This window comes from Haloprofundus sp. MHR1 (assembly GCF_005155585.1).
Lineage (GTDB): Archaea > Halobacteriota > Halobacteria > Halobacteriales > Haloferacaceae > Haloprofundus > Haloprofundus halophilus.
In genome coordinates this window covers 1,667,667-1,779,261 of record NZ_CP039833.1, presented here as the reverse complement: position 1 = coordinate 1,779,261, position 111,595 = coordinate 1,667,667, and the positions used below count along the sequence as shown (strand labels likewise).

The window sequence follows — 111,595 nt, the reverse complement described above, 5'->3', positions numbered from 1 at the left end:
ATCACCGATTAACGATCGGGCAGCCGGTTCGTCTTCGCCCTCCCGGTACCCGAACACCAGTCGGACGTAGTCATCGTAAAATTCGTCGGTGATTTCCTGTTTCTTCGCCTTGATGACCTGCCCGGCTTCGCCTGCGATAGACAGATAATTATTATATTCGAATACCCGGACATACTCCGTCAGGATGTCCTGCGTCGTTTCGCTGACCCACTCGTTGAGGCTCACCTGTTGACCGGTTACATTCTCAAAAGCTGCCAGAAATACTGGCTGAAGGTCTATCTCGGCAAGGGTGTCAAAGCGGTACGTGTCCCGGTCGTATTTCACCAATATCCACCGAATACCGTCAGTTGCAATCCCGAAATCCGCCTCGAACTTGTCCTTCTCGAGCCAGCCCTTTACCTGCCCGAGACCGTGCTTCTCTTGATGAAGGGGTTTGTTTAACGGCTCGGCTTCAATGAGCAATCGGTTCGAATCGACCTTGTCAAAGTCCCGAAGTGAGACAGAGTAGTCCGCCTGCTGGCCGTACTCTGGTGAGAAGTCCCCCGCCTCAACTGAGAGTTCAGGATAATCCAGCGCTTCAAACAACGGTTCGATTACGACTCGCTGAGTAAGTGGTTCCGGATCCTCTTGTTCGGTTGTAGCGGCGGAGGTGAGCACATTTCCTCCCGGATTGCTTCGAAGCAACGCTTCGAGTTTATCATCAGAATTAATCCTGACTCGTAACTCGCGAACGATATCCTCGATCGTAGTCGCGACTCCATCAACCGATTCGCCAGTAATACCTGTCTCAAATTCCTCTAAAACAAATTCAGTGGCAGTAGTTGTGCTCATTGGAGGTTGGGAGGAGTTGATAGCTATTTCCTGATAGTCTACCTATATAAACACTGAGGATAGTGTTCTATTTCACCCTGCCTCCGTCAACTTTTCAGGAATCACAGAGACGAATAGGATGGAGTGCTGAGTTCCCTTATTAAGTCGCACAACTGACTGTCACCGGCTATGATGGACTTCCTCATCTTCCATAGCCTCTTTATTGGTGTCATGAATCGGAGCCACTGTCAGACACATATTATACGAACGTTACCTGTTCGAAATAAGTGCTCTGTATTCAGCAGGTTGTGAGCGAACTCCCCTTCCACTCTCAGTAACGGAGTGCAAGATACAGAAGGTGTATACAACACCATGAATCAGGGTAATCCGTCTGAAGGAAGAAGTCGGGAAATTCGACTGTCACGGGTATGAGTATATAATCCTATCATGAATAGTTATCAAACAATACAATAATCTAGTTCAACAATTAATTAGAAGATAGTGATATATCCTATCGGTTTAGAGAGTCATAGATATGTTCGAATGCATCGTCCTTACTGATATCTTCCCTCGGGATTTCCCTCGAGCCAAAATCTAAAGAGTCGAGTGTCTCCTCAACAAGATGGGCTTTCCTCTCGGCCAATGTCTTCCAGTTCCATTTTTTATTGAATGCATGGATAGTGGGATAGTCATCTTTTACGTCTGTGAGCTCACCTTCTCGCTTTACTTTGAGTAGTATCGACTCAATAAGATCGCTTCGGAAGTCCCGGTAAGTGATTTCGCGTGGCTGTTCGTCGTCGGCTTCTCCCCCACCTCCGTTTTCGCTATCCACTTCGCTATCATCCTCGTCTTCTATCATCTCTCGGAAAATCACCCTCTGGTCATCAGTAGTGGATTCCATCTCTTCCCAGTCTATTGAATAGAATGACTCGTGATCATTCTCTTCGACACCAAAGTATTGAAGGAAATCCGCAGCTGTGTCAAATCTTCCCTCTAATCTCTCTGGTTCGATGAGGTCCCACTCCATTGTCGGCTCTTCTTCAGCGTGGTCTGTGACCCATTGCTTGTTTTTGTCAAATATATCTGCTGTTTGATATAGGAGGATCTCCAATTCTCCATCGGATAATTCCCCTAAATCAGAGAATTCCTCAATTAGTGTCACGAACTCCTCTTCAGTCGCTTCGAGATTATCCAAATCCGCAAGGAACTCACCCATATCATCTAAATCTTTATACGAAGAAAGATAGTAGAACGCTAGCTTGAGTGAAAATGTGCTATTCTTTATTCTATTGTTTACTGTACCATTAATCAACATTCTATTTCCTGTCTCCTCGATGAATCGCTCAGTAATTCTTTCGAGGATGAGATCGTCTTCGTCGTCCAAGTCACACTGCTCAAGATCTTCAGTTGATAACCAACTCGGAAGGACACCTTCTGACTCGGCGTTCTCGTCCTCCTGGTCGTCATTTTCGGTCGAGTCATCACTATTATCGGTATCTTCCCTCTCATGACGCAGGAAGTATTCCAGCCACGCCTTCTTATCATCACTATCCGAGAGTTTCGGTGTTTGGGGAAGGATATGCTCTTCCTGTAGTTCTCCTTGCCGCAGCTTAATTGACGACTGCGTCGACCGCCGGCCTGCATCCTCGGCGTTGCGCATATTTTCGCGAGAAATCCGCAAGAGAAGTGAATGGAGGCTTGGCCACGCCGATTTGTATAAGAGAGCTTGCTCTAATTCCGCCTGAGATATCTGGTCCAGCTTGGTTGGGTGAAGAAGAAGTTCAGTGAGAAGGTCAGTGTCTACGGAGCTAAACGAATCCGATTCGGAATAACCGAGATGGGCACGAACATCATTTGGTATCTTCTTTTTGTTATAATTAACACACGAAGTGGTAAATGTAGTGTCGATGGCTGTAGCACGCGCGTTCGTCAACGAATAGCGCAGCATGATGTTTTCCGTAACATCAAGCATGGTCGCAACTACCGAAGGATCAACGTCTGAGTCCCCACTGGCTAGTTCGTTGTAAAGTAGTAACTGGAATGGAATCCATTGCTCACCGGATAGTCTCTGGAGATATTGGGATGTACGAGCGTGTAGTTCATTCAGTTCATCTGAGGAGACATCATCGTCATCTGCCTGGAAATATTGATTATCGAGTTGCTTATTCTCGGTGAGGTCAATATATCTCTGAGAGCTGTCCTCTAAATCACTTATAAACTGTTTACCTTCCTCCTCATTTTCAATCCTAGAGGACATGTAAGCACTCGGTCGTTCCGAAATGCTGAACGCATCGAGGACGCGGTTTCCAATCTCGTATTTATCATCCGGTCCCTCACTGGTGGCGATAAGATAATCAACCAGATATTCCCCGGGATTAACTGTATAATCACTGAGCAATCTATTGATTTCTTCCCAAGAATCCACTTCGTCCGCTTCAAATCCGAATTGAGCTACGATGCGAGCACGTATTTTTTCCGATACTGTTAGATTTTTCCCTGTCTCATTAAGCGATTGGAATATTTGTACTTTGGTTTCAGGTTTCACACTGGTTGTAAGTCTGACCTGTATAACCTCGAATGCGCGCATCAAGATGGTCGCGAGATTGAGCATCGTATAGATACGCTGCATGTGCTGGTCTTCATTGAGGCTAAGCACTTCGGATAAGAACCGCTCGATCGCCTCGTCGTAGTAATTCTTGGCCGTGAATAGTCTGTTGTGCGAGCCTCTATGTGCGTAGTACTTCGTATCGCTCAACTTAAGACCGAGTCTTTCGAGGTCGTCTTCATCGATAGTCTCAGTATCTTTCCCTAATTTTTCAAAAATAGTACTAATTTTGATTCCCTTTCCAGAAGGTTCACGCATCTCGTTCGCTATACTCAGAATCCTGGTTACACTATCATCGAATATGATTCTAAAGTAGTCATGGTCATGACCCCGCATCTTGATTGAGAGTTTATTAGAGCGCCCTTCAGATCCAGAATCCTCATAGATACATCGACTAATAATCTGCTTCCGCAGAAATTCTGCGAACGTTTCTTCCACATCGTCAAGATTCTCTGATTCTTTTTCTATTTTCCTCCGCAATGAATTGAGTATAATGGAAGTGGTTGCCAGCCGCTGTTGCCCGTCAATAACTTGGAATGAACTTGAAGAGCCCTCCTCTTCTGCAATATAAATGGTTCCAAGGAAACTCTCTGTCAGTGCCTCTCGTTTATTGCTTGCCGAATTAATGGTTTCAGCCTGATTGCGGAGGCTATACCAGAGCTGTTCATGATTCTCGACGTCCCATGAGTAGTCCCTCTGGAATTTCGGTATTTTAAGTATAGAATTTGTCATCAATTTTCCAAAGAACGATCTGGAGATCTTCATTAAGTCTTCATCAAGACGCTTCGCCAGGTCTCGATAATCGAGGCTCTCCAGATCTTGGATTCCATTTTCTCGAATCTCCGTCTGGAGATCAATACTGTAACTTTCGGATTCTTCGTCAGACTCGAGATCGATAATATGGCTTGCAATATCTGGAATACTCTCTTCTGACTCTGCATCTTCAGCTGACATATTTCACAAGCTCTGTTAGTTGAGCAGATGTTAAGTCTGCCGAAATTATAACAGATCCGCATGTTTTTCCGGAAAATATACTATATAAGAAAAATGAATAGCTTACGATGTATTCGATGGGTGCAAATCCCTCAACAATAGAGTCGGTTGTGTGACTGAGTTGCGCTCTCTATTCGGGAGTCAGTACACGAACTCCTCAACCACTGTTAGTAACAGAGTGCAAGACTTAGAGGGTGAGTTCAGCAAGCCACGCCCAGGGGCGAACATTGCTACTCACAGGCCTTGCTCGGCGTTGATGCCGAGTGGCGGGGCATCATGGTTCGCTGGTTGGAGCAGGAACGGGAGGTGATCGACGGGGAGCGTGAGCAGTCTGCTGCTATCGCCGGATGGGTTCACGATAGCGATGATGCCCAAGATTTAATTCAGTCGAAATGTCTTGGTTGTTATGGCGTCTGGGTCGGCTGGTGGCGAAACTACGGAGAAACTTGAGAACACGGATTATACCGTCGGTGAACTGTTTGATGGGAGCATTTTCCATATCCCCGACTATCAACGGTTCTACTCATGGGAAAAGTCCGAGTGGTCCGACCTGTGGCAAGACTTGTTCAATATCCTCGATACAGACAAGGGTCACTATTTGGGGACAGTCATCTGCAGAGCCGAGCAGCGCTCTGTCCGAACGAGAGACGATACACCGAACTATCGTGGCTATGGAATCGTCGACGGGCAACAGCGGCTCACGACACTCGTCTTACTGGTCCGTGCGATCGGATCCGTCTACGCGGATATTGACGAAACAGAATTCGCTGCAGAGGCAAGGGAACTCTATGATGCGATTCCTGCCGAGGAGCACAGGCGGCGGTTTGTTATCGATCAGAGGATTGAGGAAACCAGGAACCAGAACCAGTTCAAACTTCATCTTCAGGACGACGACGATGAGGTATTCCGAAGCGTCCTCAAGGAGGACGTCGATGAAACGGCGGTTCAAACTCCATCACAAAGGCGGCTGATTGAGGCCTTCCGATATTATCGTGAGGCGCTCGAACAGAGACAGACTGAATCCTCGCTGGAAGAGTTCCTACATGAACTCTCGGCGCTTCTTAGGACGATTCAATCGCTTCGATTGATCGTGTACACCGTCGATAAGCCCGAGGAAGCGACGCTGATATTCGAGTCAGTCAACGATCGAGGGATCGGTCTAAGTAACCTGGACAAGACGAAGAGCTTCCTGATGCATAGCGTGTATGTAGCTGACTCACCGGTAGATCCTCTTACCATCTCTATTGATACCGTCCAACAGCGATTCGGGAAGATTTATCGATGGATGCAGAACATCTCCGAGACTGAACGAGTTGCTGACCTCAGCGAGGACCAGATTCAGCGCTATCATTACATCTCGAACATCGACCGGTCTCTCAACGCCAGCTACCTCCGATCGGAAACCACACGGCGGAACAAGACGCTCCGCTCCGGCGCACCGGTCTATCTAGGCGCAATCAAGTGGCATTTTACCAACCTCCGCACCGGTAAGCGTCCCGACCTCTACGAGGACTACCCCCGAGATTGTATCGAGGAGATTGACGAATACACGGATAGCCTCAGGCGATACTACTCCCATATGGCGACGATTGGGTCTTATGGGAGTTCTGGCGACTATGACCCGGCACTTAACTGGGAGTTACAGAAAATCTTTGCCCTGGATCGGCTTGGGAACTTCTACCCGCTGTTGCTGACCGTCTGGGACGAACACGTGGATGGCGACCTCTCGCGTGATTCGCTATATGAAATCCTTCAGTTGATTGAGGTCGCTTCGTTTAGAATCTACACGACGGTCAGCCGGTCCGACACCGGCCGTGGGACGTTCTACACGCTAGCGAATGATATCGCCACTGGAGATCCGAGTGCCGACTGGATAATCGGGAAACTCAAAAAATGCATCCGGTCGAAGCAGAACGATTTCGAGGCACTGTTACGTGATCCGAAAGCCTACGAACGAATCCGGTACAAGGACCTCCGGTATCTCCTGTTTTCGTATGAGCTCTATCTCCGACATAGGGACGGCGGTGGTGGTGAAACGAGCATTCAGAAGGCCGCCGAAAACGCGGGGAACGACTACACCTTAGACCACATCTGGCCACAAGATACGAGCAAGTTACAACTTTCGGAATCAGAGGGGGAAATTCACGAGGAGACCAAACACAGTCTCGGAAATCTGACGCTGACGACTGGACCACGGAATTCCTCGTGGAAGAATCGACCCTACCACGAGAAGAAAGACCGGATTGACGAGGAAGAATCGGGGTATCTGAATTCTGATTTCACCATGACCCGAGCAATAGCGCGGAGGTACGACGAGTGGGGCCAAACCCAGATTGAGGAGCGACTCGACGATATCGTTGAATTCGCACAGAAACGATGGAGTTTGGATGCCGCTGTCCGCCGACCAAAGGCCGATATTCGACCCTCGGAGGTTGAATGACCGACTCGCGCTGTGTATTCAGCACGTCTACATCAATCTATCTCGTAGCAAGGAGTTCGACAGATTGCCGAGAGTAGTCAAAAGCTGGAACTACTTGGAAGTCTCTACGTAGAGTTCTCGATTCGCCTCGATGCTCTGAATCGTTGACCGTGCGACTCCCGTCCGTTTCGCGAGTCCCCGCTTGCTCTCGCCTTTCTCCAACTCGTCGAGTATCGACACCGCGAGGTCGTAATCGTCGCCGGCGACGAGGTAGCCCTCTGGCCCAACCTCGAAGCCGAACGGCGGTCGACCGTGCCACTTCCCGAGGTCCCGACGCGCGGCGATTCCCTCGCGAGTGTTCTGCCGCCGGATGCTCGCCTCAAGCTCGGCGAACGTCGCCGCAACCTGGAGGAACGCCCGTGTATAGGGGTCGTCTTCGTCCGGTTCGAGCGAAAGTCCCATGTCGAGGATGTGGAGGCCGACCTCCTGATCGTCGACGACGCGGTGAACCGTCGCAGAGAAGTCTCGAACTGATCGAGAGATGCGCGAGACCTCCGAGGCGACGACGCGCTCGATCGTGCCGTCGTCGACGGCGGTCATCAGATCTCGGTAGCCGGTGCGGTCGGTGTTCGTCCCAGTCGACTTGTCGGTGAAGACCTCGACGTCTGCCGGCTCGATCCCGAGGCGGTCTGTGGCGTAGTCCCACGTCAGCTGACGCTGGCGGTCAAGTGACTGGTCCTTGGTTGAGACGCGGCAGTAGAGAGCGGTTTTGCCCATGACTTTCCGGCCCCATCCGCTTGGTTATAAAATAGTGACCTTCTCGGCATCTGTGGCAGAAACGAACGTTTCTCGGCAGGGGGTTTCTACAGCACCGTTAAAAGCCTCAAATCGTGACAGAAATCGTATACTGGATAGAGAGCACGTATCGGCTAGGCGATAGACCCAGTCAGTAAGTATAGCAGAGATACTTATCGTACTACCAATCAATACTATTTCATGGGAAAGAAGAAAGTGCCGAATGAGGGAACAGTACCCTGTCTCGTTTGTAGAAAGCGCTTTGAGTATCTTATATCAGGGCACTTGGCATCGTCGAACTGTAAGTCTGGATCGCCCACAGATATCGAGTCATACCGGGACTGGGTTGCCGAAGAGTTCCAGATCGACCGTGACGACTCGATATTCGAGATAAACCAAATCCAGAAACCACAGTATTACCGTGAGCATGCGGAACGACTTGGCCTTCCAAAATAGAATTCCCACGCTACGGGCACCGTTTGGCTCAATCACTTACCTCACGACGATCTCCCCGTCGATAGAGTAGAAGGATAGGTGCTTGGTGAATACACCCTCTCTATTCAGCACGGCCTCGTCAAACTATCACTAATTGAGGGCTTCAACAGAGCCGTTTCTACAAATAGAACTGAGACAAAGGGTTGTAGTCCTATGGCTCGTCGGCGATCAGATTTCGTTGACCCGGATCGAAGTTGAGCACCAACCGTTCCTCGGTCTTGCGGGCTTTCCCTGTCTTCCCGTTCCCCATGTAGTTACGGCTCTCTTGGCCGACTACGTAGTAGTCCTCGGTACCTGCTGGCAGGTCGGAGTAGGAGAGAATGCAATCGCCTTCGAGTTCGTCGAGTACGTCGACGAGATTTTCGTGACCGACGCTGCTGTGCGGATAGTAGTCCTCGACACCGACGTACGGGGGATCACAGTAGAACACTGTCTTGGAACTGTCGTAGCGCTCAAAAACGTCCTTCCAGTCGAGGTTTTCAATGGTGACGCCGTCGAACCGCTCGGCGAATTCCGTAAGGCGTTCTCTCTTGTTGTTGAACGAGACTGCCCGGCTCTGTGTCTTCGCCGTAGCGAACCCGTTCTCGTTGTCGTACGCACCACCCCACTGCGTGTAACGGAGATAGAAGAACTGTCCAGCGCGTTCGATAGCGTCTGCTGGACGGTAGCCGTTATAGAATGCGCCCGCCCACGTGCCGTGCAGGTCACGCGAGTATGGCGTCTGGTTGAGCCACTCGATGAGCTCGTCGGAGCGGTCGCGGAGAACCTCGAAGAACTGGACGAGGTCTGCATCGAGGTCGTTGTACACCTCGACCTTGCTTCGAGGTTTGTTGACGAGAACGCCCGCTGCACCGCCGAAGACTTCGACGTAGGTACGGTGCTCGGGGAGATATTCGAGAATCCACGATGCGAGCCGAGACTTACCGCCTGGATACGGAAACACTGCTTGTGGCATTGCTCCGCCGCCTATTTTGCGCCATATTAAAGAAGTGATCCATACCCGGAGTGAAAGTAAACAAGGGTTGAAAAGCGTTCTCACTGAGCGTTCTTTTTGACACGGAGAGCGAGCTATTAGTTCTAATTCGAACGCCAATTGCGAAGTTCGTCGTTTCCTCTCTCCAGTTTGAAGTCACTTATCGGAACTATCGGAAATCACCCTGTTCCGTTTATTACAACTCCCGAGGAAGACTGCTGGTAAGCATGATCAACGATGCTCGCGTGCTGCAACCCGAGTTCATTCCTCAGGAAATCGAGCATCGCAATCAGGAGACGAATGTCCTCTCGAACGCACTCAAACCGATTATGGACGGGCAACCGGGAGAGACCTCACTCCTCCTCGGGCCATCCGGGGCCGGGAAAACGTGTATCGCCCAGTTCACTGTCGAACGGCTTCGGGAGAACGTCCTCGACATCAACACCCAATACATCAACTGCTGGCAGGACTACACCCGATTTCGCGTGCTCTACCGGATTCTCGAAGGGATCGACCAGACGATGGATATCCATCGGCGCTCTACACCACGAGACGAACTTCTGACCCGACTCCAGGAGTACGACGGTCCGCACTACGTCGTCATTCTCGACGAAGTCGACCAACTCGAAGATAAAAGCGTCCTCTATGACCTCTATCGCACGCGTAAGATTACGATGGTGCTCATCGCGAACCGCGAGGAGGACCTATTCTCGATGTTCGACGAACGCTTGACGAGTCGTCTCCACGGGAGCGTCCGAGTCGAATTTGAGAGGTACCACCTCGATGAACTCGTCGCGATTCTGGCTGCGCGGGCACGCTGGGGATTATCGGAAAGCGCTATCGGAAATCAGCAACTCGCCCTCATCGCCGACGCTGCAGCTGGTGATGCGAGAATCGGAATCAGCATTCTTCGCAACGCCGCGCGACTCGCAGATCAGCAGTCTCGCGACACGATCTCGAACGAGATTCTACACGAGGCTGTCCCCGACGGACGCGAAGAAATCCGGCGATCGACTGCCGACAAATTGCGCGAGCATCAGCGCGTCCTCTACGAGATTTTACTCGAAGATGGCGAGATGAGTCCGGGCGATCTCTACGACGAATACTGCGAACAAGTCGACGAACCGAAGACGAAGCGAACGGTTCGTAACTACCTCCAGAAGATGGAGCAGTATCGACTCATCGTCGCCCAAGGCGAGAAGCGTGCGCGGACCTACAGACCTCGAAAGGAAGGGACCTGAAACACGGTATCGGAATTTCGGAAACACCCCTGTCTTCGTTATGACACAAAAGCCGCCTAGGTTCTCCTGTAATGTATCAGCAGACCAGCGACCAACCAATACTCCCGACGCTAAACGACGGGATGACACTGTTACAGGCGAATCGCAGAGCGACAGGTGCGTTGCAGTCGCTCGTTCTCGATTACCTCCTCTTGGAGGATGGGGAGGTAGTCTGGGTCGACGCTCGTGGAAACGGGACGACGCAGCAACTGTGCCGAATCGCTCCGAATATGCGCGTGCTCGACCGTGTTCACATCGCTCGGGGATTCACCCCGTGGCAGCACTACAGCCTGCTTACGGACCTTCCCGGTCAGGTCACCGAGGACACAGCGCTCGTCGTCCTTCCGGAGTTTGACTGGTTCTATCGAACTGACGACCTCCGGCGCGGCGAAGGCGAACGGATGTTCTCGGAGGCGGTCTCGCGAGTCGCGGAGTTGCTTGACGATGTCGACGTCCCGGTTCTCCTCACGCTCTCGGAGAGGGACGACTTCACCGAACCACTTCACGAGGCAATTTCGGAAACGGTTGAGTGTGAACTGACCAAGTACGGACCGCGGTTCTCGAGTGACTCGTTCGAGACGCTCGTCTACCCGCTCGAGAACGGAATGGTCCAGACGACGATTGCGTACTGGAATCAGATTCTCGCTGCCCGTCACCCGGCGGTGGTTCCGGCAACTTCGTCTCCGGAGGTGACCACCGTTGGGGCGAACTAACCCGACGTACCGCGACATGGTTCGGGCGACTGAGAATCGCTGGTCGGATTACCGCCGGGCGCTCAGACACGGTGACCAGCCGTACTTCGACCAACTGTTTGAACACGCTCGCGCCCACGCGGACGCCGGTGGATATCTCAACCACCAGTTCGTCGAAATTCCGATTCTCCTCTCCATCGCGCTTGAGCAGGAGAAACGGATTGCATCGCTCGAGAAACGCATGGCCGTCGACGAATTTGTCGAGTAAGCCATGCCGTTCAAATTCGACTATCTGGACGGTGATGTGCTCGAATGGTCGTTGACGCCCAACGGGGTAGAAGTCAATCGAAACTCATCGTACGAACCGACGATATACATCTCGGCACACGGCAATGGTGACCTCGAAGAGATATCGGGGGTTCTCCGTCGACATCCGAAGGTCACGCCCGTGCACTTGGTAGAGGAGCGAACCGGGTTTAGACACGATCCAGAGCCAGTGCTTCGCATCGATGTTGTCGACCTGGATGCAGTTACTGATGTTGCACACGAAGTCAGGGGGTGGGGAACCCCCGGAGAATACCGGTGTTACAACGTCGATTTGAGTCGAGAGTTCAGGTACTGCCTCGAGGAGGACGTGTCGCCGATACCGAACGGTGACCTTTCAGTTCTCGATGTTTCGATTCCAGAGCCGCAGTTGGCCAGTGGCCAGATTACGACGGTCGAATTAGACGACGAGGTGCTAAGTGGGACACGAGAGGATGTCCTTGAAGCAGTAAGTAGTCGGCTCAGTACCGACGACCCCGACGTCCTCCTGCTCAACACGAGCGAGGTGATTCCGAAGCTGTACGAGCAAGCCGAACGAGTCGGGAACGGAGAGTTCGAATTAGGTCGTCTCTCCGGATGGCAGCAACTCGCGGGAGAGTCGACGTACGCCAGTTACGGGAAAGTCGGTCATTCGCCAGCGCGGTACAACCTCCCCGGGCGGGTGATTATCGACCGCTCGAACACGTTCATGTGGAACCAGACGAACCTCGACGGCTGCCTCGACCTCGTCGAACGGTCGGGGAAACCGATTCAGGAGTTAGCCTGGTCGTCTATCGGAAATATCCTCACCGCGATTCAGATTCGGGAGGCGCGGAAACGAGGTGTGTTGGTTCCGTGGAACTCCTGGCGACACGAGCAATTCAAGACGATGCGCCAGTTGCACGAGGCCGACCGCGGCGGGTTCACGTTCGCCCCGAAAGTCGGGTTGCACAAGGACGTCCACGAACTCGACTTCTCGTCGTTGTACCCGAATATCATCGTCACTCGGAATGTGAGTCCAGAGAAGATTCGCTGCGAGTGCCACGAGGGTCGCGAAGATGTCCCCGGACTTGGGTACTGCATCTGTGACGAGCGTGGGTATCTTCCGGAGGTTCTCGAACCACTCATTGAGGACCGGGACGTGATTAAGTCCGAGCTTCGGGAGACAGACGACCCGGAGCGAGAGAATGTGTTAGAAGGACGCTCGAACGCCATCAAGTGGATTCTTGTCTCCTGCTTCGGCTACCAAGGATTCTCCAACGCGAAGTTCGGCCGTATCGAGTGCCACGAGGCGATTAACGCGTTCGCCCGCGAGATTCTGCTCGACTCGAAGCAAGTATTCGAGCAGAACGGCTGGGAGATCGTCCACGGTATCGTCGACAGTATCTGGGTTCGCCGGATCGAAGACGAGGAGCAAACGTCGCTCAACGAACTCGCCGAACAAATCAGTCAGGAGGTCGGGATTCGGTTAGAGTACGAGGCGGCGTACGACTGGATTGCATTCGTTCCGATGCGCGACAGCGACGCTGGTGCGTTGACGAAGTATTTCGGAAAGGTCGCCAACGAAGACGAGTACAAGTATCGGGGTATCGAGTGCCGACAGCGCAGTACGCCGGCCTTCATCGATGAAGCGCAGAAGGACTTGATTCGAGTCCTCGACGAGCATCGAGACCCGGAGCGGGTCTGTGACCGACTGAAACTATGGGTTGAGCGTCTGCGGAGCGGTGGCGTCGAATCGGAAGACCTCCTCATCGACAACCGGGTTTCGAAACACGTCGACGAGTATTCGCAGTACACGCGGAACGTCGCGGCACTCGAACGGGCGGAAGGACACGGCCTCAGTCGAGGTCCCGGCGAGAGTGTCTCCTACGTCGTCATCGACGACGAGAAACGGTCGAGAGACCGAGTGGCGTTGGCGCACGAAGATATCTCCGACTACGATGTCGATTTCTACGAGACGCTACTGCTCCGTGCGGCGGAGAGTGTTCTCTCGCCGCTTGGATGGCGTCGCTCTGCTATCGAGAACGCGCTGTCGGAGTCGCAGGACTCGAAGCTCTCGGCATTCGAGAGCTGGGGATAGATGGGTCGACTGATTACTGACGCCCGGGCACTTCGCTCGGGATACGTCCCGCAAGAACTCTACCATCGAGAGGGACAGATTGCAAAGCTCTCCTCAGCACTCCGACCGATTACGCATGGCGATATTGGTGAAGATGCGTTCGTATTCGGGCCAAGTGGAGTCGGAAAGACGACGACTGCGAAGTTTGTACTTCGCCAGCTCGAACACGAGGCGTTCGGCATTCGCTGGGGCTACGTCAATTGTATGAGCGACTCCTCGAAGTCCGCGGTGTTACACGCCCTTACTAAACACGCCGGTCGCGCTGCAGACCTCCGTATCGAGGGTACTCCGGCGTCGACGTTCGTCGACCGCCTGCGAGAGCTCGACGGGCAGTTTGTCGCCGTCCTCGACGAGGTCGACGTCCTCGAAGATCCGACGACGATACTCGCGCTCTACGACCTGCCGAACGTGACGATGATCCTCATCACCGTCCACGAAGACGATCTCTTCACGAATCTCGATTCTCGCGCCGAAAGTCGACTCCGAGGTGCCGAGAAGGTACATCTCGAGAAGTACAGTCACGACGAGATGGTCGACATCCTCCGCGGACGAATTGATGCAGGCTTCGAGCCGAATACCGTCTCTGACGACGCAGTCGATTATATCGCCGACATCGCTGCGGGGGACGCTCGGTTCGGTATTGCGCTGTTGCGTCGGTCGGCGCGATGGGCTATCGAGATACAGCGCAGTCAGATTACGACCGATGTCGTTGACGAGATTCGGGACGAGGCTCGCGATGAGTTGCATATGCGCCACGTCGACGCGCTCAGCACCCACCAGCGGATGCTCTACGAGATTATCAAGGGGGCAGGTGAGATCGGTGCTGGGGAGCTTCGCGAACAGTACGAGGAACGTGCAGGGAGTAATGCGAAGACCGCACGGATGCAGCGGAAGTACCTCAACGGACTCACTCGTTACAATCTTATACGATCACATGGGTCCGGCCGATGGACGCGGTACGAGCTTCGGCAGTACTGATAGTAGAGTGCTTGGAGACAAAGTAGATTCATCGGCTCTAACAGTTTCCCAGATGTAGGCTTCATACCGACTGACTGTAACGAGTGAGTATGAATCGACGGAAATACATCGTGACGGTTTATGGAGGAGCAATGGCTGCTCTCACTGGGTGCTCGGGTATTGAATCACAGCTTATCGTCTTATGTCAATAGTGATATCGTACGAACTACTTATCCCTTCAGACGCATCACTCGTTCGCGGAGAGTGAATCGACACCCAGCAAGTGGCCCAACAAGAAGAGCTAAGCAAGCAATTCGTTCAACACATACTCTTGGATTTGATCTCCGTCAGTAACTTGCACTGGAACATCAGTGCTCAAAGCATAGTCCTCAAGCACTTGAAGACACCTTCCACACGGAATCTCCAGGTCCTCTGCCGCGACTACCACCTCTGTGATAGGCGAATGCGTCTCTTCATACCCCTTCCAGACCGCGAACTCAAGAGCGTGAATATCCTGCGAGGCCCCATTCTTGAGCGGACTCGCAGTCGAAACCACCCCCTCCTCAGTGCGTATCGCAGCACCAGTTAGCGCGTTCCCATTGGCCTCTAGAGCCCCTTCCCGCAGCGACTCCCAACGAGTCTCCTCATCTTGCTCTACTTCCTCCTCTTGGGATGGAATCCCGAGCTGCTCAGGTGAGAGCAAGCGAACCTTCTTCGGCGAACGGTGAGGGTTCTGGATACCGAGCTTCGTTTGAGTGTGTTCAGTCATATTCCTCGAATGAATCCACGGAAATGTTGGAATCGCTTGTTTGGTATAAGTGAGAGAACGCCTCTCCACCGAACTCGTACCCGAACTCTTCGGTGAATGTCTCGATAAGCGTGTATGCGGACGGACTGTCAGTTTCAAACGCGTAATCACGGAACAGGTATGCAGCCAAGGACTCTGCGGGGATTTGGTTCCCGCCACACAAATGATGACGTGCAAGCTCCCAATGCCGACTCTCGATCCCCCACTTTGAGTTATGCCCACCTTCCTCAATTTCGGCAATCTTCATCAAGGGGGCGGTCGGACGGAGCGACGAAGGTGCATATGTACCTGAGACGTTTTTATTATTCCAAAGGGCATTCAATGATGGATTCTTCGCCTGAGTAAACGGTACGAAGTATGGCTTGTCAGAGTCGTCTTCCCGTACACGGAGATAGTCGTCGAAGAACTCATTATAGGGGAACGAAAGTCCTGTTTCACGCCCTTCGTAGGTGGATTGTTGTTGGAGGCAGAGATATCCTGGGAACATCCGGTGAATCGATTCCCCGATCAGCCGGTGGAGACTCTTTCTGACGGTTTCCGGTTTCAATACGTATTGGCTCATTCGTATGTTGATAATGCTTGATCCTGTTGAAAGTTAGAGGTGTCTAAGTCAGTCCCGAACCCATTGTAGCCGAGACTATTCGCCACCTGAATCGTCGTTCCCGATCCTGCAAACGGATCAAATATCGTACCGCGCTCCAATTTCGGTTCATCACAATCACACGTCGACCACCCGACCGTAGTCCACTTCGGGAATGTGAACTCACGGAAGTACCCACCGAGAATCTCTTTCGCTTCCTTCGCCCGACGCTGCACATCCTCATCATTCTCCCCTGCACCGACCTGAAACTCCTCGGCTTTCCCCGCGTCCGAAATCCCGACGGCCTGTATCGCCCGAATATGGTCCTCGGTTAGCTCATCATGTTCATCGTATATTTCCAATGCCCGCCGGGCCTGCTGTCGGTCCGTATTCAGGTTCGTCAGTCCCCGTTTCATCTGCCGGCGTCGAGGCTCACCGCACTTGGTGCAGATTGACGGCGGACAGGCAAGTGTCGCTGCTCTGCGGACGAGATCACATGGATAGGGAGCAAGATGGCCTCCAGTGTTCCGGTCATGACTAATTCGCCACACGTCACCGGGGTTAGACCCATTCCCGTACAGCCCCGAATAGCCGTGGAGGTCGTAGAAGTAGCTGTCCTTGTCGAGAACCAAGTGGTAGATGACTTCGTGCCGGGGGACAAGACGATCCTGTGCTGAAGACGGGATACCGTTGTCCTTTGCCCACCGAATCTCGTTCCGCACTGTCCATCCCGCATCGATAGCCGCCGCCTCAAACCGCCCAGGGATTGCTTGCAGACTTTTATTTCGGTACGTATCTCCGATATTGAGGAATAAGGACCCGGTCGGTCGGAGGAACACTTTCCAGTGCTCAAGTGCATCAATTAGGTTCTCGATATACTCTTCCCGAGTTTCTTCCTGACCCAACTGGTCATCGTCCTGGTAGTCTCGTTTCTTCCAGTAAGGCGGCGATGTGACGATGAGGTCGACTGAGTCCTCTTTAAGACCAATCGCATTTGTCCCGTCATTATCCGAATCGGTCTCTGGATGAACCTTAGTCGCGTCCGCCCTCGCGATCTTCCACCAGGGCTCAGTGTCGTCTGGGAACTCTCCCTGTCCTTTCTTTAACTCTTTCAGGTCCGGTTTCGGGTGAGCAAAGTATTCTTCGAGGTCTCCGACCAAGTTGACCGCTGCTTTCGGGTGATCCAAGAGATAGGTATGCAGATCGCGAATATCGCTCGAATCCTCGATTTCGTCGATGAAGTCCGCAAACGATGTCGCATTGCTCTCATGGTTGAGTTGTTCAGCGATGATGCTGACTACCCCTCGAACCTCCTCATCCACCTCGAACTCGTCGTCACTCATGGCCCCAGGACCTCCGAGAGCAGTTATCCGAATACATCTTTGATACAGGTGTTTCACGTAGGCTTACTAGTGAACTTCGCAACGGGACTCCAATCATTGCGATTCAGTCACCGACTCGTAGTGACGCTTCACTTCTAACGCTAGTTCTTGTCGCGGGTCCTCATCATCGGGACCGAACACTCGACCATGCAATAACTCGATCCCCGCATTCGCGTACTCTTCCGCGATTTCGTAGACCATCCGTTGATCGCGGAGGACTTGCACATCGCGCTCCTCAGCAACCGCGACTGCTTCAATGACCGCTTGTTGTTGGTCGGAAAGTCTTCCGCGTCCAAAGAACGCTCCTTTCTTGTTCTTGATCGTTTCAGGCACGGTGTTCTTGTAACCATATCCGAGAACAAACATGAACAGGTCATAGTTTTCAGAACCGTAGAACGGAGAATCCGTCGAGTTCTGCAATGCCTCGAACATATCTCGGCGCTCACTGTCGATATGCATGTCACGTCGAGCTTCGCGCTCTTCATACATCTCGTCCGAATTCTGTTCTTTGCTCATCGGTCAACTACCTCCGTGACGCCGTTCTGGTAATCCAGATGATACTCGTTCGCAACGTCATTAGAAATATACACACGGACGTCTTCGCTGTATTCTACGTCGGTCATCAAGAACGTAACCTGCGACCCTTCTAGGTAGTTCGGCACGTTTTGTGCGATTCGTTGCTTTGGCTCGCTAGAGATACGGCCTAGAGGTGTGTCAATCACGACCGGTGCAGAAAACCCGCTAATCTCTGAAAGTGCGGCCATAAATGAAAGTGCGAGAACCTGCCGTTCACCAGCAGACAAGGAGTTGACTCCTTTGCGGCCATCAGGGTCGTAAAGCTTAATCTCGTAATCTTCAGTGAGAACAATTTCGTAATCTTCGTCCTTCCAAATTAAGTCGTTGTAGAACTGCTCGAGACAGCTCTCCGTGTCCTCTCGAACTTCTTCGAGAATCTCGACCTTGATTTCGTTGAGTTTGTTGGATGCTCGTTCTAAGAACTCACTCCGCTCGATTAAGAGGTCTTGTTCGTCTTGTTCCCGCATCGCTTGCTTCCATTCATCTCGTCTCTCATCGAGTACCTGGTCTTGTTGGTCAATCTTCCCGCCGAGTTCACCGACCTCTTTCTGCATCTTGTCGATTCGCCCCTGCACATCTCGTCGTCGGGCTTCGAGCTCCTGTGCGCGTTCGTTGTTGATGGTGTCCTCGCCTTCGAGTTGGCCAGATATGTTCTTCAGTTCCGTTTTGTTCTCATCGATGGATGTCCGGGTCTCTTCGAGGTCTTTGAGATCATCCAAGAGATTATCGATAAGTCCTGTCCCACTCTTAAGCGCGCGTTCTATGCGGAGTCGGCCTTCGATTGCATCCTGACTCTCACTGGTGCGTTCTTCGAGTAACTCTTCGATATGTTCTCGTGCTGAGTCGCACTCGTCGAGGTCGGCTCCGCAAACACATTCATCGCGAGAAAGGATTCCTCTTAATAGTTCCTCGGTGAGCCCAGGCAGGCCGTTCTGTGATGATTCGTATTCTTCAAGCTGGGTGATAGCATAGCTGAGCGCATCTGCGTTATACCCTACGCCCCCAGCTTTGGCAAGCGACGTTCCAACGGCTTCCTTGTCCTCTACAACCTCATCTTCCTGCTCATCAAGCCGGGTTTCAAGATATGCACGCCGCTGCTGCATCTCTCGGACATCGTCATCTGCGCTTCCGGCTAGTTTATTGTTGATTTTCTCTCTCTGTTCTTCGGCAGTCTCAATCTCCTTTTCCAACTTCTTCCGTTCTTCTTTGAGACCCTCTAGTTCGTCAGCGGCAGTTTCTTTCTGTTGTTGGAGATCTGGAATGTCACCGCCTAGTTCAGATGAATCGCTCTCAAAATCCCGTTGAACCTTTCCGAGGTGTTTGACCGCTTCGTTGAGCAGTTCAATATGAGATACGTCAAGTACTGCCGCTCTGACGTGGTCCGTGTATCCAGTTTTGAAAAAGTTGTCTAACTGCTCCCCGTCAAAGAGGAAATACTCGTGTACGTGAGTTGGGAGAATTTCCCGAAGAATATTCTGTGGACTCGGATTCGGCTTCCAGTCATTGCCACCGAATCGTTGTCGGAGTCGGAGTTCGCCTATTGAGCTGTTGTACTGTCGTTCTTCGCGGCCGTCGATAATAACGTCATCATGCCGGGCGGTGGTGAATGTTCGGCGGAAGGCGTATTTCGGTTCGTCTTTTCCGAGTTTGATTTCGATGTGCCCTTGCGCGCTCTCACCCGGGTCCAGTTCGCGTAGCCGCTTCTTGGTCACGAGCGGGTCCGATTCGAGGCCGTCCTCGCCGTTGGAGTCGGTATGTGTTTCTTCTCCGTAGAAGCATAGCGTGATAGCGTTCAGGATATTAGACTTTCCCGACCCATTTTGCCCCTCGATGATATTGAGATGCTGGTCGAAGTTGGCTTCGAGATCGATTACCTGTTTTCCACTGTATTGTCGGTATTCGTTTATTTCTATTTCGAATATCTGGACGTTATTCATCGTTGTAATCTCGGAGTGATTCGTTACCAACGAAGCCGTCAACAAAACCTCTGTAGCGGTCAGCGTACTCTGCTCGGGGTTCCTTGAGAATATCGCGCTCGTGTCTCAGGATATCTCTCAAAAAGGCGCGGAGGTCCTCATCCTCGATCTCATCGACACGATCAAGGATGAGTGAATGTACCTCGGAGTCACTCATATGATACTGCAACCAAAAGCTTAGGTGTATATCAATTTAACCGTCTCAAATTCCGTAAGCAATACGTACGTCCTCAATTTTGTTTCTTGCCTCATATTCATTCTCAGCAGTTGTCGCAAATTCCTCGAACCGCCGCAGCTCCTTTTCTAAGATGTACTTCTCAGAGGCGGCGATATCGTCATCCGGATCAAGAGTCGGGACAACCATCAGGTCGTAAATCACCGCACGGTCCTTCCCCTCGTGCTGTCGAAGTACCCGACCTCGCCGTTGAATGAACTGCATCGGGTTCCCTGTGTTCGCCATCAACACCGCAGTTCGCGTCGCAGGTACGTTCACACCTTCATCGAGACACTTCATCGCCACGAGTGCCTCATACTCTCCTTCGCTGAACCACTCAAGCAGTTCTTCGCGAAGGTCGTCTCCTTCTTCGTAGGTGAAACGGTGATGCATCACTCCGAACTCGTTCAATATGCCACCAACGGTGTCGATTTGTTCATGATTCGTGTACACAAGAAGGTGTTTCACTTCCTCGAGACCACGGAGAATGTCTCTTAAGGTGTCGTACTTGTTGACCACGCCTTTCACGATTTCGGCACGCTGTGAACTCAAGATATTCGTCAGTTCCTCGTCGGAGTCTTCAGAGTATTTCGACGCAATAACTGACTGCGTCATTTCTCGGTACTCCTCAAGTTCATCTTCGTCCATCTCGACGATGACCGGGTTGTATTGATACGGGGTCAGATACTCGGGGATTGCGTCCTCTAGTGGGAATTCGAACGTGGTGCCACCGAAGTAGTCGATTAGATAGTTGGTGCCCACCTCATCATAGTACCGTTCTGGAGTAGCTGATAAGCCAATCCGCGCATTGTATGTATCGAGCAAGCCTTCCCGTCGTTTTCCGGAACCGAGGCCATGAACTTCATCTCCAATCAAGATTGCCTCACAAGAGAAATTTTGTACTTTCTCTCGGAAGTGATCTCCCGAGAACGTTTGGTGAGTCGTAATAAGGCACTCGTAGTCCTTGATACCGAGCTCAAGGTTTGAAAGAGCCCGCGATAGGTCGCTTTTCCAGTCCGGGTTCGCGGAGTGATACACGAATTTCGGCTGGCTGAGGCCGAACTTCTCCATTTCACTTGCCCACTGCCGAGCAAGATGCTTTTGTGGGACAGCAATCACGCACAGGAGCGGATCATCGACGGTGTCAACATATCCGTCGAGTGCTGCAAGCGCGGTGAAGGTCTTCCCAGTTCCGGTCGCCATTTGGAACAGTCCAGAATAGCTGTTGTCGAACCAAGCATCGACCGCTTCCTGTTGATAGTCACGGAGCGTAATCCCGGGCCCCTCCTCTGCTACTTTCTGTAGGGGCTCGTACGGCCGGTTACTATTATCTCGCAGTTGGGCGATGTCCTTCTCAGCACCTTCCGGTATAGTGTGCGTTTCGACATTTGCATCTCGGTTCTTCCAGAGGCGTTCAAACCGTTCTTCTTGCTTGCTCACTCCTTCGTCTTCCCGGTCGCTAATCCAGTCACAGTCGATGGTGTAGGCTTCGTAGTTTCGAAGTGCTTGCTCGCTATCGTTCTGTGACCCGTGGAACGAGACACGGTTTCCTTCCCAGTCGTAAAACACGCCGAACTTATCATGGAAGTCACCGGTGAGCTTGTTCGACGGGACTGCGAGCTTGATTTCGAGCAGTCCGTCTGCGATCATCCACGCGATAGCGTTCCGTGTTTCGTATTCGAGATCGTAACGTAAGTCGGTGATACTCCTATCGAGTGATTCGCGGAGCACTTCGTCGGTTTTGGCTTGGTCACCTTTCCTGATAGCCTTCCAGTCCTCTTCTTCCAGAATCGGACTCATAATCCATTGTGCAGTCCCACCGTTATTCGCAAGCTCAGCGACTCCGCGCGCAGCAGATCGTACCCAATTCGTGGTGAAATATCCTACACCACGTCGATATGTCTTCGCACGCGATAGAAGTGGAATGTAGAAATCCTCCATCAAATCATCTGAGGAGGTGTCGATGACTCGAGGAAGATTGAGATCGGTAAAGTTGCCCTCAAATTCCATTCTTAGATTTGCATTGCGGTAGAGGGTGAAAAGCGTATATCCCACAAACAACTTTGTTGAGCACGTTGGAAATTATTTTATATATACCTTGCCCGGGTAAAACCGACATCTAGGAAGAGACTCTATAAGTAGAGATTACTGCCGGACATTCCAGGGCGACAAAGTTGCTCGCGGGCCATGTATATGAGACTCCCTTCCTGTGTCTAAGTTCACTTCTCCCTACAAAATGAGGCTGGAGTGATATTTATTCAGAGATGAGAAGGAGTCGATGTGAGGACTAGAAACCAGCATAGAGCGGAATTGAACATTAAATGAGTCGTCTCGTCCATGAAGAATCACTCAGTCAAAGTGATGGGCCGTCACAGCAGAGTAGTTGCTACAATTACTCGTACAAGTCTCTGACGGACTCTGTATATTCTTCAAAGTTCTCGCCACGCCTCTCAGCGTATGTTCTGAATACACCATCTGTAGAAAAGCGAACTTCGACCCCATGGTCGGAGAGTCGCTCAAGCATACTACCAAAGAATTCGGCTGGCGGATACTTACTTGACGGCGGGCGGTTCACCCACTGGGTGTAAGTCTTAATAGTCTTATTAACCGCATCACTGGCGAGGAGTACACGCTCTGCCCTGGGCAATTGGGCAAGTTGACCCGTCGTTTTCACGTGGACTCGACCTTCCCTTGAAATATTCATATCAATGAATTCTCCGCGATATTCGAACTTTCCGCTAATTGAGTGAAAGTGCTGGCCGGACAGCAGCCCTAGCAGTACAGGTGTTGAGGAGAATATATCGGTGGTGTCTGAGACTTGTGCTTTCCTACCAAATGGGCTTCGTTCACCCTCGAATTCAGCACCGGTCAAGGAGAGTGGATTAAGGTCTGAGAGGCTATCGCCCGAGCAGTATTGCCAAAACAACCAAAGCATGAAATCAGGGTCAAATGAGAGCTGACTCAGTCTTCCACCAGCGGGTTCCTCAGCCTGAATTACATCAAAAATTCGCTGATAGGTACTCTTGGAGCTTCGGATCATCAGTGTCTCGGATGAGGTTGTTAAAAGATCTCCAGTATCTTCAGAGATCGGTTGGCCAGTGATCCGCTGATCAGTCTCAGAATCATAGACCTCAACCTCTTCACCAAGTTGTTCCTCGCGAAATCGAACACCAGTCAATTGCTGTTGAACCCTCATCGCTCTCTGTTCATGGAATTGGTCACCAGAAGTAAACGAGAGCTTCTCGAACCCATCTTGTGGCCTGTTTGGGCGTTCATCCTCTGTGAATGGTCGAGATGAGACTAGGTCTTCCAGCATTTCACCAGTCTGTCCACCGTGAGTCTTACAAGCCTGGTAGATCAGATGGCCGTGAAACTCAGATGGTGCTTGACTCATTCTTCTACCTCTATAGAGAGCAATTTCACTCCTTTCTTCAGTGCCTTATTATTTGAGAGTTCTCCCCTTCGCTGATACTCAACATTAGACACATCAACAAGGTGGAGAATTGGGTTGGGACCGCTACCAATGTCACGGCTTTTCTCAACGTTCAACACAGGGGTGATTATCTCATCAGTCACCTGATCACGTGTGTAAAACCCGTTGTCATCGGGATATGGGTTCAGGGAACTTCCCAAAGGCCCATCAACTTTGAATTGAACGTCGGGGTTAGTTGAGACAAGCTGAATGTCGATACCGTCGACGCTCCCCATTGACCGCAAGACAACGGCGATGACTTCCTCACCAACTGTACTAAGTCGCAAAATTCCCTCCTCAGACTTCTTTATCAGATACGACTTATCGCGAAGCGGGAACCAACTCACCGAGAATTTAAATGGTTTGTTTTGGTGATAATACAAACCAGGAATCGCGAAGAAAGAGGTGAATAGACCGATCACCCCAACTATTGAAACGGCAATGCCAGGGTATCGAATGCCGTACACACTCCCTTGAGTGAGATTACTCAGTATATGATAGAGGATCACTGCGATGACCCAGCTTCCGCTTTGAATTTGGCTCGCTCGAGTTACCTGATTGGATTCATGATACGCTTCACGAAACCTCTGGTATACTGGATGTTTTTTAGTTCCTCGCCGGTTGTCGAACCAGTTGAGTATCCACCCCGTCAGCGTCATTGGGCACGGGCAGCTTCCAAGAGCTGTAGTACATATTCATGAGTTTCGTCACTATCAGTAGCGACTTCGATTTTACCATCCTCGTAAATGACATTGACCGGGGCTCCCCATGGAGTCTCCAGAATGAAGTCTGCCTCTATGATAGGGTACTCATACTCGACATCTTCCATCGAGATGTTCTTCTCTTCGCGAAGCTCTGCTAATGGAGTTCGCTCACCTCGAAATCGAATTGCCACTGAGCTGATCCACTTTGCTTCTTCCAATAAATGCCAAATCGCATTGGAGTGGTCGGCGATACCACTATGAACTTCGATGACGCGCCCAAGCTCACTATCCAGTTTCTCATCAAGTGCATCAACAATTTCATCCATCTGGGCAGACCCAGCGCTCATCCGAACGACGAACATTCCCGATCCCGGTCTAAGTTGGAAACTTCCCTCAGCGGAGGATGTTCCTAAAATCCCCTCTTTCGTATATTCGAACGTTCCACGGCTAATGATCTGCTCTGGGTATGGATACTCACCGGATGGCTCGTAGAGGATTTCGACCACGTCATCCGTCCGATCTGTAATCTCAACTTGCGGCTGCGAATCTTGGCTCGGCTGATGCTCTCCTGCGTCATAGACATCTACCGTACGAACGCTATCTCTTGTCCGAGCCATCAGTATGTGCTAGTCCATTGAATCTGCATCCACCTTGCAGTTTCGAATACTGCGATCCAGGAGGTGCTCATGAGAATTCGAGCTCTGGCCAGTCCTCGAGTGACTCATCACGCTCTCGAAGCAGACGTTTTACGAGCCGTTTCTCGAAGTCGATCGTGACCTCCTGCTCTTTCCCTCGCTCGTATAATTCGACTGCGAATGTTGGCGGGGGATACTGGTCTTCAGTTGGGAGATCCGTCCAGTTTTGTCGAAGCTCAGTGAGTTCTTTCACCAATTGTACACCGAGTAGAACTCGCTCGAACTTCGTTGACATTCTAATATCATTTTCTGCCTTGATATGCACACGCCCAGATTCTCGGATGTCGACCGCAAGATCTTGCCCGCTGACACGGAACTTTCCAGCAACCTGATTTGGGAGCTTCTCCTTAAGTAAGCCCTCGATAAATGGCAAAGATTGAAAAATGTTCGTGGATCCTGAAACCTTCGCAGATTTGCCGAAAAAGTCTCGTTCGCTACCTAGCAGCCCAACTTCAGATATATTTAGCATTGTTAAGCCGCTCTCGAAGGGTTCACCCTTCCATTCTTTATACAGTAGCCACAGAAGGAACATCGGATCAAACTTGACCGGGTCAATGCGAATGAGTCGCTTCTCTTCACCTTCATCATTCACGATGCCGACGACTTCATTGACTGTTGACATTGCTCGCTTCCGGTCCGGCCGTGCTCCCTGAACGAGCAGAAGGGAGGGAAGCAACCAGTAGAGATAGGCTGAATGTCGAGTAATCTCTTCTCCTGAGACTCGACCATCGTCTGTTTGAACCCTAACTTCTCCGGTGTATTCTTCGCGAACGTATTCCCGGTCCAGAAGCACCTCTGCTAATTCCCGGTGCTTCGGCGTCAGGCTGGCATTCTTTCTCTCGAATGAATACTGATCGAAGTATGATTCGAGATTAATCCTCTGAAACCCTTTCTTCGGGCCGCCGTCGTGTTCTGCGGTCAGTGGTGGCAGCAGTTCGCTGATTCGATTGCGAAGTAATTCGATTTCGTCGTTGCTAACATCCAGCCCTGAAGGATCCGTTGTGTAGAGGCCGTTGAAAATGAGATGGCCTGAATAGGAGAAATCAATCGCATCAGACAGGACCTCTTCCGATGACATTGATAACCCATTCTGCTTCAAGGTGAAATAAATTTTGAATGTGTAGTAGATGGGAGGGAACGTTGATTCGGATGTCTCAGAGGGATTCCATGTGTTGACTTCTTCATTCTTCCCTGAATTCTAAGTCTTCAGCATCAAGTTCGCCAGCGAGGTAAGCACGACCCTTCTGGCTAATTCGATAGATACCTCGGCCTTCGTCATAGTATTCCACCAATCCTGCTTCCAGCAATTTCGCTAGTCGTCCTCGAATCGTCGAGATTGCGAACTCGATGTTTGACTCAATCATCCGTGGACTCGCATTGAGTGGTCGGTTTCCTTCGTTAAGTAGGAACTCCAAAATCGCATCATCGGTCCGTGTCATCCACTCAACCCGGGGTCGCCGCATTTCGTTTGTGCAAATTGCCGAGTCAGTCTTAACATGGTCGGTGCTCTGATATGTTTGTATCGTATAATACCTCGACTCGTATTATTCGATACGACAAAGCTAAGTAGTTGGTCTGCTGAATTGATTTTCAACGGAAGCTACACGCGGACCTGACTGTCTGTCGGGTCCATCTCGAAAACAAGCGGACCGGTGTTAGGGCACCGGGTCCGCGATAGCTCCCGTAATAACGGTACGGAAGCCATGTACGCAAACAAATCGCGGGGTCTTGAAGCCCCCGTAAGACGAGCGGATAGCACGCCAATCACCTGCCCTGCCTGCGGTCGAAACGCCCTCGGCGTCTCGACACGCGGACCGTCAACGCACCATCTTATTCCCTGCGGCCACCGCGTTAGCGCACTCACCGCGCGCGACTTCGCCGCCGAGAACTCCTACCGGAACTACCGGAACTCTACCGGAAATGGAGATAGAGACACTCAGTCCTCCGAAACCAGCGGAGAGAACCGAAATCGGGATTCTACCGGAACCGCCCGCTCTAACGTTATTCGGGGGTCCCCCTTCCATTCTCGTATGGATGAAAGTCAGAGCGTAGTGAAGGACGGTGACTCCGCATGAGCGACGCCGAGTGGACCGCACTGAGCGGATTCCAACGCGACCTGCTGGTCGCGGCGTGCGCCCTCAACGCTCGCGATGAGCGACTGGCGGGACAGGACATCAAAGAGGTCGTCGAGAAGCGACTCGACGCCGAGATCAACCACGGCCGATTGTACCCGAATCTCGACACGCTGATCGAGGCGGGACTCGTCAAGCGTAGCGAAATCGACCGGCGGACGAACGCCTACACGCCGACCGACGACGGGCGTCGAGCTGTCCGCGACCGCGCGGAGACGCTCTCGTCGCTGTCCGACTACGCGCGTGTGGATGTCGACCCGCTCGAAGAGACGCGGGCGGGCGTCCGCTGGGGCAAGCTGCACGGGTTCCAGCGAGATTGCCTGGTCGCCATCGGATTCCTGAGTCTCTCGGAATCGGAGTTCATCGGCCTGCGCATCAAGGCCCGCCTCCAGGAGCAGCGCGACGAGGTGATCCACCACGGTCGGCTCTACACGAACCTCGACGAACTCGTCGACATGGGACTCGTCGAGAAAGGCACGGTCGACCAGCGCTCGAACTCCTACCAGCTGACGAGAGATGGACGTCGGCTCATCGAGGGTCGCAAGGTGTGGCTCGACGAGGCGGGTCAACTTCGGCTCATCGTCGACGGAGGTGATTTGGCGTGATCGACCTCGAAGAACTCTCCGATGAGGAGATCCACGCGGTCGTCAACACGCGGATGTTCCAGAAGGCGCTCGCGTACCGGCGACTTGCCGCCGGCATCGAAGTCCTCGAAGACGAGGACCAGGTGTTCGAGTCGCTCGTCACGAGCATCACGAAGCAGCACTCGCAGGTTCGCTCGGAGTCGTCGACGCGCGAGTTCTTCGAGTTGTTCCGCCAAGAGGTCGAAACGTTCACCGAGCAACTTGCCGACGAGGACGAGAACGGGGGCGATGCGGGTGACCTCCGGGAACTCATCATCGACCGGGAGGGCGAAGAGCGATGAGCGGCGCGACGAAGGACATCGGCCCGCGGGAGAATCCGTACGACGACGAGTTCTCTTGGTGGGTCGACGACGGTGAACTCGTCGTTCGAGGCCACCCGGTCGAGGTCAGCTGTCTCTCCTGCGGAGAGGAGATGCGCGCGACCGATGTCATCGACGGCCACGCCGCGGTCATTTCGTGTAACAACTGCGAGCGAGAACACGAACACTGGATTGACGGCGACACGTTCACGTACGAACTATCGCTCGAAGTCTGCGTTACTGGTCTCAGTCCAGAACTCTGGGGCAGTTACGTCGAGGGCTTCGAGTGCGACATCGAGGAGACCGAGGACGGCTGCCATCTCTCGGCCGATCTCGGTGATGATGTCTACGAGTTCGAGCTGCGGATGCCGACGGTCGAGGGTGGACAATGAGTTCTATCTGGCCCTGTCGGGCGTGCGGTCGCGTCCTGTCCGTCGACGACGACGGTCACTGCACCGACTGTCGAAGTGTCGAATGCGTCGAACTCGTTGCCGACGGCGGTCAGAGCGTCGAGCCCGAGCCATCGGGGGTAACCCTCGGGTCGACGGTCTACGACCGCAACGGTGAGGTCGACTGTGAGTGACGAACTGATTCCACTCACTCCGTCGGAGGGCGTCGAGCGCTTCCTGGCGCACCGGAAGCCCAGTGTGGCGAAGTCGACGTACCACAACAACAAGACCGTCCTCGAGCACTTCCTCGCGTGGTGCCGAGAGGACGAGGTCGAGAACCTGAACGACCTCAACGGCCGTCTGATGGCAGATTTCGTGACGTGGCGACGAGAGCAGGTCGAGCCGATTACGCTCCAGAAGAATCTCTCGGCTGTCCGCGAGGCTCTGGGATACTGGGCGGACATCGACGCCGTTCAGCAGGGGTTTCGCGAGCGTGTCCACGCACCTGAGGTTCCCGACGGGTCCGAAGCTCGGGACATCAAGGTAGCTCCCGAGCAGGCGAGAGAAGTAATCGCGTACCTCGACCGGTTCCAGTACGCGTCTCGTGAACACGTCATCATCGGAATGCTGTGGCGGACGTGTATGCGCCTCGGTGCGCTGCGGTCTATCGACGTCGACGATCTCCGACCGGAGAAGCACGCGGTGTACCTTCGGCACCGGCCTCAATCTGAGACTCCGCTCAAAAACGGCTCGAAGAGTGAGCGCTGGGTATGGCTCGGTCCGAACCTCTCGCAGATCATCGAGGACTACGTCGAGCATCACCGCGAGGATTCTGAGGACGAGTACGGCCGGAAGCCGCTTCTGTCGAGCCGATTCGGTCGGCTGAGCGAGACGGCGATTCGAAACTGTTGCTACCGGATGACGCAGCCGTGTGTTCTCGAGGATTGTCCGCACGGGCGTGAGCCGAGGACTTGCGAGGCCGTCGGTGAGCAGAGTCTCCCAAGTAAGTGTCCGTCCTCGAAGTCACCCCATGCGTTCCGTCGAGGTGCGATCACGGACCATCTGAATCGCGGTGTTCCGCCGGAGGTCGTGAGCGAGCGTGCGGATGTCGGCCTCGATGTGCTGTATAAGCACTACGATGCGCGTCGGCCGGATCAGAAGATGGACGTTCGAGTTGAGGAGTTTCTGAAGAGTAAATTCGATGATAAATCTGAGCAGTAAATGATAGCAAGCGTAACGGTACACGGTAGTCAGAAAAGTGTTGAGTTCCCCGCGAGTCCATTTCTTTCGGTCGCTTCGCTCCCTCAGTCGATGGACTCGCGAGGTCACACTCACTCGCTACGCTCGTTCGCGTGACCCCCGCGAGTCCACAGGTTGAGTAGGCGGCTGACACGAACCGACTGCTGTCGCCCATATTGAATCTAGCAAATAGTTAGATACTCCACAATAACGCCACCTAAATATATGATTAGTATCATGACTATTGCGTAGGATGGAACGTTCGCTACGGGGTTGGCTTCGAGAGATTGAATTCGTATTCTATGGAATACTCTTAATCATCCTTCTTGTAGTCGCATTACTGGGGGTCGCACTCTTCCTATTCCTCTATTCTCTTGCGATGATAGGGCCTTTTCTAGGCCGATTTTTCGATGTAGATGACCGTATACGTATTATCATTGACCGGATAGTGGGTATTGAGGACATTCACCGGTTTCGGGCTGATGTTCGAGACATCGTAGCCAAATGGACGAATCAATTGGACTCGAAGCGGTCAAAAATAGTGCTACGTAGAGATATCCGTCAAGTACAAGCTGAAGCGAAAGCGGATTCTCAAGATGGTGACTTTCTTCTAGCCATCATTAGTGGCGGTATTTCAACTGTTGCACAGGCCATTTACCCGATTTCACTTCTTGCCTGGTGGGTTGGCGTGTATGCCTTTCTGTCAACTATCGCTATAGCCTTCCGGGTCGTCATCATTGATATTCTAGCATACGGTGGTAGTAAGTCTGACCGGGGTATCATTGACCAGGCGTCTAAACCAGATTTAGTGCTAATGGATGGATGGAATCAGGGAATCCTATTCAGTAGCAAGGCTCAAGCAGGAATCCTCATAGTTGGGTTCTTTGTGGGGATTAAGAGCGATGGCTATGAACTTGGTAAAGAGCTTCTTGACGAAATCCTCCGTAATGAATGGACAAAATTGGAAGCCTGGGCATTCATCGGTTCTGTAATGTATTGGACGATGCATCACAACTTCTGGGGAAAGAGCGATGGGTTCGAGGAGGAGACAGACGTGAACGGATGATTTCTCCACTACTTACACGTCCATAATATGGACATATCTTAGCAGTTCCATCCCGCCTCCCGGTTTCCGTTTCGAACCGCTCTCCGACAGCCCTCACTCCGATGTTTCGAGCGCGTCGACGAGCAGGCGGATGTCGGACACCGTCGACTCGACCAGTTTCGCGCCCTTCTCTCGCGTCGCGACGGTCGGGTCGCCGATGTTGCCCGTCGGCGTCAACACCTCCATGTCGGCCGCGCTGAGTGCCCAGCCGACCTTGTTCTCGCCGAGCGCGTCGTAGTCGGTCAGCGGCAGCGACTCTTCGGGCGGCGGCACGTCTTTCGCGCGGTCCATCTCCACGAGGTCGGGGAACAGTTCGAGCATGATGCTCGTCTCGAACTCCGAGGCGTGAAACGACACGTCCCCGGTGCGAATCTCCGCGGCGACGTCGGCGAACAGTTCGACCAGCGGGACGTGGAACGCTTCGATGCCGAGTTCGTTTCGCAGCCGGCGGACGACGATTTCGAGTTCGGGGTCCTGCGCGAGGTAGTGGCCGTTGAGAAGCAGGATGTGCTCGATTCCCCACTCGGTCGCGGACTCGCAGATGTCGAAGACGTATCGCTGAAACGTCTCCGTCGAGACGGTGAACGTTCCCGGTTTGAACGTGTGGTGGGGGCTCACGCCGTACCAGAGCGGCGGTGCGAGCAAGGCCGGGCTCTTTGCAGCGACCCGCTCGCCGATCGCCTCGGGCATGTACACGTCCACACCGAGGGGCAAGTGGTGGCCGTGCTGTTCGGTGCTCCCCACCGGGAGCAACAGCGTCCTCGTCTCGGCCAGCGCGTCTTCGAGTTCCTGCCACGTCAGCTCCGCGACGCGGTATCCCGTCGTCTCGGCCGTCCCGGTCATATCTCCCTGTTGTCTCTCGGCAGTGATATAGTGAGTGTCGTCGGCATCGGCCAGTTAGGTCCGGCTCCCGGTCACTCGCGTCCACCACGACGAAGTCACGCGAACGAGCAGACCGTCACTCCTCCCAGTCGATGAGCGGCGCGCGCTCCGACTCGTGGAGGACGAACGGACCGATAGCGCCCGTCTGCTTCGCGATGGAGGCCGTTCGGAGGACGTACGCCGTGAAGACGAAAAAGGGGACCAGCGCGAGCGTGATTCCGAGGTTGATGAGCCAGACCGAGAGCGGGATACCGAGCAGCGACCCGGAGACGACGCCGGGTTTGAGATAGAGCGCGGCGACGACGGTGACGACGAGCGCGGGGATGCCGGTGAACAGAATCCGCCGCGAGAGGTTGACCAGTTCCCACTGGAGGTAGTGGGCCTTGAAGAACTCCTCGGCCGGACCGAACAGCTCCAGAACGTCGACCACGTCGTCGAACGCGTCTCTCTCGTCCTCGCTCAGATTCTCTCTGTGTTCCCAGTACACTCGGCGGAGCACGTATATCTTCCACGAGTAGTTGTAGCCGAGCGCCGCCCGCGTGACCGTAAACTCGCCGAACTGCGCGTTCGCCAACTCCTCGGAGACTCGCTCGGCGCTGCTCTCGATTCGGTCGACGAACTGGTCGACCCGCCTTCGGAGGGTCCGGTCGAAATTGTCCTCGACGGCTTCCCGAAGCGCCCTCGTCCTTTCGAGGCTCGTGTCGACGAGCGTTTCGAGGAATCTGTCGGGTTCGGGCGGGCCGGTCCACCGGAACTCCCGCTCGGACTCCTTGCGAAACGCCATCGACTTCTCCATTCGCTCGCTCTGGCGACCCAGCGACCCGAACTCCTGGGAGAGTACCAACTGGTTGATAGAGACGACGAGCGTCATCCCGGTGATGAGGACGCCGATGAGCGTCTGGAACAGCGTCTCGACGGTGTCGCCCGTCGTCAGTATCGACCGGAACGGGAGGTCGAGCGTCCCGAGCGCCGTCAGAAGGACCAGCGTGGCGGACGACAGCATCGCCGTCACCGTCATGCGGTTCGCGTCCAACAGCAGCCGCTCGGCGAGCGAACGATCTCGTCCCTCCGCAGCGTTAGCTTCGGTCCGGCCCATCGTCGAAAACGATACTCGAACGTCCGACGGCGCTTAGCTCCCGCCCAAGAAGCGCATCCCCAGCGCGACGAGGATGGTGAGAATCCCGGCGATGGTCGCAAACGGCGGGATGGGGATGAACAGCAGCACGATACCGACGAGCAGCACGATTGTACTGGTTCGCATACCCGACAGAACAACGCCGAGTGAGGTAACTTCTGGGGCAGACGCGGGTCGGAGTCGGCCCCAAGAGTAATCCTGCCCAACGCCGTACGAAGGTGTATGGGGACGATACAGAACGTCGCGCGGAGTATCGACAACGTGACGAACACCGTCTGGGACCGACAGGGGACGCTCATGAAGACGGTCGTACTCCTGTTGCTCGTCGTCTCGGGTATCGGCATCCCGCTCATCCTCATCGCGCTCATCGCGCGTCTCATCGTCGAGGACAGCGGCGGCAGCGCGAGCACGTACTGAACCGCGTCGTATCCGAACGGGGACTCAGCCGCGCAGCGCCTCGACCGGCGGTTCGTTCGCGGCTTTCCACGCGGGATACAGTCCGCTGACGAGGCTGACGACCACCCCGAAGGCGAACGCGCCGACGAGGTAGAGGCCGTTGCTCGGGTCGAGCGCGACGGCCAGCGTCACGGGCGTGAAGTAGTACAGACCCGCAGTGACGAGTCCGCTGAGTGCCGCGCCGATAGCGCCGCCGACCGTCCCGAGTAGCATCGCCTCGACGACCAACATCCGTAGCACGTCGCGTCGCTGGACGCCGACGGCGCGCAACACCCCGATCTCTCCTCTGCGCTCGGTGGTGCTCATTAGCATCACGTTGAAGATGCTCACGCCGGCGACGACGAGCGAGATACCCGCCAGACCCAACAGAAACGAGTTGAGCAGCGCGAAGAACTCGCCGATCTGGTCGAGGATGGTCGAGAACTCGAACACCGTGACGCGCTCCTCGCGGGCGTTCAACTGCTCGCGGACCGACGCCGCGATCTGGCTCGCGGCCTCCCCCGACTCGGCGCGGACGACGACCTGATTGTACTCGTCGCTGACGAACTCCTCGGGCGGGAGCACGACGCCGTTGTCCGGCGACACCGGCGAGATATCCTCGGTGGGGGCGAGCACGGCGACGACGCGGTACTCGTTGCCCTCTATCTCCACCATGCTCCCGACCTGGAGGTCGAGTCGGTCGGCGAGTTCCGCGCCGACGAGAGCGCCCTGTCGGTGTCGGTCGGGTATCGCCCCCTCCGACGCCGTGAACAGCGCCGCCGGCGTCGAGATGCCGTAGAGGGTGGCGAACGACTGTCCGCGGCCGTTCGAGACGACCGCACCGTCGCTGACGAGCGGTACCGCCGTCCCGCGTCCGGCGGTGAGCTGCTGTACCGTCTCCACCTCGCGGGCGTTCAGTGAGGTGACACCCGCGTCCTGGTTCGGGCCGACGACGACCTGGGTGCCTATCGCGCCGAGCTCGTTCGTCGCCGACAGTTGGAGGACGTTCCCGAAGATACCGAGCGTGGCGATAGCCAGAACGCCGATGACGATGCCCAGCGCCGCGAGCGCCGACCGCAGGCGGTTCCGGTCGAGGTTGCGCCACGCCATCAGCAGCGCCGGGAACCGACGGTCGAGTTTCACGCCCCGCCCTCCGATTCGGCGTCTCGGTTCTCGTCGTCCATCGAGCGGACGTCGACGACGTCGCCCCCCGCGCCCGCCGCGTCTCGCTCCCGAACGACGCCGTCGACGAGACGGACCGTCCGGTCGGCGTACTCCGTCACCTGCGGGTCGTGCGTCACCGCGACGACGCTCACGCCCGCCTCGCAGACGCGTCGGAACTCGTCGAGAATCTGTGCGCCCGTCTCCTGGTCGAGATTGCCCGTCGGTTCGTCGGCCAGCACCACCCGCGGCCGGTTGACGAGCGCGCGGGCGATGGCGACGCGCTGCTTCTGCCCGCCGGAGAGTTCGTTCGGCGTGTGGTCGAGACGGTCGGCGAGGCCGACGCGTCGAAGCAGGTCGCGCGCCCGCTCGGTCGCGTCGGGGTCGTCCTCGAAGATGGTCGGTAGCTCGACGTTCTCGGTCGCCGTCAGCGTCGGGATGAGATAGAAGTCTTGGAAGACGAAGCCGATAGCTTCCTTTCGAGCGTTCGTCTGCGCCTCGTCGTCGAGCGTCGTCACGTCTCTTCCCAGGAGGTAACGTTCGCCCGCGGTCGGTTCGTCGAGCAGTCCGAGCATGTTCAAAAGCGTCGACTTGCCGCTGCCGCTCGGGCCGACGATGGCGACGAACTCGCCGGGGGCGACGACGAAGTCGATGCCGGTCGCCGACTCCCCGCTCCCGTCACCGAGCGCTACGACCGTCTCGCCGCCCGTCTCGTACACCTTTCTGACCCCGCGGAGTTCGAGCGTCGGACCGTCGTGGGCGGCGACGGCCGCTTCGTCGAGAGCGAACTCGGTCCCGAGAGCCGACGACTGCTCGGTCATCGGCGGCGACGGACGACGACGACCGCCGCGGCCGCCGCGAGGCTCACCCCAGCGAGCGCGAGGAGTGCGCTCGTATCGCCCGGGAGCGACGAGAAGAGGCCGCGCTCGCGCTCCGGCGGCGACAGCGACCGGTCGTACGGCAGTTCGACCGTCTCCGTGTAGCGGACGCCGTTCGTCACGTACGTCACGTCGACGGGGACGACCGTCACGTTCTCTCTGTCGACCTCGGCGGTGAGGTCGAACGGGGCGAACTCGTTGCCGTCGACAGTGCCGACGAAGTAGTCGCGGACGGGGTACGCCGGCGAGACGTGTTCGTCGTCGCCGACCGAGACGGTGACGCCCGTCACGGAGGCCTCGCCGGGGTTGCCCGCGTTGCCGCTGATGCGCAACACGCCGTCGGCTCCCAGAGAGAGGTCGACGTTCGTCAGCGCGACCGACCCGGAAGCGGGGTCGAACGGGAACTCGGTTCGAGCGGTGCCGTCGCGTTCGCCGACGCGGTAGCGCGCCTCGAACGCGACGCTGTCCTGCCGGCCGACGAAACGCAGGTCGACGGTGGTCCGGGCGGACTCGCCGGGCGCGAGCCGCCCGGTAATCGACTGACGCGGGAGTTCGGTGTCGTTGCTCGTCGGGACGACGACGACGTCTCGCAGTGGAGCGTTCCCGAAGTTCGTCACGACGACGTCTATCCGGCCCGGTTGCGCCTCGTCCTCGCCGCTCCCCTGTAGCGCTCCCTCCCCGCCACCCCCGCCGAGCAGGCCGCCGAGCTGTCCCTCGGCACCGCCGTCGGCGTCGCCGCTTTGGACCGACTCGACGCGGACGGCCACGTCGTCTTCGAGCGGGGTAACGGCTACCGACTCGCGGTAGCGCGTCGTCGCGTCCTCACCGTCGGTGGTGTAAGAGACGCGGACCGTCACGCGCTGGTCGCCGGTCTCGCGCGGCAGAAGGACGAACGGTAGTTCTTCGGTCGCTCCGGCGCCGAGCACGGGAACGGTTTGACGGGCGACAACGGCGTCTCCGCCTTGAATCCCTACCGTGACGGTGATGTTTCGCATCGGCGTGGTCGCCGGGTTCGACAGCGTCACCGTCGCACGGTTCTGCGTCTCGGCGACGAATCCCGTCGCGTTGAGTTCGATTTGGGGAGCGGGTCCGGCGACCTGCAGCGGCGGGCCGGCGAGCTGCGACGACGACCCCTCGGACTGTGTGAGCGGCGTCGGCGACGGCGTGGACTCGGTGACGGTGTCGGCGGCGTCCCCCGGCCCCGGCGGGGCGGCACCGACGGGGGCCGAGGACACGACGAGGAGGAGACACGCGAGAACTGCGGCGAGTGCCTTCATTACGACAGTGTAGGGCGCGACCGGCAAATAGATTGTCGAGAAAGTGATGGTTCCGAGCGACGACGGAGCTTCGCCGGACTAGTGGGCGTCTAACTGCTTGGCGTCGGACTACTCCGCGTCGGACTGCTCCGCGTCGAACTGCTCGGCGTCTAACTCGTCGGTCTCGCCGTCGGTCTCTCCATCACTCTCGTCTTCGTCCTCGTCGACGACGACGAGGCCGCGGCTGTTCACGGCGTACGGGTCGAGGCCCACCTCTTGCATGAACTGTTTGTAGAGTCGCTCGGCCGTCTCGGCGTCTTTCTGCTTGTCGGAGGCGCGGTCGCAGAGCTCGACGAGGTCCTCGGGAACGTCGTTCTCGTGGACGATCCAGTGGTTGATGAGGTCCGAGAGGCGGCGGATGGGCGAGGTGAAGTGGCCGTAGATGTCGAAGTTCAGCGCGTGGTGACCGCCGAAGGGGTCGTTCATGTACTTCGCCCGGGGCATCACCTTCAGCACGGCGCGCTGAATCTTGTTGAGCATCCGCGGCGGGGCCTCTTCGAGCGCCGCGTTGACGGCTTTCCGGGGGTCGTCCCACGAGCCGCCGGGAATCTTCACGCTGTCGAGTTCGGCGATTTCGCGCAGCGCCTTGTCCCACTGGTCGGGCGTCGGTTGCGGGTGGACGCGGTACATCGCCTCGACGCCGCGGCCCCACATCAGTTCGTGCGTGACGGCTTTGTTCGCCTTCAGCATGCACTCCTCGATGATGGTGTGCGCGTGGTCGCGACTCGGGTTGAGCACGAGCGAACCGTCCTCCTTTCGCTGCTCGTGCATCCGGTCTGCGAGTTCGTAGGAGAGCGCAATCTCGTCGTGCAGCGGCGCGTCGGGGTCGTCGAGGCGCTTCTCGCACTGACTGTAGGTGAGTCGCTCGTCGCTCTCGATGACCGATTTGTAGATGTCGATGGACTCGTAGCCGAGGTTCTCCTTGTCGAGGCGCATCTCGACGGTGTGCGCGAGCCGTTCCTCGTTGGGGACCAGAGAACAGACAGTCTCCGCGAGAATCGGAGGAAGCATGTGGACGGTGTAGGCGGGGAGGTAGACGGTGTTGCCGCGTTTGACCGCCTCGGCCCACATCTCGGAGCCGGGGTGGACGTAGTGGCTCACGTCGGCGATGTGGACCCACAGCGTGTACGCCTCGTCGTCCTCCTCGATGCTGATGGCGTCGTCGAAGTCCTGGGCGTCGGCGGGGTCGGTCGTCCAGGTCGTCATCTCGCGGAGGTCGCGGCGGTCGTCGACGGCGTCCCGAATCTCGGCTTGGACGTCTTCGGTTCGCTCCTTCGCTTCGCGGCGGACCTCCGGCGGGAACTCGTCGCGGATCTCGAACTCCTCGAACAGTTCCTCGCGTTTGTTCCGCAGGTGGCGGTCGAGTTCGGGGTCGATCTCGACGGGACCCTGGCCCTCGGCGGTGCCAGCCTGCGCTTGTGCGTCGTTCGACATAGGCGGGAAAAAGGGAGAGAGGTAGTTAGTCGTGTCGGGGTCCGACGACGCGTCTCCTCGCGCCGAGCGCCGAGAGCGAGCTACTCCTCGGGCCGGCCGTACCGGTCTTCGACCGCGTGGAGATAGCGCGTGAGGAACTCCGACTGCGGTAGTCCGTCCTGTTCGATGTCGAGGATGAGTGACTCCAGTTCGTCCCGGGGTTGCCAGCAGAGCTCTCGGTGACAGTCTTTGCAGAGATACTCGAACTGTTTACCGTGGCGGTTCCAGCGGTCACCCTCCTTGTCGTACTCGCGAGCCTCGGACCGGAGCACCGACGAACCGCAGGCGATGCAGACGACGGTTTTCCGGTCCCGGCCCGTGCGGGAGCGCCACATGGATGAGAGGTTGGCGGGGGCGTACTTAGCGTTTGTGCGGCGTCAGACGCTCGTCTACGGGCGAGACACTGTTTTTCGCTGAACACTGTAAACCGAGCGTTTACGCCGGCACGTCGACCGGCGGTTCGGTGAGCCGAACGGACGGAGCGGGCGATTTATTCGCTCGGAACGTCACGGAGGGCGTATGAACGTCAAATCGCGGCATCACCTCCGAAGTGACGACATCAGATCGCTGGAGGAGACGCTCTCGGAGTCGCTCGGTGTCGACCTCGACGGCGACACCTACGAGTTCGTCGAACTCACCGGCACCGAGTTCGACCTCGTGCTGGTCGACGGCGCTCCAGCGGTGCTGTATCTGGGCGACGAACCGTTTCTCACCGTGGAGGGTGCCAACGAGTACCCGCCGCAGAAACACGTCGTTACCGTCGACGCCGGGGCCGTCTCGTTCGTCAGCGGCGGCGCGGACGTGATGCGTCCGGGAATCGTCGACGCCACCGACGACATCGAAGCGGGCGACCTCGTCGCCGTCGCCGAGGAGACCCACGGGAAGGTACTCGCGGTCGGGCGGGCGCTCGAAGACGGGACAGACCTCGTCGGCGACTCGGGGAAAGTCGTCGAGTCGGTCCACTACGTCGGCGACGACCTCTACCAGTTCACCGTCTGATCGGACTCACGACGGCAAACACGACCGAAACCGGACGGGCGAACTCACTCGTCGGAGACGTCGCTCGCTCCGACTTCCTCCTCTGTTTCGTCGGGCCTCTGCTCCTCCTGCCGTTCGAGGATGATTTCGTAGCCCCGCTTTGCCTCCTCGTAGGTCGCTCGGAGGTCGGCCACGGGCGTCTCCGTCGCGTCGACGCGCAGGTCGTCGGTGAAGCCGTCGGCGTCCTCTCCGGTCCGCGTCACGAGCAGGGCGGCGCTCTGGACGGGCAGTTCCTCGCGCTTGTCGCCGCCGACTTCGTGACCGGCTTCGAGCGCCTCGATCAGCCGCTCGGCCAGCGGTGCGTCGCCGTTCGCGGTCGACTCGTACGCGTCCGCGGTGGCCTCGACGACCTCCTCGCCGACCAGCAGGTTGCCCGCGACGGTGTAGTTCTCGCCCTCGACGTGGCCGTACCAGCCGTTGCACTCCTCCCCGGAGAACGCGAACGTCCCCTCGGCGTCGACGCCGTGGAGTTGCCGCTGTTCGCGACCCTCGTCGGCGTTCAGAAGCGACTGAAGCGCGTCGTCGACGGCGAGGCCGTCGTCGATGTACTCGATTCCGCTCCGTCCTAACTCGACGTTGACGAGGCTCTGCGTCGCTACCGCGCCGTGCTCGCTGGCGAACGGACAGAGCGTCCCGACACCGGGCAGGCGGGTCGTCACCGCGACGCCGAAGCGCAACTGCTCGTCGCCGTCGACCTCGTACTCCTCGCGGACGCAGATGCTGAAGGTCACGGTGGTGCGGTTGCGGCGACCGGGCAAAAACGTCCGTGTACCGGCACGACCCGACCGTTCGGGAGGACGGGGCGACCGTCGTGCTCCGCAGTCTCTATACCGGTTCACTCCCCGTCGTGTCGATTCACTTCCTGCTGTGTCGACGCACTCCCCGTCGCGCCGATTCACTTCCTGCTGTGCCGACTCACTCCCCGTCGTGTCGACTTACTCCCCCGTCGCGGCGGCTCGTGACGTACACCGACGGTCGCCGGAGAACGAACTCGTCGAGAAACGCGGCCAGAATCACCGTACTCTGGAGGAGAAAGTACGCCGGAAGGAGAACCGGAGCGAGGTACTCGCGGAAGTCGTGGCGGCGGCCGTCGAGGCCGTCCCGCAGGAAGAGCGCGCAGGGCAGCGAAAGCGACAGCAGCGGCCAGAACGGCAGCCACCGGGACGCGGGCGCGGCCGCCGCGAGTTCGACGGCTGCGACCGCCTCCGCGACGACGGCCGGCGAGAGGAGCACGACGACCGGGACCGCCAGCAACGCGGCGAAGGTGTAGACGGCGTCGAGGCGGGTCACCACGGAGGCGTCGGAACTGCGGAGCAGTCCGCCGAGCGACCCCCGAGCGACCTGCATCCCGCCGCGGGCCCACCGCCGCCGCTGACTCGCCCACGCCGACAGCGTCGCCGGGTTGCGTTCGGTGGCGACGATGGCCGGGTCGACGCGTACGCTGCCCCCCCGAGTGTGGATTCGCGTCGCCATCTCGACGTCTTCGAGCAGCACGGTCTCGTCGAACTCGCCGAGGCGAGCCAGCGTCTCCGTTCGGAAGAACGCCTGGCCGCCCGTGAAGAGCGTGAACCACCCGAGACGCGAGCGGGCGACGAACGCCAGCCGTTCGGCGAGGTGGCGCTCGACGGTCGCGCAGAGCGACAGCAGCGACTCGCCGGCGTTTCGCCCGTAGCTTCGGCCTTTGACGCACCAGACGTCGCGGTCGGCCGACAGCCATCCGACCGCACGCGAGAGCGAGTCGGGCGCGAGACGCTGGCCGGCGTCGAGGCTCGCGACGACGTCGCCGTCGACGTGCGGCAGGAGGTGGTTGACCGCCGCTGCTTTCCCGCCGGGCGGTTTCGCCCGCTCGATGGCTCGAACGCGGGAGTCGGTCGCCGCGGCGCGTCGCGCGACGGCTTCGGTGCCGTCCGTCGACGCCGCTTCGTACCCGACGAGCACTCGGACCCGGTCGGCGGGGTAGTCGAGCGCGGCGCAGCCGGCGAGCGTCTCCCGGAGCGCGTCGGCGTCGTTGTACGCGGTGACGACGACGCTCACCGTCGGCGGGTCCGGGGGACGCTCCGGCGGGTCGGGGTTCGGTAGACAGGCGACGGCCGTCACGAACGTCGCTCTGAGAGCGCCGCCGACGGCGACGAGCGCACAGAGGCCGAGAAAGAACGGCGCGTACCACTCGAATACGAGCGCGGGCGCACAGAGCACAGACGCGACGACTACCGCCGCGGCGACGGTCGCTCCCACCCGTCTCACGTCGCCGCCGCCCGGCGTCTCGACCCGCATCAACCCTCGTGTGGCTCTCGGGTGCCGAACCAGATACCGACGGTGAGGCCGTAGACGACGTGGCCGGCGTGGAAGACGACCGCTTCGTCGTAGTCGAGGTCCATCCCCAGCAGACGGGTGAGCACGACGCGCGTCCCGAACACCGAGAGCACGAGACCGTAGAGAACGCCGACGGCGAGCGCCGTCGTCAGCCCTCGGCCGCGCAGCGCTCGCGCGACGGGTGTGAAGGCGACGCCGCCGCCCGCGCCGTAGAGAAAGTGCAGCAGGAACGCGGGTCCGAGCGCGTCGGGGTCACCGCCCGCGTACTGCTCCCAGAACGCGCCCGTCGGCGGAAGCGAACGCGCGACGGGGAGTCGAAACAGCGTCATCACGGCCGTCCCGACGAGTCCGGCCCAGACGCCGGTGACGAGCGGGCGGTCCCGGAACGCTCGGTCGGTTCGGTCCGCGACGCGGTCGACGGGGTCAGAGCTTGCGGAACTCACACTGTGGAGACCAGAAGGTGACGGAAAGGTGTTCGGTGACCCGTCGCTTCGGCAGGGTGTTCGCGGCGGAACTGTCCAGTTCGGAAGCGCGTCGACCGGCGGCGGCCGTCTGACGTAAGAACTATTGGGCGACCCGCCACTGTAGGTGGCATGGGTATCATGAGCAAAATTCTCGGGAACGGACAGCGCTCCACCGAGGACTACGTCGAACTGAACCTCGACGACTTCGACACCGCACAGGGCGAGGCGGGGATGACGGTCCACATCGCCGAAATCGCCGGCCAGCAGGACGTTATCGCCATCAAGGACGCGGTGTACGACGGCGACTTCGTCATCGCGGACATCACGCGACTCCGCACGCAGGACCGGACGGTCGAACACATCGTCGACGAACTCCAGCAGGTCGCTCGCGAAGTCGACGGCGACATCGTCCAGAAAGGCGACGACCAGCTCATCCTCGCACCGACGGGCGTCCGAATCGCGCGGCAGAAGCTGGACTGAACCGACCAGCGGGCGTTCCGTCAGTCGTCCGCGACGGGTTTCGCGGCCGTCTCGGCGAATTGGCGCTCGTGGGTCGCGTTCCGACTCGCGGCCGGCTTTTGCGCGTACCGACACCATCCGGGACCGTCGTACTCGTCGAAGTAGACGTAGTGGACGGCGAGTTCGCCGTGCCGGGCCTCGGGTGCCCGCTCGGTGACGAACGTGTCGAACGCGTCGTTCCAGCCGACGTGCGGCGAGACGAGGACGCCGCCGGGGGCGAGATGTTCCCACGCGAGGTCGAACTCGAACAGCATCCCCGTCTCCGAGTGCTCCGAGTCGTGGACGAACAGCTCTATCTCGTCCAGTTCCTCCAACAGCTGCGGCAGTTCTCGCTGCGGGCGTCCGGCGACGAGTTGCCACCGGTCTCGGAGACCGTCGGGGACGATCCATCCGGGTCGTTTGCCTCCCGGGAGGAGGTGGCTGCCGTCCTCACAGCAGGACGGACGGCGCCGCTCGTAGTGTCGTTTCGTCTCGGCGTCGAGTTCGTCGAACTGCGCCGAGCAGTCGATGGAGTACAGCGTGCCGTGGTCGTTCTCGTCGAGCGCGGCGAGAAGCGCGAGCGTCGAGACGCCGCTGTAGACGCCCGTCTCGACGACCGAAGCGGGTCGGAGTTTCCGGACGAGCGCGTAGTACCGGACGCACTCCTCCTTGTGGGAGTCGTATATCGGTTGTGAGTGCTCCTGCCACGCCTCGTACAACAGACCGGGGACCCGGCTCTGTTCGAACTCCGCTTCGTACGCCTCGAACTCCGCTCTGCTGTCGAAGAAGCGGTCGGCGAACGCCTCGCGGGAGCGCGCTTTTTGTTCGTACAGCGACCAGGACGCGCCGGGGTAGATCGTGTAGAAGCACCTCGTCGCCAGCGGCTTGGTCCACGAGGGGACGCTCGTGTACGCAGCGCGACGCATGTGGCTGAGAGACGGGACCTGCATACGTCTACGTCACGACCTACCTCATCATAATTAGATGCACCGTAGCAGCGTGTAATATTCGACTTCTCGGGCGGTACTGAGCCCCTGTACGCGTCGCCGCGAAGTCGGTGAGAACGTGGTAGAACGGACGGCTTCGACGGGTTCGGACGGGTCAGCGCCTGTGTTGCGAGGCAGCGACCGGTACGACCCGGTTAGTCGTCGGATACCGCTCGCGCTTCGAGCGAACCGGCGTCGTTCACGACGGGGGCGGACGGTTTTCTCGCGTACTTCCCCCATCCCGGTTCGCTGTGCTTGTCGAAGTGGACGTAGTGCTGGGCGACCTTCCCGTGTTCGGCGTCGGGCGCGCGCTCGGAGACGAACGTCTCGAAGGCGTCGTTCCAGGCGACGTGGTGCGAGAAGAGCATCCCGCCGGGGGCGAGGTGTTCCCACGCGAGGTCGAACTCGAACAGCATCCCCGTCCTCGAGTGCTCCGAGTCGTGGACGAACACGTCGATCTCGCCCAACTCCGAGAGGAGTCTCGGCAGTTCCCGCTGGCTGCGTCCCGCGGCGAACTCCCACCGACCGTGGAGTTCCTCCGGAACGATCCACCCCGGTTCTTTGCCGTCGGGGAGCAGGTGGCTGTCGCGCTGTGAACAGGAGGGGCGGCGCCGCTCGTACCGTTCCAGGTCGGTTTCGTCGGTCGGGTCCAGAAGCGACGAGTAGTCGATGGAGTACAGCGTGCCGTGGTCGTTCTCGTCGAGCGCGGCGAGCATCGCCAACGTCGAGACGCCGTGGAACACGCCCGTCTCGACGACCGTCTCCGGCTCGTACTTCCGAATGTACGCGTAGTACCGAACGCAGTCGTCCTTGTGGATGTCGTAGAACGTCTCGTCACCCAGCTCCTCGTACGCCCGCTTGAGGTTCTCGGCGATGACGCCGTTCATGAACTCCGCCTCGTACGCCTCGAGTTCGGCTTCGCTGTCGAAGAACCGCTCGATGAACGCTTGGCGGGTGATCTCTTTCTCTTTGAACGTCTTCCACGAGGCGTCGGGGTGGAGGACGTAGAACGCTTTTCGGACCGCCGGTTTCACCCAGCCGGGGGTGAGGTCGAATGACTTCTGTCGTGCGCGCTTGACGTGCCGAACCAGCATAGACGTGCACACGAGTCTCTCCACCAAAAGTACGCGCCGATGAATATCTCCATAGTCCGACGATTCCTTTCTACCGTCAAACAGTTTTTGCAGTATGTGGTCGTTTAGCGACTGTACCGGTGAGCGGATACACCAACTTCGGAGAGTCGGCGTCTCGGGAGCGACCACGCCGATTATCCTCGATCTCGGGTTCTGGAAGGGGCCGAATAATCGGTGTATTCTCGCCATTCCGTGCGAGTCGACACCACGCGGAACCGACGAGTATTCAGGTATCCCCGACATAGCGTGCTTCCAGATGAGTAAGGACTACATCGAGGTCCGAGGGGCCGAAGAACACAACCTCAAAGACCTCGACGTGCGCATCCCACGTGAAACGTTCACCGTCGTCACGGGGCTGTCGGGGTCCGGGAAGTCGTCGCTCGCGTTCGAGACTATCTACGCCGAGGGACAGCGCCGATACATCGAGTCGCTGTCGGCGTACGCCCGGAACTTCCTCGGGCAGATGGATAAACCGCAGGTCGAGTCCGTCGAAGGACTCTCGCCGGCGATCTCCATCGACCAGAAGAACGCCGCGAACAACCCCCGCTCGACGGTCGGAACCGTCACCGAACTCCACGACTACCTCCGTCTCCTGTACGCTCGCGTCGGCACGCCGCACTGTCCGGAGTGCGGCCGCGAGGTCGGCGAACAGAGCGCCCAGCAGATGGTGCGCCGCATCCTCGAACTACCCGAGGGAACGCGCGCGAAAATCGCTGCGCCGGTCGTCCGCGACCAGAAAGGCGCGTTCGAGGACCTGTTCGAGGAACTCGTCTCCGAAGGCTACTCCCGCGTCGAAGTCGACGGCGAGGAGTTCGACCTCGCCATGGAGAAGCCCGAACTGGACGAGAACTACGACCACACCGTCGACGTCGTCGTCGACCGGGTGAAACTCTCGGAGGAGGCGCGTTCGCGCATCACCGACTCCGTCGAGACGGCGCTCGAGGAGGCCGACGGCACCCTGAAGATAATCGTCCCCGACCCGCCGGCCGAAGACGAGTTCCACCTCGGGACCGAAGCCCGCGCGACGGGCGACCTCGCCGGCGGCGGCGACGAACGCCTCGTCGTCGAGTTCTCCGAGGAACTCGCCTGCACGCACTGTGGCATCGACTTCTCCGAGATCGAGACGCGGTCGTTCTCCTTCAACTCGCCGCACGGCGCGTGCCCCGAGTGCGAGGGCATCGGCAACACGAAGGAGATAGACCCGGAGCTCGTCGTCGAGGACCCCTCGAAGCCCATCAAACACGTTTTCGAGCCGTGGAGCTACAAGCGGTCGTACTACCGGACGCGCCTCGACTCGGTCGCCGAGCACTTCGGCGTCAGCGTCTCGACGCCGTTCGAGGAACTCGACGACGACGTGCAGCGGCAGTTCCTCTACGGGACGGACCAGCAGGTCGTCTTCGAGCGCCAGACGCGAAACGGCGTCCGCCGGAAGACGAAGCGGTTCGAGGGCGTCATCCCGAACCTCGAACGCCGCCACGTCGAGACGGAGTCGAAGGGGACCCGCGAGCACATCGAGGAGTACATGGCGGTAACGACGTGTCCGGCCTGTGACGGCACGCGCCTGAAACCCCAGTCGCGCTCCGTCTACGTCGACGGCACCGCCATCACCGAGGTGAACCGGATGAGCATCGGCGACGCGCTCGAACACTTCGAGAGCCTGGAGGCGGACCTCACCGACCGCGAGCGAACCATCGCCGAGGAGATTCTCAAGGAGATTCGCGCGCGACTCGGATTTATGACCGAAGTCGGTCTCGAGTACCTGACGCTCGACCGCGAGGCGTCGACGCTCTCGGGCGGCGAGAGCCAGCGGATTCGACTGGCGACGCAGGTCGGGTCGGGGCTCGTCGGCGTGCTCTACGTGCTCGACGAACCCTCCATCGGCCTCCACCAGCGCGACAACGACAAACTGCTCGACACGCTCGAAGGCCTGCGCGACCTCGGTAACACGCTACTGGTCGTCGAACACGACGAGGAGACGATGCGCCGCGCGGACAATATCATCGACATGGGCCCCGGCCCGGGCAAACGCGGTGGTGAGGTCGTCGTGCAGGGCGACTTCGACGACGTATGCGACGCCGACGGCTCCATCACGGCCGACTACCTCTCGGGACGGAAGGACATCCGAGTGCCCGAGACGCGCCGCGAGCGCGACGGCGAACTCACGGTCCGGGGTGCGCGCCAGCACAACCTCAAAGACCTCGACGTATCGCTGCCGCTGGGTACCTTCACGGCCATCACGGGCGTCTCGGGCTCCGGAAAGTCGACGCTCATCCACGACATCCTCTACAAGGGGCTGGCCCGCGAGATGAACAACAACACCTCCGTCGACCCGGGCGACCACGACGCCATCGAGGGAATCGACCAGATAGAGACGGTGCGACTCATCGACCAGTCGCCCATCGGTCGGACGCCGCGATCGAACCCCGCGACGTACACCGGCGTCTTCGACTACGTCCGCGAACTGTTCGCGGAGACGAAGCTCTCGAAGCAGCGCGGCTACGAGAAGGGTCGCTTCTCGTTCAACGTCAAGGGCGGCCGCTGCGAGGAGTGCGGCGGCCAGGGCGACGTCAAAATCGAGATGAACTTCCTCTCGGACGTCTACGTCCCCTGCGAGGAGTGCGGCGGCAAACGCTACAACGACGAGACGCTCGACGTCACGTATAAGGGCAAGACCATCGCCGACGTGCTCGCGATGGAAGTCGACGAGGCGTACGAGTTCTTCGAGGCGAACTCGCAGATTCGCAGACGCCTGCAGTTGCTCAAGGACGTCGGCCTCGGCTACATGACGCTCGGACAGCCGTCGACGACGCTCTCCGGCGGGGAGGCCCAGCGCATCAAACTCGCCGAGGAGCTCGGCAAGAAGGACACCGGCGACACGCTGTACCTGCTCGACGAACCGACCACCGGTCTGCACAAGGAAGACGAACGGAAGCTCATCGACGTACTGCACCGGCTCGTCGACAACGGCAGCACGGTCACCGTCATCGAACACGAGCTCGACCTGGTGAAGAACGCCGACCATGTGCTCGACCTCGGCCCCGAGGGAGGCGAGAACGGCGGCGAAGTCGTCGCGGCCGGGACGCCCGAGGACGTCGCCCGCGAGGAGTCGTCGTATACGGGACGTTACCTCCGCGACCTGCTCCCGGCCGTCGAGATCGACGGACCGCGCGCGGACAAGCGCGAACCCGCGAAACCGACGACCGACGACTGAACGGGCTCGGAGACCCGTCGCTCCGAAGGGGGCGAACAGCCGGCGAAACGATTCTTCCCGCGGGGGGTTCGCCGGACACCCGCCTCGGCCCCGCCGCGGCACGCCGCTACACCGACGCGAACTGGCCGCCTTCTCGGTGATAAACTCTCGTCGAGACGACGATCCGGGCGAGCGCCGGCGCGCTTATTTGCACCGCGCTCAAATCGCGTGGTATGACAACACAGTACGCAGCGCTGCGGAACGTCCTCCTCGTCGTCCGCGGTGGGCCGGGTGAGTGGCTCGTCGACAAGCGGTTGGCCGACCACGACATCGAGTGCGTCGCCGCGGTTCCCGACGGTCGGGTCGCGTTCTGCGGCACCTTCGACGCGGGTCTGTGGCGGACCGACACCGAGGGACAGACGTGGCACCGCGTCGGCGACGAGACGCTCACCGACCCCGTGATGGCGGTGGCCGTCGACCCGACCGACCCCGAACGCGTCTGGGCCGGAACCGAACCGAGCGCCGTCTATCGGTCGACCGACGGCGGCGACACGTGGGAGCAGTGCGAGGGGTTGACCGACCTCCCCTCGGCGGAGGAGTGGTCGTTCCCGCCGCGGCCCGACACGCACCACGTCCGCTGGATAGAGATAGACCCCTCGAACGCCGACCACCTCTACGTCGGTATCGAGGCGGGCGCGCTGGTGCAGACGCGCGACGGCGGCGAGACGTGGGAGGACCGGGTGCCGTCGGCGCGCCGGGACAACCACAGCCTCACCACGCATCCGGATGCACCCGACAGGGTCTGGTCGGCGGCGGGCGACGGCTACGCCGAGAGCGACGACGGCGGCGAGACGTGGGACCACCCGCAGGAGGGGCTCGACCACCGCTACTGTTGGAGCGTCGCCGTGGGACGCGAGGCGAGGAACGTGCTCGTCTCGGCGGCCAGCGGCGCTCGGTCGGCGCACAACGCCGACGCGGCCGAGTCGTACGTCTACCGCCGCCGAAAGGGCGAGAACTGGACTCGTCTCGACGGATTGCCGACCGGAAAAGGTGTGACGCGACCGGTGCTCGCGACCGACGACAACGGCTCGTTCTACGCGCTGTCGAATCGAGGGCTCTTCCGCTCGCAGAACAGCGGGAAGTCGTGGAACCGCGTCGACATCCCGTGGCCGGAAGCGTACGAGACGCAGACGGCGCGCGGGTTGGCCGTGATAACGGAACCGTAGGCCGACCGCCGGGCGACCCGAACCGAGAAGGTATATAGTCGTTCGGCGGGTCACTCACGACCGATGTACGATTTCGTCGTGGTCGGCGTCGGTCCCGCCGGCGCGCGCTTCTCCCGACGCGCCGCCGAGGCGGGGTACGACGTGCTCGCGCTGGAAAAAGGGGAGGTCGGTACCCCGCTCGCCTGCTCGGGGCACGTCAGCACCGACATCTGGGAGTACGTCCCCGACGCGGCGAAAGAGGGGCTGTTTCAGAACCGAATCTACGGCGCGAACTTCCGCGTCGGCGGCCCCGACAGCGACGCGAACCCCTTCTACAAGGACGAGGAGATATCGAACGTCATCGACCGCGTCGAACTCGACCGGACGCTCGCCGAGGCGGCCCGCGACGCCGGAGCCGACGTGCGAGAGGGCCACACCGTCACCGACGTCCGGGAGCGCGCCGACGGCGTCACCGTCGCGGCGAGCGTCGGCGGCGACGAGGAGACGTTCGAGGCGAAGATGGTCGCCGGTTGTGACGGCCCCGTCTCGAAAGTCCGCCGCGAAGTCGGCCTCCCGGAACCGGGCGAGTTGCTCCACGGAGTTCTCGCGTTCGACGACGAACCCGACCACGGCGACTTCGTCGACGTGCACCTCACCGTCCCGCGCTTCTTCGCGTGGCGCATCCCTCGCGGCGACGCGGGCGTCGAGTACGGCCTCGCCGCGCCGCCGGGCAAAGAAGTACGGGAGATGTTCGACGTGCTGACCGACACCTACGACGTGGAGACGAGCCACTTCTGTTCGGGCGCGATTCCCATCGGACCGCCGCCGTCGGTCACCTCGCGGCGGGTGTTCCTGATCGGGGACGCGGCCGCGCAGACGAAACCGTTCACCGGCGGCGGTATCCTCTACGGCATGACCGCCGCCGACCACGCGGTCCGCGAGATAGACCCCGACCGCCCGCGCACGCTCGGCGCGTACGAGACGGCGTGGCGGTCGGACCTCTCGAAGGAGATACGACTCGGCCACTGGGTGCGACGGGCGTACTCGCTGCCCGAACCCGTCCAGCGCGCCGGACTCCGGGCGCTCTCGGGGAAGATCGGCGTCCACATGGACCGGCCGTCGTCGCTGTTCTCCGTCGAGCAGTTGAAGGCGTTTTTCTCGTAATCGTCCGAGTCGGGGCCGTCCGCTTACCGCGCGAGTTCCTCGTACGTCGGCAACCGTCCCGAGCGGTCGCTCCCGTCGACGAACGGCAGTTCCGTCCGGGTCGCCGGCGTCTCCTCGCCGTCGACGCGGACCGACAGGTCGGTCGCTTCGACGTCGAAGTCGACGAGCGCGAGCGCGACGGGTCGGTCGAGCGTTGGGCTGTCGACGGCGCGAGTGACTTCGCCGACGGAGGCGTCGTCGTCGAACACCGCCGCTCCCGCCTCGGGCAGCGAATCCGGAAGCAGGCCGACGAGGCGCTTGCTCGGACGCCCGCGGTTTTCGACCTTCGAGACGACCTCCTGGCCGACGAAGCAGCCCTTCGAGAAGTCGAGCGCGTTGCGGACGCCGAGGACGTTCGGCAGGCGGCCGTCGAGTTCAGTGGCGAACAGCGGCGTGCCGGCCTCCGTGGTGAGCGTCTCCCACGTCCGGTAGCTGAACGGGACGGCGTTCATGCCGTGGACGAGCAACGTCGCGAACACGTCGGGTGCGTCGGCGGCGGCGCAGACGACCTCGTATCCCTCCTCGCCGGTCGGTGCGTCGGCGGCGACGACGGTGACGCCCGCGTCGCCCATCGACCCGCGGACGAACGAGAGGTGCGGTTCCGGCGCGCCCGCGCCGTTGAGCACGGACGCGACTTTCTCCGTCGACCGGGGACCGTGAACGCCGAAGACGCCGAAGTCGGCGGAGGCGTCCCGAATATCGACGTCCTGGATGAACACCTTCTCCTGCCAGTCGGCGACGAGCGACTCGGTCACCTGCGGGGCCGTGAAAAGCAGCAGTCGCTCGCCGGCGTTGTAAATGTACATGTCGGCCTCGATGCGGCCCTGCGGGTCCAAGAGGAGCGCGTACGTCCCCTCGCCGTCCTCGCGGGGGACGCGGTTCGAGACGACGTTGTCGACGTACTCGATTCGGTCGTCGCCGTCGACGACGACGACGCCGTATCCCATCTCGATAACGCCGACGCCGTTTCTGACCGCTTTGTGCGTGCGCTCGGGACGACCGTAGTGGGCGACGACGCGGCGGTCGTCGCGGGTCTCGTAGGTCGCACCGTGGTCGTCGTGGAGGTCTCCGACGAGAGTCATCGCCGGACGTAGGTCGGCGCGCCGTAAAAACGGTGTCCACCCGAGTTCAGAGTCCGAGTCGGTCCCGAACGGCGTCGAGGAGGCTCCGGTCGTCCTCGACGGCCTCGTCGGCGTCGGGGACGACGCGGTCGGCGGGCATGATGAGGACTCGTTCGTTCGTCTGGTCGACGGTGATGAGACTGTCTTCTTTCAACTCCCCGAGTGCGGACTCCAGCGTGTCGATGTCGGCGTCGACCGCCGCTCGCAGTTCCAGAACCGTCATCCCGTCGTCGGCTCGGTCGACGAGCGCGTCGAGTACCGCGACTTCCACGTCGCCTCTGTTGCGATACTCCCGCTTGGTTCTCATATGCTATGCATTCTCCGCGATTGGCTTACCGTTACCGGCGGGCCCGCCGACCGTCGCGGCGGGAGGGCCGTCGCTCCGACCGTCGAGTTCGGACGGCGACCGGAACGCTCACACTCGGACGGCGACCGGAACGCTCACGCACTCCGTCGGTGTCGGCTGTCCGTCAGACGCCGAGGGGGTAGTTTTTAGTGACGGAGGTTGGAAGTCCCGCCAATGGGACTCAGGTGTCTGCTCGGCCACGACTTCGGCGAACCGGAGTTAGAGCGCGAGCGGGAGGAGAACGGCGAAGAGATGGTCGTCACCATCCGCGAGGTGAAAACCTGCATCCGCTGCGGCGAGACGCGGGTCGTCAGCGAGAACAAGGAAGTTACGGCCGTCCCGGGCGCCGAATCGGCGCTCGACGACCCGGGAGCCGACGAGTTCGCCGCCGAGACGGAGCTCACCGGCGACACGATAGAGGAGCAGTTCGACGACGACGACGAGTTCGAGCCGCCGGAGAGCGCCGAGGAGGACGACGGGATCATCCTCGACGACGGAGACGACGGCCCGGAGCAGGAACCCGAGCGTCGACCGGGCGAGTGGCCCGAGGCGAACGTCGGCGACGACGGCGACGACCGGATGCCGACGGTCGAAGAGGTCGAGGCAACGAGTCAGGACGGCGCGGACGACGCGGACGCCGGGGTCGATGCGACGACCGAGACCGACGCGACGTCGTGGCCGGCGGTCGACGGCGAGGACGAAGGGTTCGACGCCGAGCCCTCCGACGGGACGTCGACGGACGTGACGTTCGGCGGCCTCGCGCCGGAGCGAAGCGACTACGACACCGAGTACGAGGGCCACGACGGCTACGACGCCGAGTTCATCGCCAACGGCGACGAGCAGCTCAACGGCGCGAACGACACCGCCGACGGGTTCACGCGCGCCGAGAGCGCGGCCGTCGAACTGGAGACCGAGAGCAGCGACGTCCCGACCGAGTACGTCTGTCCCGAGTGCGGGCTCACCCGTCCGTCGAACGGAAGTTCGCTCCGGGCGGGCGACATCTGCCCGGAGTGTCGCCGGGGCTACATCGCCGAACGCGAGCGGTAAACGAGGCTTTTTTCCAGCGGACGAGGGCGGCGACGAGCGTGACAAATAACCCGTCAGCCGCTCACACGGGTATATAGGACGGACTCGGACGAAACAAGTAAACCATCCCCTCGCAAACGGTGGCGCATGAAGCAGTACAAGATGCGACGCGGCGAGACGCTCGAGGAGAACGCGCCGGACCTCAAAGCGACCATCGAGGAGTACTTCGGACCGGTCACGGGCACCGAGGAGCACGACGGTCACGAGCTGTACGTCGTCGGCGACCCCGACAACCCGGTGTTCGAGCGAATCGTCGCCGGCGCGGCGACGTTCAGCGGGAAGAAGGACCAACTCGCCGTCCACTTCGAGGAGCGCGACGCCGCCGAGGTCATCGCCGAAGGCAACGCCGACGCCGCCCAAGACGCCGTCAGCGCCAAGAACGACTTCCTGCTCGAAGTGACGGGCCGGGACGCGAAGTCGCGCCGCGAGTCGATGAAGCGCGCGGTCGAGGACGACGCGCCCGACGTATAACGACCTTTTACTCTGCGCTCGGGCGGCGAAGCCGCCCTCGCTCGGTAAAAGCTCGACCAAAAGCACAGCGTCACCCCCTCAGGCGCTTCGCGCCTTCGAGGGTTCCTCGGCCCACTCGCTCGGGCTAGCGCCCTCGCTCGTGGTAGAACCCCTGGCGGCGACCCTCCACCGCCGGTCGTCGCCCGTTGCTGTGCCGCGAAGCGACCGTAGGGAGCGAGCGGGCTGAGGAGCGAAGGGAGGCGGCGAAGCCGCCGAACTGAGCGACGAATGCTTTTGGTCGAGCTTTTGCCGAGGGCTGCCGAAGGCAGCCCGCAGCGCAAAAGGTCGTTTCAGAGCGTTTCGGGAAGCCACCCGCCGTCGACTTCGACGTTCTCGCCGCTGATGTAACCGCTGTCCTCGTGGAGGAAGAACAGCATCGCCTGCGACATGTCCTCGAACGAGGCGGGGCGGCCCCGCGGCAGTTCGTCGGGGAACTCGTCGGAGTTCTCGACGACGTACGGCGAGACGGCGTTGACCGTAATCTCGGTGTCTTGAGTGTCGGCCCCGAGCATCCGCGTGAACATCAGCACGCCCGTCTTGGCGACGAAGTACGGGAAGTTCTTCGGGTAGACGAGCGCCTTCTCGCTGCCCGCGTAGCCGACGTTGACGATGCGACCCCAGCCGGCTTCTCGCATCCCCGGGAGCGCCCGCTTCGAGCAGAGAAACGTCCCGTAGAAGTTCGTCTCGACGACGCGCTGCCAGGTGTCGAACTCGATGTCCTCCCAGTGCGAGGGCGCGAAATCACCGACGTTGTTGACGAGAACGTCGACGGTGCCGAGGTCCGACTCGACCGCCGAGAACAGGTCGTCGACGCCGTCGGGGTCGGTCACGTCGCCCTGTACCGTCGTCGCCGAGACGCCCCGACTTTCGGCGGCGGCGGCGACGTCTTCGGCTTCGGCGGCGCTCGAGTGATAGTGGACGGCGACGTCCGCCCCGCAGTCGGCCGTCGAGAGCAGCAGTTCTCGGCCGATGCCTTTCGCGCTGCCGGTGACGAGAGCGGTACGACCCGAGAGGTCGGGAGTGAGCATACCGATACGTGGGCGGCCGCGAGCAAAAGTGTGGACCGTCGCGGAGTAATCTACATGTGTCGTGAGAACGATTGCCATCGTAGAGCGCCGCATAGCACACAAATGTTTATTCGACACCGAGTAAATCCTTCGTCACTTTTAAGTCGAGAACGTGACTACCGCTAGTCATGGCAATAGACACAGTTCTGCTGGCAGTCGGTGCCGGAGACGCAGAGCGCATCGACCGACTCGGCGAGGTCGCCGTCGACATCGCCGGACCGACCGGCGCGACGGTCGTCCTCGGACACGTCTTCACCCGACAGGAGTACGACGAGACGCTCGACAAACTGGCGTTCGACCAGACCGCCGAGGAGGTCTCGCCGGACGACGTGGCCTCGCGTCACGCGACGATACGCGACCTCACGAAGATTCTCGACGAGGCCGGCGTCGAGTACGACGTTCGCGGCGCGGTGGGCAAACACGGGACGAGCATCGTCGACCTCGCTTCGAGCGTCGGTGCCGACCAGATTATCGTCGGCGGCCGCCAGCGCTCGCCGACCGGTAAGGCCGTGTTCGGCAGCACCGCGCAGGAAGTCATGCTGTCGGCACCGTGCCCCGTGACGTTCGTCCGCTCGGAGGACTGAGCCGACCTCGGGGCGAACGAGGCGAACACTCATTCGGCTCCGTGTGGCGCACACCCACATGGAACACGAGATCGAGTTCGCTCCGTCGTTCACACTGCTGACGCTCTCGCTGGACTCCGGTGAGACGGTCCGTACCGAAGCCGGCGCGATGGTCAGTTACGACGATGGCATCGACATCGAGACGGGTGCCGACGGCGGCCTCTTCGGGTCGCTCAAGCGGAGTCTGTTGGGCGGCGAGAGCTTCTTTCAGAACACGTTCACCGCCCGCGAAGCCGGGGAACTGTCGCTCGCGCCGCCGCTTCCCGGCGACATCGCGGACTACCGCCTCGACGGCGAGACGCTGTTCGTGCAGTCGGGGTCGTATCTCGCCTCGGGCAGAGACATCGAACTGGACACGCAGTTCGGCGGCGGTCGATCGTTCTTCGGCGGTGAAGGACTGTTTCTGCTCCGTCTCGACGGAACCGGTCCGGCGTTTCTCTCCAGTTACGGCGCGATTCGGGAGAGAGAACTGAAAGAGGGGGAGAAGTACACCGTCGACACGGGCCACATCGTCGCGTTCGAGGCGACGACGACGTTCGACGTTCGCGCGGTCGGCGGCCTCCGTTCGACGCTGTTCAGCGGCGAGGGGCTGGTCTGCGAGTTCGAGGGTCCCGGTCGGGTGTGGACCCAAACCCGGAGTCCGGACGCGCTGCTCACGTGGCTGATTCCGAAGCTGCCGACGAACACTGCAAGTAGTAACTAAGCTCCGAGTACGGTGTTATTCGGTACCGCTAGACGTTCGTTAGGGAGCCCCTACGGGCAGATTAAGCGACATAACCGCCGCCATCTGACGTATCGAATCTGTGCAGTTAAGTGGCGGGACGGTGGTTGTGAGTACAATGGCCTACTACGTGGGCGTCGACCTCGGTGCGACGAACGTCCGAGCGGTCGTCGCCGACGACGACGGAACCATCATCGGAAACACGAAACACGGGACGCCGCGCGGCCCGACCGGTATCGCGGTGACCGAAGAGGTGCTCAGCGTCGTCCGCGAGGCCTGCGACGAGGCAGGCGTCGCCCCGACCGACGCCGTCGCCGCGGGCATCGGCTCCATCGGCCCGCTGGACCTCGCCGAGGGCGCGATAGAGCAGCCGGCGAACCTGCCGGACACCATCGACCGCATCCCGCTCACGGGCCCGCTGTCGAAACTGCTGGACACCGACGAGATCTACCTCCACAACGACACGAACGCGGGCGTCATCGGCGAGCGCTTCTACTCGGACCGCAACCCCGACGACATGGTGTATCTCACCATCTCCTCGGGCATCGGCGCGGGCGTCTGCGTCGACGGCGAGGTGCTCAGCGGGTGGGACGGCAACGCGGGCGAGGTCGGCCACATGACCATCGACCCGCACGGTTTCCGCACCTGCGGGTGCGGCCACGACGGTCACTGGGAGGCGTACTGCTCCGGCAACAACATCCCGCGGTACGCGGAGGAACTCCACGCGGAGGACCCCGTCGAGACGGCGCTGCCGGTCGAAGACCCCGACTTCTCCGCCATCGACGTGTTCGAGCACGCGGGCGAGGACGAGTTCGCCGACTACATCGTCGACCAGGTCGGCCACTGGAACGCGATGGGCGTCGCCAACACCATCCACGCCTACGCGCCGCTCGTCGTCTTCATCGGCGGCGCGGTGGCGCTGAACAACCCCGACCTCATCTTAGAGCCCATCCGCCGGAAGATGGACGAGATGGTGTTCATCAACGTCCCCGACATCCAGCTGACGACGCTCGGCGACGACGTCGTGGTCCGCGGGGCGCTCGCGAGCGCGATGACCGGCGGGACGGGCGACCGCACTCGTTTCTGAGGTCACCCTCGCTCAGGTCTCCGAAGGCGGGACGGTCAGCTGGACGAGACGGGCGACTGAACGAGACGGGCGACTAGGCGAGACGGGCGACTGAACGAGACGGTCCCGCACCGGGACGGAGACGCGTCGCTTATTCGCCTGCACGTACAGCACCACCTATGCGCAGACGTGACGTGCTGCGCGGAAGCGCCGCCGCGCTCGGACTCTCGGCCGCACCGGCGCTGACGACGAGTCGCGCCGACGCGCATCCGGGACCGTACCGCCCGTACGGGTTCGTCGACGTCAGGGGTGCGAAAGAGGCCGTCGTCGCGCCCGACGGACAGACCGCGTTCGTCGCCGCCAGCGGCGGGTACGCCGTCGTAGACGTGTCGGTCGCCGACCGCCCGGAACTGCTCGCCGAGCGTCGAGGACTCCTCTCGGACCGAGAGGGCGGTCCGCTGCGTCAGGTGTGGGACGTGAAACACGACGCCGCCAACGAGCGACTCCTCGCCGTCGGACCCGCCAACAGCATCCCGGGCGCGCTCTCGGGACTGCTCGTCGAGGACGTCTCTGACCCGCGGGAGCCGGAGACGCTGGCCTTCTTCGAGACCGACTACCCGATACACAACTGCTACGTCAGCGGCGGCTACGCCTACCTCACCGCCAACGAGTACGACCGAAACCCGCTCGTCGTCGTCGACCTCCGAGGCGACGACCCACGGGAGGTCGGCCGGTGGTCGCTCCTGGACGAGGACGCCGCGTGGGGCGACGTCTCGGCGGGTCGCCGGACCGTCCACGACGTGTGGGTACAGGACGGTGTCGCCTACCTCGCTCACTGGGACGCCGGAACGTGGCTGCTCGACGTTTCGGACCCGACGTCCCCGGAGACGATCGGACCGCTCGAAGGCGCTTCACCGTCCGAACTCGCCGTCTCAGGCGGACAGAGCGCCCGGCGGGAGTCGACCGTGCCGCCGGGTAACGACCACTACGTGGCGACGAACGAGGACGGGACGCTGCTCGGCGTCGGCAAGGAGTCGTGGGCCGAGCGCGCGGGCGAGGGGGACGGCGACGACGAACTGGTCGGCGGCCCCGGCGGCGTCGAACTGTGGGACGTCGCCGACCCGCAGAGCCCACAGAAGCTGTCGACTATCGACCCGCCGCCGACGCCGGACCCGACGTACGGCGGCGTCTGGACCACCGCACACAACTTCGAACTCCGCGACGACCGACTGTACACCTCGTGGTACCGCGGCGGCGTCAAGCGTCACGACGTCACCGACCCGCGGAATCCGGAGGAACTCGCGTGGTGGCGCGAACCGGAGCGAGCGAGTTTCTGGACCGCTCGCCTCGCCGTCCCCGGGGAGACGTTCGTCGCCAGTAGCATGGGCACCGACGACGCGACCGGGCGACTGTACGTCTTCCCCGACCACGCGGGTCAGCAGACGAACCCGCCGTCGCTCGGCGGCAGCCAGTCGGACGGCGTCGACGTGTTGACACCGACACCGAACCCGGAGTCGAGAGCGGGTGCGAGCGACTCCGGGACGCCAGCGAGCGCCGGCGACAGTGACGGCGACGCCGACGGCTCGTCGGCTATCGTCGCACCCGGTTTCGGCGTCGGCACCGCGGTGACGGCGCTCGGCGTCGGCGCGTGGTGGTCGAAGCGACAGACGGGAGTCGCCGGAGCGAGTGACAGGGGCCGCCGAAGCGAGTGACGGGGGCCGCCGGAGCGAGTGACGGGAGTCGCCGGAGCGAGTGACGGGAGGACGTGTCGACGACAGCGCGTTAGGAACTCGCTTCGACGTCGGCGTCGGCCTTCCGGTCGGTCGGGTCGCGCATCTCACCCATCACCTCTTCGAGCGCGTCGGTCGCGGTGAGCAGCCCGACGACTTCGCCGTCCTCCTCGACGAGCGCCAGTTCCTGCTCTGCCTCCTGGAATCGGTCTATCGCCTCGCTCACCGTCGTCCCCGCGTCGAGCGTCAGCGGCGGCGCGGCGATGTCCTCGAACGTCATCTCGCCCGACGAGAGGTCGTCGTAGGCGTTGACGACCGTCGGCGCGTAGACGATGCCGCGGAAGTCCGAAAGCGACTCGCCGGTGAGCGGGAACCGCGTGTGCGGGTTCGCCTCGACGACCGCGAGGTTCTCCTCGACCGAGAACTCCGTCGAGAGCACGGCCGTGTCGTCGACGTCGACCATCACCTCGGAGATCGGCTGTTCGCCGACTTCGAGCGCGTTCATCACCTCTTCGCGACGTTCCTCGGAGAGGTCGCCCGCTTCGAGAATCGACGCCATCTGCCGGCGGAGGTCGGCGCGACTCTCGACCGTGTCCTCTTCGGCCTCGGTCCACGAGCGGGTCAGTTCGACGCCGAACAGTCGGAGCGTCCACTTGGCGACGCCGTCGCCCAGTTTGATGATGGGGTAGATGGACATCGCGAAGTAGTACAGCGGCGTCGCGCCGTACTTACAGACCCACTTGCTGCGTTCGACGCCGAGGTACGTCGGCGTCTGCTCGCCGTGGGTGAGGTGGACGAGGTTGATGATGAGGAACGCGAGAATCGCGCCCGCGCTGATCGAGGCGAGGAACGTCCCTTCGATGTACGGCTCGAAGATGGCCGCCAGCGCCGGTTCGGCGACGATACCGACCGCGATGCTCGTCGCGGTGATACCGACCTGACAGCTCGTGAGGTAGATTTCGAGGCGGTCGGTCATGTCCCACGCTCGTTCGAGCGCCTTCGAACCCTGGAACTCGGACTCGGGGAACTGTCGGACTCGCGTGAGCGCGAACTCGATGGCGACGAAGAAACCGTTCGCCAGAATGAGTAAGAGCCCGGCAATCAACCGGAGCGCGATGACGGGAGCTTCCATGTACCCACACTGTTCGCGATGCAGGGACAAAACAAGCGGGGGCGAAACGGCGTTCGGTCCCGATTATTCACCCGCAATCGCCCGTATCGAACCACAACATACGCATAGGTGGGGGCACAAGAGTCGTCAATGAGCGACGAGACCCTCAAAGAGCAAATCGAGAACTGGATGGTCGGCCAGATGCCCATCATCCAGATGCACGGCGGGACGAGCGTCGTGCGCGAAGCGAACCCGGAGACGGGCGAAGTCGTCGTCGAACTCGGCGGGACTTGCTCGGGGTGCGGCATCAGCAACGTCACCGCGACGAACATCAAAGCCGACCTCATCCGCGACTTCGAGGACGTCCGCGACGTGACGGTGAAGGTCCCGAGCACCGGCGACCAGGGCAGTAGCACGGTCGAAGGTGGTCGCGGCGGGGAGCTGCAGTTCTCCAACGAGTCGGCCGAGCACTTCTGAGCCTCGTAGACGCTCTGGTCTCACGACAAGGTCTCCGTTCGCTGCCCCCTCGCCTTTTTCAGGGATGACGGCGCCAACTGGCCGCGTGCGCTGACCGCCGCGCGAAGTCGGCCGACGCGGGAGCACGGAGCACCGCTTCGCGTCCGAAGACGCCATCCGTCGACGCTCCGTCTGTTCGCCAGTTCTCAGAGCGCCCGCTCTAACGACGACGCGACCCGCCGCGTCTTCTCGGCCAACGTCTCCGAGAGATGACCCGCTTCGACGGCCGCGTCGAGTTCGTCGTCGTCGACGCGTTCGACGCTCCCGTCCGGGTGTTTCACCACGTCGACGTGCAGGTCGACGTAGCGAATCTCGCCGGGGAAGCACTCGACGGGGGTGCAGATGTTGACGTACGTTCCCTTCCGCTCGCCGTCGGCGCCGCGGTAGACCGTCGGATACCACCAGCGGCCCTCCCGGAACTTCGTGAGCGCCGTGTCGCCGCGCTCGCGTTTCGTGCCGAGCGCGTCGTACCGGCCGCCGCCGGACATCGTCCGTTCGACGGCGACCGTCCCCCGCTCGTCGCGTTCTACCACCTCGCCCGACCCGAGCGTGACGAGCCGACCGTCCGGTTTGCCGTGGCCGATACGGACCGAGTCGCCTTCGGCGGGGCCGAACTGGTCGGCGACCACGTCGAACGGGAACTCGCCGTCGCCGTCGTCGAACGTGCAGAGCGCCTCCGCCAGGTCGACGCCCGCACTCGCCGCGTTCGCCGCGGCCTTCGTCCGGTGGTGGCCCGGCATCGTCGTCGACACCTCGCGCCGTAGGTCGTCGAGCGCGAACCGCGACTCGCGGCCGAACCAGACCCACGCGCCCGCGGCGGGAACGACGACACCGGGGTCGCCGACGGGCTCCGAGAGCGCCGCGTCCATCTCCCGTGCACGGTCGCTCGCGCCGTCGAGCGCGTCGCCGAGCGCGGTCATGTCCGCCTCCGTCGCGCTGTGTCGCCAGCGGATGCCCCACCCGTCGGGGACGTCCGGGTCCAACAGGTCGGTCATCCCGACCAGTTCCCGCCCGGCCTCGTCGTCGTGGGTCGCCACCGTCGTCCCCTCCTGTCCGGGGACGAGCGTCACGAGACCGTCGTGGGCGCGAATCTCGGTGTCCAACTGCGGCCGGTCGTCGCTCCACGGCGGCGTCGACGAAGACACTTGGACGCGGAGCGCGTCGCCGGATTCGACGTGGTCGTCGGCGTTGCGGTAGGGGAGGTAGCCGTCGGTCCTGCCGAGATCGACGACGGCACCGCCGCCGAGCGTCTCGCTCACCCGTCCGTCGAACACCGCGCCCTCGGGTGCCGGGTCGTCCCACGCGAACGCGTCGATACCGACGCCGCGGAGTCGGTCGCGAGCGCGGTCGACCGCCGCCGCGTCGCCGGTGACGCCGACGCCCTGTCGGTCGTTCGTCGTCTCGACCGCGACGTCGTGGGTCTCGGCGTCGAACGACTCGTCGAAGCGTCGCCGAATGGGTCCCGACGCCTGTACCACGTCGTCGCCGGCGTCGAGGAACAATCGAGTCAGCGCCGTCGTGTATATACCGCGGACGCGAACGTTCATAGTGCGTCGGCGTCGCGGGCGAACCGCACCCGGTCGTGAACCGTTGGTCCGAGCGTCAGTTCGACCACGTCGTCGGAGAGGATTCGTCCGCCCTCTATGGGAACGCCCCACGAGTCGAACTGGAGGTAGCCGCGCATGCTCGCACCGTGGGTGTAGAGGTCGACGTGGTCGACGACGTGTCGCTGAACGTCGTCGCTGCTGTGGGCCAGCTCCATGTCGGAGTAGAACGTCTCGGCTTCGTCGAAGAACGTCGACAGGGCGTCGGCGTCGTTTGCGACCGTCTCCGCGACGAGGTCCGACGCCTCCCGAATCCGGTCGGTGTCGAGACCGACCTCTCGGAGCGCCGCCTGTGTGCGCGAGTCGAAGTGCATACCGGACGTTGGGCGGGAGGGGTTTTCAGCGTACCTCGTCGGCGGTTCCGCCGAACGCGAACCGTCTCGGTCGGTCCGAGGAGGCCCAAAAGATTTGATGATTCCGGGTGACATAGCCGTATGACGAACGAACGGGACCCTATCGAACGGGCGTCGGCGGGGTCGCTCGACCTCTACGACGTGTCGACGTGGGAGGAACGCAGCTCTCTCGACGGTCTCTCCGTCGCGATCTGGAACCTCGCGACGACGGTGTTTCGCGTCGCCATCGTCCTCGTCGCGCTGTTGTTGCTCGTCGGTATCGGAGGACTCACGATGTTTTCGACGCCGGAGGTGGGAGTACTCACCGCCCTCTCAGTGATACCTGCCCTCGCGTTGGCCGGTTACGTGTACTACTCGGACGTGACCAGTAACGAACCGCTTTCGTTGCTGGTCGCGACGTTCCTGCTCGGGGTGCTGACGGCGAACTTCGCGGCGCTCGTCAACAGCGTCTTGAACCCGTACTTCCAGCTGCTCCCCATCGTGGGGTCGGTGCTGTTTTTCTTCCTCGTCGTCGGTCCCGTCGAGGAGACGGTGAAACTGCTCGCGGTACGGCTGTACGCCTACCGGAGCGACCGGTTCAACGCCGTCATCGACGGCGCGGTGTACGGGGCGATGGCCGGACTCGGCTTCGCGACCATCGAGAACGCGCTGTACATCACGCAGGGCGTCGAACCGGCCCAGTTGGAGTTCGGTCTCGAACTCATCGGCGTCGGCGGCGAGATAACGGCCGTCAGAGCGCTCGCCGGCCCCGGGCACGTCATCTACTCGGCGTTCGCGGGCTACTATCTCGGTCTCGCCAAGTTCAACAGCGAGAACGGCGGTCCGATAATCGTCAAGGGGTTGCTCATCGCGGCGTTCATCCACGCGACGTACAACACCACTGTCGGTGTCGGGTCGGGACTCGTCTGGCTGTTCATGCAGACGGTCGTTCCGTTCAGCGTACCGCAACTGGTCGCCTACCTCGGATACGTCATCCTCTACGACGGCTTCTTCGGGTACCTGCTCTACCGCAAGATCAAGCGGTACCGGAACACCTACTGGGCGGTTCACGACGACGAAACCGTTCGCGACGAGAGCGCCGTCAAGAAATCGACGTAATCGACGGATAGAGCGCGTATTAGCGCGTTTCGGCGACGGCGGCGCACCGACCCACCCACAAAGAATATGTACTGTCATGCCATAGCACGACCTGTATGGCATCCGCACCCAGCGACGACGTATTCGACCAGTTCTTAGCCGACCGTGGTCACGAGACGGAACCGCAACGCTGGGACCGATCCTATAACAAGAAGCAGTGTCCGGAGTGCGGAGCGCTCCACGACGACACCGAGGACGCCGTAACGTGTGCCGTCTGCGGATGGGACCCCTACGCCTGAGTTCGGTTCCCCGCCGTTTTTTGCGCACGACTCTCTCCCCCGAGCGTCAGCGGTGCGACCCGACGGAGGTCGAAGACCGGTCGAGAACCGTTCGAGGACCGCGTTCACGCCGCCGAGAGAAGCCACGTGGTTTATCACACCGTAGGGCGTGAAACGGGATAATGGCTGAGACAGCGCCCACCGTCACCCGACTGTTCGGTGGCCCGGGCAGCGGGAAAACCACCGCTCTCCTCAATCGCGTCGAAGAGTTGCTCGAAGAAGACGACGTGGAGTTCCGCGACATCCTCGTCGTCTCCTACACCCGTGCAGCGGCACAGGAGGTCAGGGACCGCCTCGCCGAGCGTCTCGATATCTCGCCCCGTGCGCTCCAGGGCAACGTCTGTACGATGCACGCGAAGGCGTACGAACTGCTCAACCTCTCGCGCGGCGACGTCGTCGGCGAGAAGAACAAACAGGAGTTCTGCGAGGAGTTCGGCCTCGAATACGAGGACGAGTACGGCGGAAAGGGCCGCCGAACCGCGCGTTCGACGACCATCGGGAACAAGGTCATCGCCACGAGTCAGTGGCTCCAACGAACTCAGCGCGACGTCGCCGACTGGTACGACGTTCCATTCCAGTGGAACGTCGAGAAAGTCCGGCTCCCGCCCGAGATAGACCCCAACGCGCAGGAGGGCAACAAGTACACGCCGACGTGGCCCTCCTCGGACGACCGCGTCGACATCCCCGAGGCGATTCGCGCGTGGCGCAACTACAAGGGGCAGAACGGGCTCGTCGGCTTCGCCGACATGCTCCAGCGGGTGAAACAGCGCTCGCTGCTCCCGAGCGTCGACTACCTCGTCATCGACGAGTTCCAGGACATCACGACGCTGCAGTACGAGGTGTACGAGGAGTGGAAACCGCATATGAAACGCGTGCTCATCGCCGGCGACGACGACCAGGTCGTCTACGCGTGGCAGGGCGCCGACCCCAACCTCCTCCTCGACGCCGAGCGCGACGAGGACGAGGTGCTGCCGAACTCCTACCGTCTCCCCTCTCGCATCCTCAACGTCGTCAACCGCGAGATTCGACACATCGACAAGCGTCAGGAGAAAGACCTCAAACCGAGAAAGGAGGGCGGCGTCGTCGAAGCCGTCGAGAGCCCGTCGATGCTCAACCTCGTCCGCAACGTCCGCTACACGGTCCAAGAGGACGACGGCGACATCATGCTCCTGTTCCGGGCGCGCTACCAGATGTTCCAGTTCATCGACGACTTCATCAAAGAGGGCATCCCGTTCAGCGTGCTCACCGACCAGCGGATGTGGACCGACCGCCTCACCCAGTACGTCCGCGCCGTCGAGCGCCTAGAGAACGAAGAACCCATCACCGGACTGCAGGCGCGCCGGCTCGCCGACATGCTGCAGGAGTCGGCGTTCGGGTCGAACGACCGCGACGACCTCTACGACCTCGTCGACGAGTACGAGGAGGAGAGCGAGACCGACGACCTCGCCGAGATCGAGATTCCGATCGACGAGATCAAGAACTTCGCACCGTTCCTCCCCGACTCGGCCTCCGCGAGCGACATGGTCCGGAAGGTGACGAGCTTCCAGCGGAAATCCATCAAGGCGTACTTCGAGGGGAAGTACGCGGGGATGGACCCCAACCGCGTCCGTATCGGCACCATCCACTCCGCGAAGGGTCGCGAAGCCGACCACGTGTTCGTCGCCACCGACCTCACCGAGAAGGTCGTCGAGCAGATGGCCGCCACCGTCGAGCAGGAAGGCATCGAAATCGACGGCGTCGACGAGTTCACGAAGACGACGAGTCCGGTTCCGGTGCTCACGAACAACGAGCGCCGCGTGTTCTACGTCGGGATGAGCCGCGCGCGCGAGCGGCTCGTTCTCCTCGAAAATCTCGTCGACGGCGCGCCGACGCTCCCCATCAGCGTCCTCCTGCACAACGAACTCCGCGACGAACCCGTCGAGGAGATGCTGGAGCAGGCCCAGGAACCGCCGGCGCCGGAACCCGAACCGTAGGCGATGGCCGACGAGTCGGAGGCGAGCGGCGGAGGAGCGCAGAACCCGGCCGCGTCGTGGCCGGAGCGACCCAGTACCGACTACGGGTTTCTGGAGCGGACGCTCGGCGACGCTTCCGCCGACGCGTTCGTCCACGTCGGCGACCGCTTCGACGACGATATGCGGTATCTCACCCGGTTTTCGGGACCGGACCGCGACTTCGCGTTCGTCTTCGTCGCCGACACCGCGGGCGGAGACGCCACGTCCACGCTCTGCGCGCCCGCCCTCTTCGAAGCGCAGGCGAATAGGGAGTTCCCCGGCGACGAGGTGCGGATGGAGAACGTCGGCGACCCGGCGGGCGAACGCGCTCGCGCCGTGCTCGACGAGGCGCTCGGCGGCGACGGCACCGTCCTCGTCCCGCAGGGGATTCCGCACGACGCCGCGCTCTACCTCGAACGCGCGGGCTACGAACTCCGGTCGACGAGCGCCGTCGCCGACGCGCGAGCGGTGAAGACCGAGTCGGAGTTGGACTGTCTCCGCCGCGTCCAGCGGGCGACGGCCCGCGGGATGGCTCGGGCGGAGACGATTCTCGCGGAATCGACCGCCGACGGCGACGAGCTTCTGTGGGAGGGCGGGCCGCTGTCGACGGAGCGCCTGCGTCGACAGGTGAACGCCACGTTGGCCGCCTACGGCGTCCGCGACGCGGGCAACACGGTTATCGGCGCGGGGCCGTCGTGTGCGGACCTACACTTCACCGGTACCGACGGCATCGCGCCGGGCGAGACGGTGCTCTTGGACATCTCGCCGCGCGGCCCGCACGGCTACTACGGCGACCTGACGCGGACGTTCGTCGTCGACGGCGACGGCGGGTGGGAGCGCCGCGCCTACGTCGCCGTCGAGGCCGCACAGAACGCGGCGTTCGACGAACTCGACGCGGGCGCGGGCGTCGCCGCGAGCACGGTCCACGAGGAGGCCGCCGCCGAGATCGCCGCCTACGGTTTCTCGGTCGGCGAGGAGCCCGGATTCACCCACGGCACGGGTCACGGCGTCGGCGTCAGTCTCCACGAAGCGCCGTCGTTGCGGGCGGACGCGCCGCTGGAGGCCGGGATGGTCGTCACGGTGGAACCGGGCGTCTACGACTCCTCGCAGGGCGGCGTCCGCATCGAGGACCTGGTCGTGGTGACGGAGGACGGCTACGAGGTTCTCGCGGCGTATCCGACGGGTATCGTCCCGCAGGAACGCTGAGACACACTACTCCTCCTTCTCGCGCGTTTCGCTCTTCTCGGGGTTCTTGACCGCCGAGCCGACGGCCTTCTCGGCGGCTTTGCCGGGGATGTCGTCGGGCGTCGTGACGTAGCGCGGGACGAGCACCATCGCCGCGGCGACGGCCAAGAGGGCGACGCCGAACAGCGTCTCGCCGCTCGCGAGTTGCTCGATACCGTAAATCGCCACCGGGATGGCGAAGACGAGCGTCGCCGCCAGTCCGATAGTGTCCAAGATTCCGAGCGCCATTGCTCGCTGTATCCGGCGCGGGGAGAAAAGGGCGACGAGTGCGACCCGGTCGAACCCGCCGTCACCTGCGCCCCGTGACCGAACACAACGCTTTCACGCCGTTGCCGCGAATTCGGGCGCATGTTCACCGGAATCGTCGAGCGCACGGGCGAAGTGACGGCAGTCGAAGACGCCGAGGGCGGGCGTCGCCTCCGAATCAGCGCGCCGGAGTTCGACGACCTGCACCACGGCCAGTCCATCAGCGTCAGCGGCGTCTGTCTCACCGTCGAGGAGTTCGAAAATGCTGGTAAAGACGCCTGGTTCTCGGTGTTCCTCGCCGCGGAGACGGTCGATAAGACGTATCTGGGCGAAATCGGGAAGGGTGACGTGGTGAACCTCGAGCGCGCGCTGGCGGCGGACGGCCGATTCGACGGCCACGTCGTGCAGGGCCACGTCGACGCGACGACCGAGGTGACGGGAATCGAGCAGGTGGGCGACGACTGGCGCTTCGAGTTCGCGATGCCCAAGGGGATGAGCCAGTACGTCGTCTCGAAGGGGTCGATAACGCTCGACGGGATTAGTCTGACCGTGGCGGAGCGGACGCCGGAGTCCGTCGCAGTTGCGATCATCCCGACGACGTACGAACTGACGACGCTCTCGGAGAAAGACGTGGGCGATTCGGTTCACGTCGAAGTCGACGTGGTGGCGAAGTACGTCGAGAGCATGTTGGAGGGGTATCGGCCGGAGTAGAAACGAGAGAGAAGAGGTCTCTGTCAGTCCGTGAGTGCGAACAGTCCCTCGTATCCACCGACAAACAACGTTCCGTCGGCCGCAATCGCGGGTGTGTGAAGGGAACGTTCCGGTTGGAACTTCCACAGGAGCGCTCCGTCCGCCGATGAGAGCGCGTATAATCCGTGTTCGGTCGTCCCCTTCGTCCGACTGTTGACGCAGAGCACTCCGTCGAAAAGCGTGACATCGCGTACCCACTCATCGAGACTGACGCTCCAGTGTTCGTCACCGTCTCCGGTAGTCACGGCCGAGACGCGACCGTCGTCGCACCCGAAGAAAACCAACTCGTCCGTCGCTACGGGTGGTTTGTATATCTGCTCACCCCGTTGGAGGCTCCAGATTACCGAACCGGTCGCCACGTCGAGTGCAAAGAGCGTCCCCTCTTTGGTCCCGACAAACACGGAGTTTCGAACAGCCACCGGAGAGGTCAGTCTCTGCCCGAGGCTCGCTTCCCAGACGAACCGGCCGGTTTCCTTTTCGAGCGCCCTCAGTCGACCGCTTTGTGGGACAAGTACCGTTTCGTCGGTGACAGTCACCGCGGCGTCAGTCTGTTCGCCACTGTCGTACTGCCAGAGTTGCGTTCCATCCCCCGCGTCGATAGCACACACCCCTGTTCTGAATCCAGCGTAGACGACGCCATCCGCAACGGCGGGGGTGTACATGAACGGCCCGTCGACTTGCCATCGTTCGCGTCCGTCGGCGGTATCGAGCGCGTGTATGTTCCCCGCGTGCGCAGCAGTGCCGTCGGGCACGTAGAGCGTCTGTCCATCGATCGTCGGAGAGGCCCGGAAATTCCCGAATCGGTCGAGGTTGACCGACCATCGGACTGCACCGGTACCTGCGTCGAGCGCGACGACGTTCGGGTCGTCACCGTAGTATTCGCTCTCGTAGTTGAGGTAAACGGTCCCATCGGTGGCCACGGGCGACTGGAAGAGTCCCTTTCGCAGCCCGTCGTACTGCCACCGAACCATCGGCTCACTGTCGGGGACTGAACAATCAGGCGCGTGGCCCGTCCGTCGAGCGTCGTGTCCTTCTGTCGGCCAACAGTCCATCTTCTGCCCACTCGGGCCCTCAGTAAATACTTGTTCCGAGTGTGTCAGTTCTCCGCGTTTCTACAACCCGTACAGTTCCTCGAACTTCTCGGTCACGTACTCGGAGAAGTACTCCGCCGTCAACGGCTCGCCCGTCGCTTCTTCGACCAACTCGTCCGTCGGATACCGCTTGCCGTGGCTGTGGACGTTCTCGGTGAGCCACTCCCACAGCGGCGCGAACTCGCCGTCGCGAATCATCCCGTCGACGTCGTCGAACTCCTCGCGGATGGTCGCGTCCAACTGCGCGGCGAACACGCTCCCGATGGTGTAGTTCTGGAACGACGCGAACCAACTCGACCAGTGGATGTCCTGTAGGCAACCCTCCGCATCGCTGTCGGGGCGGATGCCGAGATACTCCTCGAACGTGTCGCCCCACACCTCGGGCACGTCTTCGACGTCGATTTCTCCGGCGACGAGCTGACGCTCGATTTCGAACCGGAGGATGATGTGGAGGTGGTAGGTGGCTTCGTCGGCTTCCACCCGAATCAGGTTGTCCGGCTTGATTCGATTGGCCGCGGCGTAGGCGCTCTCGGCGGTCACGTCGTCGGTGTCTGACAGGTGTGATTCGACTTCGGGCAGGAAAAACTCCCAGAACGCCCGCGTGCGGCCGACGTGGTTCTCCCAGTAGCGCGACTGGGACTCGTGAATCCCGCTGGAGACTGACTCGCCGAGCGGCGTCGCGTACGCGTCGTCCGGGAGGCCGAGTTGGTAGGAGGCGTGACCGAACTCGTGGATAGTCGCCATCAGCGCGTCCAGCGGGTCGTCGTCGTGGTATCGCGTCGTCACGCGGGCGTCGAACTGCGTGCCGAACGTGAACGGGTGCGCGGAGGTGTCGAGCCGCCCCCGTTCCTCGGGGTAGCCGAAGGCGTCGAGCGCGGCTTCCGAGAGCGCTTTCTGGGCGTCGTCGGGGTAGGTGCTCGTGAACGGCGTCGGCAGGTCGTCGCCGTTCTCTCGCACGTCGTCGATAAGCGGAATCAGCGTCTCGCGGAGGTCCGAGAACACTTCCTCGACCTTCGAGAGCGGGAGGTGCGGTTCGCGGTCCTCGAACATCACCTCGAAGGGGTCGCGGTCGGGGTCGATGTGGCCGGCGCGCTCGCGGTGGAGGTCCAGAAGCGTCTGGAGGTGTGGCGCGAAGGTATCGAAGTCGTCGTTCTCCTTCGCCTCCTGCCACGCCTCGTGCGCCTCGGCCTGTGCCTTCGTGAGCTCCTCGACGAGGTCGCTCGGGACGTTCGCGGCGCGCTCGTGTTGGCGTCGAATCTCGCGAACGACGGCCGTTTGGTCGTCGTCGAGCTCGTCCTCGTCGACGGCGTCGAGCGCCTCGGCGAGGTCGTCACTCGTCAGGAGGTCGTGGTGAACCGCGGAGAGCGCGGACTGCTGTTCGGCGCGGGCGGGCGCGCCGCCCTTCGGCATCATCACGTGCTGGTCCCACATGAGGTAGCCGGAGGCGTGGTCGACGTTCGAGATTCGCTCGTACTGGCTGAGGAGGTCGTCGTACGCCTCGGCTGTCTCGTCGGAGGATGACATGGCTCGTGGTTACTTGGGAGCGACATGAACGTCCGGGCACCGGCAGTTCGTGTTTCTTCAAATCTGGTGGTGGTCGTGTTCGGAGAGATGGTGGTCGAGTTCGGCTGGTCAGAGTGTAGAAGACTGCTGCCGAGTCACACCGAGACGACCGCACCGCCACCGCCCGCCTCGGCCCTCCCCAGCCTCGTCGGGCGCATGAACGCGCCCGACTCCCTCACGCATCTGTCGCGCTCACGGAGGAGCGCTCCGGCGCGCGCCACGGCGCGGCGCTGTCCGCGCCGTACCGTGCGAGGGATGAGCGAACGAAGTGAGCGAATCGGTTGGGGAGGCCGTGGCGGCGGCTGTCTCGATGCGCCCGGCTACCGTGCGGTCGCCACTGCGTTCGATGTGGTGCGAAAGCTCACACGAACGACTCCGAGAAAAGAAACGAAACTCCCGAACCCGACTTACGCCGAATCGAGGTCGTACAGTTCGCCGTACTTTTCGGTCACGTAGTCGAGGAAGTAGTCGGCGACGAAGTCCTCGCCCGTCGCCTCGACGACGAGGTCGTTCGTCTCGTAGCGCTGGCCGTGGCTGTGGACGTTCGCCGTGAGCCACTCGTGGAGGTCGTCGAACTCGCCGTCCCGAATCTGTCCTTCGAGGTCGTCGATATCCTCTTCAGCGGCCGCAAACAGCTGCGCGGCCATCACGCTGCCGAGCGAGTACGTCGGGAAGTAGCCGAAGTTGCCGTGGCTCCAGTGGATGTCTTGCAGACAGCCCTCCGAATCCGTCTCGGGCCGAATCCCCAGATACTCCTCGTACTTGTCGTTCCACGCCTCGGGAACGTCCTCCACGTCGAGTTCGCCCGAAACGAGCATCCGCTCGATTTCGAAGCGGATGATGATGTGCATGTGATAGGTAAGCTCGTCCGCCTCGACGCGAATCAGGTTGTCCTCGTACACCTGGTTGGCGGCCTCGTACGCCTCCTCGACGGTGACGTCCTCGGACTGCGGGAAGTGCTCTTGGAACGTCGGGAGGAACTGCTGCCAGAACGCCTTCGAGCGGCCGACGTGGTTCTCCCAGAGCCGCGACTGCGACTCGTGGACCGAGAGGTCACGCGCCTCGCCGAGCGGCGTGCCGTACGCCTCGTCCGGCAGGCCGTGGGTGTACGTCGCGTGACCGAACTCGTGGATAGTCGAGAAGACGGCCCCGAGCGGGTCGGACTCGTCGAAGCGCGTCGTCACGCGAGCGTCGAACATCGTCCCCGTCGAGAACGGGTGCGGCGCGACGTCGATGCGGCCGCGTTCCCACGGGTAGCCGAGCGTGTCGAGCGTATCGCGCGACAGTTCCATCTGCTCGTCCTCGTCGAACGTGCCCGCGAAGGCATCCGTCGCCAAATCGGTCTCCGACTCGCGGATCTCCTCGATCATCGGAACGAGCGTCTCGCGGACCTCGTCGAGAATCGCCTCGGCCTGTTCGAGCGGGAGGTACGGCTCGAACTCCGCGAACAGCACCTCGTAGGGGTCCTTGTCGGGGTCGATGTGCTCGGCGTACTCGCGCTTGAGTTCGACGTGTCGCTCCAGAAGCGGGGCGAACTTCGAGAAGTCGTTCTCGGCTTTCGCCTCCTTCCAGGCGGGCAGCGCCTCCGAGGAGGTCTCCGAGATCTCCTGGACGAGTTCGGTCGGGACGCGCGCGGCGCGTTCGAACTCGCGGCGGACCTCACGGACGACCGCCGCCTGTTCGTCGGAGAGCTCCTCGCCCTCCAACTCCTCGAGCAGTTCGCCGATGCCGTCCTCGACGAGCAGTTCGTGGCTGATCGCCGACAGCGTCGAGAGCTGCTGGGAGCGCGCGGGCGTCCCCTCGTCGGGCATCATCACCTGCTGGTCCCAGCCGAGCACGCCCGCCGCGTTCTGGACGTTCGAGATTCGTTTGACTTTCTCTACCAGTTCGCCGTACGCCTCGGGCGCGGACTCGGTGGAGGCTTCGGTTGCCATCGTCCACCCTTTCGAATCGATACTAATTAAACGGATGTTTCCGGTCGTCGGGGCCGGTTTTACTCGGCGAGCAAGAGTCGGAGTAGCGGACGTTTCGGCGTCGAAAACGGGCGCTTCCCCAGCGGCGAGAGTTTCGTCCCACGACATCTGAGCAGCGTCTGCGCTGCTTGCAGCGGTCGCCGAACTGGCAGCAGGTGACCATATAATCCCCGCCACCGCCTCTCCGCTGGGGGAGCGAGACGATGGCGACGAAACCAACGAGAGACGAAGCGGAGTACGAAACGTTAGAACAGAGCGTCCACGGCGAAGTTCTCCGACCCGGGGACGACGGGTACGACGAGGCGCGGTCGGTCTGGAACGCGATGGTCGACCGAAAGCCGGCGGTCGTCGTCCGACCCAGCGGAGCGGCCGACGTGGTTACGGCGGTCGGGTTCGCCCGCGACCACGGCCTCGATTTGGCCGTCAAGGGCGGCGGACACAACGTGGCGGGGAGCGCGGTCTGCGACGACGGACTCGTCATCGACCTCTCTTCGATGTCGTCGGTTCGAGTGGACCCGGCGTCGCGAACCGCCCGCGTCGGGCCGGGTGCGACGATGGCGGACCTCGACCACGAGACGCAGGCGTTCGGTTTCGCCACGCCCGGCGGCGTCATCTCGACGACCGGGGTCGCCGGGGTCACCCTCGGCGGCGGGATGGGGTGGCTCAGCCGCAAGTACGGCCTGAGCGTCGACAACCTCCGGTCGGTCGACCTCGTCACCGCCGACGGCGAGTTGGTGCGCGCGAGCGACGACGAGAACCCCGACCTCTTCTGGGCAGTCCGCGGCGGGAGCGGGAACTTCGGCGTCGTCACCTCCTTCGAGTTCGAACTCCACGAGGTCGGTCCCGAGGTTCTCTTCGGGCCGGTGGTCTACGCCTACGACGACGCACCCGACGTGCTCGCACACTACAACAGATTCGCCGCCGACGCACCGCGCGAGTGCAGCGTGTGGGTGAACAGCGCGGCGGCGCCGCCGCTGGAGTTCCTCCCGGAGGACGTTCACGGAACGACGGTGCTGATACTGCTGGCGTTCTACGCCGGCGACCTCGACGCGGGCGAAGCGGCGCTCGAACCGCTCCGCGAGTACGGCGACCCCATCGCCGACGTCGTCGCACCGATGCCCTACGCGGCGGCCCAGCGCACCTTCGACGATCTCTACGCGCCGGGCGCGCGGAACTACTGGAAGGCGGCCAACTTCACGGACCTCACCGACCGCACGATACACACCATGGTCGAGTACGCCGGTCGCTTCCCGACGCCGCAGTCCGAGATTCTCATCCACCAGGTCGGCGGCGCGGTCAACGACGTCGCCTCGGAGGCGACCGCCTACCCGCACCGAGACGCCGAGTTCGTCGTGAACGTCGCCGCTCGCTGGGAGGAGCCGTCGCGGGACGACGAGTGCGTCGCGTGGGTGCGGGAGTGTCACGACGCGCTCGCCGAGGAGGCGACCGACGGGACGTACGTCAACTTCGAGGGCGACAGCGAGGGCCGCGAACGCAACGCCTACGGCGGGAACTACGACCGTCTCGTCGAGGCGAAAACCGAGTACGACCCGGGGAACGTCTTCCGGTCGACGCAGAACGTGAAACCGGCGGGGTAGGAGCGTACGCGACGCAGGACGGGCGTGTCTCCGTGCCGCAGGCGTCGTCGCGTCCCTCGAACCACGTCCACTTTCACTCCGCCTGGCTCGCGTTTATGACTCCCAGTTGAGACGATAACGTATGTTCACTGCAGTCGCCAGCGCGGACACGCTCTCGAAGACGCTCGACCCCGTCGGCACCCTTGTCGACGAGTGTCGGATTCACCTCGACGCCGAGGGCTTGCGAATCTCGGCGATGGACCCCGCGACGGTCGGCGTGGTCGAACTCGCCCTCGACCGGGAGGCCTTCGAGTCCTACGAGGCCGACGGCGGTGTCGTCGGTGTCGACGTGGAGCGACTCGATAGCGTGGTCGGGATGGCGAACTCGGACGACCTTGTCCACCTCGAACTCGACGAGGAGACGCGACAACTCCGGATTCGAGTCGGCGGCTTGGAGTACACACTCGCGCTCGTCGACCCCGACGCGATTCGAGCGGAACCGGACCTCGACGCACTCGAACTGCCAGCCAGCGCCGTCGTGGAGGGACGGCAGTTCGACCAAGCGATACGAGCCGCCGAGATGGTCTCGACGCACGTCGCCGTCGGCGTCGACGAAAGTGGCGAAAATCTGTACGTGGACGCGGAGGGCGATGTGGATACGGTCCACTACGAACTGGACGACGACGACCTCGTAGACCTCGAAGTTGCCCCGGCGCACTCGCTGTTCTCACTCGACTATCTCGCCGATATGAATCGCGTCGTTCCCACGGACGCGGAACTGACGCTCGAACTCGGTGAGGAGTACCCGATGCGACTGAGTTACGTCTACGCCGACGGCAGTGGGGAGGTGCTGTACTTCCTCGCGCCGCGGATACAGAGTCGGTGAGTGTCTGCTTGTCCGATTAACCTTCTGTACCAAATCGCACATAGTGGGTCGGAGTATCGGTCGAAGCGATGGACGCGACAGCGAGCAGGCAGGCGAGATTCGTCGGGTTGTTCGTCGGCGACGAGCCGAGGCAAATGGGTCGGTGGCTCCTGATTACGCTTGGACTCTCGGCTCTCATCGTCGGAACCGTCGCCGTCACCGGACCGCGTTCGATACTGCTGACGATATCCCATCCCCTCTTCGTGATACCGGTTTCCCCGGCCGTAGGTTCGCTTCTGACGGTCGGCTGGATAACGATAGCCGCCGTTCCCGGTTACTACGGTGATGGCCTCGTCGCGAGTTGGTTACTCTTGTTCTGCTTACTCGTCTCCGGGCCGCTCGCAGACGAGGTGTTGTTCTTCTCTATGATGGAGGGCTCAAAGGTCTTTGTCACGGCTACTGCCGTCACCACCTCCGTCATCCTCGGCACCGTCGGCTACTTCGTCGGGAGTGCTGTCCGCGGACGCCGAACGCTCGACTGACCGCTACACCGACTCCGCCGCGTTCCGGTAGATGCGGTAACAGCGCTCCAGCACGTCGATGCCGACGCTCTCGGATTTCGTGTGGGCCTCGCCGGGTTCGGATGCACCGCAGACGACGCACGTTGTCCCGGCCTGCGCCAACCACCCGGCGTCCGTCGCGTGCGGCTTCGTCACTAACTCCGGTTCACCGTCCTGCGCATCTATCGCCGCCTGCAGAACGGTGTCGGCGAACGCCTCGTCGTCGCAGTTCATCGGCGGCAGGTCCTGGTCGACGGTCCACTCGACGCCCTCTATCTGCTCGACGCGCTCCAACTCGGCGCGGACGCCGGGGACGGTTCGCTCGTCGACGGTAATCTCGCACTCGTCGGGGATGACGTTCCACGCCGTTCCGCCGTCGATTCCGGTGACGGCGACGGTTCCGCGCAGGTTCTCGCCGAACACGTCGACTTCGGGGAACTCCAGTTCCCGGACGACGTCGATGGCGTCCGAGGCGCGGTAGATGGCGTTCTCGCCCGCCTCGGGTTCGCTGGCGTGCGCCGCCGACCCGCGGGCGACGATAGTGCTCGCGCGGCGGCCCTTGTGCGCGACCACCACGTCGGTGACGCCCGGTTTCGAGTAGTTCGTCGAGCCCTCGGCGACGATGGCGTAGTCGGGGGCGAACCCGTTTTCGATGGCCGTCCGCGCGCCAGTCCCGCCGATCTCCTCGCCGACGAAGCTCGCGAAGACGAGTTCGCAACTCGGGTCGGCGTCGCGGAACGCGAGCATCGACGCCGCCACCGCGCCCTTCATGTCCGCGGACCCGCGACCGTACAGGCGGCCGTCGCGCACGTCGACGACGTACTCCTCGCCGTCGAGTTGCGACGGTGCGGGCGGGACCACGTCGTGGTGGCCGACGAGCGCCAGCGAGGGCGCGTCGTCGACGCGCTTTCCGCTCTCGTCGCTCGGTCCCTTGCGGGCGATGACGTTGCCCGCGCTGTCGCGGGTTACGTTTCCGTCGGTGTGTTCGTGGAGCCAGTCCTCGATAGCGTCGCCCGCGGCGGCTTCGTCCTCGTGGCTCGGTATCGAGACGAGTTGCCGCGTCAGCGTCGTCACGTCGACCGCGTCGTCCACGTCGGCCGCGTCGTTCACGTCGTCCATGTCGTGCGGTAGCGGGTGACGATACAATAAGGGAGCGTGTGCCGGCAAAGCGACGCTCGCGCCCGGACGTTGTAAGAACCAGCATCGCCACTAACTGACTGCTCCCCGTTTCTCTCGACGCTATGAGCGACGACGACCACGGCGACGAGAACCACGGCGACGAGGAAGAGGTTCAAGGCGAGTACGGCGGCGAGAAAGATACCCAGTACGACGAGGACGACCAGAATCAGTACGGCGGCGACGACGACGACGTCAGCGCCGTCGAGCAGACCGAGATGCGGATGGGCGACCAGAGCGACGACGAGGAGGATTCGGACGACTCGGCGGCGGACGACGACGACGAAGACGGCGAAGCGTCGGGCGAGGAGTGGGTAGAGTCCGAACACGAGAACCCCGACGACGCAGAGGAACGCTGACGTGGCCGAATCACAGGGGTCGGGTCGCTTCGAGCGACGGAACGGGACCGCCGAGCGCCCGGCCCGAACCGGGACCGACGTCGAGGAGACGACGGACCGTCCGCTGCTCCGCGCGGGCGTCGTACTCGGATTCGGCCTCGGCGGCCTCGTCGACGTGCTCGTCTTCCACCTCGTGCTGCAGACGCACCACCTCATCTCCGGGTGGGTGCCGCCGACGACGCCGCAGGCGTTGCAGTTGAATCTCGTCGCCGACGGCCTGTTCTCGCTTCTGATGCTCGCTATCATGGCCGTCGGCTTCTGGATGCTGTGGAAGACGGCCGACAGACCCGACGTGCCGTGGTCCGCCGGGACGTACGCGGGCGCGGTCGTCGTCGGCACGGCGCTCTTCAACCTCTACGACGGCACTGTCGACCACTACATCCTGGAGATGCACCACGTCACGCAGGGACTCCAGCCGGACGCGTTCGACCTCCTGTGGCTGGTCGGAAGCGTCGTGCTGCTGATTGCGGGTCTTCTCGTCGTCCGCGCGGAGCGCCGAGAGGACGGGACGCCGCCGGCCGAGGGGATGTGAGCGAGTCGAGCTAGGGCGTTCGGCTCGCTTCGCGGTCGTCGCCACGCGAACGCAGAGTGGTCGCCGTATCGACGAGAACCGCGAGGACGGCTATCGTTGCGCCGAGAATCACGGTCAGTTCTCCGCGATACGCTCCCAAGTCGAGCAGTTGACGAGAGAGACCGAACGCGATGACGACGATGCCGAGTCTGTAGCCGTTCGCTTCGAGGGGACCCATCGACTACGTCTGTCCATCCCCGCGACGTCAAGCTACTGAAAAATCGAAGCAGTAGTGACGGAACCGCGCGACTACTCGCCGCTCGGACTGTTGTACATCTCGTCGATGACTTCTTCCAGGTCGGGCATCCCGCCGCCGGGTTGCTCCGCGCGGAACGAGAACTCTCCCTTCCCGTCGGGCGACTGCCCCTGCGTCCACCGCTGGTCGGGGTCCTCGCGCTGCTCGCGGAACGTGGACATGAACTCGTAGTTCACGTCCTGGTTCTCCTTCGCTTGGTCGAAACTGGCCGGCACCGGCACGTGGTCCTCCATCGTTTCCAGCGCCGCGTGCCACTGGTTCTGGTGCATCGTGTCGCGGGCGATGAGGTACGCGAGCATGTCCTTCATCCCCGGGTCGTCGGTCATCTCGTACAGTCGCGTCGCGAGCAGGCGACCCGTCGACTCCGCCATCACGTTCGCGTACATGTCGGCGGCGAGGTTGCCGGAGGCGACGACGTAGCCGCCCGAGAACGGCACGCCGTTGCTGTCGACGGGCATCGCGTGCAGGCCGGCGGAGAGCGCCTGCCGAGGCTGACCGCCGCTCATCATCGCGTCGATGACGGCGTCGTTCTCGCGGGCCTCCTCGCGCATGTGCTCGGGCGCTCCTTCGAGGTTCTTCGCCACCGCGGTGGCGAGCATCTCGATGTGTCCCAGCTCTTCGGCGGCCGTCTCCATCAGCAGCGTTCGGTACTCCTGTTTGTCGGCGGGGACGGCGAACGCCTGGAACATGTACTGCAGCGCGACGCGCATCTCGCCCTCCGCGCCGCCGATAGCCTGCTGGAGCATCTTCGCGAAGTACGGGTCCGGTTCCTCGACTTCGACTTCGTACTGGAGTTCGGGTTCGTGGTAGAACACACGATGTGAGCCACGAGCAGTGACAACAAAGTGAGGCTTGTACATGTGAGTAGCCTTCGGGGCGCGAGCAAACGCGGAGTCGTGTCGACGAGCGGACCGGAGTTGAAGGGTCGACGAGCGGACCGGAGTTGAAGGGTCGACGAGCAGACCGGGCGCGAAGGGCCGACGAGCAGACTGGGCGAGAGAAGTCGACGAGGGTGCGGCGACGGACGCGGACATCCGCCACTCAAACACTCTTATCACGCTCCCGGCCGGAGGGAGGGTATGAACATCGTCCCGGACACGAGCGCGGTCATCGACGGCCGCGTGTCCGAACGAGTAGAGAGCGGGGCGTACGACGGCGTGACCGTCCTCGTCCCCGAGGCGGTGGTCGGCGAACTGGAGTCGCAGGCCAACGCCGGCTACGACAGCGGGTGGGAGGGGCTCGAAGAGCTACAGCGACTCGCCGAGTACGTCGACGAGGGAGCCATCGAGGTGGAGTTCGTCGGTCGCCGCCCGTCGGTCGACGAACAGGACGCCGCCCACGAGGGCGACATCGACGCGCTCATCCGCGACCTCGCCGACGACCACGGCGCGACGCTGCTGACGAGCGACGTGGTGCAGGCCGAGGTTGGCCGCGCGAAGGGCATCGAAGTCGAGTACGTCGAACCGCGCATCCGCGGCGGCGAGAGCCTCGCCATCGAGGAGTTCTTCGACGACGAGACGATGAGCGTCCACCTGAAGGCGGGGACGAAGCCGAAGGCCAAACGCGGCGCGCTCAAGGAGATGCACTACGAGATAATCTCCGACGAGGTCTCCGACGAGGTCCAGATGAAGGAGTGGGCCGACGACATCGAACAGAGCGCCCGCTCCAGCAACCAGGGCTTCATCGAACTGTCGGAACCGGGCATGAAGATCGTCCAGTTCCGCAACTACCGCATCGCCGTCGCCCGCCCGCCGTTCTCGGACGGTATCGAGATTACGGCCGTTCGACCCATAGCCAAGACCAGCCTCGAAGATTACGAGTTCGTCGACGAACTGAAAGAGCGCCTGCTGGAACGCCAGCGCGGCGTCCTCATCTCCGGGTCGCCCGGCGCCGGGAAGTCGACGTTCGCGCAGGCCGTCGCGGAGTTCCTCAACGACAACGACTACGCGGTCAAGACGATGGAGAAACCGCGCGACCTGCAGGTCGGCCCCGAGATCACCCAGTACACCGCCCTCGGCGGGCAGATGGAGAAGACCGCCGACTCGCTTTTGCTCGTTCGCCCGGACTACACCATCTACGACGAAGTCCGGAAGTCGAACGACTTCTCGGTGTTCGCGGACATGCGGCTGGCGGGCGTCGGCATGGTCGGCGTCGTCCACGCGACGCGGGCCATCGACGCGCTTCAGCGACTCATCGGCCGGGTCGAACTCGGCATGATTCCGCAGGTTGTCGACACCGTCGTCTACATCGAAGCCGGCGAGGTCCACACCGTCTACGACGTGACGACGCAGGTGAAGGTCCCGGAGGGCCTCACCGCCGAGGACCTCGCGCGCCCCGTCATCCAGGTTCGGAACTTCGAGACGGGACGCCCCGAGTTCGAGATATACACGTTCAACCGTCAGGTCGTCACCGTCCCGCTGGGCGAAGACGGCGGCGGCCAGAGCGAGTCGGGCGTCGGTCGCATCGCCAAACAGGAGATAGAGCGCGAGATTCGCTCCATCGCCCGCGGTCACGTCGACGTGGAACTGAAAGGCCAGGACCGCGCGGCGGTGTACGTCGAGGAGGACGACATCTCCTACGTCATCGGAAAGGGCGGCGGCCGCATCACCGACATCGAGGAGCGACTCGGCATCGACATCGACGTGCGGACTCACGACGAGAACCCGAAGATGGGGTCGTCGTCGGGGTCAGCGGGGTCAGCGGGAAACGGTAGCGGCGGCGCGGGCGGTGCAGGCGGTCGGGTCGGCGAGCCCGAGGGGGAGGTCGTGACGCCCGAGATAACCTCCCGGCACATCGTCGTCCGGATGGACGGCCACGTCGGCGAGACGGTCGAAGTCCGCGCCGGCGGCGAGTACCTGTTCACGGCGACGGTCGGCCGCGGCGGCGACATTCAGGTCTCTCGCGGCAGCGCCATCGCCGACGAACTGGAGGACGCCATCGACCGGAAACAGCAGATTACTGTGGTACCCGCGTAGCGGGCACTACAACCCGCCGCTCGCTGGCGCTCGCGTCGGCGTCGGCGTCCCGGCGTAACCGACACGACGACCTCCTACTCGCGCGGTTCGTGAGAACACGAGAGCACGGTCGTTCCGGCAGACTCGGAGCGGCAGCGTCACGGTCGGCAGTCGCTGGAGATGAAAAGAAAATAGCGAAGAGAGAGATCGACGTTCAGCCCGAGACGTCGATTACTGCTCTGCGGTGCAGGCTTCCGACCCGCCGTCGACCGCCGCTTTCGGTTTCTCGGTGAGTTGGTAGAGATTCTGCCGCGCGTCCGCGAAGTAGACGTCCTCGTCGACGACGCCGATACCTTCGAGTCGTTCGAGCGCGTATCGGACCGTCCGCGCTGAGAGCATCGACTCCTGGACGATGCCTTTCTGCGTCAGAGGGCCGTTGTATTCGAGTACTTTGAAAACCAATTTTGCGCTTGGGGGGAGGTCGTCGAGACTCTCCTGTTCTGTTCCAGCCATCGTTACGAATCGAAACGGTGCACGAGCATAAAGGTTCATGGAATGGTACGCGTCAACTCGGTGCAACGAGGCGACGAAAATGCACGAAAATCAAATGCACATCGGACATACCACAGGTACGACAGCATGTTCCGCCTCGTGAAGTCGGTGCTACGGAGACTTCCACTCGCAGCGTTCTGTGCCGGGAGTTTCCTGCTGCTGACGACGACACAGCGGTACGGAGGGACGAATTTCTTCACAGGATGGGGTCTCGACGAGTTCGTCTGGGCGGCGCGGGCTGTCGGGTGGGTTCTCGCGCTCGGTGGTTTCGTCACGGTGTGGTTGTTCTACGATTGAACATCAGCGAGGCTACAGCGTCCGTGAGACTGCCTGCACCGACCATCCAGTCCCCACGTAGACGGAGTTCGAGCCGACTGTTGGTTTCGTAACCGTCGGCGCTCCGAGTTCGAATCGCCAGTGCTGCGTCCCGCTTTCGGCCGCCACCGCGTACAGAGAGTTGTACTGGTCGGCGACGTACACCACACCGTCTCGAACCGATGCCGAGCCCGTGATCTCACGTTGTGCGTCGAACCGCCACCGTCGACGTCCGTCGGTGTCGGCGAGGGCGTACAGGTGTCGGTCTGCAGTTCCGACGTAGAGTGTGTCACCAGCGACGGTGGGCGACGCGAACACCGGACTCTCGAGGTCGGTCTCCCACTGCCGCGTCCCGGTGGTTGCGTCCACGGCGGTGATCGCGCCGGACCGGTCGCCGAAGTAGAGCCGTCCGTTCGAGAGCGGGAAGTCGGTCCCACCGATGGCCGAAGTCACTCGGTATCGCCACGTTCGTGCTCGGCTTTCGAGGTCGAACGCGCTCACGACGCCATCGGTGTCGCCGACGTACGCCGTTGCCTCGTCGACAGTGAGAACGAGAGCGTTTCCCGACAGGGAGCCGACTGTGTCGAGTCGGTCACCGGTTGCTGCGTCGAGTCTGTACACTCCCGCGGTGTCTCGGTGTCCGCCGACGTAGACGGTACCGTCGACGACGACCGGCGGCGTCACGAGCGGGCGGTCAAGCGACGTTCGCCAGCGACGTTCGCCGCTCGCGGCATCGACTGCGTGGACGCCCCCCGAGTGATCCGTGAGATAGACGAGTCCGTCTGCCGTCGAGAGTCGCCGTGACCGTACCGGCTCGCCGAACTGATACCGCCACTCGACAGTTCCGCTGTCGGCCCGGAACGCGTACAGGACGCCGTCGTCACAGCCGGCGTAGAGCCGAGGCCCGTCGAGTGTCGGCGCTGTAAACGGGTCGCCGTCGGTCGTATAGCTCCACCGCTCTCGCCGTTCGAGCACGCCGGATAGGCAACCAGCGAGGCCACTAGCAGCCACGCTCACGCCGGCGGCGAGTAGTTCACGACGGGTAGTGTGCGGCATGTGGAGTGCTCAGTTGCGCAGGACGATGTGTGCACCCGAGGAAGCGGTGACCGTAGTACCCTCCAGTTCGTTTCGAACGCTCGCAACCGTATCCTCGTCGAGGAACGCTGTCGTCGACTGGTAGTAAGCAGTGTTGACGATACCAGCGAGGAGACGCTGGATTTTCTTGTGCATGACTGTGTGGCACGGGGAGAATATTTAAATTTTCGTTATAGTACGTTTTCCCAACACCTGTGTCACGCAGAGAGCACAGTACCCGCTGCCGACACCGAGAGCGAACGGCTTTTGACGCCGCATATCACATCTTCGGGTATGGCGACCGAAACAGCGACCGGTCTCTCCAGTCACATGCGGGGGGTGACCGTCACGACGCTCGCGTGTCTCGCGGGTATCGGGGCGGCCGTCGCCTCCGCGTTCGTGGTGGGGACGACCGTCGACGACGCCGTGAACTCGCTCTCGCTTGCCGTGTTCGTGGCGTTCGTCCTCGTGCAGTTCCCCCTGTTGCGCCTCGTCGGCGTCGACATGGACGGGTTCGGCGCGAAAGATTACCTCTACGTCGTGTTCATGACGTTCGCGCTCTGGTTCATCAGCTACACCGTCTTCCTGAGCACGGGTGTGACGTTCTAATGGCCGACGACAGCATCGCCGTGGTCGACCTCGACCGGTGTCAACCCGACCGCTGCAACTACGAGTGCGCGAACTACTGCCCGCCGAACCGCACGGGCAAGGAGTGTATCACCACTCGCGGCGAGGACACCGAAGAGGGCGACCCCGACCAGATTCGCATCTCCGAGGAGATCTGCCTCGGCGAAACCTGCGGCATCTGCGTCGAGAAGTGTCCGTTCGACGCTATCGAGATCATCAACCTGCCGCAGGAACTCACCGAGGACCCCACTCACCGCTACGGCGAGAACGCGTTCGCGCTGTACGGCCTCCCGGTGCCGGAGCCGGGGAAGGTGACGGGTATCCTCGGGCCGAACGGTATCGGTAAGTCCACCGCCGTTCGCATCCTCGCCGAGGAGATAACGCCGAACCTCGGCGACTACGGCGCGGAGCCCGACTGGGAGACGGTGCTCGACCGCTACCGCGGCACGGAGCTCCAGAACTACATCGAGCGCCTGATGGACGGCGACATCACCGTCGCCCGCAAGCCGCAGTACGTCGACCAGATTCCGAAGCAGTTCGACGGGAAGACCCGCGAACTGCTCGAACACACCGACGAGCGCGGCCAACTCGACTACCTCGTCGACGAACTCTCCATCGCCCCGGTGATGGACCAGTCCATCGACTCCATCTCCGGCGGCGAACTCCAGCGCGTCGCGCTGGCGGCGACGCTCGCGCGCGACGCCGACTTCTACTTCCTCGACGAGATTACGCCGTACCTCGACATCGGCCAGCGCGTCAAGGCCGCGCGCCTGATTCAGGAACTCGCCGAGGACGACGCCGACCGTTCGATGCTCGTCGTCGAACACGACCTGGCGATTCTCGACCTCCTGACCGATACGCTCCACATCGCCTACGGCGAGCCGAGCGCGTTCGGTGTCGTCACCCCGCCGAAATCGGTTCGCAACGGCATCAACGAGTACTTGAAGGGCTACCTCTCGAACGAGAACATGCGCATCCGGCCGAACGCCATCACGTTCGAGCAACACGCGCCCCGAGAGACGGCCAAGAGCGCGCCGCTGGTCGAGTACCCCGACCTGACCAAGTCGTACGGCGAGGGCGAGTTCTCGCTCGACGTCGAGGGCGGAACCATCCACCACGGCGAGGTGCTCGGCGTCGTCGGTCCCAACGGTATCGGGAAGTCGACGCTGGCGAAGATGTTCGCCGGACAGCTCGAGCCCGACGAGGGCGAACTCGACTTCCTGCTCGACATCGCCTACAAGCCGCAGTACATCGAGATCGACCAGCCGATGCGCGTCGACGTCTTCCTCTCCTCTATCACCGACGACTTCGGCTCGTCGTACTGGAACACCGAGGTCGCCCAACCGCTCCAACTCGAACGCATCATGGAGCAGAACCTCACCGACCTCTCCGGCGGCGAGCGCCAGCGCGTCGCCATCGCGGCCTGTCTGTCGAAAGACGCCGACCTCTACGTGCTCGACGAGCCGTCGGCGCACCTCGACGTCGAACAGCGCGTGCAGGCGACGACGGCCATCCGCCGCTACGCCGAGAACCACGACGCGACGGTGCTCGTCATCGACCACGACATCTACATGATGGACCTCTTGGCCGACCGCCTGATGGTGTTCGACGGCGAACCCGCCCAGCACGGTCACGCCTCGACGCCCCAGGAGATGCGCGCGGGGATGAACGACTTCCTCTCGGACCTCGAAATCACGTTCCGCCGCGACGAGCGGACGGGACGCCCGCGCATCAACAAGCCCGGCAGCCAGTTGGACCGCGAGCAGAAGAAGCAGGGCGAGTACTACTACGCGCCGTAACCGGTCGGCGCTCCCGTCCGACGGGGTGACCTTCGTCGTCGCCAACTGCGGGATTCGAGTGACATAGTTCTTCGCCAGACGGTTTATCGGGTTAGTCGTCGGACTTCGAACCCGAGATGATCGGTCGATGAGCGACGAGGGGAAGACGAACGAAGAGGGCGACTCGCTGAACGCCGTCCAACGGTGGCTGTATCTGACGGGAAGTCGGCGAATCATCACGCTCGTCGTCGTCCTCGGCGTGTTCGTCGTCGTACGCTTACTCACCGAGGCGGGCGTCCTCCACGTCGCCAGCGGTAGTTACCTCGCGACGCTGATGGGCAGCGGGACGTTCTCGGGGCTGTTGACGCTCGTGACCGTCGTCCTCTCCATCAACCAGCTCATCCTCTCGCGGGTGTTCGGGTCGCCGTCGGACCTCTCCGAGCAACTGGAGGGGAACCTCGAGTTCCGACGGAACGTCGAAGACGTCGTCGGCGCACCGAACAGCCCGAACGAGCCGGGACCGTTTCTGGCGTTCCTCGGCGACGCGCTCCAGCGGGAAGCGGGGAGTCTTCAGGAACGGCTGGACGGGGAGGACCGTGAACTCGCGGGGGAGGTCGAGAGCTACACCGCGGCACTCGTCGACTACGGCGAGCACCTCACGCACGGGCGGTCGGACAACAGCACCGTCGACGTGCTGCTTCTCTGCCTGGGAAGCGAGTACGCCGACCACCTGGACGCGACGCGGAAGCTGAAACGACAGCACCACGACAGGCTCTCCGAGGAGGCGTCGGAGCAGTTCGACGACCTGCTCGAACTGCTGAAGGGCGTCGCCACCGTCAGGCAGTTCTTCAAGACGCTCGCCATCCAACAGGACCTCGCGCGGCTCTCGCGGCGGCTCATCTACCTCGGACTTGGCGCGCTCTTGGTCGTCTACTGCTTCACGCAGGTGTACAAGAGCCCGTCGTCGATGTCGCCGACGCTCACCGCGTCGACGCTGCGGTGGGTGTCGAGCGTCGTCGCCGCCGTCGTCTTCGCGCCGGTGGCGCTTCTGATGTCGTACCTGCTCCGCGTCGCCACCCTCACGCTGTACACCGTCTCCGTCGGGTCGTTCGTCCCCCCGGAGGAGCGGTTGGAGAGCCCGTAGGCGAACGGAGTTGTCGGCCGCGCCCGCAGTCGTTTTTTGACGGGCGGTCGACATCTCTTTTGACCGGCGGTCGGCATCCCTTTTGACCGACGGTCGACGCCCCTCGACCGCCGACCGACGGTTCCGCGTGACGACCGCCCCCGTGCGAGAGAGTAGCAAAGATATTGGTCGAGCGCGTCGACCCCACCACCGATGTCGCTTCGTCTCACGAGTCCGGCGTTCGACGACGGAGAGCCGATACCGGAGCGCTACGGCCGCGAGCGGGAGAACGTCAACCCGCCGCTCGCCGTCGGGGGAGTCCCGGCGGACGCGAAGTCGCTGGTGCTCGTCGTCGACGACCCCGACGCGGAGGCCGTCGCCGGAAAGGTGTGGAACCACTGGCTCGTCTGGAACGTCGACCCGGACGTATCGGAGATACCCGAATCGTGGTCGCCGGGGCAGAACGGCGCGATAGAAGGGAAAAACGACTACGGCGAACTCGGCTACGGCGGGCCGAACCCGCCGGACCGTCGCCACCGCTACCGGTTTCGGCTGTGGGCGCTCGACCGGGAACTCGCGCTCGTCGCGGGCGCGACGCGGCGGGAACTCGACGCGGCGATGCAGGGACACGTGCTCGCGGAAGCGTCGCTTTCGGGGACATACGACCCGAGTTGAGGCGGGGGTGCCGACCCCCCAACAATCGTCGTTAGCCGAACGTCCGGCTACACGTCCCGCAGAGGTTCTCTTCTTTCACGTCGACCTCTCGGACCGTCGGGGAGAAACTCATCACGCATTTCGAGTTGTCGCAGTGCTCGAGACCGAACGTGTGGCCGATCTCGTGGACGACCTCCTTTCTGACGCGGTCTGCGAACACTTCCGCGGTGGGTTTCGTCGAGATGCCGCCGTCCGAGGACGTCTGGAGACGGTACGTGGAGATAACCGACCCGTTGCCGTTGAGATACGCCAGCCCGAAGACGTAGTTTCGGCGTCGGTAGTAGAGATCCATCGGAGTGACGCCGATGTTCTTCTCGCCGTCGCCCACACGGCTCGCCAGTTCGATGAACTGCTCCGCTCGGTACTGGTTGCGGTTGCGGTCGTACGCGCCCTCGGGGATACCCTGCTCGTCGTGGACCGTCACGTCACAGCTGTAAACCGACCGCAGTGCGGCGGAGGCCTCGCGCTTGACTTGCGCGGGCACGTCCCCGATAGGCACGATGTCGACAAGCATGCAAGCGGTTAAGGTGGGCCTTGTCATAAACTTCCCGACGTGAAACATCGGAGAGAAGCGGCGCTCGTCGGCCGTCTGTCGCGGTACGACTCGCTCTGCGAGGTCGGTGTCGGCCGGCGACCCGACGTCGCCGGGGCGCTCGTCGACGCCGGATGCGCCGTGGCGGCGACGGACGTCCGGGAGTTTCCGGTCCCCGAAGGAGTCGAGTTCGTCCGCGACGACCTCGTCGACGCCAGCGAAGCGGCGACGCCCGGCGAGCACTACCACGTGGACGCGCTGTACGCGCTGAACCTGCCGCCGGAACTACATCGGCCACTCCGGGACGTCGCTCGGGCGGTCGACGCCGACGGCCTGTTTACGACGCTCGGGTTCGACGAACCGGCGGTCCCGGTTCGGCGCGAGCAACTCGACGGAGAGACGCTGTACGTCGTCGACGCCGACGCGCGCACGAGCGGCGGTTCGGCTCCGAGTGGGCACGGATAACGGCTGTGCCGGTTCAGCGCGGACGACGGCTGTGGGGCCACGGGCGCGCTCGACCGCAGAAATCCGGCGAATTCGGGGGTTATCCGGAACGCATTTCCTATCTCCGGTTCGCACGCAAGGTATGCAGACCGACGCGGTCGTTCTCGATGTAGATGGCGTTCTCGTCGACGTCGCCGACTCCTATCGCCGCGCCGTCGTCGAGTCCGTCGACCGAGTGTACGGACGGACGGTTCCGGTGGAGGAGCTCCAGGCGTTCAAGGACGCGGGGGGGTTCAACAACGACTGGGAGTTGACGTACGCCGTCGCGCTGTACGTGCTCGCTCAGCGGGAGGGACTGAAGATGCCGACCGAAGAGTTCGCGGCGCACATCGCCGACCACGGCGGCGGCCTCGACGCCGCGCAGTCGGTCGTCGCCGACATGCCGAGCATCTCGCAGGCGCGGGTCCGCGACAAGTGGAAAACCGACCATCTCCGCGACGTGTTTCAGGCGCTGTACCTCGGCAGCGACCTCTACCGGGAGTTCGAGGACGACGAACCGCCGTTCGAGACCGAGGGCTACATCCACGACGAACCGGTCATCCTCACCGAGGAGACGGTCACAAACCTCACGAGTCGGTTCGACGTCGGCGTGCTAACCGGTAGACCGAGCGCCGAAGCCGATATCGCACTCGACAGAGTCGGCCTCGACGTGGCCGACGAGCACCGCTTCACGATGGACGACTGGGAGGAGGGCAAACCCCACCCGAAGGCGCTCGTGACGCTCGCCGAACGGTTCGAGGCGGAGACGGTGACGTTCGTCGGCGACACCCTCGACGACGTGCGGACGGCGGTGAACGCCGCCGAAGCCGACGCGAGTCGGACGTACCGCGGCGTCGGCGTGCTGACCGGCGGCCTCACCGGCGAAGAGGGACGACGGAAGTACGAATCGGCGGGCGCAGCGGCCGTCGTCGACAGCGTGAACGACCTGCCCGCGCTGTTGGAGTGACCTGATGGCTCGACGACGTTTCTGGGCGTTCCTGCTCACCATGTTGGCGCTGGACGCCGTGATGCTCGTCGCGATCCCGTTCGTGGTGCCGCCGGACCCGACGGCGCGACTGATGGTGTTCGCCGCCGTGTTGGCGACGATTCCGGCGCTCGCGTTCTGGTTGGCCTACCGCGGCGGGTTCGAGCGCCTCGGCGTCTGGTCGCCGGAAGTGGAGTCGGAAGATTCGGCCGACGGCGAGTGAGTTCGACACGGCGACCGAACCCGACGACTCCCGACAGTTCTCACCGCTCGCGCAACGTTTAGGGGACGGCCCGCCTCACATCCACCATGCGAATCGCGTTACTCGGCGGAACCGGCGACATCGGCGAGGGACTGGCGCTGCGGTGGGCGTACGACACCCCCCACGAGGTGCTCATCGGCTCTCGCGACCCCGACCGGGCGCGGCAGAAAGCCGAGGAGTACGAGACGGAACTCGACAGTCGCGGCGTCGACGTGAAGATAAACGGCTTCGACAACGAGATGGCCGCCGACAGGGCGGACGTCGTCGTGCTCGCCGTTCCGCCGTACCACGTCGCCGACACCGTCGAAGCGGTCGCGCCGAAACTCGACGACACGGACGTGCTCGTCAGTCCGGCGACGGGGATGAAGCGCGACGACGACGGCTTTCACTACCACCCGCCGAGCGCCGGGAGCGTGACGCAGTTGGTCGCCGACAGCGCGCCCGACGACGTACCCGTCGTGGGCGCGTTCCACAATCTCGCCGCGGGGCGACTCGCCGACCTGGACGCCGACCTCGACATCGACGTGTTGCTCGTCGGCGACGACCCCGACGCCAAGGAGACGGTTCGGATGCTCGCGGAGGCGATAGCGGGTCTGCGCGCGCTCGACGCGGGCGGCATCGCCAACGCGGCGGAGGTCGAGAGCGTGACGCCGCTGCTGGTGAACGTGGCGGCGAACAACGACGGGATGCACGACCTGGGCGTTCGGTTCGAGTGAGCGCGGCCGCCCGGGCCCGTCGGTGCGTTTGCAGTCGCTGAGAATCGTTCTCAACGGGTGAGAAACTGCCGAGAGGAGCGAGTAGCGGCGCTTAGACGCCGGTGGAGTACCGAAGGATGCCCGCGATGCCACCGAAGGCGTCGTACAGTTGCTCGCCTTTCTCGAAGTCGGTGCTGATGAACTTCGTCTCCGTACCGCGCTGGTCGGCGATCGCCATCAGGTGTTCGATGACGTCCTCGCGCTCGACGACCTCGGCCTCGCCGCCCTCGACGCACTCGTGTTCCGGCGTCGAGTGGCGGGCGTCGACGACCTCGTACTCCTCGGTCCCGTCGCAGTCGTAGACGACGACGTCTCTGCGGAGGTCCTCGCTGATGAGCAGGCGGTCGACCGAGCCCATGACGAGGTTCTTTCTGGTCGCCTCGAACCCGTAGGTGGCGAGGTCGCCGGCGTGGAGGCTCTCGAAGAACTCCTCCATCTCGGCTTTGTCCTTCATCACCTCCTGGTCGGCCAGCACCTCCTGTGCGGCGTCGACCAGGTCGTAGAGCCCCGACTCGTCGGTGTAGGAGACGTCGAACTTCCCGACGACCTTGTCCTGAATCTCGTGGTGGAGGTAGTCGCCGTCGAGGAACTCGTCCTTCGTCGGCGACGGACCGCCGACGAGGATGCCGTCGATGTCGTGGCGCTTGGCGACGAACAGGTCGTTGGCCATCTCGGCGACCTCCTGGTAGAAGTTGTCGATGGCTTCGAGGCGGAGGCGGGCGAAACGCTGGGCGGACTGGCCACCTTTGCGCTGCTTGCCCGGCACGAGCGAGGAGGCGGATTTGACCGGTTCGACGCGCTTGCCCTTCAGCCAACCGACGTTGGCCTCGCGGCGGTCGAGGACGATGAGGCCGAACAGCCCCTTGTCCGAGAGCATCTGCTCCAGCGGTTCGGTCAAGAACGCCGAGTCGCAGTGGTAGCGGAACGACTGGACCGGTTCCGGCGGGCTCTCCAGCGTCTTGGTGACCATCGTCGTCTGGCCGCCGCCGGAGTTGATAGCGCCCGAGAAGATGACGATACCGTTGTCCGGCGGGAACGTGTCGAAGTAGCGCAGGCGGTCTTTGATGCTCGTGAGCGCGTCCTGAACGTTCGTCCGCGTCTGCTTGGACTTGATGTTGGCCGCCTCGCTGTGTTCCTGGACGACGTGGTCGACCACGTCCGAAATCTGCTTGTCGGGAGGGATGTAGATGGTGACGAGCTGGGTTCCGGAGCCTTCGTACTCCGACAACTCCTCTATGACCTTCCGGAACTCGTACTTCCGGCGGTCGTCGCTCGGCCCCTCGGCGTCAGCACTCATTACCTCTACTAGTCCGGGCGGGCGGTAAGTATGCTTTGACTGGCGGGCCGCCGGACTGCGAGCGCCTCTGACGGCCGTCGTCGGTCCGACGACGGTCGGGGGCTACATTTATATCCCCGACACGGGAGGATGTGTACAACTCAACTATGGCTTGGATATACGCGGTCGCGAGTGCGAAAGGCGGCGTCGGAAAAACGACGACGACGGCGAATCTGGGCGCGGCGTTGGCGGCGGCCGGCCACGACGTCGCCGTCGTCGACGCGGACCTCGCCATGCCGAACCTCGCTGCCGCACTCGGCGTCGACGTCTCGGACGCGACAGTGCACGACGTGCTCGCGGGACGGGCGTCCGTCGACGACGCGACGTATAGCTCGGACGCCGGCGTCGACGTCGTCCCCGGCGACGGCAGTTTAGACGCGTTCGCCGCCGCGGAGCCGACCGAGCTACGCGCCGTGTTCTCGGCGCTCGAACCGTACGATTTCGTGCTCGTCGACACCGGCAGCGGCCTGAGTCACGACGCCGTCCTCCCCCTGGGTCTGGCCGACGCCGTCTTTCTCGTCTGCAACACCGAACGCGACGCCCTCGGCGACACCGACAAGACCCGCGAGGTGACCGAGCGACTCGGCGGCACCGTCGCGGGCGTCGTCCTGACGCGCGTCGACCCCGAGAACCCGAACGCCGAGGAGGTCGCCGAGCGCCTCGACGCGGCGGTCGTCGAGGCGGTGCCGGCCGACGACGCGGTCGCCGAATCGGTGGCCGCGTCGGTGCCGGTGTCGACGCACGCCCCCGACAGCCCCGCCGCCGTAGCCTACGCGACGCTCGCCGAAGCCGTCGCGGCGTACGACCCGGACGCCGAGGTCGACGACGGAGTCGAGGTGCGGACCGACGAGATCGACGAATCCAGCGAAACCGGTTCAGTGGTCACCGGATCGGAGGCTACCGAATCGGGGGACACCGAATCGAAGACTGCCGAATCGACGAACACCGAACCGGACGAGGGTGAGAGCGCCGACGCTGCGGACGGAACGCTGTCTATCGCCAGCGCGGAGGCGAAACTCGGCGTCGACGAGGGCGAGTCCGGCGAGGTCGGACGGGGAGCGACGGAGGAAGCGGCCGAAGACGACACCGCCGAGTCCAACGTCGAGCCCCTCGCCGACGCCATCGCCGAAGCAGAGGAGCCGACCGATACGGCCGAGGGCTCCGAGAGCGACCGACCGAACGCTGCGGGTGGGTCCGAGGAGGAGGAGGAGGAAGACGGCGTGTACGACACCGCGCTCGTTGAGGAGGCCGAAAACGCCGAGAGCGAGTCCGGCGGTTCCGGCGACGAACAGCCCCGAGACGACGCCGAGACGACGCAAGCGAACGGGAACGAGGAGGACGAGGAGGCCGACACCGAACAGAAGGGGTTCCTCGGTCGACTCCTGCGGTGAAAACGGGAAGTTCTTTTAGGGAACCCGCCACAGCAACGGTATGGCCGAAGACGAAACCGTCCCCTTCTGGTGGGTCGTGTTGTTTCTCGTGCTCGCACTCGGTGCGGGCGTGATAGCCGTCACATCCGTCGGCGGTAGTCTCGTTAGCTCGCCGGGTCTCGCACTCCCGCTTCTCTTCTGACCCGCCGCCTCACATCGAGGTCGGCGCTTCGACGCCGAGCGCGTCGAGCGCGTTGGCGACCGCGTGGCGAGCGCCCGCGACGAGCGCGAGGCGCGCCTCCCTGCGGTCGCCCTCGGCGGTGAGCACCGGACACTCGCGGTAGAAGGCGTTGAACGTCTCCGCGAGTTCTCGGGTGTACGTGGCGACGACGTGCGGTTCGAGGTCCTCGGCGGCTTCCTCGATGACCGCCGGGAACCGGGCGAGCGTCCGGACGAGGTCGCGCTCCTCGGGCGCGTCGAGGAGGTCCGCGTCGACGGCGGCGAGGGTCAGCGACTCGCCCCCGGCGACGTCGACGCCGGCCTCGGCGAGGATGCCGCAGCAGCGCGCGTGGATGTACTGGACGTAGGGCGCGGACTGAGCCTCGAAGTCGAGCGCGCGGTCCCACTCGAACGTGATGGCCTTCGTCGGCTGTTTCGAGACGATGTCGTAGCGGACGGCCCCGATACCGACCTGGCGAGCGATGCGCTCGATGTCCTTCTCCGAGAGGTCGTCGTCGCGGATGCGCGAGTCGAGGCGGGACTCGACCTCCTCGCGGGCGCGGGCGATGGACTCGTCGAGCAGGTCGTCGAGGTCGACACCGGTCCCCTGTCGGGTGCTCATCTTCCCCTCCGGGAGGTTGACGTAGGAGTAGATGGCGTGGCGAAGCTGGGAGGTGTCGTTGCCGAGCAGTTCGAGCGCCGCGCCCAGCTGTTCGGCCTGCAGTTTGTGGTCTTCGCCGAGGACGGTCACGGCCTCGTCGTAGTTCGCGAACTTCCACTCGTGGTGGGCGAGGTCGCGCGTCGTGTACAGCGTCGTCCCGTCGGAGCGGAGAAACACCATCTTCTTCTCGATGTCCCAGTCGGTGAGGTCGAGTTGCCACGCGTCCTCTTCGTAGACGGAGTGGTCGGACTCCTTCAGGCGCTCGACCACGTCGTCGGCGGAGCCGTCGCGCATGAACCGCGACTCCTTGACGAACTCGTCGAACACCGCCGGCAGACGGGCGAGCGACTGACGCATCCCGCCGAGCACCTGGTCGACGACGACTTCGACGCGCTCGTACGTCTCCTCGTCGCCCTCCTCCAACCCTCGCATGATGGCTTCGATCTCGGCCTCGGCCGCTTCCACTTCGTCGGCGTCGCCCGCTTCGAGGAACTGGTTGCCTTTGCGGTAGTAGCGCACGAGGTCGTAGTCTGCGCGGTCGCGCTCGGGTTCCGGGAGGTCGGCCTCGTCGAACGTCTCGTAGGCCCACGTGAAGACGGCGACCTGTCGACCCGCGTCGTTGACGTAGTAGTGGCGTTCGACGTCGTTGCCGGCGTAGTCGAGGACGCGCGCGACGGCGTCGCCGAGAATCGGGTTGCGCGCGCGGCCGACGTGGACCGGGCCCGTCGGGTTGGCGCTCGTGTGTTCGACGACGACGGACTTCCCGGTGTCGGGGAGGCGACCGAACTCCTCGTCGGTCGCCGCGGCGTCGAGGGTGTCGGCGAGGTAGGCGTCGGTCGCGGCGAAATTGACGTACGGGCCCTGCGTCGTCGCGTCGGCGACGTACTCGTACTCGCCGACGTCGAGTTCGTCGACGAGTCGGGCGGCGACCTGCGGCGGGGCCGCGCCGAGTTCGCCGGCGAGGCGGAACGCGACGCTGGAGGCGAGCACGGCGTCGACGTCTTCGGGCGGTTCTTCGACGCCGAGGTCGTCGGTCGGCGCGTCGAGCGAAGACAGCGCGTCGGTCAGCGCCGACTCGACCTGACTGCGAAACTCTCTGAACATGCCCGTTGGTTTTCGAGGGTCGGATAAATGTATTTCCGAACAACCGGCCGACCGAGGCGGTCACACGGTAGCCGGTAACGTATCGTCGCGACCGATGAACTTAGATGTGAGAACGACATTACGTTCGGTAGGCACTGCCTTTCGGCGGTAGTCGTCGCATAACACATCTGAGACGCATCTCAGTTTCGTCATACTTATGCGGTCGGCGACCGGAGTGAGACGTATGCCAGATACGGTAGTCGCCGTCGGCCACGACGAGTTGGCCGCGTTGAAGCACGTCGCCTTAGATGGCGGATTGACCGGCCCGGTGAAGGTCTCCTGTGCCGGACTCGCCGGACGTCTCGACGCGTCCAACCAGACGGCGTCACGCCGCCTCCAGCGACTCGACGAGGCCGGCCTCGTCGAACGCGACATCGTCAGCGACGGACAGTGGGTGTCGATAACCGACGACGGCGAGAGCGCGCTCCGGGGGGAGTACGCCGACTACCGCCGAATCTTCGAGGACGACTCCGAACTCACCCTCACCGGCACCGTCACCAGCGGGATGGGCGAAGGCCGCCACTACATCTCGCTTTCGGGCTACATGGAGCAGTTCGAAGAGCGGTTGAGCTACGAACCGTTCGCGGGGACGCTCAACGTCGAACTCACCGACGAGTCGGTTCGGACGCGCGCCGGGATGGCGAACCTCGACGCCGTTCCCATCGACGGGTGGGAGGACGACGAGCGGACGTTCGGTCCGGCGGCCTGCTACGCCGCGACGGTCGAACGCGGAGAGTCGACGTACGAGGCGGCTCACATCATCGTCCCCGAGCGGACCCACCACGACGAGCGCCAACTGGAGATCATCGCCCCCGAGAAGCTCCGGGACGTGCTGGCGCTGGAAGACGGGTCGACGGTCACCGTCTACGTGGAGGACGCCTGATGACGCAACGCGCGAGCGACGACGCGGGCGCGAGCGCGAACGGCGGCGTCCGCGCCGCCGTCGACGCCTTCCGGAACGGAGACCCGGTGCTCATCCACGACTTCGACGACCGAGAGGGCGAGACGGACATCGTCTACCCCGCGGGCGCGGTGACGCCCACGGCCGTCTCGCACCTGCGGAACGACGCCGGGGGGCTGGTCTGCACCGCGTTCTCTGACGCCGTCGCCGACGCGGTCGGCCTCCCCTTTCTCGACGACGCGCTCGACCACCCGAGCGCCGGTGACCACGACCTCAGATACGACAGTCGGTCGTCGTTCTCGCTGCCGGTGAACCACCGCGACACGTTCACCGGCATCACCGACGAGGACCGCGCGCTGACCATCACGAAACTCGCGGAGGCGGCGACCGCGGTCGAGGCCGTCCCGGCGAGTTACGGGCCCGAGGAGTTCGCCGCCGAGTTCCGCTCGCCCGGCCACGTCAACCTGCTCCGCGGCGCGCCCGACCTGCTCGCCGACAGACGCGGACACACCGAACTCGGTCTGGCGCTCGCCGCCGAGGCCGACCTCCCGGCGGCCGTCGTCGTCTGCGAGATGCTCGACGACGAGAGCGGGCGGGCGCTGTCACCGGCCGATGCCCGCGCCTACGCCGACCGACGCGGGTTCGTCTACCTCGAAGGCCAGCAGTTGGTCGAGGAACTGGCGTAGTCGAACGCTGGCTCGATATCCTCCGTTCTCACCGCTCTCGCCAGCTATGCGTCGGCTTCCACCCGAGTATTCGTCTCGCCTTCGACGTGTCGACGAGGCTCTCGTGGCCGGAGAGGTCGCCTCGCGTCTCGACAGCTGGATACAGTTCGGCCACCAGCTCGGTCGTCGGGAGGTCTACCGTCGTCTCCGCCGCCGCCGCCCAGAACGCCTCGTAGCCACCGAACTCGGCTTCGATACAGCGACGAAAGAGGTCTGCGAGGTCGTCGAGGTGGACGTACGCGAACAGCGTGTTCCGCGCCGAGTGAAAGAAGGGCGCGTCCCGAATCGCGTCGAGCGAGCGGTCGGCGTCGACCAGCGCGTCCCGCAGCTGTTCGTCGTCCATGGCGATGGGGAAACGGACCGCGCTCACGCTCGCGGGCCCCGCGTTTCGGCGGGCGATTCCTTCGGCCGTCCGTTCGAGCACGTGCTTGCCGAGCGCGTACGGGTCCCGCGGGTCGACCGGATGCGACTCGTCGACCGGGAGGTAGTCGAGGCGAACCGGGTCCGGGTCGAACCCCGCGCCGAGCGCGCTCATGCTCGACGCGACGGCGACGCTGTCGATATCGAGGTTCTGAGACGCTTCGAGCACGTGGTACGTCGACATCACGTTGCTCTCGAAGGTGACGTGGCCGGGACCGGTGTCGGGGCGCGGAACCATCCCGAGGTGGACGACGCCGTCGGCGTCGCTCGACGCGAGCGAGCCGTACACTTCGCCCGCGTCGAGGAGGTTCGTTCGGCGATACTCGTCGGCGAGCGACTCGCGCCGCGACCCGCGGCTGAGATTGACCGTTCGGTAGCCGCAGCCGCGTAACTCCGCGAGCACGGCGCGACCGACCTGTCCGTTGCCGCCGGTGACGGCGACAGTCTCGATGGTCATAGCTCGGAGTGCGGTTCCCGCCCGCAAAACCCCTCCTACCGACAGACCGACGGCCGGAGGATAGACCATGAAGAATACGGGGTGTTTTATACACTCACCCGCGAATGAGGCCACCATGAGCTTCGACGAGATGGACGTTGACACCATCTGGATGAACGGCGAGTTCGTCGACTGGGACGACGCGAAGATTCACGTGCTGTCGCACGGCCTCCACTACGGGACGGGCGTTTTCGAGGGCGTTCGCTGCTACGACACCGAGAACGGACCGGCCATCTTCCGCTGGGAGGAGCACCTCGAACGGTTCTACGACTCCACGAAACCGTACGAGATGGAGATTCCGTACGAACCGTCCGAACTGACCGAGGCGACGCTCGAACTCATCCGCAGACAGGACCTCCAGAGCTGTTACATCCGGCCGATCGCGTACTACGGCTACGACTCGCTGGGCGTGAGCCCCGGCGACTGCCCGACGGACGTCACCATCGCGGCGTGGCCGTGGGGCGCGTACCTCGGCGAGGAGGCGCTGGAGAACGGTATCGAGGTGATGGTCTCCTCGTGGCGCAAGCACGCCTCCAGCCAGATTCCGACGAACGCGAAGACGACGGGGCTGTACGTCAACAGCCTGCTGGCCGGCGAGGAGGCGCGGCGCAACGGTTACGCCGAGGCTATCGTCCTCAACAAGGAAGGAAACGTCGCCGAGGGTCCGGGCGAGAACATCTTCCTCGTCCGCGACGAGACCATCTATACGCCGGGGCTCTCCCAGAGCATCCTCGACGGAATCACCCGCGACACGGTCATCAAACTGGCCCGCGAGCGCGGCTACGAAGTCGACGACACGGCGACCATCAGCCGCGGCGAACTCCACACCGCCGACGAGCTGTTCTTCACCGGCAGCGCCGCCGAGGTGACGCCGATTCGGCAGGTCGACAACGTCGAGATCGGCGACGGTTCGCGCGGTCCCGTCACGGAAGAACTGCAGTCGGCGTTCTTCGACCTCGTCGAGCGGCGGACCGACGACCACGACGAGTGGTTCGACTACGTCTGAGGAGAACAGAGCGAACAGGCGAGACTCCCGTCGTATCCGTGTGACGCGCCGGGAGTTCTCGCGCACCCGCCTCGGTCCCGACGCGGCGGCGGTTCAGCGCACGCGGGGTGTTGCCCCGGCATCACGTTTCAACCTACGCAGCGACGACGCCGGGCGTCGGGCCGTCACCGCCGAACTCGCCGCGGTTCAGTCGTCGTTCGACCGCTGGATGTCGTCGACGGAGACTTCGTCGATGACGTCGATGTCGATGCCGGGGTCGGACTCCTCGCCGAACCCGGCGCTGAGGATGCGCGTCAGCGCCTCCTCGACGCGTTCGTCGGTCTCTTCGACTCGATCTTCGTCGACTTCGACGACGAATCCGGAGGTGATGTTCGGGGCGGTCGGGAGAAAGAGGACGACCCGACCGTCGTCGGTTCGTTTGCCGGTCTTGAACGCGGTCATGCGCATGCCGTTCCACGTCTCGATACGAACCGGTGTTTGGAGTTCTTCGGTGCCGGTGAGTGCGGTTTCGACCGCGAGTTTGGAGGCGTTGTAGAGAACGCGAATCAGGGGTACTTGGTTCATCGCGGCGTCGATGCCGTCTTCGACAAGTCGGCCGAAAGTCGTCCGCATGAGGTAGCCGACCGAGAAGACGAGCAACAGGAAGATGGCGAGAATCGTCAGCACGGCCATCCACTCGTACTGCATCTGTCCGACCAGATACTCGATGACCGGCAGGTCGGCGATCTGCTGGTAGAACCAGTTGAGGACGAGGAGGATAACCAGAAGCGGAGTGAGGACGACGAGACCGCTCGCAAAGTCGCGTTTCCACGTGGACATTCTCGCTCGCTACTCCGTCCGGTGGGGTTAAGAGGTCTTCTACCGAGTTGCCGCGTCGTCGCGTCGCGTTTCGCGTCGATCCGCCCGTCGCCTCAGATGCCCGTGATAGCGCGGAGGGCGAACAGCGCGTTCTCCTTGCGCTCGCGGACTCGCCGGTAGAAGTACGAGAACCACTTCCCGCCGTAGGGAGCGTACTGCCACACCTCGTAGCCGTCGTCGGCGAGGTCGCGCTGGGCCTCCTCGCGGACGCCCATCAGCATCTGAATCTCGAACTCGGTGCCGTACTCGTCGTGGAGGTCCGTCGCGTACTGAATCATCGCCGGGTCGTGGCTGCCGACGGCGATACCGCCGTCGAACTCCTGAAACATGAACTCCAGATTCTCGCGGTAGGACTCGTCGACGTCGGCTTTGTCGGTGTAGGCGATCCCCTCGGGTTCGTCGTACGCCCCCTTGACGAGGCGGACCTTCCCGGGGACGTCGACCAACCGTTCGAGGTCGGTCCGCGTCCGCCGGAGGTTCGCCTGCACGCAGACGCCGACGTTGCCGCCGGTCGCCTCCGCGAACGTCTCGTACGCGGCCAACGTCGCGTCGGTCGTGTCGTGGTCCTCCATGTCGACCCAGACGAACTCGTCGTATTCGGCCGCCGCGTCGGTGATGCGTTCGAGATTCTCCCGGAACACCTCCTCGCCGACGTCGAGGCCGATCTGGGAGGGCTTGACCGAGATGCAGGCGTCGAGGTCCGTGCGACCGAGGTCGGCCAGGAGGTCGACGTACGCGTCGGCGTCGGCGTCGGCCGGTTCTCGGGTGTCGTAGTGTTCGCCTAACAGGTTGAGGATGACCTTCACGCCGTCGACGTTCGTCCGGCGGGCGTGTTCGAGCGCCGTCGCTGGCGTCTCGCCCGCGACGAACCGACCGGCGATGGGCGGAATCATGCAACCCAGTTGCGACCACCCAGTTATCAGCGTTATCCTCTCAGCCCGGGCGGCGACCCGACAGAAGAGGGGTTAAATGCCGCCCGTGAGTGGTCGCAGTATGGTCATCTCGTACCTGGTCTCTGCGGTCTGGTCGATGCTGCCCGCCTACGTGCCGAACAACGCCGCCGTGCTCTCCGGCGGCGGCGACCCCATCGACGGCGGCCGGACGTTGGGCGACCGCCGACTGCTCGGCGACGGGAAGACGTGGCGCGGGACCGCCGTCGGAAGCGTCGTCGGCGTGCTCCTCGCCGTCGGTCTCAACCTCGTCCGCGAGCGCGCCGAGAGACGATTCGGCGTCTCGCTGCCGGAGTTCAGCCTCGGCGGGGCCGTCGGTCTCTCCCTCGGCGCGATGCTCGGCGACATCGCGGCCTCGTTTCTCAAACGTCGAAGCGGACGTGAACGCGGTGCGTCCTTCCCGCTTCTCGACCAACTCGACTTCGTCGTCGGCGCGCTCGGACTGGCGAAACTTCTCTCGCCGGCGTGGTTCTCGCGGACGTTCACCCCGGGTCGAATCGTCGTCGTCGCCGTCGTCACCCCGGTGTTTCACCTCGTGACGAACGGCATCGCGTATCTGCTCGGGCTGAAAGACGAGCCCTACTGACGCACCTTTTTGCTGCGGAGGGTGCGCTCTGCGCACCCCCACTTGCAAAAATCTGTCTTCGTGAGCGAAGCGAGACCGAAGGTCTCGCAGGCCATGCGGGTGACTCGCGGGTCGCCCGCAGACGAAGCGAAGGAAGGCTCGGGAGAGCTCCGCTCTCCCGGTGCACCAAAAAGCCCGCTCGCTCGTTCCGCTCGCTCGCGGCTCAGAAACTCGCTTCTGACCGCGACCGTCCGCCGCCAACCGGCCCGTTTATCACGCTCGGCGAACCCACAGCGACCAATGACGAAAGCGGAACTCATCGCGGCGCTTCGCGACGCGGAGGCGGTCCAGTTCGGCGAGTTCGAACTCTCCCACGGCGGGACGAGCGACTACTACGTGGACAAGTACCTGTTCGAGACCGACCCGCGATGTCTGCGCCTCGTCGCGGAGGCGTTCGCCGAACACGTCGGCGACGAGAAACTCGCGGGCGTCGCCCTCGGCGCGGTACCGCTCGTAGCCGTCACCTCGGTCGAGACGGGTCGGCCCTACGTCATCGCGCGCAAGAAGGCGAAGGAGTACGGAACCGCGAAACGCATCGAGGGCCGCCTCGACGAGGGCGAGGAAGTGCTGTTGCTCGAAGACATCGCCACGACCGGACAGAGCGCCGTCGACGCCGTCGAAGCTCTGCGCGACGCCGGGGCGAACGTCGACCGCGTGCTCGTCGTCGTCGACCGCGAAGAGGGCGCTACGGAACTGATGGCCGAACACGATATCGAACTCCAGTCTCTGCTGACCGCGACCGACCTGTTGGCCGACCGGTAGGCGACGCGTTCGGGTCACGCGGGGCAGCCGCCCGAGAACCATACTCGTGCGCAAAACTCGCCTCGAAGATATCGAAGTGTTCATAGTTGTGCAAACGCGAAACGCGGGGTATGAACAGAGCCGAGAAGGCCGCCCTCCAACTGCAGGCGGTCGCTGTCCTCCGTATGCTCAAGGAGACGCGCACGTACGACGAGCTCTCGTCGGTGACGGGGCTTCCGGCCGGTGACCTGAACCGGTACGTCAACGGTCACGTCCTCCCCGGGAGCGAGCGCGCACGCGAAGTCGTCGAAGGCGTCGGTCGCGACGCTCTCTCGTCGGAACTGGAAGCGCGCGTCCGCTTCGACGACGAGGGGTACGTCGACAACTCCGGCGTCGTCTTCGACCAGTCGTTCCTCGACCTCGTCGCGCCCGTCGCCGCCAACAGTTTCGGCTTCGAGCGCCCCGACGTGATACTCACCGCCGCCACCGACGGCATCACGCTCGGCGCGGCGATGGCGCGCTACTTCGACGCCCGCCTCGCCTACGCCAAGAAGTCCAAAGAGACCGCCGTCGAGGAGTTTATCGAGTCGCGCCAGCGTCTCGCCTCCGGCATCGAACTCACCTACTACCTCCCCGCGAGCGCCCTCTCGTCGGGCCAGCGCGTGCTCGTCGTCGACGACCTGATTCGCTCGGGCGAGACTCAGGAGCTGCTCCTGGACATCGCCAAACAGGCCGACACCACCGTGACCGGCGTGTTCGCGCTCATCGGCGTCAGCGACAAGGGACTCGGCCGCGCCAGAGAGCTCACCGACGCGCCCGTCGGCGCGCTGACGACGCTCGATTAACGAGTTCTGCCGACGTTTCGGACCGCCGACATCCACATCGGTGCACAACTGTGCACGAATGGATGGCAATTCTTAAGTTGATAATGCATCATCGACCAACATGGGGTTACTGGATTCGTACTTCGAATTCGAGGAGCACGGGACGAACTTACGAACGGAGGTTCTCGCGGGGATAACGACGTTCCTGACGATGAGCTACATCGTCGTGGTCAACCCGCAGATTCTGAGCGCGGCCATCGACGTGCAGAACCGAACCGACGCGCAGACGATACAGATGCTCGCCGTCGTGACGCTCATCTCGGCGGCGGTGGCGACGTTCGTCATGGCGCTGTACGCGAAGCGACCGTTCGCGCAAGCGCCCGGGTTAGGGTTGAACGCCTTCTTCGCGTTCACCGTCGTGTTGGGGCTCGGAATTCCGTGGCAGACGGCGCTGGCCGCCGTCGTCGTCGAAGGGGTGCTGTTCATCGCGCTCACCGCCGTCGGTGCGCGCGAGTACGTCATCGAACTCGTCCCCGAACCCGTCAAGTTCGCCGTCGGCGGCGGTATCGGCCTCTTCTTGGCCATCATCGGGTTGCAGGCGATGCGCGTCGTCGCCGGCGACTCGGCGACGTTCGTCACGTTCAATCCCGTCTTCGCACAGGACCCCGTCGCCATCATCTCGGTCGTCGGCCTGTTCTTGACGTTCGCGCTCTACGCCCGCGGCGTCCGCGGCTCTATCATCATCGGCATCGTCGCCACATCGGTTCTCGGATACGCGGCGTCGGCGCTCGGTTACAGCGCCTACGCCGCCGACCAGGCACCGCAGGGAACGACGCTCGCGGCGTCGTCGCTCGTCGGCGACACGACGCTCACCTACGACGTCGCGGGCTACGACATCACCCCGCTCGTCGGCGCGTTCCTCGAAGGGCTGTCGAACGTCGACGCCCTCGCCTTTTCGCTCGTCGTCTTCACGTTCTTCTTCGTCGACTTCTTCGACACCGCCGGAACGCTCGTCGGCGTCAGTCAGGTCGGCGGTTTCCTCGACGACGAGGGGAACCTCCCCGACATCGACCGACCGCTGATGGCCGACGCCGTCGGCACCACCGTCGGCGGGATGCTCGGCACCTCCACGGTGACGACGTACATCGAGTCCTCGACGGGCGTCGAGGAGGGCGGTCGGACCGGGATGACCGCGCTCGTCGTCGCGCTCCTGTTCCTCGCCTCGCTGGCCGTCGTCCCGCTGGCGGCGGCGATTCCGATGTACGCATCTCACATCGCGCTCGTCGTCGTCGCGGTGCTGATGCTGCGTAACGTCGTCGACATCCGGTGGAACGACATCACCCACGCCGTCCCCGCCGGGCTGACCATCCTCGTGATGCCGTTTACGTTCTCTATCGCCTACGGTATCGCCGCGGGCATCATCTCCTATCCGCTCGTCAAAATTGCCGCCGGGGAGCGCCGCGACGTGTCCGTCGGCCAGTGGATTCTCGCAGGCGCGTTCGTGCTGTACTTTTTCGTCCGCACGAGCGGCCTCCTCGCCGGGCAACTGTAGCAGCGGTTGTAGCTGACAACCGACAGACAGTAGCGCGTTCCCGTCGACGCAAACACCAACTTTCATAGCGGCGACGACTAATCGAGGGCCATGGATATGCCCTCCAGACGATGGATTCTGCGAGCGCTCGTGGCGTTCGCAGTCATCGGCCTGTTCGTCCCGGCCGGAATCGCGGCCGTGACGCACGACTCCGGCGACGAGACCACGTTACAGCGCGGGACGGTGACCGAACGCGCGAACGGGTCGACCGTCGTCAGCGTCCAAGGATTCCACTTCCAAGGCGAAGGGAACAAGAAGAAACCCGCCCGTCTCGTCTCCGTCGACGAACGCGGCGAGACCGAGTGGGTGTACGACGGCGACGAGCGCGGCGCGACGTGGTTCTACGACGTCGACCCGCTCGACAACGGCAACCTGTTCGTCGTCTCGACGCGTCCGGGGAAGACGCTCGTCTACGAACTGAACCCCGAGACCAAAGAGCGCGTCTGGCAGGAGGAGTTCGACATAGAGGACACCCACGACGCGACGATGCTGAACGACGAGGAGATCGCCGTCGCCAACATGCGACAGTGGAACGACTCCGCCGGCCGCAGCGACGACCGCGTCTTCATCTACAACCGCACGACCGACGAGATAACCTGGGAGTGGTACTTCCGCGACCACTACGACGTCAACACCGACGGCGGGATGAGCGACGACTGGACGCACGTCAACGACATCGAAGCCGTCGGCGACGAGCATTTCCTGCTGTCGCCGCGGAACTTCGACCAGGCCATCCTCGTCAACCGCACCAGCGGGGATATCGACCTCCGACTCGGCGAGGACGACAACTACGAGATACTGAACGAGCAGCACAACCCCGACTACTTGGAGAGCGAGGACGGCAACCCCGTCATCCTGGTCGCCGACTCCGAGAACCACCGCGTCGTCGAGTACGAACTGATAGACGGCGAGTGGGAGCGGACGTGGGAAGTCGGCGAAGGCCAGTTGACGTGGCCGCGCGACGCCGACCGCCTGCCGAACGGCAACACGCTCATCACCGACACGATGAACCACCGCGTCATCGAGGTGACGCCGGAGGGCGAGATCGTCTGGGAGTACTACGCGACGTGGGGGCCGTACGACAGCGAGCGAGTCGCCCACGGCGGCGGGTCGAACGGCCCGACCGTCAGCGACATGGACGCGGAGGGGAGCTACGAACTCTCCGGCAGCGCCGGCCTCGAACCGGGCGAGGGCGACCGCGTCTCCTTCAGCAACTGGGTCGTCGGACCGTTCCTCGACACGCCGCTGGAGGAGCCCGTCAGCGAGTTCGCCACGATGTGGAGCCACCTCACGCCGTGGATTCGACCGGTGTGGCTCTCCAGTTGGGACTTCGTCTACAGCGTACTCGGTGCGCTGCTCCTCGTCGGCTGGGGCGCCGCCGAACTCGTCGTCAACCGCGGCCACATCCGCCGACACGTCGCCGCGACGAGACAACGGCTGGAGCTGTAGCGCGACCGAACGCGACCGAACACGACCGAACGTAACCGAATACGGCCGAACGCGGCCGACGCGACTGGACTCCAGTGTGCGCGCCCGCCGCACGCTCCCAGTGGGCTTTACCTTCCTGCGACCGAACGTCCGCCGATGTCTAACCTCGTACTGTACGAACTGGAGGGCTGTCCCTTCTGTACGAAAGTGAGGAACAAGCTCGCGGAACTCGACCTGGAGTACGAGTCGCGGAAAGTGCCGCGCTCGCACTCCGAGAGAACCGAAGTGAAGGAAGTCAGCGGACAGACTGGCGTTCCGGTGCTCGTCGACGAGATGCACGACGTTCACGGGATGCCCGAGAGCGACGACATCGTCGCCTACCTCGAAGAGACATACGGCTCGGCGAGTTGAACCGCGAGCGAACGAAGTGAGTGAGCGGCTTTTTGGTCCAGATTTTTGCACCGAGCGGTCCGCTTCGCGGACCCGAGGTGGAAAAAGGTGGACGTCGACTGCCCGAGAGCGACGACATCGTCGCCTACCTCGAAGAGACGTACGGCTCGGCGAGCTAGCTCCGGACTCACCACTCGACGCCGCGGGCCATCTCGTAACTCCGCCTGACGAACGGCAGCAGCGACTCGAGTTCGTCCGGCGAGATGCACACCGTCGCCCACGTCTCCACGATACCCGTCTCGCCGCGGAACGGGTCGGCGAACCACTCCTTCTCCAGCGCCTCCCGCGCCTCGCTCGTGAGGTCCGTGAGCGCCAAGCGCATCCCGTCGACGACGGCGAACGGTCGGTCGCCGACGCAGTACGTCGCGTAACCGTTGCGATGGCTGATGCGGACGCCCGGCCACGAGAGGACGAGGTTCTCGAACGCCTCGCTCAGCCGTCCCGACCGCTCTGCACTCGGGTAGACCATGTGTCGACGTACGCTACGCGCGGAGAAGAACTCGCCGACGGTCCGCCGTTTGGCGGTCCGGTCGATTGGCGGTCCGGTCGGTTGGCGGTCCGGTCGGTTGGCGGTCCGGTCGGTCGGCGCTCAGTCCGCGGGTTCGTCGGCGCGTTCGCGGATGAGGTCACGGACGTCGTCCGGGTCGTTCATCGCTTCGAGTTCGTCGCAGCCGACGAGGGCGGTCCCTTCGACGGAGTCGCGCTTGGCGCGCTTCTCGACGAAGTAGACCGAGCGCGTCCGCGTGACCGCACCGAGCGACGACATGATGCGGGCGCGCTTCTCGGCGGAGCGGGTGAACGCCGAGTGCCCCGTCAGGAGGTTCTCCTCGCTGCTGCCGCTGTCCTCGCCGACGGCTTTGAACGGCGCGCGCGCGGTCGGATGCATCTCGAAGCCCGCGCGGGTGAGCACGGTGACGACGTGGGCGTCCTCGGGGTCGGCCTCGGGGTCCTGCGGCGTCGGGTCGGCGTCGCGCACCTCGTCGGCGCCGTCGAGTACCGAGACGGGCGTGCTGAACGGCTGCTCGAACAGTTCCTCGAGCTGGATGGCGACGTCGATGCTGGCGTTCATCCCGTCCTCGTACTTCGAGACGGTCCGCCGGGAGACGCCGAGTTCGGAGGCCAGACGGCCGAGACTCCACCCGCGACGCTCGCGTTCGTCGGCGAGCAGGTCGCCGTCGATGTCGACGTACAAGCCGCCGGGAGCCGCGTAGATGAGCGGCGGCACCTCCTCGATGAAGAGGTCGTACGCCGTGTCCGGATTGAACACCGGGACGCCGTGACGGAAGTACACCACGCCGGGCTTGAGGTCCTCGTCGCGGGTCCGCAGGCCGAGCACCATCGGCGTCGCCGAGAGGTAGTTGCCGAGGCGACGCATCTCCGCGCCCGTCACGGCGTCGAACGCGTCGATGTTGCCCAGAATCTTGAGGAGGAGGAGGTCCTCGCCGCGGCGGGCGGCGAGGTCGAAGCTCTTTGGGCGCACGGCACAGCGCTCGCTGACGACGAAGTCCGCGTCGCGCAGCATCGCGGTGACGTTACCCACCAGAGCGGAGCGGGACATGGGGGGTAATAGGCCTGTCCTCGTACATAGGCGTTTCGCCGACCACCCTCTCGCAGTCGTCCGATTACTTTCGTGCATGACCGATAGCATTAAGTGGGAGACGACGAGGCGAAAGCGGGATGTAGACCCCCCGACAATCGCCGGCTAGTGACGGTCATCGGCCTCGACGACACCGACTCCCGCGAGCGGGGGATGTGCACGACGTACGCGGCGACGCTCGTCGCCGACGCGATTCGGGAGGCGGGCGGGCGCGTCGAGCGGCGACTCCTCGTGCGGCTCAACCCCGCCGTGAGGCACAAAACCCGCGGTAACGCCGCGTTGGCGCTCCACACGGACGTCGCGCCGGAGACGGCGATGGACCTCGCCGCGGACGTCGTCGACCGGTTGGCCGTCGGCGACGACCCGCGAACGAGTCCGGGCGTCGTCGTCGCCGACGGCGACCCCTCGGCGGTTCCCGAGCCGGTTCGGACGTTCGCCCGCGACGCGGTCCGCGACTTCCACGCAACCGACCGCGCCGTCGAACTGGCCGAGGCGGCGGGGTATCGACACCGCGGGTGGAGCGGCGGCCGGGGACGCATCGGCGCGCTCGCGGCCGTCGGCGCGTGGGCGGCGTTCGACGAGTGGACGTACGAACATATCTCCTACCGCGAGTTCGACCGCTGCGGCACGCCGCGCGTCGTCGACGACGACTCCGTCTTCGCGGCCGCCGAGGCCGCCTACCCAGACGCGTGGGACACGGTCGACACCGAGGAGCGACAGGCGGTCTGCGTCCCGAACGCCCCGGGTCCGATTCTCTACGGCGTCCGCGGCGACGACGCCGACGCGGTCCGCCGCGTCGCAGGCGACATCGAGAGCGAACCGACCGAGCGGACGGCGCTGTTTCTGACGAATCAGGGGACCGACGCCCACCTCCGGTCGGGAGCGCTCGACTCCGTCGAAGATGGCCGTGCCTACCGCCTCGACGGCCGGGTGTACGACGCGCCTGAGACGCGCGTCGGGGGCCACGTGTTCGTCACCCTCGCGGACGAGCACGGGGAGACCTTACCCTGCGTCGCCTTCGAACCGACGAAGCGGTTCCGTGACCGAGTTCGGGCGCTCCGAGTGGGTGACGAACTCACCGTCTGCGGCGAGGTGTCGGACGGGACGCTCAAACTCGAGAAGTTCGCCGTTCGGGGGTTGAACCGGACCGAGACGGTCGTTCCCGACTGCCCGGAGTGCGGAAAGCGGATGAAGAGTGCCGGCCGAAATCAGGGGTATCGCTGTCGGGCATGCGGGACGAAGAACGCGGGGAAAACCGAACGGGAGGTGCAGCGCGACCTCGAAGAGGGCTGGTACGAAGTGCCGCCTTGCGCGCGACGCCACGTCGCAAAACCGCTGATCAGAGGAGGGTTCGACGCCCCGACTCACCCCGAGCGGTAAGGCGACCCGAACCGGAGACAACGCCGCATACCGTCGGTTCCAGCGGATACATCCGAGATTACGTCGTAGTAAATACAACCGTACACTCGGTAGCGAGTCGATAGTAAAGACCGGGGGTGTAGACGTACTATCCGTGACAAACGAGTGGAAAACCCCTCCGGAACTCTCGTGGTTGTTCGAGGTCGACCACGTCATCTCGCCGAGCAGTTTCGGTCCGGACCGCTGTACGCTGTTCCCCGCGGACGCGACGGACGAGGAACTGCTCACCACGTGGGTGTCGGCGGACGAGGGTGCGTACGTCGCTCTCGACGAGATGCTCTGAGCGGCGCTGTTACGTCGGGTTTCGGGCGACGAACAGTCCCGTGTCCGTAGTGACGCGAAAGGCGCCGTCGCCCGTCTGGGCTCGACGAGACGAGCGAGCGCGTCGCCTTCGGGGGTCGACCGCCTCCCGGCGGTGTTACTGTTTCAACCCACTCCCCGTGAGCGGGACGACTACGTCGTCGTCGGCGTCGAGGACGCCGCGTTCACGGTACGCGCGGAGCGCGGCGGGCGCGACGGCGCAGGTCGGTTCGGTGTAGAAGCCGGCGCGGTGGAGCGCGTCGAGTTCGTCGGCGACGACCGACTCGCCGAGCGCGATGGCGTCGCCGTCGGTGTCGTCGATGGCGCGGAGAATCGCCTCACGCTGGACAGGCTCTCGAATCTGGATGCCGTCGGCGACGTCGTTGCTCCCGCCCGCGTCTCTCCCGTGGAGTTCCGTCGCAATCGGCGCATACCCCGCCGCCTGCGCGCCGAGCAGTCGCGGCACGCGGTCGGTCCACCCGGCGTCGTAGAGGGCGCGAAAGCCGTAGTAGGCACCGAGGAACAGCGTTCCGTGACCCAGCGGCGTCACGACGGCGTCGGGGACATCCCAGTCGCGCTGGAGCGCCGTCTCGTAGGCGAACGTCGCCGTCCCGGCGAAGAAGGCGGGGTTCCACGCGTGGCTGGCGTACCAGCCGTCGCCGGAGTCGACCGCCGAGAGGCAGGCGTCGGTCACGTCCTGTCGAGAGCCCTCGACGCGAACCGGCGTTCCGCCGGCGCGCTCGATGGCGCGGAGTTTCGACTCCTTGACCGACGCGGGAACGTAGATTTCGGCGTCGATGCCCGCGCGGGCGGCGTAAGTGGCGATCGCTGCACCCGCGTTACCCGAGGAGTCCTCGACGACGGTGTCGACGCCGAGTTCCGCCGCGCGCGACAGCGTCGTCGTCGCGCCGCGGTCTTTGAAACTCCCGGTCGGAAAGACGTACTCCAGTTTGAACTGCGCGTTCCACTCGTCGGCGTCGACGAGCGGCGTCAGTCCCTCGCCGAGCGACACTCGACGCTCGACGGGCAGAAACGCCGAAAACGACCACAGTCCGTCGCGGGCGTCGAACGAAGACGGGTCGGGGGCGGGACCGTCGGGGAGCGGTCGCTCGGCGAAGTCGAGCGGGTGGCCGCACTCGCAGCGCCAGCGGTCCTTGTACGTTCGGCCGCAGTCGTGGCAGGAGAGGTGAGTCGGCATACACCCGTAACGGCAGCCTACATACCAGTAACTGGCGGTTTTTGGTGTTGTAGGCGGGGCGTAGTCGGCGCTAGGTCGCTAGACGGTGTCGACGTTCACGCCCACCGAACAGACGTACTCGCCGGAAGCGACCTGCGGGAGGCGGCGCGAGCGCCAGAAGATGCCCGCGTTGTCGGCGGTGACCCGGCCCTTCAGTTGCCCGAACACGTCGGTCACCTCGAACAGCGTCTCTCCGGCGGAGACGCGGTCGCCGAGGTCGCACTTGAAGTCGACGAGGCCGCCGGCGGGCGACCCGTACTGGTCGAACCCGCCGGCGCGGGTCTGCGGCTCCGAGTCGGCGTCGCCGTCGAGGAAGCCGTAGCCGTGGAGCACGTTGAAGATGCCGCGGACGCCGAGTCGGATGCTCTCGTCGTCCCACCCGACGCAGCCGCCGAGTTCGGGGTCGACCGTGGGAATCCCCTCGTCGGGGCCCGCGCGGGCGAGCTGGCCGTCCGGGCCCTTCTGGTCGAGGATGTAGCCGCAGCCGAACGTCTTCGCCAGTTCGAGACACTCGCGGTGGAGGCGGTGTCGCGGACCGCAGCGGACGCGGACCTCGTTTATCATCCGGCTCGTCGACCCCTGGTGGAGGTCGAGGATGAGGTCCGCGCGCGTCGCCGCCTCGAACGTCGCCGCCGCGATGCGCTCGGTCGACGTGCCGTTCTCGTCGCCGGGGTACGCCCGGTTCATCTTCGTGTCGTCGATGGGGTTGCGATGCTGGGCGACCTGAAAGGCGTAGTAGTTGACGATGCCGACGACGAGTATCGTTCCGGATAGCTCCGCCGGGTCGATCTGCGGAATCGCCCGCTGGACGACGCCGACTCCGTTGAGTTCGTCGCCGTCGCTCGCTGCCTGAACGTAGAGCGTCTTGCCGTCGCGTGCGCCGTTTACCACTGCGACGGGCAGTCCCACCGAACTGCCGTCGCGTGCCTCACCGATTTCCAGTCGGCCCGTGTCGAACTCGCCGGGGGCCGCGCTCGCAGTTCCGAGCGTCGTCGTCATTGGTCGAAGGACGGACGCACCTACCTTTAGGGGTTCGGTCCCCGCGTATCGGACGGGAAACGCGCCTCGGAGGCGGTCGGTTACTCCAAAACTTTATCATATACGTTATCTAACAAAAGACCAATGCGTGCCGAGGGCCGAAGTCGCGGAGAGGAGTCGGTAGACCCGCTCCGAGGGAAGCTGATGCAGTTGAAGAGCCGGGGCTGCAATCTCCTCGTCACGGGGGCAGTGTCGGAGTCGGTGACCGCCCGAGCGACCCAGCGACTGCTCGGGTCGCCGGTGGAGGACCGCAAGCGACTCGTGACGCTGACCGAGGCGCCGACGAGAGGCGTCGACGCCCGGCTCCCTATCGGCGTCTCCGCCGACGACGCGGACGTGAGAGTCGTCGAACGTCGGCGCGCCGACCGGTCGACCGCCGAGCGTGCCGGACACGACGTATCGGACGGCGACACGGAGCTCCGCCGTCTCGAACGCGACATCTCGCGCGCCATCGACTCGTTCGACGACGGGAGTGGATTCGCCCCGAGCGAGCTTCGGCTCTCGGTCGATTCGCTGGGGACGCTCTCGGAGACGTACGAGACGCCGCAGGTCTGCGGCTTCCTCCGTCGAGTCTGCGACGTCGTCGAAGACAGGAAAGGGATGGGCCAC

Annotated in this window: 114 protein-coding genes and 1 pseudogene (2 of these 115 only partly in view); 60 read left to right on the top strand and 55 right to left on the bottom strand. The window is 62.6% G+C overall.

Annotated features, from left to right (window positions below; translation table 11 throughout):
* Both FCF25_RS08980 and FCF25_RS08975 read right to left on the bottom strand, forming a co-directional pair.
* Positions 1 to 831, bottom strand: partial view of an Eco57I restriction-modification methylase domain-containing protein gene (locus FCF25_RS08980; RefSeq protein WP_137048291.1) — the start only. The gene continues 3,033 nt to the left of window position 1, outside the view; only the first 831 of its 3,864 coding nucleotides appear in the window; its start codon is at positions 829 to 831; its stop codon lies beyond the left edge, outside the window.
* Positions 832 to 1,321: 490 nt separating this feature from the next.
* Positions 1,322 to 4,369, bottom strand: coding sequence for a DUF262 domain-containing protein (locus tag FCF25_RS08975; RefSeq protein WP_137048289.1), 3,048 nt, complete (start codon positions 4,367 to 4,369; stop codon positions 1,322 to 1,324).
* A 445-nt stretch (positions 4,370 to 4,814) separates the two neighbouring features.
* Between FCF25_RS08975 and FCF25_RS08970 the strand changes: the two genes are divergently transcribed.
* Positions 4,815 to 6,848 carry a DUF262 domain-containing protein gene (locus tag FCF25_RS08970; RefSeq protein ID WP_137048288.1) on the top strand — a complete coding sequence of 678 codons (2,034 nt, stop codon included), beginning with the start codon at positions 4,815 to 4,817 and terminating at the stop codon, positions 6,846 to 6,848.
* A 90-nt stretch (positions 6,849 to 6,938) separates the two neighbouring features.
* Here the strand turns inward: FCF25_RS08970 and FCF25_RS08965 are convergent, their stop codons facing one another.
* Positions 6,939 to 7,604: a recombinase family protein gene (locus tag FCF25_RS08965; RefSeq protein ID WP_137048286.1), complete on the bottom strand. Its 666-nt coding sequence runs from the start codon at positions 7,602 to 7,604 to the stop codon at positions 6,939 to 6,941.
* Between the two features lie 219 nt (positions 7,605 to 7,823).
* Here FCF25_RS08965 and FCF25_RS08960 point away from each other — a divergent pair, with 219 nt between their 5' ends.
* The gene (locus FCF25_RS08960) at positions 7,824 to 8,078 is read left to right on the top strand and encodes a hypothetical protein (protein WP_137048284.1); all 255 of its coding nucleotides are present in this window, start codon (positions 7,824 to 7,826) and stop codon (positions 8,076 to 8,078) included.
* Between the two features lie 190 nt (positions 8,079 to 8,268).
* Here the strand turns inward: FCF25_RS08960 and FCF25_RS08955 are convergent, their stop codons facing one another.
* Positions 8,269 to 9,072, bottom strand: a complete 804-nt coding sequence (locus FCF25_RS08955; protein ID WP_137048282.1) for a DNA adenine methylase — start codon at positions 9,070 to 9,072, stop codon at positions 8,269 to 8,271.
* Between the two features lie 245 nt (positions 9,073 to 9,317).
* Between FCF25_RS08955 and FCF25_RS08950 the strand changes: the two genes are divergently transcribed.
* From FCF25_RS08950 to FCF25_RS08930, 5 genes are all read left to right on the top strand, one after another.
* Positions 9,318 to 10,331 carry a Cdc6/Cdc18 family protein gene (locus FCF25_RS08950; protein ID WP_137048281.1) on the top strand — a complete coding sequence of 338 codons (1,014 nt, stop codon included), beginning with the start codon at positions 9,318 to 9,320 and terminating at the stop codon, positions 10,329 to 10,331.
* A gap of 269 nt (positions 10,332 to 10,600) precedes the next feature.
* A complete protein-coding gene (locus tag FCF25_RS08945; RefSeq protein ID WP_217353065.1) occupies positions 10,601 to 11,083 on the top strand; it encodes a hypothetical protein in 483 nt (160 codons plus the stop codon).
* A complete protein-coding gene (locus tag FCF25_RS08940; RefSeq protein WP_137048277.1) occupies positions 11,070 to 11,330 on the top strand; it encodes a hypothetical protein in 261 nt (86 codons plus the stop codon). The genes FCF25_RS08945 and FCF25_RS08940 overlap by 14 nt, the downstream gene beginning before the upstream one ends.
* Before the next feature lie 3 nt (positions 11,331 to 11,333).
* Entirely contained in the window at positions 11,334 to 13,445 is a 2,112-nt protein-coding gene (locus FCF25_RS08935; RefSeq protein WP_137048275.1) for a type B DNA-directed DNA polymerase, read from the top strand.
* On the top strand, positions 13,446 to 14,462 hold the full coding sequence (locus tag FCF25_RS08930; protein ID WP_217353064.1) for a Cdc6/Cdc18 family protein: 1,017 nt from the start codon (positions 13,446 to 13,448) through the stop codon (positions 14,460 to 14,462). It begins immediately after the preceding gene.
* 280 nt (positions 14,463 to 14,742) lie between these two features.
* Here FCF25_RS08930 and FCF25_RS08925 read toward each other — a convergent pair whose 3' ends face one another.
* The 12 genes from FCF25_RS08925 to FCF25_RS16055 form a co-directional block, all read right to left on the bottom strand.
* On the bottom strand, positions 14,743 to 15,210 hold the full coding sequence (locus FCF25_RS08925; protein WP_137048274.1) for a hypothetical protein: 468 nt from the start codon (positions 15,208 to 15,210) through the stop codon (positions 14,743 to 14,745).
* The gene (locus FCF25_RS08920) at positions 15,203 to 15,811 is read right to left on the bottom strand and encodes a hypothetical protein (protein WP_137048272.1); all 609 of its coding nucleotides are present in this window, start codon (positions 15,809 to 15,811) and stop codon (positions 15,203 to 15,205) included. Before FCF25_RS08920 ends, FCF25_RS08925 begins: the two co-directional genes overlap by 8 nt.
* Positions 15,808 to 17,172, bottom strand: coding sequence for a site-specific DNA-methyltransferase (locus FCF25_RS08915; RefSeq protein ID WP_137048271.1), 1,365 nt, complete (start codon positions 17,170 to 17,172; stop codon positions 15,808 to 15,810). Before FCF25_RS08915 ends, FCF25_RS08920 begins: the two co-directional genes overlap by 4 nt.
* Positions 17,173 to 17,265: 93 nt before the next feature.
* Positions 17,266 to 17,727 (bottom strand): hypothetical protein, encoded by a 462-nt coding sequence (locus tag FCF25_RS08910; protein WP_137048270.1) that lies wholly within the window; start codon positions 17,725 to 17,727, stop codon positions 17,266 to 17,268.
* Complete coding sequence (locus FCF25_RS08905; protein WP_137048268.1) at positions 17,724 to 19,724, bottom strand: AAA family ATPase; 2,001 nt, start codon at positions 19,722 to 19,724, stop codon at positions 17,724 to 17,726. The genes FCF25_RS08910 and FCF25_RS08905 overlap by 4 nt, the downstream gene beginning before the upstream one ends.
* The gene (locus FCF25_RS08900; protein WP_137048266.1) at positions 19,717 to 19,920 is read right to left on the bottom strand and encodes a hypothetical protein; all 204 of its coding nucleotides are present in this window, start codon (positions 19,918 to 19,920) and stop codon (positions 19,717 to 19,719) included. The genes FCF25_RS08905 and FCF25_RS08900 overlap by 8 nt, the downstream gene beginning before the upstream one ends.
* Before the next feature lie 45 nt (positions 19,921 to 19,965).
* Positions 19,966 to 22,032 carry a DEAD/DEAH box helicase family protein gene (locus FCF25_RS08895; RefSeq protein ID WP_254425852.1) on the bottom strand — a complete coding sequence of 689 codons (2,067 nt, stop codon included), beginning with the start codon at positions 22,030 to 22,032 and terminating at the stop codon, positions 19,966 to 19,968.
* A 337-nt stretch (positions 22,033 to 22,369) separates the two neighbouring features.
* Complete coding sequence (locus FCF25_RS08890) at positions 22,370 to 23,371, bottom strand: hypothetical protein (RefSeq protein WP_137048265.1); 1,002 nt, start codon at positions 23,369 to 23,371, stop codon at positions 22,370 to 22,372.
* A complete protein-coding gene (locus tag FCF25_RS08885) occupies positions 23,368 to 24,108 on the bottom strand; it encodes a hypothetical protein (RefSeq protein WP_137048263.1) in 741 nt (246 codons plus the stop codon). Before FCF25_RS08885 ends, FCF25_RS08890 begins: the two co-directional genes overlap by 4 nt.
* Positions 24,105 to 24,659, bottom strand: a complete 555-nt coding sequence (locus tag FCF25_RS08880; RefSeq protein WP_137048261.1) for a hypothetical protein — start codon at positions 24,657 to 24,659, stop codon at positions 24,105 to 24,107. The genes FCF25_RS08885 and FCF25_RS08880 overlap by 4 nt, the downstream gene beginning before the upstream one ends.
* Positions 24,660 to 24,837: 178 nt before the next feature.
* Complete coding sequence (locus tag FCF25_RS08875; RefSeq protein WP_137048259.1) at positions 24,838 to 25,926, bottom strand: hypothetical protein; 1,089 nt, start codon at positions 25,924 to 25,926, stop codon at positions 24,838 to 24,840.
* 103 nt (positions 25,927 to 26,029) lie between these two features.
* Positions 26,030 to 26,311 (bottom strand): ArsR family transcriptional regulator, encoded by a 282-nt coding sequence (locus FCF25_RS16055; protein ID WP_137048257.1) that lies wholly within the window; start codon positions 26,309 to 26,311, stop codon positions 26,030 to 26,032.
* Positions 26,312 to 26,919: 608 nt separating this feature from the next.
* Between FCF25_RS16055 and FCF25_RS08860 the strand changes: the two are divergent.
* From FCF25_RS08860 to FCF25_RS08835, 6 genes and pseudogenes are all read left to right on the top strand, one after another.
* Positions 26,920 to 27,210, top strand: a pseudogene (locus FCF25_RS08860) (PadR family transcriptional regulator); the annotation flags it as partial.
* Between the two features lie 15 nt (positions 27,211 to 27,225).
* A complete protein-coding gene (locus FCF25_RS08855; protein WP_254425906.1) occupies positions 27,226 to 27,585 on the top strand; it encodes a helix-turn-helix transcriptional regulator in 360 nt (119 codons plus the stop codon).
* Positions 27,582 to 27,905, top strand: coding sequence for a hypothetical protein (locus tag FCF25_RS08850; RefSeq protein ID WP_137048253.1), 324 nt, complete (start codon positions 27,582 to 27,584; stop codon positions 27,903 to 27,905). Before FCF25_RS08855 ends, FCF25_RS08850 begins: the two co-directional genes overlap by 4 nt.
* Entirely contained in the window at positions 27,902 to 28,315 is a 414-nt protein-coding gene (locus FCF25_RS08845) for a hypothetical protein (RefSeq protein WP_137048251.1), read from the top strand. The genes FCF25_RS08850 and FCF25_RS08845 overlap by 4 nt, the downstream gene beginning before the upstream one ends.
* A 183-nt stretch (positions 28,316 to 28,498) precedes the next feature.
* The gene (locus tag FCF25_RS08840; protein WP_137048250.1) at positions 28,499 to 29,533 is read left to right on the top strand and encodes a site-specific integrase; all 1,035 of its coding nucleotides are present in this window, start codon (positions 28,499 to 28,501) and stop codon (positions 29,531 to 29,533) included.
* A gap of 271 nt (positions 29,534 to 29,804) precedes the next feature.
* On the top strand, positions 29,805 to 30,617 hold the full coding sequence (locus tag FCF25_RS08835; protein ID WP_137048248.1) for a hypothetical protein: 813 nt from the start codon (positions 29,805 to 29,807) through the stop codon (positions 30,615 to 30,617).
* A 93-nt stretch (positions 30,618 to 30,710) separates the two neighbouring features.
* Here the strand turns inward: FCF25_RS08835 and FCF25_RS08830 are convergent, their stop codons facing one another.
* From FCF25_RS08830 to FCF25_RS08820, 3 genes are all read right to left on the bottom strand, one after another.
* Positions 30,711 to 31,499: a creatininase family protein gene (locus FCF25_RS08830; RefSeq protein ID WP_137048247.1), complete on the bottom strand. Its 789-nt coding sequence runs from the start codon at positions 31,497 to 31,499 to the stop codon at positions 30,711 to 30,713.
* A 115-nt stretch (positions 31,500 to 31,614) separates the two neighbouring features.
* Entirely contained in the window at positions 31,615 to 32,634 is a 1,020-nt protein-coding gene (locus tag FCF25_RS08825; RefSeq protein WP_137048245.1) for a hypothetical protein, read from the bottom strand.
* A 33-nt stretch (positions 32,635 to 32,667) separates the two neighbouring features.
* Entirely contained in the window at positions 32,668 to 32,799 is a 132-nt protein-coding gene (locus FCF25_RS08820; protein WP_117592929.1) for a transporter, read from the bottom strand.
* 96 nt (positions 32,800 to 32,895) lie between these two features.
* Between FCF25_RS08820 and FCF25_RS08815 the strand changes: the two genes are divergently transcribed.
* Positions 32,896 to 33,090, top strand: coding sequence for a hypothetical protein (locus tag FCF25_RS08815; protein WP_137048244.1), 195 nt, complete (start codon positions 32,896 to 32,898; stop codon positions 33,088 to 33,090).
* Between the two features lie 24 nt (positions 33,091 to 33,114).
* Here FCF25_RS08815 and FCF25_RS08810 read toward each other — a convergent pair whose 3' ends face one another.
* The 5 genes from FCF25_RS08810 to FCF25_RS08790 form a co-directional block, all read right to left on the bottom strand.
* Positions 33,115 to 34,251: an ABC transporter permease gene (locus FCF25_RS08810; protein ID WP_254425851.1), complete on the bottom strand. Its 1,137-nt coding sequence runs from the start codon at positions 34,249 to 34,251 to the stop codon at positions 33,115 to 33,117.
* Positions 34,248 to 35,090, bottom strand: coding sequence for an ABC transporter ATP-binding protein (locus FCF25_RS08805; RefSeq protein ID WP_137048242.1), 843 nt, complete (start codon positions 35,088 to 35,090; stop codon positions 34,248 to 34,250). Before FCF25_RS08805 ends, FCF25_RS08810 begins: the two co-directional genes overlap by 4 nt.
* Positions 35,087 to 36,424 (bottom strand): hypothetical protein, encoded by a 1,338-nt coding sequence (locus tag FCF25_RS08800; protein ID WP_137048240.1) that lies wholly within the window; start codon positions 36,422 to 36,424, stop codon positions 35,087 to 35,089. The genes FCF25_RS08805 and FCF25_RS08800 overlap by 4 nt, the downstream gene beginning before the upstream one ends.
* A gap of 108 nt (positions 36,425 to 36,532) precedes the next feature.
* On the bottom strand, positions 36,533 to 37,897 hold the full coding sequence (locus FCF25_RS08795; RefSeq protein WP_137048239.1) for a ribonuclease R family protein: 1,365 nt from the start codon (positions 37,895 to 37,897) through the stop codon (positions 36,533 to 36,535).
* An 80-nt stretch (positions 37,898 to 37,977) separates the two neighbouring features.
* The gene (locus FCF25_RS08790) at positions 37,978 to 38,271 is read right to left on the bottom strand and encodes a hypothetical protein (RefSeq protein ID WP_117592939.1); all 294 of its coding nucleotides are present in this window, start codon (positions 38,269 to 38,271) and stop codon (positions 37,978 to 37,980) included.
* A 184-nt stretch (positions 38,272 to 38,455) separates the two neighbouring features.
* On the opposite strand from FCF25_RS08790, the gene FCF25_RS08785 reads away from it, so the two are divergent.
* The gene (locus FCF25_RS08785; RefSeq protein ID WP_117592940.1) at positions 38,456 to 38,935 is read left to right on the top strand and encodes an RNA-binding protein; all 480 of its coding nucleotides are present in this window, start codon (positions 38,456 to 38,458) and stop codon (positions 38,933 to 38,935) included.
* 44 nt (positions 38,936 to 38,979) lie between these two features.
* Here the strand turns inward: FCF25_RS08785 and FCF25_RS08780 are convergent, their stop codons facing one another.
* The 3 genes from FCF25_RS08780 to FCF25_RS08770 form a co-directional block, all read right to left on the bottom strand.
* A complete protein-coding gene (locus FCF25_RS08780; RefSeq protein ID WP_137048237.1) occupies positions 38,980 to 39,705 on the bottom strand; it encodes a DUF1028 domain-containing protein in 726 nt (241 codons plus the stop codon).
* Positions 39,706 to 39,889: 184 nt separating this feature from the next.
* Complete coding sequence (locus FCF25_RS08775) at positions 39,890 to 41,248, bottom strand: glycosyltransferase family 2 protein (RefSeq protein ID WP_137048236.1); 1,359 nt, start codon at positions 41,246 to 41,248, stop codon at positions 39,890 to 39,892.
* Positions 41,248 to 41,730 (bottom strand): hypothetical protein, encoded by a 483-nt coding sequence (locus FCF25_RS08770; RefSeq protein WP_137048234.1) that lies wholly within the window; start codon positions 41,728 to 41,730, stop codon positions 41,248 to 41,250. Before FCF25_RS08770 ends, FCF25_RS08775 begins: the two co-directional genes overlap by 1 nt.
* Before the next feature lie 150 nt (positions 41,731 to 41,880).
* Between FCF25_RS08770 and sepF the strand changes: the two genes are divergently transcribed.
* Complete coding sequence (gene sepF / locus FCF25_RS08765; protein WP_117592948.1) at positions 41,881 to 42,231, top strand: cell division protein SepF; 351 nt, start codon at positions 41,881 to 41,883, stop codon at positions 42,229 to 42,231.
* A gap of 20 nt (positions 42,232 to 42,251) precedes the next feature.
* Here the strand turns inward: sepF and FCF25_RS08760 are convergent, their stop codons facing one another.
* A complete protein-coding gene (locus tag FCF25_RS08760) occupies positions 42,252 to 43,199 on the bottom strand; it encodes an O-methyltransferase (protein WP_137048232.1) in 948 nt (315 codons plus the stop codon).
* Between the two features lie 191 nt (positions 43,200 to 43,390).
* Positions 43,391 to 44,329 carry a class I SAM-dependent methyltransferase gene (locus tag FCF25_RS08755; protein WP_168191226.1) on the bottom strand — a complete coding sequence of 313 codons (939 nt, stop codon included), beginning with the start codon at positions 44,327 to 44,329 and terminating at the stop codon, positions 43,391 to 43,393.
* A gap of 295 nt (positions 44,330 to 44,624) precedes the next feature.
* Here FCF25_RS08755 and uvrA point away from each other — a divergent pair, with 295 nt between their 5' ends.
* From uvrA to FCF25_RS08740, 3 genes are all read left to right on the top strand, one after another.
* Positions 44,625 to 47,579: an excinuclease ABC subunit UvrA gene (uvrA, locus tag FCF25_RS08750; protein WP_117592955.1), complete on the top strand. Its 2,955-nt coding sequence runs from the start codon at positions 44,625 to 44,627 to the stop codon at positions 47,577 to 47,579.
* Between the two features lie 212 nt (positions 47,580 to 47,791).
* Positions 47,792 to 48,784, top strand: coding sequence for a hypothetical protein (locus tag FCF25_RS08745; protein WP_117592957.1), 993 nt, complete (start codon positions 47,792 to 47,794; stop codon positions 48,782 to 48,784).
* Positions 48,785 to 48,847: 63 nt separating this feature from the next.
* A complete protein-coding gene (locus FCF25_RS08740) occupies positions 48,848 to 49,927 on the top strand; it encodes a geranylgeranyl reductase family protein (RefSeq protein WP_117592959.1) in 1,080 nt (359 codons plus the stop codon).
* Positions 49,928 to 49,950: 23 nt separating this feature from the next.
* Here FCF25_RS08740 and FCF25_RS08735 read toward each other — a convergent pair whose 3' ends face one another.
* Both FCF25_RS08735 and FCF25_RS08730 read right to left on the bottom strand, forming a co-directional pair.
* On the bottom strand, positions 49,951 to 51,048 hold the full coding sequence (locus tag FCF25_RS08735) for an aminomethyltransferase family protein (protein ID WP_137048229.1): 1,098 nt from the start codon (positions 51,046 to 51,048) through the stop codon (positions 49,951 to 49,953).
* 46 nt (positions 51,049 to 51,094) lie between these two features.
* The gene (locus FCF25_RS08730; protein ID WP_137048227.1) at positions 51,095 to 51,394 is read right to left on the bottom strand and encodes a DUF6432 family protein; all 300 of its coding nucleotides are present in this window, start codon (positions 51,392 to 51,394) and stop codon (positions 51,095 to 51,097) included.
* Between the two features lie 213 nt (positions 51,395 to 51,607).
* On the opposite strand from FCF25_RS08730, the gene FCF25_RS08725 reads away from it, so the two are divergent.
* Both FCF25_RS08725 and FCF25_RS08720 read left to right on the top strand, forming a co-directional pair.
* Entirely contained in the window at positions 51,608 to 52,480 is an 873-nt protein-coding gene (locus FCF25_RS08725; protein ID WP_137048225.1) for an oxidoreductase, read from the top strand.
* A gap of 126 nt (positions 52,481 to 52,606) precedes the next feature.
* A complete protein-coding gene (locus tag FCF25_RS08720; RefSeq protein ID WP_117592970.1) occupies positions 52,607 to 52,990 on the top strand; it encodes a DUF5611 family protein in 384 nt (127 codons plus the stop codon).
* 329 nt (positions 52,991 to 53,319) lie between these two features.
* On the opposite strand, the gene FCF25_RS08715 is transcribed toward FCF25_RS08720, so the two are convergent.
* Positions 53,320 to 54,057, bottom strand: a complete 738-nt coding sequence (locus FCF25_RS08715) for an SDR family NAD(P)-dependent oxidoreductase (protein ID WP_137048223.1) — start codon at positions 54,055 to 54,057, stop codon at positions 53,320 to 53,322.
* A gap of 167 nt (positions 54,058 to 54,224) precedes the next feature.
* On the opposite strand from FCF25_RS08715, the gene FCF25_RS08710 reads away from it, so the two are divergent.
* The 4 genes from FCF25_RS08710 to FCF25_RS08695 all read left to right on the top strand — a co-directional run bounded on the left by FCF25_RS08710 (position 54,225) and on the right by FCF25_RS08695 (position 58,218).
* Entirely contained in the window at positions 54,225 to 54,680 is a 456-nt protein-coding gene (locus FCF25_RS08710) for a universal stress protein (protein WP_117592975.1), read from the top strand.
* A gap of 58 nt (positions 54,681 to 54,738) precedes the next feature.
* On the top strand, positions 54,739 to 55,422 hold the full coding sequence (locus FCF25_RS08705; RefSeq protein ID WP_137048222.1) for a TIGR00266 family protein: 684 nt from the start codon (positions 54,739 to 54,741) through the stop codon (positions 55,420 to 55,422).
* A 136-nt stretch (positions 55,423 to 55,558) separates the two neighbouring features.
* Positions 55,559 to 56,527 carry an ROK family protein gene (locus FCF25_RS08700; protein WP_117592979.1) on the top strand — a complete coding sequence of 323 codons (969 nt, stop codon included), beginning with the start codon at positions 55,559 to 55,561 and terminating at the stop codon, positions 56,525 to 56,527.
* Between the two features lie 158 nt (positions 56,528 to 56,685).
* Positions 56,686 to 58,218, top strand: coding sequence for an LVIVD repeat-containing protein (locus tag FCF25_RS08695; RefSeq protein WP_137048220.1), 1,533 nt, complete (start codon positions 56,686 to 56,688; stop codon positions 58,216 to 58,218).
* 70 nt (positions 58,219 to 58,288) lie between these two features.
* Here the strand turns inward: FCF25_RS08695 and FCF25_RS08690 are convergent, their stop codons facing one another.
* Complete coding sequence (locus tag FCF25_RS08690; RefSeq protein ID WP_117592985.1) at positions 58,289 to 59,368, bottom strand: CNNM domain-containing protein; 1,080 nt, start codon at positions 59,366 to 59,368, stop codon at positions 58,289 to 58,291.
* Between the two features lie 129 nt (positions 59,369 to 59,497).
* On the opposite strand from FCF25_RS08690, the gene FCF25_RS08685 reads away from it, so the two are divergent.
* Positions 59,498 to 59,824 (top strand): NifU family protein, encoded by a 327-nt coding sequence (locus FCF25_RS08685; protein WP_117592987.1) that lies wholly within the window; start codon positions 59,498 to 59,500, stop codon positions 59,822 to 59,824.
* A gap of 185 nt (positions 59,825 to 60,009) precedes the next feature.
* On the opposite strand, the gene FCF25_RS08680 is transcribed toward FCF25_RS08685, so the two are convergent.
* Together FCF25_RS08680 and FCF25_RS08675 are read right to left on the bottom strand one after the other, a co-directional pair.
* Positions 60,010 to 61,410 (bottom strand): DUF402 domain-containing protein, encoded by a 1,401-nt coding sequence (locus FCF25_RS08680; protein ID WP_137048219.1) that lies wholly within the window; start codon positions 61,408 to 61,410, stop codon positions 60,010 to 60,012.
* Complete coding sequence (locus tag FCF25_RS08675; RefSeq protein WP_137048217.1) at positions 61,407 to 61,781, bottom strand: hypothetical protein; 375 nt, start codon at positions 61,779 to 61,781, stop codon at positions 61,407 to 61,409. The genes FCF25_RS08680 and FCF25_RS08675 overlap by 4 nt, the downstream gene beginning before the upstream one ends.
* A gap of 120 nt (positions 61,782 to 61,901) precedes the next feature.
* Between FCF25_RS08675 and FCF25_RS08670 the strand changes: the two genes are divergently transcribed.
* The 4 genes from FCF25_RS08670 to FCF25_RS08655 all read left to right on the top strand — a co-directional run bounded on the left by FCF25_RS08670 (position 61,902) and on the right by FCF25_RS08655 (position 66,432).
* Entirely contained in the window at positions 61,902 to 62,918 is a 1,017-nt protein-coding gene (locus FCF25_RS08670; RefSeq protein ID WP_117592993.1) for a PrsW family intramembrane metalloprotease, read from the top strand.
* Between the two features lie 95 nt (positions 62,919 to 63,013).
* Positions 63,014 to 63,196, top strand: a complete 183-nt coding sequence (locus FCF25_RS08665; RefSeq protein WP_117592996.1) for an HVO_0416 family zinc finger protein — start codon at positions 63,014 to 63,016, stop codon at positions 63,194 to 63,196.
* A 161-nt stretch (positions 63,197 to 63,357) separates the two neighbouring features.
* Complete coding sequence (locus FCF25_RS08660; protein WP_137048215.1) at positions 63,358 to 65,208, top strand: UvrD-helicase domain-containing protein; 1,851 nt, start codon at positions 63,358 to 63,360, stop codon at positions 65,206 to 65,208.
* Positions 65,209 to 65,211: 3 nt separating this feature from the next.
* Positions 65,212 to 66,432 (top strand): Xaa-Pro peptidase family protein, encoded by a 1,221-nt coding sequence (locus FCF25_RS08655; protein WP_137048213.1) that lies wholly within the window; start codon positions 65,212 to 65,214, stop codon positions 66,430 to 66,432.
* A 6-nt stretch (positions 66,433 to 66,438) separates the two neighbouring features.
* On the opposite strand, the gene FCF25_RS08650 is transcribed toward FCF25_RS08655, so the two are convergent.
* A complete protein-coding gene (locus tag FCF25_RS08650; RefSeq protein ID WP_137048212.1) occupies positions 66,439 to 66,699 on the bottom strand; it encodes a hypothetical protein in 261 nt (86 codons plus the stop codon).
* A gap of 120 nt (positions 66,700 to 66,819) precedes the next feature.
* Here FCF25_RS08650 and FCF25_RS08645 point away from each other — a divergent pair, with 120 nt between their 5' ends.
* Complete coding sequence (locus FCF25_RS08645; RefSeq protein WP_137048210.1) at positions 66,820 to 67,428, top strand: riboflavin synthase; 609 nt, start codon at positions 66,820 to 66,822, stop codon at positions 67,426 to 67,428.
* 23 nt (positions 67,429 to 67,451) lie between these two features.
* On the opposite strand, the gene FCF25_RS08640 is transcribed toward FCF25_RS08645, so the two are convergent.
* The 3 genes from FCF25_RS08640 to FCF25_RS08630 form a co-directional block, all read right to left on the bottom strand.
* Entirely contained in the window at positions 67,452 to 68,438 is a 987-nt protein-coding gene (locus FCF25_RS08640) for a PQQ-like beta-propeller repeat protein (protein WP_168191225.1), read from the bottom strand.
* 141 nt (positions 68,439 to 68,579) lie between these two features.
* A complete protein-coding gene (locus tag FCF25_RS08635) occupies positions 68,580 to 70,082 on the bottom strand; it encodes a carboxypeptidase M32 (protein ID WP_137048207.1) in 1,503 nt (500 codons plus the stop codon).
* 446 nt (positions 70,083 to 70,528) lie between these two features.
* Positions 70,529 to 72,055 (bottom strand): carboxypeptidase M32, encoded by a 1,527-nt coding sequence (locus FCF25_RS08630; RefSeq protein ID WP_137048205.1) that lies wholly within the window; start codon positions 72,053 to 72,055, stop codon positions 70,529 to 70,531.
* A 242-nt stretch (positions 72,056 to 72,297) separates the two neighbouring features.
* Here FCF25_RS08630 and FCF25_RS08625 point away from each other — a divergent pair, with 242 nt between their 5' ends.
* The 3 genes from FCF25_RS08625 to FCF25_RS08615 all read left to right on the top strand — a co-directional run bounded on the left by FCF25_RS08625 (position 72,298) and on the right by FCF25_RS08615 (position 75,078).
* A complete protein-coding gene (locus FCF25_RS08625) occupies positions 72,298 to 73,692 on the top strand; it encodes an FAD-binding oxidoreductase (protein WP_137048203.1) in 1,395 nt (464 codons plus the stop codon).
* A 121-nt stretch (positions 73,693 to 73,813) separates the two neighbouring features.
* Complete coding sequence (locus FCF25_RS08620) at positions 73,814 to 74,557, top strand: DNA polymerase sliding clamp (protein WP_117593027.1); 744 nt, start codon at positions 73,814 to 73,816, stop codon at positions 74,555 to 74,557.
* Between the two features lie 68 nt (positions 74,558 to 74,625).
* Positions 74,626 to 75,078 (top strand): hypothetical protein, encoded by a 453-nt coding sequence (locus FCF25_RS08615; protein ID WP_137048202.1) that lies wholly within the window; start codon positions 74,626 to 74,628, stop codon positions 75,076 to 75,078.
* Between the two features lie 3 nt (positions 75,079 to 75,081).
* On the opposite strand, the gene FCF25_RS08610 is transcribed toward FCF25_RS08615, so the two are convergent.
* Entirely contained in the window at positions 75,082 to 76,215 is a 1,134-nt protein-coding gene (locus FCF25_RS08610; RefSeq protein WP_137048200.1) for a M20 family metallopeptidase, read from the bottom strand.
* 122 nt (positions 76,216 to 76,337) lie between these two features.
* On the opposite strand from FCF25_RS08610, the gene FCF25_RS08605 reads away from it, so the two are divergent.
* Both FCF25_RS08605 and FCF25_RS08600 read left to right on the top strand, forming a co-directional pair.
* Entirely contained in the window at positions 76,338 to 76,631 is a 294-nt protein-coding gene (locus FCF25_RS08605) for a hypothetical protein (protein ID WP_137048198.1), read from the top strand.
* Position 76,632: 1 nt separating this feature from the next.
* The gene (locus FCF25_RS08600) at positions 76,633 to 77,202 is read left to right on the top strand and encodes a DUF2243 domain-containing protein (protein ID WP_117593042.1); all 570 of its coding nucleotides are present in this window, start codon (positions 76,633 to 76,635) and stop codon (positions 77,200 to 77,202) included.
* Between the two features lie 10 nt (positions 77,203 to 77,212).
* Here FCF25_RS08600 and FCF25_RS08595 read toward each other — a convergent pair whose 3' ends face one another.
* Entirely contained in the window at positions 77,213 to 77,419 is a 207-nt protein-coding gene (locus FCF25_RS08595) for a hypothetical protein (protein WP_117593046.1), read from the bottom strand.
* Positions 77,420 to 77,490: 71 nt separating this feature from the next.
* Positions 77,491 to 78,312, bottom strand: a complete 822-nt coding sequence (locus FCF25_RS08590; protein ID WP_117593050.1) for a manganese catalase family protein — start codon at positions 78,310 to 78,312, stop codon at positions 77,491 to 77,493.
* A 264-nt stretch (positions 78,313 to 78,576) separates the two neighbouring features.
* Here FCF25_RS08590 and FCF25_RS08585 point away from each other — a divergent pair, with 264 nt between their 5' ends.
* Positions 78,577 to 80,472 (top strand): PINc/VapC family ATPase, encoded by a 1,896-nt coding sequence (locus tag FCF25_RS08585; RefSeq protein WP_137048196.1) that lies wholly within the window; start codon positions 78,577 to 78,579, stop codon positions 80,470 to 80,472.
* Positions 80,473 to 80,682: 210 nt separating this feature from the next.
* On the opposite strand, the gene FCF25_RS08580 is transcribed toward FCF25_RS08585, so the two are convergent.
* Positions 80,683 to 80,964 (bottom strand): helix-turn-helix domain-containing protein, encoded by a 282-nt coding sequence (locus tag FCF25_RS08580; protein WP_058580594.1) that lies wholly within the window; start codon positions 80,962 to 80,964, stop codon positions 80,683 to 80,685.
* Between the two features lie 126 nt (positions 80,965 to 81,090).
* Between FCF25_RS08580 and FCF25_RS08575 the strand changes: the two genes are divergently transcribed.
* Positions 81,091 to 81,300: a hypothetical protein gene (locus FCF25_RS08575; RefSeq protein WP_117593056.1), complete on the top strand. Its 210-nt coding sequence runs from the start codon at positions 81,091 to 81,093 to the stop codon at positions 81,298 to 81,300.
* Between the two features lie 12 nt (positions 81,301 to 81,312).
* Here FCF25_RS08575 and FCF25_RS08570 read toward each other — a convergent pair whose 3' ends face one another.
* Together FCF25_RS08570 and FCF25_RS15595 are read right to left on the bottom strand one after the other, a co-directional pair.
* Positions 81,313 to 82,374, bottom strand: a complete 1,062-nt coding sequence (locus FCF25_RS08570; protein WP_137048194.1) for a PQQ-binding-like beta-propeller repeat protein — start codon at positions 82,372 to 82,374, stop codon at positions 81,313 to 81,315.
* Between the two features lie 9 nt (positions 82,375 to 82,383).
* Complete coding sequence (locus FCF25_RS15595) at positions 82,384 to 82,548, bottom strand: hypothetical protein (protein ID WP_157972676.1); 165 nt, start codon at positions 82,546 to 82,548, stop codon at positions 82,384 to 82,386.
* Positions 82,549 to 82,686: 138 nt separating this feature from the next.
* On the opposite strand from FCF25_RS15595, the gene FCF25_RS08565 reads away from it, so the two are divergent.
* The 4 genes from FCF25_RS08565 to FCF25_RS08550 all read left to right on the top strand — a co-directional run bounded on the left by FCF25_RS08565 (position 82,687) and on the right by FCF25_RS08550 (position 86,595).
* The gene (locus FCF25_RS08565) at positions 82,687 to 83,001 is read left to right on the top strand and encodes a hypothetical protein (protein WP_117593065.1); all 315 of its coding nucleotides are present in this window, start codon (positions 82,687 to 82,689) and stop codon (positions 82,999 to 83,001) included.
* A complete protein-coding gene (locus FCF25_RS08560; protein ID WP_117593068.1) occupies positions 83,001 to 84,818 on the top strand; it encodes a ribosome biogenesis/translation initiation ATPase RLI in 1,818 nt (605 codons plus the stop codon). Before FCF25_RS08565 ends, FCF25_RS08560 begins: the two co-directional genes overlap by 1 nt.
* A 127-nt stretch (positions 84,819 to 84,945) precedes the next feature.
* The gene (locus FCF25_RS08555) at positions 84,946 to 85,941 is read left to right on the top strand and encodes a hypothetical protein (RefSeq protein WP_137048192.1); all 996 of its coding nucleotides are present in this window, start codon (positions 84,946 to 84,948) and stop codon (positions 85,939 to 85,941) included.
* A 192-nt stretch (positions 85,942 to 86,133) separates the two neighbouring features.
* Positions 86,134 to 86,595, top strand: a complete 462-nt coding sequence (locus tag FCF25_RS08550) for a YbhB/YbcL family Raf kinase inhibitor-like protein (RefSeq protein WP_137048191.1) — start codon at positions 86,134 to 86,136, stop codon at positions 86,593 to 86,595.
* A 31-nt stretch (positions 86,596 to 86,626) separates the two neighbouring features.
* On the opposite strand, the gene FCF25_RS08545 is transcribed toward FCF25_RS08550, so the two are convergent.
* Positions 86,627 to 87,148: an archaemetzincin family Zn-dependent metalloprotease gene (locus FCF25_RS08545; RefSeq protein WP_117593078.1), complete on the bottom strand. Its 522-nt coding sequence runs from the start codon at positions 87,146 to 87,148 to the stop codon at positions 86,627 to 86,629.
* 39 nt (positions 87,149 to 87,187) lie between these two features.
* On the opposite strand from FCF25_RS08545, the gene FCF25_RS08540 reads away from it, so the two are divergent.
* The 4 genes from FCF25_RS08540 (at position 87,188) to npdG (ending at position 89,612) form a co-directional block, all read left to right on the top strand.
* Entirely contained in the window at positions 87,188 to 87,631 is a 444-nt protein-coding gene (locus tag FCF25_RS08540) for a UPF0146 family protein (protein ID WP_137048190.1), read from the top strand.
* 121 nt (positions 87,632 to 87,752) lie between these two features.
* Positions 87,753 to 88,616, top strand: a complete 864-nt coding sequence (locus FCF25_RS08535) for a TIGR01548 family HAD-type hydrolase (RefSeq protein ID WP_137048188.1) — start codon at positions 87,753 to 87,755, stop codon at positions 88,614 to 88,616.
* A gap of 4 nt (positions 88,617 to 88,620) precedes the next feature.
* Positions 88,621 to 88,857 (top strand): hypothetical protein, encoded by a 237-nt coding sequence (locus FCF25_RS08530; protein ID WP_137048187.1) that lies wholly within the window; start codon positions 88,621 to 88,623, stop codon positions 88,855 to 88,857.
* An 86-nt stretch (positions 88,858 to 88,943) separates the two neighbouring features.
* Positions 88,944 to 89,612, top strand: coding sequence for an NADPH-dependent F420 reductase (gene npdG / locus FCF25_RS08525; protein WP_137048186.1), 669 nt, complete (start codon positions 88,944 to 88,946; stop codon positions 89,610 to 89,612).
* A 91-nt stretch (positions 89,613 to 89,703) separates the two neighbouring features.
* Here npdG and prf1 read toward each other — a convergent pair whose 3' ends face one another.
* Positions 89,704 to 90,948, bottom strand: a complete 1,245-nt coding sequence (gene prf1 / locus FCF25_RS08520; RefSeq protein WP_117593096.1) for a peptide chain release factor aRF-1 — start codon at positions 90,946 to 90,948, stop codon at positions 89,704 to 89,706.
* A gap of 131 nt (positions 90,949 to 91,079) precedes the next feature.
* On the opposite strand from prf1, the gene FCF25_RS08515 reads away from it, so the two are divergent.
* Together FCF25_RS08515 and FCF25_RS15590 are read left to right on the top strand one after the other, a co-directional pair.
* On the top strand, positions 91,080 to 92,378 hold the full coding sequence (locus FCF25_RS08515) for an AAA family ATPase (RefSeq protein ID WP_254425850.1): 1,299 nt from the start codon (positions 91,080 to 91,082) through the stop codon (positions 92,376 to 92,378).
* Between the two features lie 40 nt (positions 92,379 to 92,418).
* Positions 92,419 to 92,559: a hypothetical protein gene (locus FCF25_RS15590; RefSeq protein WP_168191224.1), complete on the top strand. Its 141-nt coding sequence runs from the start codon at positions 92,419 to 92,421 to the stop codon at positions 92,557 to 92,559.
* A 9-nt stretch (positions 92,560 to 92,568) separates the two neighbouring features.
* Here the strand turns inward: FCF25_RS15590 and argS are convergent, their stop codons facing one another.
* A complete protein-coding gene (argS, locus tag FCF25_RS08510; protein ID WP_117593105.1) occupies positions 92,569 to 94,341 on the bottom strand; it encodes an arginine--tRNA ligase in 1,773 nt (590 codons plus the stop codon).
* Between the two features lie 223 nt (positions 94,342 to 94,564).
* On the opposite strand from argS, the gene FCF25_RS08505 reads away from it, so the two are divergent.
* Together FCF25_RS08505 and ribB are read left to right on the top strand one after the other, a co-directional pair.
* Entirely contained in the window at positions 94,565 to 95,263 is a 699-nt protein-coding gene (locus FCF25_RS08505) for a DUF120 domain-containing protein (protein WP_117593110.1), read from the top strand.
* Complete coding sequence (ribB, locus tag FCF25_RS08500; protein WP_137048183.1) at positions 95,263 to 95,967, top strand: 3,4-dihydroxy-2-butanone-4-phosphate synthase; 705 nt, start codon at positions 95,263 to 95,265, stop codon at positions 95,965 to 95,967. The genes FCF25_RS08505 and ribB overlap by 1 nt, the downstream gene beginning before the upstream one ends.
* A gap of 28 nt (positions 95,968 to 95,995) precedes the next feature.
* Here the strand turns inward: ribB and FCF25_RS08495 are convergent, their stop codons facing one another.
* The gene (locus FCF25_RS08495; RefSeq protein ID WP_137048181.1) at positions 95,996 to 96,883 is read right to left on the bottom strand and encodes an NAD(P)-dependent oxidoreductase; all 888 of its coding nucleotides are present in this window, start codon (positions 96,881 to 96,883) and stop codon (positions 95,996 to 95,998) included.
* A gap of 115 nt (positions 96,884 to 96,998) precedes the next feature.
* On the opposite strand from FCF25_RS08495, the gene FCF25_RS08490 reads away from it, so the two are divergent.
* Entirely contained in the window at positions 96,999 to 97,928 is a 930-nt protein-coding gene (locus FCF25_RS08490; RefSeq protein ID WP_137048179.1) for a branched-chain amino acid transaminase, read from the top strand.
* A gap of 186 nt (positions 97,929 to 98,114) precedes the next feature.
* Here FCF25_RS08490 and FCF25_RS08485 read toward each other — a convergent pair whose 3' ends face one another.
* The gene (locus tag FCF25_RS08485; RefSeq protein ID WP_117593125.1) at positions 98,115 to 98,747 is read right to left on the bottom strand and encodes a DUF502 domain-containing protein; all 633 of its coding nucleotides are present in this window, start codon (positions 98,745 to 98,747) and stop codon (positions 98,115 to 98,117) included.
* 92 nt (positions 98,748 to 98,839) lie between these two features.
* A complete protein-coding gene (locus FCF25_RS08480) occupies positions 98,840 to 99,679 on the bottom strand; it encodes a proline dehydrogenase family protein (protein WP_137048177.1) in 840 nt (279 codons plus the stop codon).
* Between the two features lie 100 nt (positions 99,680 to 99,779).
* On the opposite strand from FCF25_RS08480, the gene FCF25_RS08475 reads away from it, so the two are divergent.
* The 6 genes from FCF25_RS08475 (at position 99,780) to FCF25_RS08450 (ending at position 105,356) form a co-directional block, all read left to right on the top strand.
* Complete coding sequence (locus FCF25_RS08475) at positions 99,780 to 100,322, top strand: CDP-2,3-bis-(O-geranylgeranyl)-sn-glycerol synthase (RefSeq protein ID WP_117593132.1); 543 nt, start codon at positions 99,780 to 99,782, stop codon at positions 100,320 to 100,322.
* Between the two features lie 279 nt (positions 100,323 to 100,601).
* Complete coding sequence (pyrE, locus tag FCF25_RS08470; protein WP_117593135.1) at positions 100,602 to 101,123, top strand: orotate phosphoribosyltransferase; 522 nt, start codon at positions 100,602 to 100,604, stop codon at positions 101,121 to 101,123.
* Between the two features lie 110 nt (positions 101,124 to 101,233).
* Entirely contained in the window at positions 101,234 to 101,947 is a 714-nt protein-coding gene (locus FCF25_RS08465) for a phosphoribosyltransferase family protein (RefSeq protein ID WP_058580571.1), read from the top strand.
* Positions 101,948 to 102,047: 100 nt separating this feature from the next.
* Positions 102,048 to 103,478 carry an NCS2 family permease gene (locus FCF25_RS08460; RefSeq protein WP_137048176.1) on the top strand — a complete coding sequence of 477 codons (1,431 nt, stop codon included), beginning with the start codon at positions 102,048 to 102,050 and terminating at the stop codon, positions 103,476 to 103,478.
* Positions 103,479 to 103,568: 90 nt separating this feature from the next.
* Positions 103,569 to 104,966 (top strand): ArsR family transcriptional regulator, encoded by a 1,398-nt coding sequence (locus FCF25_RS08455; RefSeq protein WP_117593140.1) that lies wholly within the window; start codon positions 103,569 to 103,571, stop codon positions 104,964 to 104,966.
* Positions 104,967 to 105,101: 135 nt separating this feature from the next.
* Positions 105,102 to 105,356, top strand: a complete 255-nt coding sequence (locus FCF25_RS08450) for a glutathione S-transferase N-terminal domain-containing protein (protein WP_137048174.1) — start codon at positions 105,102 to 105,104, stop codon at positions 105,354 to 105,356.
* A 166-nt stretch (positions 105,357 to 105,522) separates the two neighbouring features.
* On the opposite strand, the gene FCF25_RS08445 is transcribed toward FCF25_RS08450, so the two are convergent.
* Both FCF25_RS08445 and FCF25_RS08440 read right to left on the bottom strand, forming a co-directional pair.
* Positions 105,523 to 105,864 (bottom strand): luciferase family protein, encoded by a 342-nt coding sequence (locus FCF25_RS08445; protein WP_117593144.1) that lies wholly within the window; start codon positions 105,862 to 105,864, stop codon positions 105,523 to 105,525.
* Between the two features lie 120 nt (positions 105,865 to 105,984).
* Positions 105,985 to 106,953, bottom strand: a complete 969-nt coding sequence (locus FCF25_RS08440; protein ID WP_117593147.1) for a transcriptional regulator — start codon at positions 106,951 to 106,953, stop codon at positions 105,985 to 105,987.
* A 147-nt stretch (positions 106,954 to 107,100) separates the two neighbouring features.
* Between FCF25_RS08440 and FCF25_RS08435 the strand changes: the two genes are divergently transcribed.
* Together FCF25_RS08435 and FCF25_RS08430 are read left to right on the top strand one after the other, a co-directional pair.
* The gene (locus FCF25_RS08435) at positions 107,101 to 108,372 is read left to right on the top strand and encodes a tRNA(Ile)(2)-agmatinylcytidine synthase (protein WP_137048172.1); all 1,272 of its coding nucleotides are present in this window, start codon (positions 107,101 to 107,103) and stop codon (positions 108,370 to 108,372) included.
* A 133-nt stretch (positions 108,373 to 108,505) separates the two neighbouring features.
* On the top strand, positions 108,506 to 108,694 hold the full coding sequence (locus FCF25_RS08430; protein ID WP_137048170.1) for a hypothetical protein: 189 nt from the start codon (positions 108,506 to 108,508) through the stop codon (positions 108,692 to 108,694).
* Positions 108,695 to 108,829: 135 nt separating this feature from the next.
* On the opposite strand, the gene FCF25_RS08425 is transcribed toward FCF25_RS08430, so the two are convergent.
* Together FCF25_RS08425 and FCF25_RS08420 are read right to left on the bottom strand one after the other, a co-directional pair.
* Positions 108,830 to 109,909, bottom strand: a complete 1,080-nt coding sequence (locus FCF25_RS08425) for a pyridoxal-phosphate dependent enzyme (protein ID WP_137048168.1) — start codon at positions 109,907 to 109,909, stop codon at positions 108,830 to 108,832.
* Positions 109,910 to 109,987: 78 nt separating this feature from the next.
* Entirely contained in the window at positions 109,988 to 110,947 is a 960-nt protein-coding gene (locus tag FCF25_RS08420) for a succinylglutamate desuccinylase/aspartoacylase family protein (RefSeq protein WP_117593156.1), read from the bottom strand.
* A gap of 123 nt (positions 110,948 to 111,070) precedes the next feature.
* On the opposite strand from FCF25_RS08420, the gene FCF25_RS08415 reads away from it, so the two are divergent.
* Positions 111,071 to 111,595: the 5' portion of a hypothetical protein gene (locus tag FCF25_RS08415; protein ID WP_117593158.1), read on the top strand. It continues 153 nt past the right edge of the window; only the first 525 of its 678 coding nucleotides appear in the window; it begins with the start codon at positions 111,071 to 111,073; its stop codon lies off the right edge, out of view.

Excerpts from the sequence above, each read along its gene's own strand:
- FCF25_RS08975 (WP_137048289.1), bottom strand. The coding sequence starts at position 4,369 with ATGTCAGCTGAAGATGCAGAGTCAGAAGAGAGTATTCCAGATATTGCA.
- FCF25_RS08970 (WP_137048288.1), top strand. The coding sequence starts at position 4,815 with ATGGCGTCTGGGTCGGCTGGTGGCGAAACTACGGAGAAACTTGAGAAC.
- FCF25_RS08965 (WP_137048286.1), bottom strand. The coding sequence starts at position 7,604 with ATGGGCAAAACCGCTCTCTACTGCCGCGTCTCAACCAAGGACCAGTCA.
- FCF25_RS08960 (WP_137048284.1), top strand. The coding sequence starts at position 7,824 with ATGGGAAAGAAGAAAGTGCCGAATGAGGGAACAGTACCCTGTCTCGTT.
- FCF25_RS08955 (WP_137048282.1), bottom strand. The coding sequence starts at position 9,072 with ATGCCACAAGCAGTGTTTCCGTATCCAGGCGGTAAGTCTCGGCTCGCA.
- FCF25_RS08950 (WP_137048281.1), top strand. The coding sequence starts at position 9,318 with ATGATCAACGATGCTCGCGTGCTGCAACCCGAGTTCATTCCTCAGGAA.
- FCF25_RS08945 (WP_217353065.1), top strand. The coding sequence starts at position 10,601 with ATGCGCGTGCTCGACCGTGTTCACATCGCTCGGGGATTCACCCCGTGG.
- FCF25_RS08935 (WP_137048275.1), top strand. The coding sequence starts at position 11,334 with ATGCCGTTCAAATTCGACTATCTGGACGGTGATGTGCTCGAATGGTCG.
- FCF25_RS08930 (WP_217353064.1), top strand. The coding sequence starts at position 13,446 with ATGGGTCGACTGATTACTGACGCCCGGGCACTTCGCTCGGGATACGTC.
- FCF25_RS08925 (WP_137048274.1), bottom strand. The coding sequence starts at position 15,210 with ATGACTGAACACACTCAAACGAAGCTCGGTATCCAGAACCCTCACCGT.
- FCF25_RS08920 (WP_137048272.1), bottom strand. The coding sequence starts at position 15,811 with ATGAGCCAATACGTATTGAAACCGGAAACCGTCAGAAAGAGTCTCCAC.
- FCF25_RS08915 (WP_137048271.1), bottom strand. The coding sequence starts at position 17,172 with ATGAGTGACGACGAGTTCGAGGTGGATGAGGAGGTTCGAGGGGTAGTC.
- FCF25_RS08910 (WP_137048270.1), bottom strand. The coding sequence starts at position 17,727 with ATGAGCAAAGAACAGAATTCGGACGAGATGTATGAAGAGCGCGAAGCT.
- FCF25_RS08905 (WP_137048268.1), bottom strand. The coding sequence starts at position 19,724 with ATGAATAACGTCCAGATATTCGAAATAGAAATAAACGAATACCGACAA.
- FCF25_RS08900 (WP_137048266.1), bottom strand. The coding sequence starts at position 19,920 with ATGAGTGACTCCGAGGTACATTCACTCATCCTTGATCGTGTCGATGAG.
- FCF25_RS08890 (WP_137048265.1), bottom strand. The coding sequence starts at position 23,371 with ATGAGTCAAGCACCATCTGAGTTTCACGGCCATCTGATCTACCAGGCT.
- FCF25_RS08885 (WP_137048263.1), bottom strand. The coding sequence starts at position 24,108 with ATGACGCTGACGGGGTGGATACTCAACTGGTTCGACAACCGGCGAGGA.
- FCF25_RS08875 (WP_137048259.1), bottom strand. The coding sequence starts at position 25,926 with ATGTCATCGGAAGAGGTCCTGTCTGATGCGATTGATTTCTCCTATTCA.
- FCF25_RS16055 (WP_137048257.1), bottom strand. The coding sequence starts at position 26,311 with ATGCGGCGACCCCGGGTTGAGTGGATGACACGGACCGATGATGCGATT.
- FCF25_RS08845 (WP_137048251.1), top strand. The coding sequence starts at position 27,902 with ATGAGCGGCGCGACGAAGGACATCGGCCCGCGGGAGAATCCGTACGAC.
- FCF25_RS08835 (WP_137048248.1), top strand. The coding sequence starts at position 29,805 with ATGGAACGTTCGCTACGGGGTTGGCTTCGAGAGATTGAATTCGTATTC.
- FCF25_RS08830 (WP_137048247.1), bottom strand. The coding sequence starts at position 31,499 with ATGACCGGGACGGCCGAGACGACGGGATACCGCGTCGCGGAGCTGACG.
- FCF25_RS08825 (WP_137048245.1), bottom strand. The coding sequence starts at position 32,634 with ATGGGCCGGACCGAAGCTAACGCTGCGGAGGGACGAGATCGTTCGCTC.
- FCF25_RS08820 (WP_117592929.1), bottom strand. The coding sequence starts at position 32,799 with ATGCGAACCAGTACAATCGTGCTGCTCGTCGGTATCGTGCTGCTGTTC.
- FCF25_RS08815 (WP_137048244.1), top strand. The coding sequence starts at position 32,896 with ATGGGGACGATACAGAACGTCGCGCGGAGTATCGACAACGTGACGAAC.
- FCF25_RS08805 (WP_137048242.1), bottom strand. The coding sequence starts at position 35,090 with ATGACCGAGCAGTCGTCGGCTCTCGGGACCGAGTTCGCTCTCGACGAA.
- FCF25_RS08800 (WP_137048240.1), bottom strand. The coding sequence starts at position 36,424 with ATGAAGGCACTCGCCGCAGTTCTCGCGTGTCTCCTCCTCGTCGTGTCC.
- FCF25_RS08795 (WP_137048239.1), bottom strand. The coding sequence starts at position 37,897 with ATGTCGAACGACGCACAAGCGCAGGCTGGCACCGCCGAGGGCCAGGGT.
- FCF25_RS08790 (WP_117592939.1), bottom strand. The coding sequence starts at position 38,271 with ATGTGGCGCTCCCGCACGGGCCGGGACCGGAAAACCGTCGTCTGCATC.
- FCF25_RS08785 (WP_117592940.1), top strand. The coding sequence starts at position 38,456 with ATGAACGTCAAATCGCGGCATCACCTCCGAAGTGACGACATCAGATCG.
- FCF25_RS08775 (WP_137048236.1), bottom strand. The coding sequence starts at position 41,248 with ATGCGGGTCGAGACGCCGGGCGGCGGCGACGTGAGACGGGTGGGAGCG.
- sepF (WP_117592948.1), top strand. The coding sequence starts at position 41,881 with ATGGGTATCATGAGCAAAATTCTCGGGAACGGACAGCGCTCCACCGAG.
- FCF25_RS08760 (WP_137048232.1), bottom strand. The coding sequence starts at position 43,199 with ATGCAGGTCCCGTCTCTCAGCCACATGCGTCGCGCTGCGTACACGAGC.
- FCF25_RS08755 (WP_168191226.1), bottom strand. The coding sequence starts at position 44,329 with ATGCTGGTTCGGCACGTCAAGCGCGCACGACAGAAGTCATTCGACCTC.
- uvrA (WP_117592955.1), top strand. The coding sequence starts at position 44,625 with ATGAGTAAGGACTACATCGAGGTCCGAGGGGCCGAAGAACACAACCTC.
- FCF25_RS08745 (WP_117592957.1), top strand. The coding sequence starts at position 47,792 with ATGACAACACAGTACGCAGCGCTGCGGAACGTCCTCCTCGTCGTCCGC.
- FCF25_RS08740 (WP_117592959.1), top strand. The coding sequence starts at position 48,848 with ATGTACGATTTCGTCGTGGTCGGCGTCGGTCCCGCCGGCGCGCGCTTC.
- FCF25_RS08735 (WP_137048229.1), bottom strand. The coding sequence starts at position 51,048 with ATGACTCTCGTCGGAGACCTCCACGACGACCACGGTGCGACCTACGAG.
- FCF25_RS08730 (WP_137048227.1), bottom strand. The coding sequence starts at position 51,394 with ATGAGAACCAAGCGGGAGTATCGCAACAGAGGCGACGTGGAAGTCGCG.
- FCF25_RS08725 (WP_137048225.1), top strand. The coding sequence starts at position 51,608 with ATGGGACTCAGGTGTCTGCTCGGCCACGACTTCGGCGAACCGGAGTTA.
- FCF25_RS08720 (WP_117592970.1), top strand. The coding sequence starts at position 52,607 with ATGAAGCAGTACAAGATGCGACGCGGCGAGACGCTCGAGGAGAACGCG.
- FCF25_RS08715 (WP_137048223.1), bottom strand. The coding sequence starts at position 54,057 with ATGCTCACTCCCGACCTCTCGGGTCGTACCGCTCTCGTCACCGGCAGC.
- FCF25_RS08710 (WP_117592975.1), top strand. The coding sequence starts at position 54,225 with ATGGCAATAGACACAGTTCTGCTGGCAGTCGGTGCCGGAGACGCAGAG.
- FCF25_RS08705 (WP_137048222.1), top strand. The coding sequence starts at position 54,739 with ATGGAACACGAGATCGAGTTCGCTCCGTCGTTCACACTGCTGACGCTC.
- FCF25_RS08700 (WP_117592979.1), top strand. The coding sequence starts at position 55,559 with ATGGCCTACTACGTGGGCGTCGACCTCGGTGCGACGAACGTCCGAGCG.
- FCF25_RS08695 (WP_137048220.1), top strand. The coding sequence starts at position 56,686 with ATGCGCAGACGTGACGTGCTGCGCGGAAGCGCCGCCGCGCTCGGACTC.
- FCF25_RS08690 (WP_117592985.1), bottom strand. The coding sequence starts at position 59,368 with ATGGAAGCTCCCGTCATCGCGCTCCGGTTGATTGCCGGGCTCTTACTC.
- FCF25_RS08685 (WP_117592987.1), top strand. The coding sequence starts at position 59,498 with ATGAGCGACGAGACCCTCAAAGAGCAAATCGAGAACTGGATGGTCGGC.
- FCF25_RS08680 (WP_137048219.1), bottom strand. The coding sequence starts at position 61,410 with ATGAACGTTCGCGTCCGCGGTATATACACGACGGCGCTGACTCGATTG.
- FCF25_RS08675 (WP_137048217.1), bottom strand. The coding sequence starts at position 61,781 with ATGCACTTCGACTCGCGCACACAGGCGGCGCTCCGAGAGGTCGGTCTC.
- FCF25_RS08670 (WP_117592993.1), top strand. The coding sequence starts at position 61,902 with ATGACGAACGAACGGGACCCTATCGAACGGGCGTCGGCGGGGTCGCTC.
- FCF25_RS08665 (WP_117592996.1), top strand. The coding sequence starts at position 63,014 with ATGGCATCCGCACCCAGCGACGACGTATTCGACCAGTTCTTAGCCGAC.
- FCF25_RS08660 (WP_137048215.1), top strand. The coding sequence starts at position 63,358 with ATGGCTGAGACAGCGCCCACCGTCACCCGACTGTTCGGTGGCCCGGGC.
- FCF25_RS08655 (WP_137048213.1), top strand. The coding sequence starts at position 65,212 with ATGGCCGACGAGTCGGAGGCGAGCGGCGGAGGAGCGCAGAACCCGGCC.
- FCF25_RS08650 (WP_137048212.1), bottom strand. The coding sequence starts at position 66,699 with ATGGCGCTCGGAATCTTGGACACTATCGGACTGGCGGCGACGCTCGTC.
- FCF25_RS08645 (WP_137048210.1), top strand. The coding sequence starts at position 66,820 with ATGTTCACCGGAATCGTCGAGCGCACGGGCGAAGTGACGGCAGTCGAA.
- FCF25_RS08640 (WP_168191225.1), bottom strand. The coding sequence starts at position 68,438 with ATGGTTCGGTGGCAGTACGACGGGCTGCGAAAGGGACTCTTCCAGTCG.
- FCF25_RS08635 (WP_137048207.1), bottom strand. The coding sequence starts at position 70,082 with ATGTCATCCTCCGACGAGACAGCCGAGGCGTACGACGACCTCCTCAGC.
- FCF25_RS08630 (WP_137048205.1), bottom strand. The coding sequence starts at position 72,055 with ATGGCAACCGAAGCCTCCACCGAGTCCGCGCCCGAGGCGTACGGCGAA.
- FCF25_RS08625 (WP_137048203.1), top strand. The coding sequence starts at position 72,298 with ATGGCGACGAAACCAACGAGAGACGAAGCGGAGTACGAAACGTTAGAA.
- FCF25_RS08620 (WP_117593027.1), top strand. The coding sequence starts at position 73,814 with ATGTTCACTGCAGTCGCCAGCGCGGACACGCTCTCGAAGACGCTCGAC.
- FCF25_RS08615 (WP_137048202.1), top strand. The coding sequence starts at position 74,626 with ATGGACGCGACAGCGAGCAGGCAGGCGAGATTCGTCGGGTTGTTCGTC.
- FCF25_RS08610 (WP_137048200.1), bottom strand. The coding sequence starts at position 76,215 with ATGGACGACGTGAACGACGCGGCCGACGTGGACGACGCGGTCGACGTG.
- FCF25_RS08605 (WP_137048198.1), top strand. The coding sequence starts at position 76,338 with ATGAGCGACGACGACCACGGCGACGAGAACCACGGCGACGAGGAAGAG.
- FCF25_RS08595 (WP_117593046.1), bottom strand. The coding sequence starts at position 77,419 with ATGGGTCCCCTCGAAGCGAACGGCTACAGACTCGGCATCGTCGTCATC.
- FCF25_RS08585 (WP_137048196.1), top strand. The coding sequence starts at position 78,577 with ATGAACATCGTCCCGGACACGAGCGCGGTCATCGACGGCCGCGTGTCC.
- FCF25_RS08580 (WP_058580594.1), bottom strand. The coding sequence starts at position 80,964 with ATGGCTGGAACAGAACAGGAGAGTCTCGACGACCTCCCCCCAAGCGCA.
- FCF25_RS08575 (WP_117593056.1), top strand. The coding sequence starts at position 81,091 with ATGTTCCGCCTCGTGAAGTCGGTGCTACGGAGACTTCCACTCGCAGCG.
- FCF25_RS08570 (WP_137048194.1), bottom strand. The coding sequence starts at position 82,374 with ATGCCGCACACTACCCGTCGTGAACTACTCGCCGCCGGCGTGAGCGTG.
- FCF25_RS15595 (WP_157972676.1), bottom strand. The coding sequence starts at position 82,548 with ATGCACAAGAAAATCCAGCGTCTCCTCGCTGGTATCGTCAACACTGCT.
- FCF25_RS08565 (WP_117593065.1), top strand. The coding sequence starts at position 82,687 with ATGGCGACCGAAACAGCGACCGGTCTCTCCAGTCACATGCGGGGGGTG.
- FCF25_RS08560 (WP_117593068.1), top strand. The coding sequence starts at position 83,001 with ATGGCCGACGACAGCATCGCCGTGGTCGACCTCGACCGGTGTCAACCC.
- FCF25_RS08555 (WP_137048192.1), top strand. The coding sequence starts at position 84,946 with ATGAGCGACGAGGGGAAGACGAACGAAGAGGGCGACTCGCTGAACGCC.
- FCF25_RS08550 (WP_137048191.1), top strand. The coding sequence starts at position 86,134 with ATGTCGCTTCGTCTCACGAGTCCGGCGTTCGACGACGGAGAGCCGATA.
- FCF25_RS08545 (WP_117593078.1), bottom strand. The coding sequence starts at position 87,148 with ATGCTTGTCGACATCGTGCCTATCGGGGACGTGCCCGCGCAAGTCAAG.
- FCF25_RS08535 (WP_137048188.1), top strand. The coding sequence starts at position 87,753 with ATGCAGACCGACGCGGTCGTTCTCGATGTAGATGGCGTTCTCGTCGAC.
- FCF25_RS08530 (WP_137048187.1), top strand. The coding sequence starts at position 88,621 with ATGGCTCGACGACGTTTCTGGGCGTTCCTGCTCACCATGTTGGCGCTG.
- npdG (WP_137048186.1), top strand. The coding sequence starts at position 88,944 with ATGCGAATCGCGTTACTCGGCGGAACCGGCGACATCGGCGAGGGACTG.
- prf1 (WP_117593096.1), bottom strand. The coding sequence starts at position 90,948 with ATGAGTGCTGACGCCGAGGGGCCGAGCGACGACCGCCGGAAGTACGAG.
- FCF25_RS15590 (WP_168191224.1), top strand. The coding sequence starts at position 92,419 with ATGGCCGAAGACGAAACCGTCCCCTTCTGGTGGGTCGTGTTGTTTCTC.
- argS (WP_117593105.1), bottom strand. The coding sequence starts at position 94,341 with ATGTTCAGAGAGTTTCGCAGTCAGGTCGAGTCGGCGCTGACCGACGCG.
- FCF25_RS08505 (WP_117593110.1), top strand. The coding sequence starts at position 94,565 with ATGCCAGATACGGTAGTCGCCGTCGGCCACGACGAGTTGGCCGCGTTG.
- ribB (WP_137048183.1), top strand. The coding sequence starts at position 95,263 with ATGACGCAACGCGCGAGCGACGACGCGGGCGCGAGCGCGAACGGCGGC.
- FCF25_RS08495 (WP_137048181.1), bottom strand. The coding sequence starts at position 96,883 with ATGACCATCGAGACTGTCGCCGTCACCGGCGGCAACGGACAGGTCGGT.
- FCF25_RS08490 (WP_137048179.1), top strand. The coding sequence starts at position 96,999 with ATGAGCTTCGACGAGATGGACGTTGACACCATCTGGATGAACGGCGAG.
- FCF25_RS08485 (WP_117593125.1), bottom strand. The coding sequence starts at position 98,747 with ATGTCCACGTGGAAACGCGACTTTGCGAGCGGTCTCGTCGTCCTCACT.
- FCF25_RS08480 (WP_137048177.1), bottom strand. The coding sequence starts at position 99,679 with ATGATTCCGCCCATCGCCGGTCGGTTCGTCGCGGGCGAGACGCCAGCG.
- FCF25_RS08475 (WP_117593132.1), top strand. The coding sequence starts at position 99,780 with ATGGTCATCTCGTACCTGGTCTCTGCGGTCTGGTCGATGCTGCCCGCC.
- pyrE (WP_117593135.1), top strand. The coding sequence starts at position 100,602 with ATGACGAAAGCGGAACTCATCGCGGCGCTTCGCGACGCGGAGGCGGTC.
- FCF25_RS08465 (WP_058580571.1), top strand. The coding sequence starts at position 101,234 with ATGAACAGAGCCGAGAAGGCCGCCCTCCAACTGCAGGCGGTCGCTGTC.
- FCF25_RS08460 (WP_137048176.1), top strand. The coding sequence starts at position 102,048 with ATGGGGTTACTGGATTCGTACTTCGAATTCGAGGAGCACGGGACGAAC.
- FCF25_RS08455 (WP_117593140.1), top strand. The coding sequence starts at position 103,569 with ATGGATATGCCCTCCAGACGATGGATTCTGCGAGCGCTCGTGGCGTTC.
- FCF25_RS08450 (WP_137048174.1), top strand. The coding sequence starts at position 105,102 with ATGTCTAACCTCGTACTGTACGAACTGGAGGGCTGTCCCTTCTGTACG.
- FCF25_RS08445 (WP_117593144.1), bottom strand. The coding sequence starts at position 105,864 with ATGGTCTACCCGAGTGCAGAGCGGTCGGGACGGCTGAGCGAGGCGTTC.
- FCF25_RS08440 (WP_117593147.1), bottom strand. The coding sequence starts at position 106,953 with ATGTCCCGCTCCGCTCTGGTGGGTAACGTCACCGCGATGCTGCGCGAC.
- FCF25_RS08425 (WP_137048168.1), bottom strand. The coding sequence starts at position 109,909 with ATGCCGACTCACCTCTCCTGCCACGACTGCGGCCGAACGTACAAGGAC.
- FCF25_RS08420 (WP_117593156.1), bottom strand. The coding sequence starts at position 110,947 with ATGACGACGACGCTCGGAACTGCGAGCGCGGCCCCCGGCGAGTTCGAC.